The 111,546-nt window shown below is 72.1% G+C and carries 109 protein-coding genes and 1 riboswitch (2 of these 110 running past the window's edge); of the genes, 68 read left to right on the top strand and 41 right to left on the bottom strand.

The annotated features are described in order from the left end of the window. The 6 genes from gcvH to trxA all read left to right on the top strand — a co-directional run. Window positions 1–381, top strand: partial view of a glycine cleavage system protein GcvH gene (gene gcvH / locus ISP_RS25990; RefSeq protein WP_013226819.1) — the 3' portion only. Its footprint begins 6 nt before the window's first position; only the last 381 of its 387 coding nucleotides appear in the window; its start codon lies beyond the left edge, outside the window; it ends in the stop codon at window positions 379–381. Window positions 382–517: 136 nt separating this feature from the next. Next, the gene (gene garA, locus ISP_RS25985; protein ID WP_004559567.1) at window positions 518–982 is read left to right on the top strand and encodes a glycogen accumulation regulator GarA; all 465 of its coding nucleotides are present in this window, start codon (window positions 518–520) and stop codon (window positions 980–982) included. Beyond that, window positions 979–1,725 (top strand): transcriptional regulator FtsR, encoded by a 747-nt coding sequence (ftsR, locus tag ISP_RS25980; RefSeq protein ID WP_014467185.1) that lies wholly within the window; start codon window positions 979–981, stop codon window positions 1,723–1,725. Before garA ends, ftsR begins: the two co-directional genes overlap by 4 nt. Window positions 1,726–1,941: 216 nt before the next feature. Then, entirely contained in the window at window positions 1,942–2,415 is a 474-nt protein-coding gene (locus ISP_RS25975) for a bifunctional nuclease family protein (protein ID WP_004559569.1), read from the top strand. 42 nt (window positions 2,416–2,457) lie between these two features. Further along, the gene (locus ISP_RS25970; protein ID WP_013226817.1) at window positions 2,458–2,853 is read left to right on the top strand and encodes a MerR family transcriptional regulator; all 396 of its coding nucleotides are present in this window, start codon (window positions 2,458–2,460) and stop codon (window positions 2,851–2,853) included. 12 nt (window positions 2,854–2,865) lie between these two features. Then, a complete protein-coding gene (gene trxA, locus ISP_RS25965; protein WP_013226816.1) occupies window positions 2,866–3,201 on the top strand; it encodes a thioredoxin in 336 nt (111 codons plus the stop codon). On the opposite strand, the gene ISP_RS25960 is transcribed toward trxA, so the two are convergent. Continuing rightward, a complete protein-coding gene (locus ISP_RS25960; RefSeq protein WP_013226815.1) occupies window positions 3,182–3,814 on the bottom strand; it encodes a TetR/AcrR family transcriptional regulator in 633 nt (210 codons plus the stop codon). The genes trxA and ISP_RS25960 overlap by 20 nt on opposite strands. Window positions 3,815–4,094: 280 nt before the next feature. Here ISP_RS25960 and ISP_RS25955 point away from each other — a divergent pair, with 280 nt between their 5' ends. The 4 genes from ISP_RS25955 (at window position 4,095) to ISP_RS25940 (ending at window position 11,169) form a co-directional block, all read left to right on the top strand. After that, the gene (locus tag ISP_RS25955; protein ID WP_013226814.1) at window positions 4,095–4,673 is read left to right on the top strand and encodes a MerR family transcriptional regulator; all 579 of its coding nucleotides are present in this window, start codon (window positions 4,095–4,097) and stop codon (window positions 4,671–4,673) included. 42 nt (window positions 4,674–4,715) lie between these two features. Continuing rightward, a riboswitch (glycine riboswitch) is annotated at window positions 4,716–4,814 on the top strand. Window positions 4,815–5,125: 311 nt separating this feature from the next. Beyond that, window positions 5,126–8,011: an aminomethyl-transferring glycine dehydrogenase gene (gene gcvP / locus ISP_RS25950; protein WP_013226813.1), complete on the top strand. Its 2,886-nt coding sequence runs from the start codon at window positions 5,126–5,128 to the stop codon at window positions 8,009–8,011. A gap of 51 nt (window positions 8,012–8,062) precedes the next feature. Then, window positions 8,063–8,998 carry an NAD-dependent epimerase/dehydratase family protein gene (locus tag ISP_RS25945; protein WP_034284614.1) on the top strand — a complete coding sequence of 312 codons (936 nt, stop codon included), beginning with the start codon at window positions 8,063–8,065 and terminating at the stop codon, window positions 8,996–8,998. Further along, a complete protein-coding gene (locus tag ISP_RS25940) occupies window positions 8,995–11,169 on the top strand; it encodes a glycosyltransferase family 2 protein (protein WP_013226811.1) in 2,175 nt (724 codons plus the stop codon). Before ISP_RS25945 ends, ISP_RS25940 begins: the two co-directional genes overlap by 4 nt. Here the strand turns inward: ISP_RS25940 and ISP_RS25935 are convergent. Further along, window positions 11,099–11,596: a GtrA family protein gene (locus ISP_RS25935; RefSeq protein ID WP_014467183.1), complete on the bottom strand. Its 498-nt coding sequence runs from the start codon at window positions 11,594–11,596 to the stop codon at window positions 11,099–11,101. The two genes, ISP_RS25940 and ISP_RS25935, sit on opposite strands and share 71 nt — an antisense overlap. Before the next feature lie 139 nt (window positions 11,597–11,735). On the opposite strand from ISP_RS25935, the gene ISP_RS25930 reads away from it, so the two are divergent. Next, window positions 11,736–12,890: an NAD-dependent epimerase/dehydratase family protein gene (locus ISP_RS25930; protein ID WP_013226810.1), complete on the top strand. Its 1,155-nt coding sequence runs from the start codon at window positions 11,736–11,738 to the stop codon at window positions 12,888–12,890. 36 nt (window positions 12,891–12,926) lie between these two features. Here the strand turns inward: ISP_RS25930 and ISP_RS25925 are convergent, their stop codons facing one another. Further along, complete coding sequence (locus ISP_RS25925; protein WP_013226809.1) at window positions 12,927–13,286, bottom strand: nuclear transport factor 2 family protein; 360 nt, start codon at window positions 13,284–13,286, stop codon at window positions 12,927–12,929. Between the two features lie 170 nt (window positions 13,287–13,456). On the opposite strand from ISP_RS25925, the gene ISP_RS25920 reads away from it, so the two are divergent. Then, window positions 13,457–14,251 (top strand): helix-turn-helix domain-containing protein, encoded by a 795-nt coding sequence (locus ISP_RS25920; protein ID WP_013226808.1) that lies wholly within the window; start codon window positions 13,457–13,459, stop codon window positions 14,249–14,251. 40 nt (window positions 14,252–14,291) lie between these two features. Beyond that, a complete protein-coding gene (locus ISP_RS25915) occupies window positions 14,292–15,071 on the top strand; it encodes an aldo/keto reductase (RefSeq protein ID WP_013226807.1) in 780 nt (259 codons plus the stop codon). Here the strand turns inward: ISP_RS25915 and ISP_RS25910 are convergent. From ISP_RS25910 to ISP_RS25890, 5 genes are all read right to left on the bottom strand, one after another. Further along, a complete protein-coding gene (locus ISP_RS25910; RefSeq protein WP_013226806.1) occupies window positions 15,068–17,152 on the bottom strand; it encodes a hypothetical protein in 2,085 nt (694 codons plus the stop codon). The two genes, ISP_RS25915 and ISP_RS25910, sit on opposite strands and share 4 nt — an antisense overlap. Window positions 17,153–17,268: 116 nt before the next feature. Then, window positions 17,269–18,150 (bottom strand): hypothetical protein, encoded by an 882-nt coding sequence (locus ISP_RS25905; protein WP_013226805.1) that lies wholly within the window; start codon window positions 18,148–18,150, stop codon window positions 17,269–17,271. After that, complete coding sequence (locus tag ISP_RS25900) at window positions 18,147–19,190, bottom strand: hemolysin family protein (RefSeq protein ID WP_013226804.1); 1,044 nt, start codon at window positions 19,188–19,190, stop codon at window positions 18,147–18,149. Before ISP_RS25900 ends, ISP_RS25905 begins: the two co-directional genes overlap by 4 nt. Continuing rightward, complete coding sequence (locus ISP_RS25895) at window positions 19,187–20,524, bottom strand: hemolysin family protein (RefSeq protein WP_013226803.1); 1,338 nt, start codon at window positions 20,522–20,524, stop codon at window positions 19,187–19,189. The genes ISP_RS25900 and ISP_RS25895 overlap by 4 nt, the downstream gene beginning before the upstream one ends. Before the next feature lie 210 nt (window positions 20,525–20,734). Further along, window positions 20,735–21,316, bottom strand: a complete 582-nt coding sequence (locus ISP_RS25890) for a TetR/AcrR family transcriptional regulator (protein WP_013226802.1) — start codon at window positions 21,314–21,316, stop codon at window positions 20,735–20,737. Between the two features lie 184 nt (window positions 21,317–21,500). Here ISP_RS25890 and ISP_RS25885 point away from each other — a divergent pair, with 184 nt between their 5' ends. The 5 genes from ISP_RS25885 (at window position 21,501) to pip (ending at window position 25,689) form a co-directional block, all read left to right on the top strand. Further along, window positions 21,501–21,902: a hypothetical protein gene (locus tag ISP_RS25885; protein WP_013226801.1), complete on the top strand. Its 402-nt coding sequence runs from the start codon at window positions 21,501–21,503 to the stop codon at window positions 21,900–21,902. A 2-nt stretch (window positions 21,903–21,904) separates the two neighbouring features. Beyond that, on the top strand, window positions 21,905–22,528 hold the full coding sequence (locus ISP_RS25880; RefSeq protein WP_235204768.1) for a DUF3558 domain-containing protein: 624 nt from the start codon (window positions 21,905–21,907) through the stop codon (window positions 22,526–22,528). Between the two features lie 3 nt (window positions 22,529–22,531). Beyond that, window positions 22,532–23,908, top strand: a complete 1,377-nt coding sequence (locus tag ISP_RS25875; RefSeq protein ID WP_013226799.1) for a hypothetical protein — start codon at window positions 22,532–22,534, stop codon at window positions 23,906–23,908. A 25-nt stretch (window positions 23,909–23,933) separates the two neighbouring features. After that, window positions 23,934–24,662 (top strand): ESX secretion-associated protein EspG, encoded by a 729-nt coding sequence (locus ISP_RS25870; protein WP_013226798.1) that lies wholly within the window; start codon window positions 23,934–23,936, stop codon window positions 24,660–24,662. Window positions 24,663–24,741: 79 nt separating this feature from the next. Continuing rightward, window positions 24,742–25,689 (top strand): prolyl aminopeptidase, encoded by a 948-nt coding sequence (pip, locus tag ISP_RS25865; protein ID WP_013226797.1) that lies wholly within the window; start codon window positions 24,742–24,744, stop codon window positions 25,687–25,689. Here the strand turns inward: pip and ISP_RS25860 are convergent. Beyond that, complete coding sequence (locus ISP_RS25860) at window positions 25,679–26,872, bottom strand: Glu/Leu/Phe/Val dehydrogenase dimerization domain-containing protein (protein WP_013226796.1); 1,194 nt, start codon at window positions 26,870–26,872, stop codon at window positions 25,679–25,681. The genes pip and ISP_RS25860 overlap by 11 nt on opposite strands. A 119-nt stretch (window positions 26,873–26,991) precedes the next feature. Between ISP_RS25860 and ISP_RS25855 the strand changes: the two genes are divergently transcribed. From ISP_RS25855 to ISP_RS25825, 7 genes are all read left to right on the top strand, one after another. Continuing rightward, complete coding sequence (locus ISP_RS25855) at window positions 26,992–27,918, top strand: LysR family transcriptional regulator (RefSeq protein WP_013226795.1); 927 nt, start codon at window positions 26,992–26,994, stop codon at window positions 27,916–27,918. 122 nt (window positions 27,919–28,040) lie between these two features. Beyond that, a complete protein-coding gene (gene egtA / locus ISP_RS25850; RefSeq protein ID WP_013226794.1) occupies window positions 28,041–29,300 on the top strand; it encodes an ergothioneine biosynthesis glutamate--cysteine ligase EgtA in 1,260 nt (419 codons plus the stop codon). Then, window positions 29,297–30,634: an ergothioneine biosynthesis protein EgtB gene (gene egtB / locus ISP_RS25845; RefSeq protein ID WP_013226793.1), complete on the top strand. Its 1,338-nt coding sequence runs from the start codon at window positions 29,297–29,299 to the stop codon at window positions 30,632–30,634. The genes egtA and egtB overlap by 4 nt, the downstream gene beginning before the upstream one ends. 4 nt (window positions 30,635–30,638) lie before the next feature. Beyond that, window positions 30,639–31,394: an ergothioneine biosynthesis protein EgtC gene (gene egtC / locus ISP_RS25840; protein WP_014467182.1), complete on the top strand. Its 756-nt coding sequence runs from the start codon at window positions 30,639–30,641 to the stop codon at window positions 31,392–31,394. Next, window positions 31,391–32,368: an L-histidine N(alpha)-methyltransferase gene (egtD, locus tag ISP_RS25835; RefSeq protein WP_013226791.1), complete on the top strand. Its 978-nt coding sequence runs from the start codon at window positions 31,391–31,393 to the stop codon at window positions 32,366–32,368. Before egtC ends, egtD begins: the two co-directional genes overlap by 4 nt. 46 nt (window positions 32,369–32,414) lie before the next feature. After that, a complete protein-coding gene (locus ISP_RS25830; protein ID WP_013226790.1) occupies window positions 32,415–32,837 on the top strand; it encodes a nitroreductase/quinone reductase family protein in 423 nt (140 codons plus the stop codon). Between the two features lie 139 nt (window positions 32,838–32,976). Continuing rightward, the gene (locus ISP_RS25825) at window positions 32,977–34,581 is read left to right on the top strand and encodes an alpha/beta hydrolase (protein ID WP_013226789.1); all 1,605 of its coding nucleotides are present in this window, start codon (window positions 32,977–32,979) and stop codon (window positions 34,579–34,581) included. A gap of 45 nt (window positions 34,582–34,626) precedes the next feature. Here the strand turns inward: ISP_RS25825 and ISP_RS25820 are convergent, their stop codons facing one another. Then, window positions 34,627–35,205 carry a TetR/AcrR family transcriptional regulator gene (locus ISP_RS25820; RefSeq protein WP_013226788.1) on the bottom strand — a complete coding sequence of 193 codons (579 nt, stop codon included), beginning with the start codon at window positions 35,203–35,205 and terminating at the stop codon, window positions 34,627–34,629. 91 nt (window positions 35,206–35,296) lie between these two features. Between ISP_RS25820 and ISP_RS25815 the strand changes: the two genes are divergently transcribed. Beyond that, window positions 35,297–36,151, top strand: coding sequence for an alpha/beta fold hydrolase (locus ISP_RS25815; RefSeq protein ID WP_013226787.1), 855 nt, complete (start codon window positions 35,297–35,299; stop codon window positions 36,149–36,151). Window positions 36,152–36,352: 201 nt separating this feature from the next. Continuing rightward, complete coding sequence (locus ISP_RS25810) at window positions 36,353–37,057, top strand: MgtC/SapB family protein (protein WP_013226786.1); 705 nt, start codon at window positions 36,353–36,355, stop codon at window positions 37,055–37,057. A gap of 58 nt (window positions 37,058–37,115) precedes the next feature. Here ISP_RS25810 and ISP_RS25805 read toward each other — a convergent pair whose 3' ends face one another. Further along, entirely contained in the window at window positions 37,116–39,929 is a 2,814-nt protein-coding gene (locus tag ISP_RS25805; RefSeq protein WP_013226785.1) for an aconitate hydratase, read from the bottom strand. 344 nt (window positions 39,930–40,273) lie between these two features. Here ISP_RS25805 and ISP_RS25800 point away from each other — a divergent pair, with 344 nt between their 5' ends. The 6 genes from ISP_RS25800 to ISP_RS25775 all read left to right on the top strand — a co-directional run bounded on the left by ISP_RS25800 (window position 40,274) and on the right by ISP_RS25775 (window position 46,394). Continuing rightward, a complete protein-coding gene (locus tag ISP_RS25800) occupies window positions 40,274–41,593 on the top strand; it encodes an NlpC/P60 family protein (RefSeq protein ID WP_013226784.1) in 1,320 nt (439 codons plus the stop codon). A gap of 43 nt (window positions 41,594–41,636) precedes the next feature. After that, on the top strand, window positions 41,637–42,350 hold the full coding sequence (locus ISP_RS25795; protein WP_013226783.1) for an SAM-dependent methyltransferase: 714 nt from the start codon (window positions 41,637–41,639) through the stop codon (window positions 42,348–42,350). A gap of 170 nt (window positions 42,351–42,520) precedes the next feature. Beyond that, window positions 42,521–43,066 carry a molybdenum cofactor guanylyltransferase gene (mobA, locus tag ISP_RS25790; protein ID WP_013226782.1) on the top strand — a complete coding sequence of 182 codons (546 nt, stop codon included), beginning with the start codon at window positions 42,521–42,523 and terminating at the stop codon, window positions 43,064–43,066. A 248-nt stretch (window positions 43,067–43,314) separates the two neighbouring features. Next, complete coding sequence (locus ISP_RS25785; RefSeq protein ID WP_013226781.1) at window positions 43,315–44,388, top strand: AAA family ATPase; 1,074 nt, start codon at window positions 43,315–43,317, stop codon at window positions 44,386–44,388. A 7-nt stretch (window positions 44,389–44,395) separates the two neighbouring features. Then, entirely contained in the window at window positions 44,396–45,340 is a 945-nt protein-coding gene (locus tag ISP_RS25780) for a DUF58 domain-containing protein (RefSeq protein WP_013226780.1), read from the top strand. A gap of 73 nt (window positions 45,341–45,413) precedes the next feature. After that, window positions 45,414–46,394: a VWA domain-containing protein gene (locus tag ISP_RS25775; RefSeq protein ID WP_013226779.1), complete on the top strand. Its 981-nt coding sequence runs from the start codon at window positions 45,414–45,416 to the stop codon at window positions 46,392–46,394. 1 nt (window position 46,395) lies between these two features. Here the strand turns inward: ISP_RS25775 and ISP_RS25770 are convergent, their stop codons facing one another. Then, on the bottom strand, window positions 46,396–46,905 hold the full coding sequence (locus tag ISP_RS25770) for a hypothetical protein (RefSeq protein WP_013226778.1): 510 nt from the start codon (window positions 46,903–46,905) through the stop codon (window positions 46,396–46,398). A gap of 110 nt (window positions 46,906–47,015) precedes the next feature. On the opposite strand from ISP_RS25770, the gene ISP_RS25765 reads away from it, so the two are divergent. Next, window positions 47,016–48,140 (top strand): hypothetical protein, encoded by a 1,125-nt coding sequence (locus ISP_RS25765; protein ID WP_141748482.1) that lies wholly within the window; start codon window positions 47,016–47,018, stop codon window positions 48,138–48,140. Window positions 48,141–48,206: 66 nt separating this feature from the next. On the opposite strand, the gene ISP_RS25760 is transcribed toward ISP_RS25765, so the two are convergent. From ISP_RS25760 to ISP_RS25735, 6 genes are read right to left on the bottom strand one after another with little or no spacing between them, the layout of a single operon-like run. Beyond that, window positions 48,207–48,674, bottom strand: a complete 468-nt coding sequence (locus ISP_RS25760) for a tRNA (cytidine(34)-2'-O)-methyltransferase (RefSeq protein WP_013226777.1) — start codon at window positions 48,672–48,674, stop codon at window positions 48,207–48,209. Window positions 48,675–48,678: 4 nt separating this feature from the next. Continuing rightward, window positions 48,679–49,101 carry an acyl-CoA thioesterase gene (locus tag ISP_RS25755; protein WP_013226776.1) on the bottom strand — a complete coding sequence of 141 codons (423 nt, stop codon included), beginning with the start codon at window positions 49,099–49,101 and terminating at the stop codon, window positions 48,679–48,681. 15 nt (window positions 49,102–49,116) lie between these two features. Continuing rightward, window positions 49,117–50,061 carry a TAXI family TRAP transporter solute-binding subunit gene (locus ISP_RS25750; protein WP_013226775.1) on the bottom strand — a complete coding sequence of 315 codons (945 nt, stop codon included), beginning with the start codon at window positions 50,059–50,061 and terminating at the stop codon, window positions 49,117–49,119. Then, window positions 50,058–51,452, bottom strand: coding sequence for a sensor histidine kinase (locus ISP_RS25745; protein WP_013226774.1), 1,395 nt, complete (start codon window positions 51,450–51,452; stop codon window positions 50,058–50,060). Before ISP_RS25745 ends, ISP_RS25750 begins: the two co-directional genes overlap by 4 nt. A gap of 4 nt (window positions 51,453–51,456) precedes the next feature. Beyond that, window positions 51,457–52,125: a response regulator transcription factor gene (locus ISP_RS25740; protein ID WP_013226773.1), complete on the bottom strand. Its 669-nt coding sequence runs from the start codon at window positions 52,123–52,125 to the stop codon at window positions 51,457–51,459. Window positions 52,126–52,132: 7 nt separating this feature from the next. After that, window positions 52,133–53,458: an MFS transporter gene (locus ISP_RS25735; RefSeq protein WP_013226772.1), complete on the bottom strand. Its 1,326-nt coding sequence runs from the start codon at window positions 53,456–53,458 to the stop codon at window positions 52,133–52,135. 312 nt (window positions 53,459–53,770) lie between these two features. Between ISP_RS25735 and fabG the strand changes: the two genes are divergently transcribed. Further along, on the top strand, window positions 53,771–54,475 hold the full coding sequence (gene fabG / locus ISP_RS25730) for a beta-ketoacyl-ACP reductase (RefSeq protein WP_013226771.1): 705 nt from the start codon (window positions 53,771–53,773) through the stop codon (window positions 54,473–54,475). A 50-nt stretch (window positions 54,476–54,525) separates the two neighbouring features. Further along, the gene (fabI, locus tag ISP_RS25725) at window positions 54,526–55,293 is read left to right on the top strand and encodes an enoyl-ACP reductase FabI (protein ID WP_013226770.1); all 768 of its coding nucleotides are present in this window, start codon (window positions 54,526–54,528) and stop codon (window positions 55,291–55,293) included. 3 nt (window positions 55,294–55,296) lie between these two features. Here fabI and ISP_RS25720 read toward each other — a convergent pair whose 3' ends face one another. Continuing rightward, the gene (locus ISP_RS25720; RefSeq protein WP_013226769.1) at window positions 55,297–56,457 is read right to left on the bottom strand and encodes a Cmx/CmrA family chloramphenicol efflux MFS transporter; all 1,161 of its coding nucleotides are present in this window, start codon (window positions 56,455–56,457) and stop codon (window positions 55,297–55,299) included. A 74-nt stretch (window positions 56,458–56,531) separates the two neighbouring features. Beyond that, window positions 56,532–57,116 (bottom strand): TetR/AcrR family transcriptional regulator, encoded by a 585-nt coding sequence (locus tag ISP_RS25715; protein ID WP_013226768.1) that lies wholly within the window; start codon window positions 57,114–57,116, stop codon window positions 56,532–56,534. Window positions 57,117–57,203: 87 nt separating this feature from the next. Here ISP_RS25715 and ISP_RS25710 point away from each other — a divergent pair, with 87 nt between their 5' ends. Next, window positions 57,204–58,247 (top strand): ferrochelatase, encoded by a 1,044-nt coding sequence (locus ISP_RS25710; protein WP_013226767.1) that lies wholly within the window; start codon window positions 57,204–57,206, stop codon window positions 58,245–58,247. A gap of 229 nt (window positions 58,248–58,476) precedes the next feature. Here the strand turns inward: ISP_RS25710 and ISP_RS25705 are convergent, their stop codons facing one another. Beyond that, window positions 58,477–58,695: a class I SAM-dependent methyltransferase gene (locus ISP_RS25705; protein WP_013226766.1), complete on the bottom strand. Its 219-nt coding sequence runs from the start codon at window positions 58,693–58,695 to the stop codon at window positions 58,477–58,479. A gap of 10 nt (window positions 58,696–58,705) precedes the next feature. Next, the gene (locus ISP_RS25700; protein ID WP_013226765.1) at window positions 58,706–59,494 is read right to left on the bottom strand and encodes a hypothetical protein; all 789 of its coding nucleotides are present in this window, start codon (window positions 59,492–59,494) and stop codon (window positions 58,706–58,708) included. 113 nt (window positions 59,495–59,607) lie between these two features. Here ISP_RS25700 and ISP_RS25695 point away from each other — a divergent pair, with 113 nt between their 5' ends. Together ISP_RS25695 and ISP_RS25690 are read left to right on the top strand one after the other, a co-directional pair. Further along, the gene (locus ISP_RS25695) at window positions 59,608–61,005 is read left to right on the top strand and encodes an ATP-binding protein (protein WP_013226764.1); all 1,398 of its coding nucleotides are present in this window, start codon (window positions 59,608–59,610) and stop codon (window positions 61,003–61,005) included. Then, window positions 61,002–62,963, top strand: a complete 1,962-nt coding sequence (locus ISP_RS25690) for a vWA domain-containing protein (protein ID WP_013226763.1) — start codon at window positions 61,002–61,004, stop codon at window positions 62,961–62,963. Before ISP_RS25695 ends, ISP_RS25690 begins: the two co-directional genes overlap by 4 nt. 196 nt (window positions 62,964–63,159) lie before the next feature. On the opposite strand, the gene ISP_RS25685 is transcribed toward ISP_RS25690, so the two are convergent. Next, a complete protein-coding gene (locus tag ISP_RS25685) occupies window positions 63,160–64,422 on the bottom strand; it encodes an amidohydrolase family protein (protein WP_230468346.1) in 1,263 nt (420 codons plus the stop codon). 54 nt (window positions 64,423–64,476) lie between these two features. Between ISP_RS25685 and ISP_RS25680 the strand changes: the two genes are divergently transcribed. Together ISP_RS25680 and mshC are read left to right on the top strand one after the other, a co-directional pair. Further along, a complete protein-coding gene (locus ISP_RS25680) occupies window positions 64,477–65,253 on the top strand; it encodes a MerR family transcriptional regulator (protein WP_013226761.1) in 777 nt (258 codons plus the stop codon). Window positions 65,254–65,277: 24 nt separating this feature from the next. Then, window positions 65,278–66,516 (top strand): cysteine--1-D-myo-inosityl 2-amino-2-deoxy-alpha-D-glucopyranoside ligase, encoded by a 1,239-nt coding sequence (gene mshC, locus ISP_RS25675; protein ID WP_013226760.1) that lies wholly within the window; start codon window positions 65,278–65,280, stop codon window positions 66,514–66,516. 52 nt (window positions 66,517–66,568) lie between these two features. Here the strand turns inward: mshC and ISP_RS25670 are convergent, their stop codons facing one another. Together ISP_RS25670 and ISP_RS25665 are read right to left on the bottom strand one after the other, a co-directional pair. Then, on the bottom strand, window positions 66,569–68,200 hold the full coding sequence (locus ISP_RS25670) for an ABC-F family ATP-binding cassette domain-containing protein (protein WP_013226759.1): 1,632 nt from the start codon (window positions 68,198–68,200) through the stop codon (window positions 66,569–66,571). Between the two features lie 156 nt (window positions 68,201–68,356). Beyond that, window positions 68,357–68,833: a MarR family winged helix-turn-helix transcriptional regulator gene (locus ISP_RS25665; protein ID WP_013226758.1), complete on the bottom strand. Its 477-nt coding sequence runs from the start codon at window positions 68,831–68,833 to the stop codon at window positions 68,357–68,359. A 146-nt stretch (window positions 68,834–68,979) separates the two neighbouring features. Between ISP_RS25665 and ISP_RS25660 the strand changes: the two genes are divergently transcribed. Both ISP_RS25660 and ISP_RS25655 read left to right on the top strand, forming a co-directional pair. Beyond that, window positions 68,980–69,567 carry an ArsR/SmtB family transcription factor gene (locus tag ISP_RS25660; protein ID WP_014467179.1) on the top strand — a complete coding sequence of 196 codons (588 nt, stop codon included), beginning with the start codon at window positions 68,980–68,982 and terminating at the stop codon, window positions 69,565–69,567. Continuing rightward, window positions 69,564–70,808, top strand: coding sequence for an MFS transporter (locus tag ISP_RS25655; protein WP_013226756.1), 1,245 nt, complete (start codon window positions 69,564–69,566; stop codon window positions 70,806–70,808). Before ISP_RS25660 ends, ISP_RS25655 begins: the two co-directional genes overlap by 4 nt. On the opposite strand, the gene ISP_RS25650 is transcribed toward ISP_RS25655, so the two are convergent. Beyond that, on the bottom strand, window positions 70,712–72,085 hold the full coding sequence (locus tag ISP_RS25650; RefSeq protein ID WP_013226755.1) for a serine hydrolase domain-containing protein: 1,374 nt from the start codon (window positions 72,083–72,085) through the stop codon (window positions 70,712–70,714). The two genes, ISP_RS25655 and ISP_RS25650, sit on opposite strands and share 97 nt — an antisense overlap. A gap of 53 nt (window positions 72,086–72,138) precedes the next feature. On the opposite strand from ISP_RS25650, the gene ISP_RS25645 reads away from it, so the two are divergent. Further along, window positions 72,139–72,702, top strand: coding sequence for a hypothetical protein (locus tag ISP_RS25645; RefSeq protein ID WP_013226754.1), 564 nt, complete (start codon window positions 72,139–72,141; stop codon window positions 72,700–72,702). 31 nt (window positions 72,703–72,733) lie between these two features. Then, window positions 72,734–73,567 (top strand): metallophosphoesterase family protein, encoded by an 834-nt coding sequence (locus ISP_RS25640; protein ID WP_013226753.1) that lies wholly within the window; start codon window positions 72,734–72,736, stop codon window positions 73,565–73,567. Here ISP_RS25640 and ISP_RS25635 read toward each other — a convergent pair. After that, entirely contained in the window at window positions 73,562–74,107 is a 546-nt protein-coding gene (locus tag ISP_RS25635; protein ID WP_013226752.1) for a CGNR zinc finger domain-containing protein, read from the bottom strand. The genes ISP_RS25640 and ISP_RS25635 overlap by 6 nt on opposite strands. Window positions 74,108–74,145: 38 nt before the next feature. On the opposite strand from ISP_RS25635, the gene ISP_RS25630 reads away from it, so the two are divergent. Continuing rightward, entirely contained in the window at window positions 74,146–75,078 is a 933-nt protein-coding gene (locus tag ISP_RS25630; protein ID WP_014467178.1) for a phosphotriesterase family protein, read from the top strand. A 17-nt stretch (window positions 75,079–75,095) separates the two neighbouring features. On the opposite strand, the gene ISP_RS25625 is transcribed toward ISP_RS25630, so the two are convergent. After that, a complete protein-coding gene (locus tag ISP_RS25625) occupies window positions 75,096–76,001 on the bottom strand; it encodes a PAC2 family protein (protein ID WP_013226750.1) in 906 nt (301 codons plus the stop codon). Window positions 76,002–76,039: 38 nt separating this feature from the next. On the opposite strand from ISP_RS25625, the gene metH reads away from it, so the two are divergent. The 6 genes from metH to hisG all read left to right on the top strand — a co-directional run bounded on the left by metH (window position 76,040) and on the right by hisG (window position 83,618). Continuing rightward, window positions 76,040–79,594 carry a methionine synthase gene (gene metH, locus ISP_RS25620; RefSeq protein ID WP_013226749.1) on the top strand — a complete coding sequence of 1,185 codons (3,555 nt, stop codon included), beginning with the start codon at window positions 76,040–76,042 and terminating at the stop codon, window positions 79,592–79,594. 56 nt (window positions 79,595–79,650) lie between these two features. Next, on the top strand, window positions 79,651–80,313 hold the full coding sequence (locus ISP_RS25615) for an HAD family hydrolase (protein WP_014467175.1): 663 nt from the start codon (window positions 79,651–79,653) through the stop codon (window positions 80,311–80,313). Window positions 80,314–80,372: 59 nt separating this feature from the next. Next, complete coding sequence (locus tag ISP_RS25610; RefSeq protein ID WP_013226747.1) at window positions 80,373–81,836, top strand: AlkA N-terminal domain-containing protein; 1,464 nt, start codon at window positions 80,373–80,375, stop codon at window positions 81,834–81,836. Between the two features lie 17 nt (window positions 81,837–81,853). Further along, window positions 81,854–82,339 (top strand): methylated-DNA--[protein]-cysteine S-methyltransferase, encoded by a 486-nt coding sequence (locus ISP_RS25605; RefSeq protein ID WP_013226746.1) that lies wholly within the window; start codon window positions 81,854–81,856, stop codon window positions 82,337–82,339. Between the two features lie 119 nt (window positions 82,340–82,458). Continuing rightward, on the top strand, window positions 82,459–82,722 hold the full coding sequence (locus tag ISP_RS25600) for a phosphoribosyl-ATP diphosphatase (RefSeq protein WP_013226745.1): 264 nt from the start codon (window positions 82,459–82,461) through the stop codon (window positions 82,720–82,722). Between the two features lie 50 nt (window positions 82,723–82,772). Next, a complete protein-coding gene (hisG, locus tag ISP_RS25595; RefSeq protein WP_013226744.1) occupies window positions 82,773–83,618 on the top strand; it encodes an ATP phosphoribosyltransferase in 846 nt (281 codons plus the stop codon). Window positions 83,619–83,701: 83 nt separating this feature from the next. Here hisG and ISP_RS25590 read toward each other — a convergent pair whose 3' ends face one another. The 3 genes from ISP_RS25590 to ISP_RS25580 all read right to left on the bottom strand — a co-directional run bounded on the left by ISP_RS25590 (window position 83,702) and on the right by ISP_RS25580 (window position 86,392). Continuing rightward, entirely contained in the window at window positions 83,702–84,637 is a 936-nt protein-coding gene (locus ISP_RS25590; RefSeq protein ID WP_013226743.1) for a ParA family protein, read from the bottom strand. A 64-nt stretch (window positions 84,638–84,701) separates the two neighbouring features. Then, window positions 84,702–85,493 carry a thioesterase family protein gene (locus tag ISP_RS25585; RefSeq protein ID WP_013226742.1) on the bottom strand — a complete coding sequence of 264 codons (792 nt, stop codon included), beginning with the start codon at window positions 85,491–85,493 and terminating at the stop codon, window positions 84,702–84,704. Next, window positions 85,493–86,392, bottom strand: coding sequence for a RecB family exonuclease (locus ISP_RS25580; RefSeq protein ID WP_013226741.1), 900 nt, complete (start codon window positions 86,390–86,392; stop codon window positions 85,493–85,495). Before ISP_RS25580 ends, ISP_RS25585 begins: the two co-directional genes overlap by 1 nt. Before the next feature lie 249 nt (window positions 86,393–86,641). Between ISP_RS25580 and ISP_RS25575 the strand changes: the two genes are divergently transcribed. From ISP_RS25575 to ISP_RS25565, 3 genes are all read left to right on the top strand, one after another. Continuing rightward, entirely contained in the window at window positions 86,642–87,793 is a 1,152-nt protein-coding gene (locus tag ISP_RS25575; protein ID WP_013226740.1) for a site-2 protease family protein, read from the top strand. Between the two features lie 168 nt (window positions 87,794–87,961). Further along, entirely contained in the window at window positions 87,962–88,792 is an 831-nt protein-coding gene (locus tag ISP_RS25570; protein ID WP_013226739.1) for a tRNA (adenine-N1)-methyltransferase, read from the top strand. A 5-nt stretch (window positions 88,793–88,797) separates the two neighbouring features. Next, window positions 88,798–89,601 (top strand): pentapeptide repeat-containing protein, encoded by an 804-nt coding sequence (locus ISP_RS25565; protein ID WP_013226738.1) that lies wholly within the window; start codon window positions 88,798–88,800, stop codon window positions 89,599–89,601. 15 nt (window positions 89,602–89,616) lie between these two features. On the opposite strand, the gene ISP_RS25560 is transcribed toward ISP_RS25565, so the two are convergent. Then, window positions 89,617–90,069 carry a hypothetical protein gene (locus tag ISP_RS25560; protein WP_013226737.1) on the bottom strand — a complete coding sequence of 151 codons (453 nt, stop codon included), beginning with the start codon at window positions 90,067–90,069 and terminating at the stop codon, window positions 89,617–89,619. A gap of 13 nt (window positions 90,070–90,082) precedes the next feature. Beyond that, a complete protein-coding gene (locus ISP_RS25555) occupies window positions 90,083–91,048 on the bottom strand; it encodes a hypothetical protein (protein WP_013226736.1) in 966 nt (321 codons plus the stop codon). A 366-nt stretch (window positions 91,049–91,414) separates the two neighbouring features. Between ISP_RS25555 and arc the strand changes: the two genes are divergently transcribed. After that, on the top strand, window positions 91,415–93,217 hold the full coding sequence (gene arc / locus ISP_RS25550) for a proteasome ATPase (RefSeq protein WP_034284603.1): 1,803 nt from the start codon (window positions 91,415–91,417) through the stop codon (window positions 93,215–93,217). Window positions 93,218–93,383: 166 nt separating this feature from the next. Here the strand turns inward: arc and ISP_RS25545 are convergent, their stop codons facing one another. Next, window positions 93,384–94,313: a DMT family transporter gene (locus tag ISP_RS25545; protein WP_013226734.1), complete on the bottom strand. Its 930-nt coding sequence runs from the start codon at window positions 94,311–94,313 to the stop codon at window positions 93,384–93,386. Window positions 94,314–94,409: 96 nt separating this feature from the next. Here ISP_RS25545 and ISP_RS25540 point away from each other — a divergent pair, with 96 nt between their 5' ends. After that, window positions 94,410–95,246, top strand: coding sequence for a DUF3626 domain-containing protein (locus tag ISP_RS25540; protein ID WP_013226733.1), 837 nt, complete (start codon window positions 94,410–94,412; stop codon window positions 95,244–95,246). On the opposite strand, the gene ISP_RS25535 is transcribed toward ISP_RS25540, so the two are convergent. Together ISP_RS25535 and ISP_RS25530 are read right to left on the bottom strand one after the other, a co-directional pair. Then, window positions 95,235–96,116 (bottom strand): TIGR03620 family F420-dependent LLM class oxidoreductase, encoded by an 882-nt coding sequence (locus ISP_RS25535; protein WP_013226732.1) that lies wholly within the window; start codon window positions 96,114–96,116, stop codon window positions 95,235–95,237. The two genes, ISP_RS25540 and ISP_RS25535, sit on opposite strands and share 12 nt — an antisense overlap. A 67-nt stretch (window positions 96,117–96,183) precedes the next feature. After that, the gene (locus tag ISP_RS25530) at window positions 96,184–96,522 is read right to left on the bottom strand and encodes an ArsR/SmtB family transcription factor (RefSeq protein ID WP_013226731.1); all 339 of its coding nucleotides are present in this window, start codon (window positions 96,520–96,522) and stop codon (window positions 96,184–96,186) included. Between the two features lie 47 nt (window positions 96,523–96,569). On the opposite strand from ISP_RS25530, the gene ISP_RS25525 reads away from it, so the two are divergent. The 3 genes from ISP_RS25525 to ISP_RS25515 all read left to right on the top strand — a co-directional run bounded on the left by ISP_RS25525 (window position 96,570) and on the right by ISP_RS25515 (window position 98,508). Beyond that, a complete protein-coding gene (locus ISP_RS25525; RefSeq protein WP_013226730.1) occupies window positions 96,570–96,905 on the top strand; it encodes a hypothetical protein in 336 nt (111 codons plus the stop codon). Beyond that, entirely contained in the window at window positions 96,902–97,837 is a 936-nt protein-coding gene (locus ISP_RS25520) for an aldo/keto reductase (RefSeq protein WP_013226729.1), read from the top strand. The genes ISP_RS25525 and ISP_RS25520 overlap by 4 nt, the downstream gene beginning before the upstream one ends. Before the next feature lie 68 nt (window positions 97,838–97,905). Continuing rightward, window positions 97,906–98,508 carry a hypothetical protein gene (locus ISP_RS25515; protein WP_013226728.1) on the top strand — a complete coding sequence of 201 codons (603 nt, stop codon included), beginning with the start codon at window positions 97,906–97,908 and terminating at the stop codon, window positions 98,506–98,508. Here ISP_RS25515 and ISP_RS25510 read toward each other — a convergent pair. After that, complete coding sequence (locus ISP_RS25510; RefSeq protein ID WP_013226727.1) at window positions 98,499–99,017, bottom strand: NUDIX domain-containing protein; 519 nt, start codon at window positions 99,015–99,017, stop codon at window positions 98,499–98,501. The genes ISP_RS25515 and ISP_RS25510 overlap by 10 nt on opposite strands. 41 nt (window positions 99,018–99,058) lie before the next feature. Here ISP_RS25510 and dop point away from each other — a divergent pair, with 41 nt between their 5' ends. The 4 genes from dop to prcA all read left to right on the top strand — a co-directional run bounded on the left by dop (window position 99,059) and on the right by prcA (window position 102,654). Continuing rightward, window positions 99,059–100,561: a depupylase/deamidase Dop gene (dop, locus tag ISP_RS25505; RefSeq protein WP_013226726.1), complete on the top strand. Its 1,503-nt coding sequence runs from the start codon at window positions 99,059–99,061 to the stop codon at window positions 100,559–100,561. An 86-nt stretch (window positions 100,562–100,647) separates the two neighbouring features. Beyond that, entirely contained in the window at window positions 100,648–100,842 is a 195-nt protein-coding gene (locus ISP_RS25500; RefSeq protein ID WP_013226725.1) for a ubiquitin-like protein Pup, read from the top strand. Window positions 100,843–100,952: 110 nt separating this feature from the next. Further along, entirely contained in the window at window positions 100,953–101,807 is an 855-nt protein-coding gene (gene prcB / locus ISP_RS25495) for a proteasome subunit beta (RefSeq protein ID WP_013226724.1), read from the top strand. 52 nt (window positions 101,808–101,859) lie between these two features. After that, a complete protein-coding gene (gene prcA / locus ISP_RS25490) occupies window positions 101,860–102,654 on the top strand; it encodes a proteasome subunit alpha (RefSeq protein WP_013226723.1) in 795 nt (264 codons plus the stop codon). A gap of 462 nt (window positions 102,655–103,116) precedes the next feature. Here the strand turns inward: prcA and ISP_RS25485 are convergent, their stop codons facing one another. Together ISP_RS25485 and ISP_RS25480 are read right to left on the bottom strand one after the other, a co-directional pair. Further along, entirely contained in the window at window positions 103,117–104,352 is a 1,236-nt protein-coding gene (locus ISP_RS25485) for an alpha/beta hydrolase (RefSeq protein ID WP_013226722.1), read from the bottom strand. Window positions 104,353–104,454: 102 nt separating this feature from the next. Then, window positions 104,455–105,936: a bifunctional phosphatase PAP2/diacylglycerol kinase family protein gene (locus ISP_RS25480; RefSeq protein ID WP_013226721.1), complete on the bottom strand. Its 1,482-nt coding sequence runs from the start codon at window positions 105,934–105,936 to the stop codon at window positions 104,455–104,457. Window positions 105,937–106,079: 143 nt separating this feature from the next. On the opposite strand from ISP_RS25480, the gene pafA reads away from it, so the two are divergent. Together pafA and ISP_RS25470 are read left to right on the top strand one after the other, a co-directional pair. Then, window positions 106,080–107,438 (top strand): Pup--protein ligase, encoded by a 1,359-nt coding sequence (gene pafA, locus ISP_RS25475; protein WP_013226720.1) that lies wholly within the window; start codon window positions 106,080–106,082, stop codon window positions 107,436–107,438. A gap of 89 nt (window positions 107,439–107,527) precedes the next feature. Continuing rightward, entirely contained in the window at window positions 107,528–108,553 is a 1,026-nt protein-coding gene (locus tag ISP_RS25470) for a WD40/YVTN/BNR-like repeat-containing protein (protein WP_013226719.1), read from the top strand. Here ISP_RS25470 and ISP_RS25465 read toward each other — a convergent pair. Then, window positions 108,550–109,251, bottom strand: a complete 702-nt coding sequence (locus tag ISP_RS25465; protein ID WP_013226718.1) for an SDR family oxidoreductase — start codon at window positions 109,249–109,251, stop codon at window positions 108,550–108,552. The two genes, ISP_RS25470 and ISP_RS25465, sit on opposite strands and share 4 nt — an antisense overlap. A 26-nt stretch (window positions 109,252–109,277) precedes the next feature. Next, window positions 109,278–110,249, bottom strand: coding sequence for an NADP-dependent oxidoreductase (locus ISP_RS25460; RefSeq protein WP_013226717.1), 972 nt, complete (start codon window positions 110,247–110,249; stop codon window positions 109,278–109,280). Window positions 110,250–110,357: 108 nt separating this feature from the next. On the opposite strand from ISP_RS25460, the gene ISP_RS25455 reads away from it, so the two are divergent. Then, a complete protein-coding gene (locus tag ISP_RS25455; RefSeq protein ID WP_013226716.1) occupies window positions 110,358–110,789 on the top strand; it encodes a winged helix-turn-helix transcriptional regulator in 432 nt (143 codons plus the stop codon). Between the two features lie 10 nt (window positions 110,790–110,799). Beyond that, window positions 110,800–111,546: the 5' portion of a helix-turn-helix transcriptional regulator gene (locus ISP_RS25450; protein ID WP_013226715.1), read on the top strand. Its footprint extends 237 nt past the window's final position; the window shows 747 of its 984 coding nt (coding positions 1–747); it begins with the start codon at window positions 110,800–110,802; its stop codon lies off the right edge, out of view.

The raw sequence follows: 111,546 nt of genomic DNA, 5'->3' as shown, positions 1-111,546 counted from the left end.
GCTCCTGAAGAGCTTCGCTACACCGAGGAACACGAGTGGGTCGCCACCCGCGGCGAGGACACCCTCGTGCGCGTCGGCATCACCGAGTACGCGCAGGACCAGCTCGGCGACGTCGTGTTCGTCGACCTGCCCGACGTCGGCAGGCAGGTGAGCGCGGGCGACGTCTTCGGCGAGGTCGAGTCGACCAAGAGCGTCTCCGAGCTGTTCGCGCCGGTCGACGGGGAGGTCGTGGCCGTCAACGACGCCGTCGCCGACTCGCCCGAGCTGATCAACAGCGATCCCTACGGCGAGGGCTGGCTGATCGAGATCCGGCTCGACGACCCGGCGGGCCTGGAAGCCCTGCTCGAAGCCGAGGCGTACGACGCCCTGACCAAGGGCTGAACCCCGCGCCCACCCGGTCGGACCAGCACTGCGCCGGTTCGGGGAGCCGGGGCTCGGAGAATCGATCAGGCACGGTACGTTGGCAGCTACACGTTCTTGAGTACTGGCAACACAGCATGTGTGGAGGAGAGCTCAGGTGAGCACGAACGACGGGCCCGGCGGCGTTCCCCCGGAGCAGTCTCCGGAGCGGACCTCTGTCTTCCGGGCCGACTTCCTGGCCGAAGCCGAAGGCCGCGAGCCCGCCCCGGAAGCCCCGGTCCAGGGTGTCGACGCCCTGCCCCCGGGTTCTGCCCTGCTGGTCGTGAAGCGCGGGCCGAACGCGGGTTCGCGGTTCCTGCTCGACCGCGACACCACCAGCGCCGGGCGGCACCCGGACAGCGACATCTTCCTCGACGACGTCACCGTCTCCCGCCGGCACGCCGAATTCCGGCGTGAGGGCGGCGAGTTCGTCGTCATCGACGTCGGCAGCCTCAACGGCACCTACGTCAACCGCGAGCCGGTCGACCAGGCGGTGCTCGCCGGCGGCGACGAGGTGCAGATCGGGAAGTTCCGCCTGGTCTTCCTGACCGGCCCGGGGCACGGGGGCCAGGGGGCGCAGTGACGGCGGCCGGGCGGCCACAGAACCACGGGTTGAGCATCGGGGCGGTCCTCGCGCAGCTGCGCGGCGACTTCCCCGATGTCACCATCTCCAAGATCCGGTTCCTCGAAGCGGAAGGCCTGGTCCAACCGGGCCGGACGCCGTCGGGCTACCGGCAGTTCGCCGCGGCGGACGTGGAGCGATTGAGGTTCGTCCTGGCCGCCCAGCGGGATCACTACCTCCCGCTGAAGGTCATCAAGGAACAGCTGGACGCGGCGGACTCGGGGGTCGCGCCCGCCGCGGCGCTGCCCCGCCCGCCGCGCCGGCTGGTGCCGATCGACGCGCCGGCGGAGAACGTCGGCCTGCCCGTGGCGGACGACTTCACCGCGGGCAAGGAACTGCGCCTGACCCAGGAGGAGCTCCTGGAGCAGGCCGGCATCGACGCGCCGGTCCTGGCCGAGCTGCAGCAGTACGGCCTGGTCCGGCCCGGTCCCGCCGGGTTCTTCGATCCGGACGCGGTCCTGGTCGCCCGGACGGTCAAGGCGATGACCGAATTCGGGATCGAGCCGAGACACCTGCGTGCCTTCCGCGCCGCGGCCGACCGCGAGGTCGGGCTGCTGGAGCAGATCGTGACGCCGGTGTACCGGCACCGCGACCCGGAAGCCAAGGCGCGGGCCGACGAGGTGGTGCGGGAGCTGGCGGCGCTGTCGGTGACCCTGCACACGCTCCTCGTCAAGGCCGGAATCCGCGGCGTCTCCGGGTGTTGATCGATAACGGGGCAGTGAGATCCTCTTTTCGGTCCCATGTCAATGACTGAATGTTCGGCACCGCATGCCGTACCGTGAAGGCACGGGTTTGCGGCAGGCGAACCGAGAGAGTCCGGACAGCGAGCACAGCGCACGGATGACGGGTAGCGTCGGGAGTATGGGCGTGAAGCCGGTTCAGCGCTGCAGCCCGTGTGCACGAGAGGGAGGCGAAGCCCGATGAGCGAAATGCGCGTCGTCGGTGTGCGGGTCGAGCTGCCCGCGAATCAGCCGATCTTGTTGCTGCGGGAGACCGAAGGTGAACGGTACCTGCCGATCTGGATCGGCTCGGTCGAAGCCACCGCCATCGCCTTGGAGCAGCAGGGGGTCCGCCCCGCCCGCCCGCTCACGCATGACCTGCTGAAAGAGGTCATCGGAGCGCTCGGCCGGGAGCTGGAGCAGGTCGTCATCACCGACCTGAAGGAGGGCACGTTCTTCGCGGAGCTCGTGTTCGACGGCGACATCCGGGTGTCCGCCCGGCCGAGCGACTCGGTCGCGCTGGCCCTGCGGATCGGCGTCCCCATCCACGCCGTGGATTCGGTGCTGGAGGAAGCCGGCCTCATCATCCCGGACGAGCAGGAGGACGAGGTCGAGAAGTTCCGCGAGTTCCTCGACTCCGTGTCGCCCGAAGACTTCCGCGGAGCCGATACGTAAGAACTTGCCTTGACGCGGACGTCAACGTCTAGCGTCGATGGCATGCGGATCGGAGAACTTGCGCAGCGCACGGGTACCACTACCCGTGCGCTGCGGTTTTACGAGGACCAAGGCCTCCTGACGGCCCGGCGCTCGGCCAACGGCTACCGCGACTACGGCGAGGACGACCTCCAGCTGGTCAAGGAGATCCAGACCCTCCAGACGGTCGGCCTGACCCTCGAGGAGACGCGCCCCTTCGTCGAGTGCCTGCGCAGCGGCCACGAAACCGGCGACGCGTGCGCGAACTCCATCGAGGTGTACCGGCGCAAGCTCGAAGAAGCCGACGCGCTACTCGCCCGGCTCGGCGGCATCCGCGGCGAACTGGCCGCGAAACTCGCCGCCGCCCTGGCGCGGCAGGCGCCCGATCCGTGTGTCGTTCCCGATTCCCCACGCGCCTGATAGGAGCCCGCCATGTCCGAGGTTGCTGACATCTCCGACGCGACTTTCACCGAAGTCCTCGGCAGCGACGTCCCCGTGCTCGTCGAGTTCTGGGCCACCTGGTGCGGCCCGTGCCGGATGGTCGGCCCGGTGCTCGCGCAGCTGGCCGCCGAGCGTGCCGGCGAGCTTGCCGTCCGCAAGATCAACGCCGACGAGAACCCGGAGACCACCCGCGCCTACCAGGTCATGTCGCTGCCGACGATGATCCTCTTCCGCGGCGGCGAGCCGGTCGAGACGATCGTCGGCGCGTTCCCGAAGGCGCGCATCGAAGACCGGCTCGACCGGGTCCTCAAGGCGCCGTCGCTTTGACGAACGTGTCCGCCACTTCGCGCCCGTACGTTTCGAGGTCCAGCGAAGGGTCGGCCGCGTAGGCCGCGGCGACACCGTCGATGGCCTGCGCGATCGACATCGCCATCACCTCGGGCGTGAACGCGCCGAAGGTGCCCTCGGCCTGGCCCTGCTTGAGCTGCCGGGCCAGTCCGTGCACCCGCAGGTCGTCGACCAGCACCTTCGTCATCACCCAGCCGTCGGCGTCGTCGGCGTTGGCGGCCAGCTCCGACAGTGCCCGGACGCACTCCGGGTAAGCCCGCAGGAAGGCGATCGACGTCTCGATGTGCGCCCGCAGGTAGCCGCGCCGGTCGGCCGGGTCGAGCCCGCCGCCGGTGCGTTCGGTGAGGAACTCGCCCTTCGTCATGACGACCGTGCTGAGCACGGCCTGCATCAGGCCGGCCTTGTTCGTGAAGTGGTACGAGATCAGCCGGGTGCTGCTGAGCCCGGCGCGCTCCTTGATCTTGGCGAAGGTCGTCCGGCGGTAGCCGAGGTCGGCCAGGACGCCGATGGTCGCGCCGATGATCTGCGCCCGGCGCGCGGCCTCGGTGGGGCCGAGGCCCAGTTCGGCCATGAGGTCGGTGTTTACTTGCATGAGTAAAAGTTACTCGGCTGAGTAAAAAATGTCCACCGGGTTTGACGAGCCACGGGCGGGGGTACGGCGAACGGCTCAAAGGCTCATCCGACCGTTGAGCCTTGCCGCGCGTCGCGTTGACCGGTGTTCTCCTGGCGCTTACCGTCGAAGGAGGTAAATCGCCACGGTGTGATTCACGGTCTGGGGCCGGACCGTGGCGGTTGATCTCCGGTGGGTCCCACTCCTGGGACTCCTCCGGCTGTCATTCGCCGGCCGCCAGGTCGGGCGAGGGGAGGCTTGCGTGGTCGAGGCTGGTTCCGAGAAGCAGCCTGTCGAGGTCGCGACTGGTGAGCAGGGGGAACTGTTCCCCGACGACTCGCTGCCCGACGAGCTGGTGGGTTACCGGGGTCCGGCGGCGTGCCAGATCGCCGGCATCACCTACCGCCAGCTCGACTACTGGGCCCGGACCAAACTGGTCGCGCCCAGCATCCGCACCGCGCACGGCTCCGGCTCGCAGCGGCTGTACTCCTTCAAGGACATCCTGGTCCTCAAGGTCGTCAAGCGGCTCCTGGACACCGGCGTCTCGCTCCAGAACATCCGGGTCGCCGTCGACCACCTGCGCGTCCGCGGCGTCCGCGACCTGGCCCGGGTCACGCTGTTCTCCGACGGCACCACGGTGTACGAGTGCACCTCGCCGGAGGAGATCGTCGACCTGCTCCAGGGCGGTCAGGGTGTCTTCGGCATCGCCGTCAGCGGCGCGATGCAGGAGATCAGCGGCACCATCCACGAGTTCCCGGCCGAACGCGCCGACGGCGGCATCGTCGAGACGCACCAACCGGACGAACTCACCCAGCGCCGCAACGCCCGCAAGACCGGTTGATCACCACTGCGGCAGACAGAGTAAGGTTCCCCGTGCGGTCGACGAATCCGCGCGGGAGAGTCCGAGCCACACCTTGAGCTCGGCGCCGAAGGAGCAAGTCCTCCCCGGAACCTCTCAGGCACCCTGGACCGCGCGGACGAGACGCCTCTGGAAAGCGGGTCGTCAGGACACAGCCTGATGGCCCCGCCGACGGTGCAAGCCCGGTTCAACCACGCGGGCGAAACTCTCAGGCGCCCCTCGGGGTCAGACAGAGCGGGGAGGGTTCCTCCGGGTTTGGGCGAGTTCTGCTCGCGAAAAGCGCTCGCCCGAACCCTTCGGAGTGTCTTGTGGGGGTGCAACCCCCACACCCCGCCCGGCGGGCTCCGCCCCCGGACCCCCGCGGTGGTCGCCTTCCGCTCGTCCGTCCGTTCTAGAGTCGGTCGGTAATGCCCCGCTGTCCCCAGGAGGCCGTCGTGGATCCGTCACTCGCCTCCCTGGAACAGGGCCTTCCCTTCGCCGACCGGCACATCGGGCCCGGCCCGGCCGAACTGCGCCATATCCTCGAAGTCATCGGCGTCGCCTCCCTCGACGAACTCGCCGAACGGGCCGTGCCGCCGTCGCTGCGGGAATCCGCGCAGCCGCTCGAGCTGCCGCCTGCCGCGTCCGAAGCGCAGGCCCTCGCCGAACTCCGTGAACTGGCCGGGCGCAACCGGCTGACCGCCCCGATGATCGGGCTCGGCTACCACGACACCGTCACCCCGCCCGTCATCCGGCGCAACGTGCTCGAGAACCCGGCCTGGTACACCGCCTACACGCCCTACCAGCCCGAGATCTCCCAGGGGCGGCTCGAAGCGCTGCTCAACTTCCAGACCGTGATCGCGGACCTGACCGGGCTCCCCGTCGCGAACGCGTCCCTGCTCGACGAGGCCACCGCGGCCGCCGAGGCGATGACCCTGGTGCGCCGCGCCGGCCGCGGCACGTCCTCCCGGTTCGTCGTCGACGAAGACACCCTGCCGCAGACCCTCGCCGTGCTGCGGACCCGGGCCGAGCCGCTGGGCATCGAACTGGTCGTCGAAGACCTCTCCCAGGGCCTGACCGGGCTCGGGCTCGGCGGCGACTTCTTCGGCGTGCTCCTGTCCTGCCCCGGCGCGTCCGGTGCGGTCCGGGAGCTCGACCACACCATCGGCGAGGCCAAGAAGCACGGCGCGGCCGTGATCGTCGCCGCCGACCCGCTCGCCCTCACCCTGCTGCGGCCGCCCGGCGAGCTCGGCGCCGACGTCGCCGTCGGCTCGACCCAGCGGTTCGGTGTCCCGCTCGGCTTCGGCGGCCCGCACGCCGCCTACCTCGCCGTGCGAAAAGGGTTCGAACGGCAGCTGCCCGGCCGGCTGGTCGGCGTCTCGAAGGACGCAGACGGCGCGCCCGCGTACCGGCTCGCCCTGCAGACGCGCGAGCAGCACATCCGCCGCGAGAAGGCGACGTCGAACATCTGCACCGCCCAGGTCCTGCCGGCCGTGCTGGCTTCGATGTACGCGGTGTACCACGGACCCGGCGGGCTGCGTTCGATCGCGCTGCGGGCCCACCGGATGGCCACCGTGCTGGCCGCCGGCCTCGCCGAGGGCGGTGTCGACGTCGTGCACGGCGAGTTCTTCGACACGGTCGTCGCGGCGGTGCCCGGCCGCGCGGACACGGTCGTCGCCGCGGCCCGCGACCTCGGCGTCTCCCTGCGCCGGATCGACGACGACCACGTCGGCATCGCCTGCGACGAAACCACCACCCGAGAGCGGCTTTCCTGCGTGTGGAAGGCGTGCGGCGTCTCGGTGTCCGATGTGGACGGACTGGACGCGGACACCGCGGACGCGCTCCCGGCGCCGCTGCGGCGCACGAGCGAGTTCCTCACCCATCCGGTGTTCCACGCGCACCGCTCCGAAACCGCGATGCTGCGCTACCTGCGGCGGCTGGCGGACTCCGACGTCGCCCTCGACCGCAGCATGATCCCGCTGGGCTCGTGCACCATGAAGCTCAACGCCACCGCGGAGATGGAGCCGATCAGCTGGCCGGAGTTCGCCGGGCTGCACCCGTTCGCCCCGGCCGAAGACGCCGCCGGGCTGCTGACCGTGGCCGCCGACCTGAGCGCCTGGCTCGCCCGGATCACCGGCTACGACGCGGTTTCCCTGCAACCCAACGCCGGCAGCCAGGGCGAGTTCGCCGGCCTGCTCGCCATCCGCGCCTACCACCGTTCCCGCGGCGAGCACGCCCGGGACGTCTGCCTGATCCCGGCCAGCGCGCACGGCACGAACGCGGCCAGCGCGGTGATGGCGGGCCTGCGCGTGGCCGTCGTCCGCTGCGACGAGGCCGGCAACATCGACCTCGCCCACCTGCGGTCCACAGTGGACGACCATCGAGCCGACCTCGCCGCGATCATGCTCACCTACCCGTCGACGCACGGCGTCTACGAAGACACCGTCGGCGAAGTGTGCGCGGCGGTGCACGACGCGGGCGGGCAGGTATACGTCGACGGCGCCAACCTGAACGCGCTGATCGGCGTCGCCCAGTACGGCCGCTTCGGCGCCGACGTCTCGCACCTCAACCTGCACAAGACGTTCTGCATCCCGCACGGCGGCGGCGGGCCCGGGGTCGGTCCCATCGGGGTCCGCGCGCACCTGGCGCCGTTCCTGCCGAACCACCCGCTGCAGCCGGCGGCCGGCCCGGCCACCGGCGTCGGCCCGGTCAGCGCGGCGCCGTGGGGCAGCGCGTCCATCCTGCCGATTTCCTGGGCGTACGTCCGGATGATGGGTGCCGGCGGGCTCCGCCGGGCGACGCTCGTGGCGGTGGCCGCCGCCAACTACGTCGCCCGCCGCCTCGCCGACCACTACCCCGTGCTGTACGCCGGCCGCGAAGGGCTGGTGGCGCACGAATGCATCCTCGACCTCCGGCCGCTGACGAAGGCCACCGGCGTCACGGTCGACGACGTCGCGAAGCGGTTGGCGGACTACGGGCTGCACGCGCCGACGATGTCCTTCCCGGTCGCGGGCACGCTGATGGTGGAGCCCACGGAGAGCGAAGACCTTGCCGAACTCGACCGCTTCTGCGCGGCGATGATCGCGATCCGCGCCGAAATCGACCGCGTCGCGGCGGGGGAGTGGGCCCTCGAGGCCTCCCCGCTGCGGCAGGCCCCGCACACCGCCCGCTGCGTCGCGGGCGAGTGGAACCGGCCCTACAGCCGCGAAACGGCGGTGTTCCCGGCGGGGACGGCCGCGCCGAAGATCTGGCCACCGGTCCGCCGCATCGACGGCGCGGCCGGCGACCGCAACCTGGTCTGCTCGTGCCCGCCGCCGGAGGCCTTCGCCGGAAGCCCGTAGCCGGGCGAGCCGTCGCACGGGCGCACAGGAACGCCGGGTAGGTTGACGCCCATGGTGAGTGGGACCGGTCCTGATCGGACGTCCGTGGTCGTGACCGGCGGCAGCGGCTTCATCGGCCGGGTCGTCGTGCGCGCCCTCCGCGACCGGGGCGTCCCGGTCACCGTCGTGGACCGGGTGCCCTTCCCCGAAGACCTCGACGGCGTGCGCGTGGTGACCGGCGACCTCCGCGAGGCCGCCGTCCGTGAGCAGGCCGTGACCGGCGAAACCGCGGGCATCGTGCACCTCGCCGCGCTGACGTCGGTGCTGAAGTCGGTCGAGCTGCCCGAGGACACCTTCGCCGACAACGTCCTGGTCACCCAGGAGCTGCTGGAGCTCGCGCGCCGCCGCGAGGTGCCGAAGTTCCTGCTCGCCTCGACGAACGCGGTGATCGGCGACGTCGGCACCGCGACCATCACCCCGGACCTGCCGCTGCGCCCGCTGACGCCGTACGGCGCCACCAAGGCGGCGTGCGAAATGCTGCTGTCGGGCTACGCCGGGGCGTACGGCATGACGACGTGTGCGTTGCGGTTCACCAACGTCTACGGCCCGGGAATGTCCCACAAGGACAGTTTCGTGCCGCGGATGATGCGGGCCGCGCTGACCGGCACCGGGATCCGGGTCTACGGCGACGGCCGCCAGCGCCGCGACCTCGTGCACGTCGACGACGTCGTCCGCGCGATCCTGCTGGCCCTCGACAGCGGCTATTCGGGCCGCGCGATCGTCGGCGCCGGGCGTTCGGTGTCCGTGCTGGAGATGGTCGAAGCCGTGCGCGAGGTGACCGGCGCCGAACTGCCGGTCGAGCACGTCGAGGCCCCGGCCGGCGAGATGCCCGCGGTCGTCGTCGACGTCTCGGCGAGCGCGGAGACCATCGGCTACCGGCCGGAGGTCTCGCTCACCGAAGGCCTGGCGACGGCGTGGAAGTACTTCTCCGGCCTCAAGACGCCGTGACGGCATTTCTCCGCCGGCACTGGCTGCTCCTGCTGTTGCTCGTCCCGGCGATCGTCCTGCGGGTGCTGACCTGGCTGGCCTACCGGCCCGCGCTGCTGTTCATCGATTCGTTCCGCTACATCGACAACCTGCACGCCCTGCGCGCCGACCAGCTCGACCCGATCGGCTACGACCTGGTGCTGCGGCCGCTGCTCGCGGTCGGCGGGCTCGCATGGGTCACCGCGGTGCAGCACGCCGGCGGTGTGCTGATCGCGATCGGCGTCTACGGGCTGGTCCTGCGCCTCGGCGGCCGTCCGTGGGTCGCCGCGCTCGCCGCGGCCCCGGTGCTGCTCGACGCCTACCAGCTGCAGATCGAGCAGAACATCATGTCCGAGGTGACGTTCGAGGCCGTCCTCCTCGGGCTCCTCTGGCTGCTGCTCGGCTGGGGCACGCCGGGCTGGAAGCGCGCCGGTGCGGCGGGCCTGCTGCTCGGCTTCGGCGTGCTGACGCGGCTGATCGGGATCTCGCTGGGCCTGCCGCTGCTGGTCTTCCTGGTCGCCGCCGGGGGAGCGTGGCGGCAGTGGGCGGGCTGGCGCCGGGCCGGCGTCGGCCTCCTGGGCCTGCTCGCGGTTCTCGTGCCGTACGCGGCGCGGGTGCACGCGGAGACCGGCAAGTGGGGGCTGAGCGGGCCGTCCGGGAACATGCTCTACGGCCGGACCGCCGCCGTCGCCGACTGCGCGAACCTCCACCTCGACCCGGTGCTGCGGGTGTTCTGCCCGGCCGAACCCCGCGAGAAGCGGCTCGTCGACAACTACACCCACGCCGACCTCGACCCGAACTGGCCGGGCCCGCTGCCCCCCGGCGCGGACAAGGCCGCCCTGGCCCACGAGTTCGCCCTCGACGTCCTGAAGGAGCAGCCCGGCGACGTCGCCCAGGCGGTCCTGGACGACTTCGCCAAGAGCTTCGCCTGGACGCGCGAGCAGGAACCCACCGACGTCCCCCTGGACCGGTGGCAGTTCCAGCTGAGCTATCCGCAGTGGGCCGACCAGTCCCTGATCGACCTGGTCACGCTGCAGAACGACGGCGTCGTCGCGAGTGTCGACCAGCCACTGGCGAAGACCCTCCGCGACTACCAGCTCGACGGCGGGTACGTCTCGGGCGGGGTGCTCGGCATCGGTGCGCTGCTGGGCCTGCTGACGGCCCTCCGGCGCAAGAAGCCCCTGGACCGGGCCCAGGCGGGCGCGCTGCTCGCGGCGTCGAGCGGGCTCCTCCTGCTGTTCGCCTCGGCGGTGTTCCAGTTCTCCTGGCGCTACCAGCTCCCGGCGCTCGTGCTGCTGCCCGTCGCCGGGGCGCTCGGCTTCACCACGCTGACCTCGGCGAGCCGGAAGCGGCTGGCCGCCTTCCCCGACGACGTCGACTCCGGCGCCCTCGCCGACTTCCGCGGCCGCCACCCCGAGCTGAAGCTGGCGCCGCTGACCGTCGTCATCGCCGCCTACAACGAAGCCGGCGGCATCGGCGAAGTGCTCGAGAAGATGCCGGACGAGTGCCTCGGCATGCGCGTGGACGTCCTCGTCGTCGTCGACGGCGGGACCGACGACACGGCCGCGATCGCCGAGGCGCACGGCGCGTACGTGTGCGTCGCGCCCCGCAACCGCGGCCAAGGCGCCGCGTTGCGGCTGGGCTACCACCTCGCGGCGGAGGCCGGGGCCGAGTACATCGTGACGACCGACGCCGACGGCCAGTACGACAACAGCGAGCTGGAAACGCTGGTGCGGCCGGTCGTCGACGGCACCGCGGACTTCGTCACCGGGTCCCGGCGGCTCGGGCACGAGGAGGCCGACAGCCGCGTCCGGTGGCTCGGTGTGCGGGTGTTCGCGGTGCTGGCGTCGGTGCTGACCGCACGGCGGATCACCGACACGTCGTTCGGCTTCCGGGCAATGCGCGCGGAGCTGGCCTGCGCGGTCCCGCTGCGCGAGCCGCAGTACCAGTCGTCGGAGCTGCTGCTCGGCGTCACCGCCCGCGGCGCCCGCGTCGCCGAGCTGCCGATGAGCATGCGGCTGCGCAAGGCGGGCAAGAGCAAGAAGGGCGGCAGCCTGGTCTACGGCGCCAACTACGCCCGGGTCATGACCGGGACGTGGTGGCGGGGGTACGTGCTGCGCCGCGGCCGAACACGAACCGGTCGAGCAGAGTGAACTTGACGACGAACACCAGCGCGTAGCCGGCGACGTACGCACCGTCGACGAGCACGACCCACCAGAAGTGCGGCAGGCCCAGCGGGGACAGCAGCGAGCCGGCGAGGGTGGTCAGGCCGATCGACGCCAGCCCGCCGAGCCCGATCACCGCGAGGTAGGGCAGCAGTTCGCGCCGGACGCGCGGCCGCCCGGTGCGGCCCCACACCCAGCGCCGCGTGACCAGGAAGTTCAGCACCGCCCCGGCCGCCCAGGCCAGCGTGCTCGCCAGCGCCGCGGCGCCACCGGTGGCGAGGACGGCGAGCAGCACGACCTGGCTGAGGACCGTGGCGGCGACCGACGTCGTGGCGGCCCGCGCCAGCCGGGCCCAGCCGCGGCGGCGGGTCTTCTCCGCCGTGCGGGGCCGCTCGCCGTTGGTTACGGTCGTCATGCCCCCATCCTCCCCGTGGGCCGGTCGCGCCGCCGTCCGACCCCCTCATGCATAGGAGATTCACAGGTCATTGCCAGGTCTTCATCAGCACGTGATCTATAGCGTTCGTGTGGCGTAAACGAGCAGGAAAGGCGGCACAATGCGTGTGCTGGTTCTCGGCGGTGACGGATATCTGGGCTGGCCGACCGCGTTGCACTTATCGGACAAAGGCCACGAGGTGGCCGTTCTCGACAATTTCGCGCGCCGCGGGTACGACGCCGAACTCGGTGTCGAAAGCCTGGTTCCGATCGAATCCCTCGCCGACCGCATCGCGACCTGGCACGAGGTCTCGGGCCGGACGATCACCAGCTACGAAGGCGACCTCCTCGACGCGGAGTTCCTGTTCGAGGCGGTGCGTGACTTCGCGCCGGACGCGGTCGTCCACTACGCCGAGCAACGGTCGGCGCCGTATTCCATGATCGACCGCGAACACGCGGTGTACACGCAGCACAACAATGTGGTCGGGACGCTGAACCTGCTCTATGCGATCGCCGAGATCAACCCGGCGATCCACCTGGTCAAACTGGGCACGATGGGTGAATACGGCACGCCGAACATCGACATCGAAGAAGGCTGGCTCGAGCTGGAGCACAACGGCCGCGCCGACCGCGTGCTGTTCCCGAAACGGCCGGGTTCCTTCTACCACCTGACCAAGGTCCACGATTCCCACAACATCGAATTCACCTGCCGCGCGTGGGGCCTGCGCGCCACGGACCTGAACCAGGGCATCGTCTACGGCCAGCAGACGCCGCAGACGGCGCTGGACCCGCGGCTGGCGACCCGCTTCGACTACGACGCGGTGTTCGGCACCGTGCTCAACCGGTTCGTCATCCAGGCCGTGCTCGGCCAGCCGCTGACGGTGTACGGCAAGGGTGCGCAGACCCGCGGCCTGATCGACATCCGCGACACCGTGGAGTGCATCCGCCTGGCCGTCGAGCACCCGGCCGCGCCGGGGGAGTTCCGCGTGTTCAACCAGATGACCGAAAGCATGCCGGTGGCGGGCATCGCCGAGCTGGTCGCCGACCGGTTCCCCGGCCCCGTGCAGATCGAGCAGCTGGAGAACCCGCGCACCGAGGCGCCGGAGCACTACTACAACGTGAAGCACACCGGGCTGGTCGGGCTGGGGCTGCAGCCGCACCTGCTTTCGGACACGCTCATCGAGTCGATGTTCGACATCGTGGGTGCCAACAAGCACCGGGTGAACCCGGAGAAGCTCCGCCCGACCGTCCGCTGGCGGGGCGCGCTGAAGGCCTAGCGGCCGTGGGGGCGCCCGCCGGGAGCCCCCACGGGTTCAGCCGGGCAGCTTGTCCAGGAACCCGTGCACCTTGGCGATCTTCCCGTCCTCGAGTTCGACGACGTCGAACCCGATGGCGACCGGCTCGGCGCCGGGGGTGCCGAGGTACCACTGGAAGCGCGCGAGGTCGTGGTGGGCGTCGGGGTCGGCGGGCAGGCTGAAGGTGAGCCCGCCGAACTGCTGCTGCGCCCCGGCGACGAACTGGTCGATCCCGTCGTGCCCGGTGACGGCGCCGAGCGGGTCGGTGTAGCCGGCGTCGGCGGTGAAGACGTCGGCGACGAGGGCGCGCCGCTTGCCGGCGTCGGTCTCGTTCCAGACGGCGATGTACTGCTCGACGAGGCTGCGGACGTCGGTCATCGGTGCTTCCTTTCGTTGGGGGACAACGGATTCGCCGTCGTCCGGTGCTGAGAACGACTTTGGCGGACGCGCGGCGGCCCGTCGATTACGCGAGAGGTAATGCCAGGCCATTACCCCCGAAGTAATGGCAGCGGCTCCAAGATCGCCGTAGCGTCGCTCGCGTGACGACTGTGGTGCAGCCGCGGCAGCGGCCCGTCGGACAGCTGCTGCGGGAATGGCGGGACCGGCGCCGGATCAGCCAGCTCGACCTGGCGATCTCGGCGGACATCTCCACCCGCCACCTGAGCTTCGTGGAAACCGGGCGCTCCAAGCCGAGCCGGGACATGGTGCTGCGGCTCGGCGAGCACCTCGACGTCCCGCTGCGGGAGCGCAACCGGCTGCTGCTCGCCGCCGGGTACGCGCCCGCCTACACCGAGAACGCCCTGGGGGACCCCGGGATGGACGCCGTCCGCCGGGCCGTGCGCCAGGTGCTGGCGGGCCACGAGCCGTACCCGGCCGCCGTCGTCGACCGGAACTGGGACCTCGTCGAGGCCAACGCCGCCGTCGGCCTCTTCGTCGCCGGGATCCCGGCCGAGCTGACCACGAACGTCCTGCGCGCGACCCTGCACCCCGAGGGCATGGCCCCACACATCCGCAACCTGGGGGAGTGGCGCGCCCACCTGCTCGGCCGGCTGCGGCGGCAGGTGACCCAGACCGCGGACGCGGGCCTCGCCGAGCTCCTCGACGAGCTGCGCGGCTATCCCTGCGACCAGCCGGTGCCCGAGGTGGAGGTCCCCGGGCCGGGTGACATCTTCGTGCCGCTCGAGTTCCGCCACGAGGGCACCGACCTCACGTTCTTCAGCACGGTCGCCACGTTCGGCACGCCGCTGGACGTCACCGTGGCGGAGCTGGTGATCGAGTCGTTCTTCCCGGCCGACCCGGCGACGGCGGCGTATCTGCGCGAGCGGGCCGCCCGGGTGGGATGATGGGGGTCCGCGCAGCTTCCGAAGTGAGGATCACCGGTTGATGGCCGTCCCGCCTTCGCTCGCCCTGTCCGACGGAGTCCGCATCCCCCAGCTGCTGTTCGGCGTCGCGGGCCTGTCCGCGGCCGAAACCGGCCGGGCCGTCCGCATCGCCCTCGACACCGGTTACCGCGGCATCGACACGATCCCGGGCACCGAGACGGCGGTGGGCGCGGTGCTCGCCGCGGCCGAGGTGCCCCGCGAGGACCTCTTCGTCAGCGTCCACGTGCCCGCCCAGGGCTACGACACCGCCCGCCGGGCGGCCGACCAGGCGCTGGAGGCACTCCAGCTCGACCGGGTCGACCTGTGCCTGCTGGAGGGCACGAAGGGCGCGTTCGCCGACACCTGGCGGGCGCTGAGCCGGCTGCGCGCGGACGGGCGCGCCCGCTCGATCGGCGTCGCCGGGTTCGGCGTCTCCGAGCTGCGCCGGCTGATCGACGCGACCGGCTCGGTGCCCGTGGTGAACCAGATCGAGCTGCACCCGTGGCTGCAGCAGCTGCCCCTGCGCGAGTTCCACGCCGAGCGCGGCATCGTCACGGCCGCCGCCAGCCCGGCCGCGAACGCCGCGCTGCTGTCGGACGAGACGGTCACCGCGCTCGCCGCCAAGTACGGCAAGACCCCGGCCCAGATCGTGCTGCGCTGGCACCTGCAGAACGACACGGTGGCGGTGGCGGCGTCGGCCACCACCACCCGGATCCGCGAGAACTTCGGGATCTTCGACTTCGAACTGGCCGACGACGACCTCGCCGTGGTGGCCGAGCTCGACAACGGCACCCGCGTCTAGGTGGACTTGATGCCCGCGGCCGCGAAGTCGGCCTGCTGAGCGGGCTGCTCCAGGTACTCGCGGAAGGTCTGGGCGGCGCGCAGCGCGGTGTCGTCGATGCCCTGGCCGGCGAGCCCGATGAACGGGTAGTCCGCCGAGCGCGCGTTCGCCACCGACTGCGCGGGCGAGCCGATCATCTCCGGCTTCTTGGTGGTGAGCTCGCTGACCCAGTACGACGATTCGGGCAGCCACGCGGCCGGGAGCCCGCCGATGGAGTCCAGCTTCGCCCGGCCGACGAGCGCGTCGAGCACCTGCGCCGACGGCTTGCCTTCGATCGTGACGTGCACGCACTGCCCGTGGACGACGGTGGCGGCCTGGTTCCACCGGTCGGCCGCGGCGGCGACCGGCTTCTGCACGCTCGGGGTCACGACGATCCGCATCTGCGTGGTACCGCCGTCACAGCTGGCGGCCTGCGCCTCGGCGCGGCTGTTGAGCTCGTTGTCGGCCCAGTTCCAGCCGACGACACCGAGCCCGATGAGGACGGCGAGGACGGCACAGGCGATCGGCCAGCCGGCGATCCGGCGGCGCGGAGCCTTTTTTCCGACGATGCGGTGCGACCCGGTGGCGTCGGCGGTCTTGCCGACGATCCGGTGCGAACCGGTGCCCTCGCTGCGGCCGGCGCGGTGGGGGCCGGTGCTGTCGCTGCGGCCGGCGCGGTCGGGACCGGTGTTCTCGCTGCGCTCGGGGCCGGTGCTGTCGCTGCGGTCGCCGGGCCGGAGGCTGGTGTCGTCGCCCCGGTCGAGGATGCGGGCTTCGCCGCGGGCGGCCCGGGCGCCGGTGTCGTCGGCCCGGTCGAGGACGTGGGGAGACCCGGGCGCTTCGCCGCGGGCGGCGAGATCGTCGTCCGGCCGGGCGATGACCTCGGTCCGTTCGGCGGCCGACTCGGGGTGGCGGTCGGCGGCCTTGCCGCCCTTGCGGCGCGAGCGGGGAGCGGGGGATCCGGCCGGGGAGGCGCCGGGCGCTCCACCAGGGACGGCTGGGGCGGCGGGGTCGGCGACCGGGTGGGCACCGGAGGCGCCGGCCCGGCGGGAAGCACGGGTGGCTCTGCCGGAGCCGGGGGCTTCGATGCGGTCCGGCGCCGAGCGGTCGCCGCCCTTGCGACGCGAGCGGGTCGGGGTGCCGGCGCTCCCGGCGGCGGTGGCGTAAGCGGCGGTGGTTTCGCCGGTAGCGGCGGGGTGGGCGCCGGAGGCGTCGCCACGGCGGCCGGTGGTGGGTTCGCTGGTTGTGACCGGGTGGGCGCCGGAGGCGTTGCCACGGCGGCCGACGGTGGGTTCGCTGGTCGTGACCGGGTAGGCGCCCGAGGCTTCCCCTCGGCGGCCGACGGTGGTTTCGCCGTTGGGGACCGGGCGAGCGCTGGAGGCGTCATCGCGGCGAGCGGCGGCGGGGTAGGCACCCGAGGTCTCGCCGCGGCGGGCGGCAGTGGTGCTGTCGGCAACCGGGTAGGCGCCCGAAGCCTCTCCTCGGCGGCCGACGCGAGTCGCGGTTTCGCCGTGGGCGACCGGGCGAGCGCCTGGCGCGTCCCCTCGGCGAGCGGCGGTGGCTTCGCCGCCGGTGACCGGGTAAGCGCCGGAAGCTTCCCCTCGGCGCGAGAGGGTCGTGGTGATTTCGCTGCTCGTGACCGGGTAGGCACCGGAGGCCCCGCCGCGGTGAGGCGCGTGCGTCACGGTCGAATCGCCGGCGGTGACCGGGTACGAGCCCGAAGCTTCTCCGCGCCGCGGGGCGCGGGTCACGGTGGATTCGCCCCGGCCCGCGGCCGGATACGAACCCGAGGCCTCGCCTCGCCGGGCGCCGGGGTGCGCTTCGCCCTGCACGGGTGGGAAGCCGGGCGCCTCCGCCCCCTCCGTGAAGAAGACCGATCCGGATGACTCGCCCGGGGTGCGGGCGGCGGAACCACGGCCCGCGATGCCGAAGGCGTCCGAGATGGAGCTGCGGCCCGGGGTGCGGAAAGCGCCGGAAGCCTCGCTGCGGCCCTCGGCGGGCACGCTGGGCGCGCGGTCCTGAGGGTGCGGCACCGGCGCGTCGTCCCGGTAGTGTCGCCCCATCGGTCATCCTTTCGGGGTGAGCGCATGCCAAGCACGCGCTGCTATGCAATCAAACCGTTATCACCCTAACAGGTGAGTATCGGTGAGAGAATAATCTGACTCACAGTGGGTCGCGCTCAGGGTGCTGCGCTGACCAGGCGATGGCAATGCGCAATCAGGCGATGACGCAGCGGCGCCGCCCGGCGGGCGAACTCGCCTTGGGCCCTGGCGTATTCGGCCCGGCCCGCCGCCGTCTCGATCCGCACCGGCGGATAGCCCCACGACGCCAGGTCGTACGGGCTCGCCCGCATGTCCAGCGTCCGGATCTCGACCGCCAGCTCGAAGCAGTCCGCCACGAGCTCCGCGGGCACGAACGGGTCGAGCTTGTACGCCCATTTGAACAGATCCATGTTCGCGTGCAGGCACCCCGGCTGCTCGAGTGCGATCTGCGTCTCCCTCGACGGCGCCAGCTCGTTGAGCGGCCGCGCCGGCGTCGTGAAGAAGCGGAACGCGTCGAAGTGCCCGCAGCGGATGTCCAGTGACTCGACGACCGCGTCGGTGCCCGCCGAACCCAGCCGCAGCGGCACCTGGTCGTGCCGGATCGAATCGGCGGGCTCGCGGTAGACCATGGCCCACTCGTGCAGCCCGAAGCAGCTCAGCCGGGGCGCGCGCGACGCCGTCGCGGTCAGCAGGCCGAGGACGAACTCGGCCGTCCGCACCTTGCCCTCGCCGAACCCGGCGGGATCCAGCACGACGCCCTCGGGCGTTTCGACGTACCCCTTGCGGTCCAGGAACCGCCGCGCCGCGGGCCCGGCGAGCGCGACGCCGGGCCCGGGCTGCCACCGCTCGAGGTGCGACGGCCGGTACGAGTAGTAGGTGAACAGGAAGTCCAGCACCGGGTGCTTCTCGCCGCGCGACCGCCGCTGCTGGTGCGGGCCGGTCCAGCGCCGCATCCGCGTGCCGTGCGCCGCCTCCCGGGCCAGCCAGTCCGGCTCGGCGAGCACCTCGACGCCGGTCATGCGCCGACGTGGGTGCCGTCGCGCACCGTGCCCACGTACTCCTCGACGAGGTCTTCCAGCGCGACGACGCCGACCGCGTTGCCGTCGGCGTCGAGCGCTCGCGCGAGGTGGCTGCGTTCCTTGCGCATGGCCGAAAGCGCGACGTCGAGCCGCGCGTCGGCGCGCAGTTCGGTGAGCGCGCGCGTCTTCGAGGCGGGCACGGTCGTCTTCGGGTCCTGCCCGGCCAGGTCGAGGATGTCCTTGACGTGGATGTAGCCGGTCAGGCGCCCGTCGTCGGTGCACACCGGGAACCGCGAGAACCCGGTGGACGAAACGGCCTTCTCGACCTCGCCGACGGTCGGCCCGCAGGGGAGCGTGGTCAGCTCGGCGGTGGGCACCAGCACGTCGGCGACGGTCTTCTGCACCGACGAGAGCGTCTGGGCGAGCCGCTGGTGCTCGGACTGGTCGAGCAGGCCCTCGCGGCGGGACTCGCTGAGCAGCTCGGCCAGCTCGTCGGACGTGTAGGCCGTCTCCAGCTCGTCCTTCGGCTCGACGCGGAACGCGCGCAGCAGCGAGTTGGCCACGAAGTTCAGCAGCCAGATGAACGGCCGGGCCAGCTTGACCCAGCCCACGTGCGCCGGCACCAGCCACAGCGCGAGCCGCTCGGGCTCGGCGATGGCGAGGTTCTTCGGGACCATTTCGCCGATCAGCACGTGCGCCACGGTGATGAACGCCAGCGCGATGGCGAACGAAATGGGGTGCAGCAGCGCCTGGGGCAGGCCCAGCAGGTCGAAGGCGGCCGACAGCCGGTGCGCGATGGCGGGCTCGCCGAGGCGGCCGAGCAGCAGCGAGCAGATGGTGATGCCCAGCTGGGCGCCGGCGAGCATCAGCGACACGTGCTTGCTCGCGTTGATGACGATCTGCGCGCGCGTCTTGCCCTGCTCCAGGAGGGCTTCGAGCCGGTCTCGCCGCGACGAGATCAGCGTGAACTCCGCGCCGACGAAAAAGGCGTTGGCCAGCAGCAGGACCACGACGAGAGCGATGTTCAGCCAGTCGGTCACGAGGCCACCTCCGGTTCCGGGGCCGCGCGGACCGGGGCGACCTCGACCTCGGCGATCCGGCGCTTGTCCATCGTGGTCACGGTGAGCAGCCAGCCGTCGACCTCGGTGGCGTCCCCCTCGGCGGGGATCTTGCCCAGCCGCTCGAGGATCAGCCCGGCGATGGTCTCGTAGTCGCCGTCCGGCATCCGGAACCCGGTGACGCCGGTGACCTCGTCGGCGCGCAGTTGCCCGGACACCAGCCAGCTGTCCGCCCCGACCTGCTGCGACGCGGGTGCCTCACGCTCGTCGTGCTCGTCGCGGACGTCGCCGATGATCTCCTCGACGACGTCCTCCAGGGTCACCAGCCCGGCCGTGCCGCCGTACTCGTCGACGACGATGGCGAGCTGGAAGCGCGAGTCGCGCAGGCGCAGCAGCAGGTCGTCACCGGGCAGGGACTCGGGCACGGTCGGCACCGGCCGCATGACCGACCCGATCGGCACGGCGGCCCGGTCGGCGGCGGGCACGGCGAAGGCCTGCTTGACGTGCACGGCGCCGCGGACGTCGTCGAGGTCCTCGGCGTGCACCGGGAACCGCGAGAAGCCGGTGCGGCGGGAGATCTCGATGAGGTCTTGCACGGTGTCGTCGACGGCGAGGGATTCGAGCTGCACGCGCGGGGTCATCAGCTCTTCCGCGGTGCGTTCGCCGAACCGCAGCGAGCGATCCAGCAGCTCCGCGGTGGACGTGTCGAGCGTGCCGCTTTCGGCGCTGGACCGCACGATCGAGCCCAGTTCCTGCGGCGAACGCGCGGATCGCAGCTCTTCCTGCGGCTCGACGCCGAACTTGCGCACGAGGAAGTTCGCACTGTTGTTCATCAGCGTGATGAGCCAGCGGAACAGCGAGGAGAACCGCGAATGGTAGCCGGCGACGGCGCGCGCGGTCGGCAGCGGCCGGGCGATCGCCAGGTTCTTCGGCACCATCTCGCCGAGGATCATCGACAGCGACGTCGCCAGGACCAGGGCGACCACGATCGACGCGCCCGCGGCGAACCCGGCCGGGAGACCGAGGCCGGTCAGCAGCGGCCGGACGAGCTCGCCGATCAGCGGCTCGGCCAGGTAACCGGTGATCAGCGTGGTCAGCGTGATCGCGACCTGGGCGCCGGAGAGCTGGAACGACAGCGTCCGGTGCGCCTTCTGCACGGTCAGCGCGCGGCGGTCGCCGACCTGGCGGACATTGGCGTCGACGGTGCTGCGTTCGAGCGCGGTCAGCGAGAACTCGGCCGCGACCGCGAGCCCGGTGCCGACCGTCAGCAGCACGAAGAGGAGGACACCGAAGACGGCGAAGAGGATCTGGATCATTCCGTACCCGCCCGGGCGGCGGGGGATGAACCTATCGGACAGCCGGGTCGGTCACCCGGCCCGGTACTGTCACCGGGTGACTGCGCTGCGCGCACGAAACGGTCACTCCTAGCGGGAAATCGGCGTGTACTGCGGATATGCGCACAATCTTAACGTGTCCCCGGCGTCCGCCGCTGGCGTGACCGGTGTGTCGGTGCGCTCATCTGCGGATCAGGCGGCGCCGGGCCGGTGCCGCCGCACGGTTTCTTCGACGAGGTCGAGCACCGGCCCCAGCCCGGCGGCGGGCAGTCCCATGGCCAGGTGCGAGACGAGTCCTTCGAGGACGAGCTCGAGGAACGCGGTCAGGACGTCGACGTCGACGTCGTCGCGCAGGTTCCCGGCCTCCCGCTGCCGCAGCAGCCGCAGCCGGGTGGCGGTGGTGAGCTGCTCGGACCGTTCGGCCCAGCGGGCGCGGAACTCGGGATCGGTGCGCAGCCGCCGGGACACCTCCAGGCGCGTCCCGAGCCAGTCGGCCGGGTGGTCCCCGCCGGCCAGCAGGTCGCGCATCACCTGGACAAGCCCCTGTTCGGCGACGACGTCGGCCATCCGGAGGGCGTCGTCCTCGGCGAGGGCGAGGAAGAGCGACTCCTTGTCCCGGAAGTGGTGGAAGATGGCCCCGCGGGAGAGACCGGTGGCTTCCTCCAGGCGCCGGACTGTGGCACCTTCATAGCCGTAGCGCGCGAAGCAGACTCGCGAGCCGTCGAGGATCTGGCGCCGGCGTGCGTCGAGGTGATCCTGGCTTACGCGTGGCATCCTGAAATCCTGGCACCGCGGACCGGCATCTCGCAATCCGTACGTACGTACTGTGACCCGGAGTGCCCGGGAACCGGCCCGTGCCCCCCACCGTCTGAACGTTGCGGCGATTCGCTGACACGAAGTGAGACGGTTGGCTAAGGTTTGCCCCATCACGGTGGGTGAGCTGAGGGGAAGGTGCGGCGTGATCATCGGTGAGGCCGGGCAGGCGGTCCAGGCGGTCTGGGGTGGCGACATCCTCGGTGAGCGCGGCCGCGTCTACGGCGGCGGTGGCGGCGGGGGCGGCCGGTTCGAGATGGATCCCGAGGAGCTCGCCTCGGTGATCGGCCTCTGGGAAGCGGAACTGGACAAGATCGTCGACGACAAGGAACGGATCCGGTCCATCATCGACATGGTGCAGGCCCCGGGCAAGGACACCGTCAGCGATGGCTACGTCTCGACGACCATGGACTCCCTCTCGGCGCTCCAGACGCAGAACGACTCGATGCTCAAGTACGTGCAGAACTACGTGAAGAAGCTCAAGGAAGCCCAGACGAAGACGGTCGCGACCGACCAAGGCATGGCCGACCCGTTCCGGACGGTGTGACCGTGCGCCTGCTTGCCCGCGTCACGGTCGGTGTCGTGGCCGCTGCACTGTTGCTCGCGGGGTGTTCCCCGGAGAAGACCGGGACGGCGACGCCGGTGCCGAGTGGATCGGCGTCATCCAACCCGTCCGCCGACCCTGCCGTGCCGAAGGTGGCCACGCCGCTCGACGTCTCGAAGTACGTCTCGAAGCCCTGTGACATCGTGCCGGGTACGGTGTTGTCTTCCCTGCGGTTCACGGACCCGGGGCACACCCAGCTGCAGGACGAAGGATTCGGCGCGGCCGGGCCGGGGTGCGGCTGGAAGATCTCCGGCGAAGGCGTGAGCATGCAGGTCATCATCGGCACCGGGAACCGTGACCGGGGCGCCGGAGGACTGGCCGGGCTGTACGGCGCGCACGAAAGCGGCCAGTTCCCGTTCCTCGAGCCCGCCCCCGCCGTGGAGGGCTACCCGGCGATCTACATCGACAAGCGCGACCGGCGCCCGATCGGCAACTGCAGCATTGATGTCGGTGTCGCGGATGACCTCGTGGTCGGTGTGTATTCCGGCGGGTACGAAGGCGCGGAGGATTCTTGCGCCGCGGCCCAGAAGGTGGCGGCCTCGATCATCACCACACTCAAGGGGGCATGACGAGTGGACGGCAAGCAGATCTACGAGAACTTCACACAGGGCGACACGACCGGCTTGCGCAACGCCGCGGATGAGGTCTCGAACCTTTCGTCGGCCTATCTGGATCGTGCTCAGGGCATCAAGTCCCTGCAGGAGCGGATGAAGCAGGCGTGGACCGGTAACGCCGCCGACGCGGCGAACGCCGGGGCCGGCCCGCTCGAGCAGGCTTTCGCCGAGACCGCCGCACCCCTCGACATGACCAAGGCTTCCGTCGACACCCAGGCCTCCGTCTTCGACTCCTCGAGCAGCAGCGTCGTCGAGGTGCCACCGAAGCCCGACAAGCCCAACCCCTGGACCACCGGGCTCAAAGCGGCCATCCCGATCGCCGGGCCGTTCATGGCCAAGGACGACATCGACAACTACCAAGAGGGCATGGCCAAGTACAACGCGGCCAACGAGACCAACGTCCGCGTCATGGACCAGTACAGCAACGTCACCAGCGGCACGCGGGCCGCGCTCCCGACCGACTACGGCGTCCTCGAGGCCGACGGCGCCGCCATCTCGGTGAACACCCCCGACGGCCCCGGCAAAATCAACGAACCGACCGACCGGAGCAGGTGGCTGCCGGAGCACCCCGGTGGCGATCCCGGCAGCGGCGACCACACCTCGACCACCAGCGTCGACACGACGCACACCGGCGGTGGCGACAAGCCCGGCGGGACCGGGGGAACGGGTGGTACAGGCGGTACCGGGGGGACCGGCGGCACAGGAGGGACCGGCGGCACAGGAGGGACCGGGGGAACCGGCAGCACCGGCGGCGACGACACCCACACGACCGGCTCCGGCCGCCCGACCGTCCCCACCGTGCCGACCCGGCCCGGACAGACCACCGACCAGCCCGGCAAGACGCCGCCCACCCTCGGTGGGGTCGACTTCTACCCCACCGGGACCGGTGGCGGCCAGAACTACGGCCAGAACTCCCTGAACCCCAACGACCCCTACTCCAGCACCGGCGGACGCGGCCCGAACAGCGGCAACGCCGGCGGCCGGCTCCTCGACCCGACCGGCCGAGGCGGCGCCGGATCGGGCAGTGGCAGCGGCAGTAACAGTGGCAGCGGGACGGGCAACGGCAGCGGGTCCGGCGGCGCAGGCGAGCGCGGGCTCGGCCGCGGCTCCGGCTCCGGCATGGGCAGCCTCGGCAACGCCGCCGCCGCGGAGGCGGCCGCCGCTCGGTCGGCTGCCGGGCGTGGCGGGCAGATGGGGCCGATGGGCCCCGGCGGCCGCCGCGGCGAGGGCGAGGAAGACGACGAGCACCAGCGGCCGGACTTCCTGATCGAAGCGGACCCGGACGCGATCTTCGGCACCGACCAGCGGACCAGTCCGCCGGTCATCGGCGAGTAGGCGGGTGGACGTGGCAACAGGCCGGGTGGACGTTCCGGTCGAGGCGCTGGCCGCGCTGGCCGAACGGGAACAGGTCGGCCAGCTCCACCTCACCCTGCGCCCCGAGCCGCTGTGGCTCTCGGACGACGAGCGGGAAGAAGCCGGCAAGCGGGTCGATGCCGCGCTCGTCGAGGCCGGGCTGATCGATGCCCGCGGCCGGGCCACCGTCGACTTCCTCGACTGGCTCCCGCTGCTGGTCAGCCCGGCGCGGGAGTGCTACGGCTGGGTCGGCACCGGCGGCCGGACCTACGGTGTGCTCGCCGCCGCGAAGGGACTGCAGGCGGTCCTGGCCGTCTCCGACGGGACGCACGTCGGGGTGCAGGAAATCGACCGGAACCGGCTCGCCGAGTCCCTCGTCGAGCAGCTGCCGCCGGTGGGGGCCGGCGGCGGGCGGCCGCGCACCGTGCGGGTGGCGGACCTGACCGAGGCGGCCCGCCGCGGGCAGGCCGCCTACCCGCTCGACCCGGCCGTCGCCGACGTCGTCAGCCTCGTGCAGCGGCCGGTCTCGGGCAGCGGGGAGCTCTACGTCGGCCGTCGCGACGACGTCGGCCGCCACACCTGCCTGCAGCAGCCGCTGCACTACGCCGACACCGACTGGGGCCGCTACCTCAGCTACACCGCCGGCTCGGGCGACGACGCCGTCATCCACATCGGGCCGGCGGGCCCGCAGGAGCTGGCTGACACGCTCACCGAGCTGGCCGGCACGCTGGGCTGATCGAAAAGGCGGTGCGCGAGGGCAGCTTCCGGCGCTAACGTGACAGCGCTGTTGCATCTCCCGGCGGAAGGACGCGCTGATGCTCTACCCCACGATCGAACCCTACGAGCACGGCCTGCTCGACGTCGGCGACGGACACGAGATCTACTGGGAGACCTGTGGAAACCCGGCCGGGAAACCCGCGCTCGTGGTGCACGGCGGCCCCGGCTCCGGCTGCTCGGAAAACGTCCGCCGCTTCTTCGACCCCGCGCGCTACCGGATCGTCCTGGCCGACCAGCGCGGCTGCGGGCGCAGCACCCCGCACGCCGGCGCCCCGGTCGCCGACCTGTCGGCCAACACCACCGATCACCTGGTCGCGGACTTCGAACGGCTCCGCACCCACCTCGGCGTCGAAAAGTGGCTGCTGTTCGGCGGTTCCTGGGGCTCGGTGCTCAGCCTGACCTACGCGCTGCGCCACACCGAGCGGGTCAGCGAAATCGTCCTGATGGGCCTGGCGACCGACCGTTTCATCGAAATCGAGATGCTCATCCGCGGCCTCGGCGCGTACTTCCCGGACGGCTTCGCGAAGTTCCGCGAAGGCGTGCCGGAAAGCGAGCGCGACGGCGACCTGTCCGCGGCCTACCACCGGCTGCTGATGGACCCGGATCCCGCCGTCCACCACCGGGCCGCGAAGGACTGGTGCGCCTGGGAGGACGCGATGCTGCCGGGCGTGCCGCCGTCCGACGTCTTCGAGGATCCGGCGTACCGGCTCTGCTTCGCGCGGCTCGTCACGCATTACTTCAGCAACCGCGCGTTCCTCGAGGACGGCGAGATCCTGCGGGAAGCCGGCAAGCTCGCCGGCATCCCCGCGGTGCTGGCGCAGGGGGTGCTGGACACGAACAACCTCGTCGGCACGCCCTGGCTGCTGCACCACGCCTGGCCGGACAGCGAACTGGTGATGCTGGACGACGTCGGGCACACGGTGTCGGCCGCGTCGATGCAGGAGGTCCTGATCGGCGCGACCGACCGCTTCGCGCTCAGGGGATGAGCAGCGCCGGCTCGCCTTCCGGGGTGAGCGCGGCTTCGGCGCGCACGGCCCGGTTGGTCTCGGCCAGCCGGAGCCCGGTCCGGCGCAGCGGCAACCGGTCCATGTTCCACTCCGCCAGCAGCAGCGCGATCTTCGCTTGCATTTCGGTGCGCAGCCGCAGGAACGAGTCGGCCGGGTCCGCGCCGACCTCGCCCAGCAGCAGCCACCACGCCCAGGCCGCCGCGCCCGCGTTGGCGACGAAGTCCGGCACCACCGCGACCCCGCGGGCCGACAACGCGGCCTCCGCTTCCGGCGTCGTCGCCGCGTTGGCCGCTTCGACGACCACCTTGGCCTGCACGGCGCTCTCGTTGTCCGGCCGCAGCGCGTAGGAGATCGCGGCCGGCACGAAGATGTCCGCGTCGATCCCGACGATCGTCTCGCGCGGCAGCGAGCGGACGCCGGCGGGCAGCCGCGACCGGTCCACTTCGCCGAAGCGGTCGCGCAGGTCGAGCAGCGCCGGGACGTCGAGGCCGGCGGGGTCGTACAGGGTGCCCGCGGCGTCGGCCATCGCGACCACCTTCACCCCCGCTTCGTGCAGGTACCAGGCCGCGCCGCCGCCCATGGTGCCGATGCCCTGGATGGCCACCGTCGTTTCGCGCACGGTCCACTCCCACGCCGCCGCGACGCCCAGGCACGCCTGCGCCACGCCGTAGCCGCCGACGACATCGCCGAGCAGCAACCCGCCGGGGACCGGGGCGTTGAGGCCCGCTTGCACCCGGCGCAGGGTCCGCGCCGGATCGGCCGAACGGCGGATCGCCGCGTGGTACGACTGCTCCAGCCCCAGCTCGGCGAACACCGAGTCGATCAGGTGCTGCGGCACGCCCAGGTCCTCGGCGGTCACCCAGTGCGCGTCCAGCCACGGCCGCAGGAACGCGCAGAAGCGCTTCAGCACGTCGAACGCGCGCGGATCCTTCGGGTCGAAGTCGATGCCCCCCTTGGCCCCGCCGACCGGCAGGTTGAACGTCGCGGTCTTGTCGGCCATGCCCCGGGCGAGGTCCTCGACCTCGGTCATCGTGCAGCCGGCCCGCATCCGGGTGCCGCCGGTGGCGACGCCGGAGACCAGGCTGTGCACGACCAGGTAGCCGTTCGCACCGGTCACGGGATCGGTCCACGTGAGCCGCATCAGCGGCGGGACGGGGGTCATCGGGCCACTCACCTCCAGGGAAGTCCGGGGCGGCCTCGTGACCGCCACCACGAGCGTGCGCCCCGGGTGGCCCGCCCGTCCATTTAACGCTGCTGCACGATCTCGTTTAAGTTTTGTGTATGGAGCTTTCGTTGCACCGCTTGCGGATGCTGCGCGAGCTGCACCGCCGGGGCACCGTGACCGCGGCGGCCGCCGCGCTGCACTACACCGCTTCGGCGGTGTCGCAGCAGCTCGCGCAGCTCGAGCGGGACGTCGGCGCGAAGCTGTTCGAACGGCTCGGCCGGCGCGTCCAGCTGACCGAGCTGGGCACGCTGCTGACCGAGCACGCCGAGGAGATCCTCGGTTCGGTCGAGCGCGCGACCCTCGCCCTGGAGGAGGCCCAGGAAGCCCGCACGGTCCGGCTGACCGCCGGGGTGTGGGCGTCGGTGGCCTCCGGGCTGCTGCCGACGGCGCTGACCGCACTGGCCGGCACGCACCCCGGCATCGAGGTGCGCACCCGCGAGCTGGCCCCGGAGGACACCGCCGAGGCGGTCCGCGACGGCGCGCTCGACCTGTCGTTCGTGATCGAATACTCGGACGCGCCGACGACGTGGGACGCCGGGCTGGAACGCGCGGTCGTCGCCGTGGAGCGGCTGCACGCGGCGGTGCCGCGGGGCGCCGTGCCGTCGGGGGCGGCGGCGCTGGACGACCTCGCCGAGCACCCGTGGATCCTGGCCGGCGCCAAGTCGCACTTCGGCCGGGCGATGCGCACCGCCTGCCAGCGGCACGGCTTCGCGCCGAAGATCAACCACGAGGTCGAAGAGCAGTCGACGGCGATGGCGATGGTCGGCGCCGGGCTGGGCATCACCCTCGTGTCCGACCTCGGTCTGCGGCTGCTGCGGCCGCCCGGGATCGACGTCGTCACGCTCACCACGCCGCTGCTGCGGACGGTGTCGATCGCCTACCGGCGCACCGCGTTCCGGCGGCCCGCGCTGCACCTGGTGATCGACGCCGTGCGCGCTTCCGCGGCCGAGCTCGGACTCGGCACCGAACCGGCTTTGCCCTGATCAGGCACTTCTTACGAAGTGGTGATCGCCTCCCGGTGCGCAAGATCCGGCCTGAATTTGTCGTACCCCGCGTGTAGCGTCCGAAGGCGAGAAGTTCCCCACACACGGAACAGGAACGACACATGCAAGCGGTGCACGATTTCCCCGAGAAGTCGGGTAGTGCGTCGAACCGCACCGCGCGGGTCCTGGCGGACCGCGCGGCCGGCGAGGCGTACGTCGCATCGGTGTGTTTCAAGCACGGGCCACCTCGCCTGACCGGCGTCGAGCTGGAGTTCACCGTGCACCATGCCGACGACCCGGCCAGACCCCTCGATCCCGATGTCCTCGCCACGGCGCTGGGTCCGCACACCCCGCGGACGCTCCGCCCCGATAGTCCCGCTTCGCCGCTCCCGGCCGGCTCACCCGTGAGCCTCGAGCCCGGGTGCCAGGTCGAGATTTCCGCTCTTCCCCAGGCCTCGCTGCGTGAGCTCGACGCAGCCGTCACGGCCGACCTCCACCACCTGCGCGACCGCCTCGCCCGGCACGGTCTCGTCCTGGGCGAATCGGGCATCGACGCCCACCGCGCGCCTCGCCGTCTCCTGCGCACGCCGCGGTACGCGGCCATGGAGCGGCGGTTCGCGCCGATCGGTCCCGGCGGCCTCACGATGATGTGCAGCACCGCCGGCCTGCAGGTCTGTCTCGACGCGGGGGAGCCCGAGCACTACGCCGCGCGGTGGGCGGCCGCGCACGCGATGGGGCCGCCGCTGCTCGCCCTCTTCGCCAACTCCCGCGTCCACGCCGGGCGCGACACCGGGCACGCCTCCGCCCGCTGGCTGGCGGTGCACGACACGGAAGCGGTGCGCACGCGCACGGCCGCCGTGGCGGGCGATCCGGCGAGGGAGTGGGCCGGGCGGTTGATGGACGTCCCCCTGATGGTGCTGCCCCGCGGCGACCGGCCGTGGGACGCGCCGGAGGGGCTGACGTTCGCCGACTGGATCGACGGCCGGGGGGCGGGCGCCCTGCTGCCGAGGCCGACGGTGGCGGACCTGGACTACCACCTCACGACCATGTTCACGCCGGTCCGCCCGCAGGGGTACCTGGAGATCCGGTACCTCGATGCGCAACCGCCGGACGAGTGGCTGGCTCCGGTCGCCCTGGTGTCCGCGCTGCTCGCCCGGCCCGCCACCGTCGAGAAGGTGCGCGAGGTCTGCGCGCCGGTCGCGGACCGGTGGACCACGGCGGCGCGGCGCGGCCTGGCCGATCCGGAGCTGGCGGCCGTCGCGGCGGCCCTGGCCGACCTCGGCTGCGCCGAGCTGGGCGCGACCGGGCTGGCGGAGGAGTCGATCACCGAGATCAGCGAGAGCGTGCAGGGGCGCGCGTACCGATCGAGGAGTGAAGCATGAGCACGGAAGCACTGGGTGACCTGAGCGAGCAGGACCTGCGCGCCCGGGCCGCCGAAGCACTGACCAGGGCGCGGGCGCGCAGCGTGGCGCTGACCGACGCCGTGGACGACGAAGACCTGGTTCGCCAGCACTCCAAGCTGATGTCGCCGCTGGTCTGGGACCTGGCGCACATCGGTGTCCAGGAGGAGTTGTGGCTGGTCCGGGACGTCGGCGGCCGGGAACCGCTGCGGCCGGACATCGACGACATCTACGACGCCTTCCAGCACGCCCGCGCCGACCGGCCGGAGCTGCCGCTGCTCGGCCCGGCCGAAGCGCGTGCGTACGTCAAGCAGGTGCGGGAGAAGGCGTTCGACGTGCTGGAGCACGCGCCGATGGAGGGCCGGCGGCTGACCGAGCAGGCGTTCGCCTTCGGCATGATCACCCAGCACGAGCAGCAGCACGACGAGACGATGCTGGCCACCCACCAGCTCCGCCGCGGCGACCCGGTGCTGCACGCGCCCGAGCCGCCGCCCGCGCGGTCGGGCACCCTGCCGGCCGAGGTGCTGGTGCCGGGCGGCGTGTTCACCATGGGCACGTCGGCCGAGCCGTGGGCGCTGGACAACGAGCGCCCGGCGCACGAGCTCGCCGTCGAGGCGTTCTGGATGGACACCGTGCCGGTGACGTGCGGGGCCTACGCCGAGTTCCTCGACGGCGGCGGCTACGCCGACGAGCGCTGGTGGAGCCCGGCCGGCTGGGCCTTCCTGCGCGAAAACGACATCACCGCGCCGCGGTTCTGGAAGCGCGAGCAGGACGGCTGGTGGCGCACCCGGTTCGGCGTGTACGAGCGGATCTCCGCCGACGAGCCGGTCGTGCACGTCTCCTACCACGAGGCCGAGGCCTACGCGGCGTGGGCCGGGCGGCGGCTGCCGACCGAGGCGGAGTGGGAGAAGGCGGCCCGGTTCGACCCGGCGACCGGCCGGTCGCGCCGGTTCCCCTGGGGCGACGAAGAACCGTCGGCCGAGCACGCCAACCTCGGCCAGCGGCACCTGCGCCCGGCGCCGGCAGGCGCATACCCGGCCGGCGCGTCGCCGACCGGGGTGCACCAGCTGATCGGCGACGTCTGGGAGTGGACTTCGACCGATTTCCACGGCTACCCGGGCTTCGCGCCCTTCCCGTACCGGGAGTACTCGGAGGTGTTCTTCGGCCCCGAGTACAAGGTGCTGCGCGGCGGGTCGTTCGGCACGGACTCCGCGGCGATCCGGGGCACGTTCCGCAACTGGGACTACCCGATCCGGCGGCAGATCTTCGCCGGCTTCCGCACCGCCCGCGACGCGGCCCCCGGCGAGGTGGGGTAGGCGCATGTGCCGCCACATCGGCTACCTCGGCGAGCCGCTTTCGCCCGCCGAGGTGCTCTTCCGCGCCCCGCATTCGCTGCTGGTGCAGTCCTACGCCCCGGCGGACATGCGCGGCGGTGGCTCGGTGAACGCCGACGGGTTCGGGCTGGGCTGGTACCCCGGCCCGGGCTCGCCGCCGCTGCGCCACCGCCGTTCGACTCCACTGTGGACGGACGAGACGCTGCCGCCGCTGGCCGCGGCGGTGACCGCGGGCGCGTTCGTCGCCGCGGTCCGCAACGGCACCACCGGCCTGCCGGTGACCGAGGCGGCTGCGGCGCCGTTCACCGCCGGACGCTGGCTGTTCAGCCACAACGGCGTCGTCCGCGGCTACCCGGACTCGCTGGCCGAACTGGCCAAGACCCTGCCGGTCACCGAGTTGCTGACGTTGGAGGCGCCGACGGATTCGGTCGTGCTCTGGGCCCTGCTGCGGGCCCGGCTGGCCACGGGGGAGGACCCGCTGACGGCGGTAGCGGCGCTGACCGCCACCGTCGAGGCGGCCGCACCCGGCTCCCGGCTCAACTTCCTGCTCACCGACGGCGAAACGCTGATCGGCACCACCTGGACGCACGCGCTGTCCGTGCTGGAGACCCCGGCCGGCGTGCTGCTGGCGTCCGAACCCCTCGACGGCGACCCGCGCTGGCGGCCCGTCCCCGACCACCACGCCGTGCGCGCCACCGCGGCCGGCGTCGACCTGCTTCCCCTCACCCAGGAGCCGTCATGACCGAAGTCGATCTCGACCACCACCGCTCCGGCGACGCCGTCACCGCGGAACTGCGCGCGGACGTCGTCGCCGGGCTCGGCGCGGCGCAGAAGTGGCTGCCGCCCAAGTGGTTCTACGACGCCGACGGCAGCGAGCTGTTCGAGAAGATCACCCAGCTGCCGGAGTACTACCCCACCCGCAGCGAGCGCGAGGTGCTGGCCGCGCACGCCGGCGACGTCGCCGAGCTGACCGGCGCGCACACGCTCGTCGAACTCGGCTCGGGATCGAGCGAGAAGACCCGGCTCCTGCTCGACGCGCTGACCGCGCACGGCACGCTGGAGGCGTTCGTCCCGCTCGACGTGTCCGAATCCGCGCTGGCCGAAGCGGCCGAGGCGATCTCGAAGGACTACCCGGGCCTGACCGTCCGCGGGGTCGTCGGCGACTTCACCCAGCACCTGAAGCTGCTGCCCGGCGGCCAGCCCCGGGTGGTGGCCTTCCTCGGCGGCACGATCGGCAACTTCCTGCCCGCCGAGCGCGCGGTCTTCCTCCGCTCGGTCCGGGAGGTCCTGGACGAGGGGGAGTGGCTGCTGCTCGGCACCGACCTGGTCAAGGACGCGGGCATTCTCGAACGGGCCTACGACGACGCGGCCGGCGTCACGGCGGAATTCGACAAGAACGTGCTGCGGGTGATCAACGCCCGCCTCGGAGCGAACTTCGACCCCGACGAGTTCGAGCACGTCTCGTACTGGGACGCGGAAAACGAGTGGATCGAGATGCGCCTGCGGGCCCGCCGCGCCCTGACCGTCGAGATCCCCGGCGCGGACCTCACGGTGGCCTTCGCCGCCGGAGAACACATCCGGACGGAGATCTCGGCCAAATTCCGCCCGAGCGGCGTCGAGGCGGAGCTGGCGGCGGCCGGCTTCGCCCTCGAGCACTGGTGGACCGACTCCCAGCAGCGGTTCGGGGTGAGCCTGGCAAGATCCGTGCGTGGCTAATCCTCTCCGGGCGCTCGCCCGGGCCGTCGGCACGAGACCGTGGCTGATGCGCACGGCCCGGTTCGTCGTGTGGGCGGACCAGAAACTGCACAAGGCGTTCGGCGGCCGGGTGAGCCTCGTGGCGCTCGCCGGGCTGCCGTCCCTGCGCCTGACGACGACCGGCCGCAAGAGCGGGCTGCTCCGCAGCACCAACCTGCTCTACTACCCGCGTGGCGGCGAGTTCGTGCTGACGGCGTCCAACTGGGGCCGTCAGCACGACCCGGCGTGGGCGCTCAACCTGCGGGCGAACCCGAAGTGCGCGGTGGCACTGGCCGGGAAGCCGGTCGACGTCGTCGCCCGGGAGCTGCACGGCGAGGAGTACGAGCGGATGTGGGGCGAGCTGCTCGCGTTCTGGCCGGGCTATGCGATGGAGCAGCGCGAGGCCGCCCGGCCGTTGCCGGTTTTCGTTCTCACGCGGGTGGCCCGATAAGTTCCACCATCCGTTCGGCCGGTGCCGGGATTCACCGGTTTGTGCCAGTCTCCCCGGTAAGACGCCGTGACGTCGTGATCTCGCGGCGTAGTGCCTCACCTAGGGAGGAACCGTCTTGCCGAGATCCACACAGAGCCGGGTGCGGTCGTTCGCACTGGTGGGGGCGCTCGTGGCCGGCGTGGGGCTGGCCGGGCCGGCCGGGACCGCCGCCGCGGCCGAAGACTCGGCGGTCAAACCCGCCGTCGTCGGCGCGACCCCGGCCGTCGCCTGGGGCACCTGCTCGAGCGACACCCTCGCCGGCGTGCCCGCGGACCAGGTCAAGTTCTACAGCTGCGCGCGCTACCGCGTGCCGATCGACCACGACAACGCCTCGCTGGGCACCATCGACATCGCCTTGCTCAAACGGGCCGCCCGCACGCCCGCCTCCCGCGTCGGCTCGCTGTTCCTCAACCCGGGCGGCCCCGGCGGTTCGGGCCTGACGATGCCGATCTACGGCCAGTACTATTTCCAGCCGCAGGTCCTCGACCGCTTCGACCTCATCGGCTTCGACCCGCGCGGGGTCGGCGAGAGCAACCCGCTGCGCTGCTTCACCACGCAGGAGGACGCGGACGAGGTGTTCGGTGCCCTGGTCGGGGTGCCGCTGTCGCGCACCGAAATTTCGCGGACACTGGCCGGCTACCGCGATTACGGCCGGTTCTGCAAGAACAACGCCGGTTCGCTGCTGAACCACATGTCCACCAAGGACGTCGTGCGCGACCTCGACACCCTGCGCGCGGCGGTCGGCGACCGGAAGCTGACCTACGTCGGCTTCTCGTACGGGACCCTGATCGGCTCGACGTACACGTCGATGTTCCCGAAGCAGTCGCGGGCGATCGTGATCGACGGCAACGTCGACCCGGCGCTGCGCACCAGTGACGGCGTGCAGTACGACCGCGAGCGCGCGCAGGGGTTCGAAATCTCCCTGGACGGGTTCCTGAAGCGCTGTGATCAGGTGGGCGCGAAGTGCGCGTTCAGCGACGGCGACCCGCGGGCGAAGTTCGACGAGCTCCGCGAGTACCTGCGCAAGCAGCCGATCACCCTCCCGGGAGCCGACCCGCTCGACATCAGCCAGTTCACCGGCGGCGTGTCGAGTGCCCTGTATTCGCCGGCGCGGTTCACGGGCCTGGCCCAGGACCTGCAGGCGCTCTACGCCGCGATCCACCCGGCGGGCGCGCAGACGCAGGCACTGCAGGCCGCACAGCTCAAGGTGCTCACCGCGGGCAAGCAGGGCCTGGCCGACCAGAACCCGGACAGTCCGTACACCAGCGACGATTCGTACTTCGCGGTCAACTGCGCGGACAAGCCGTTCCGGATCAAGCAGGACCAGGTGCCGGACATCGCCGCGAAGTGGGAGCGCGAATCGCGGACCTTCGGGCGCTACCAGGTGTTCTCCGACACGGCGGCCTGCCCGGTGTGGCCGGCGAAGGAGCCGGACGCCTACCGCGGGCCGTGGCGGGCCAAGACGGACGTCCCGGTGGTCGTGGTCGGCAACTACTACGACCCGGCGACGCAGTACCGGTTCGCCCAGCGGATGGCGGCCGAACTCGGCAACACCCGCCTGTTGTCGGTCGACGCCTTCGGCCACTGCATCCTGGGTGACGCCCTGGGCGTGGACAAGGCCGTGGCCGACTACCTGACCGACCTCAAGGTGCCGGCGAACGGACAGGTGTTCCAGCCGAACGTCCAGCCGTTCGAAACCCCGTAGCAGCAAGGAAAACGGGCCGGGGTGACACTGTCGCCCCGGCCCGTTTCACGTCCCCAGCAAGCGGTCCAGCAGGTCCCCGGCGGCCGCTTCCGCTTCGGCGGCGGCGCTCGCGTGGTCGTCGGCGCGGGCGACCAGCATCGCGATCTCGTTCATCCCGGCGAGCAGCACGTGCGCGAAGAGGTCCACGCGCGCCGCCGGGATCCGGCCGCCCCGCCGCAGCGCCGCCTTGATCCCGCCGAGCGTGCGTTCCTCGTCGATCTCCCGCCACCGCTGCCAGCCCAGCACCGCCGGCGCGTCGATGAGCATCACCTGCCGCACGACGGGATCGCGGGTGCTCCGGATCCAGGCGAGACACGCTGCACGCAAGGCCGTCATCGGGTCGGTCATGCCCTCGACGGCTCGCGCGCCGTCCGCGCCGACCCGCTCGTAGACGGTGTCCAGGACCGCCGCGAAGAGCGCGTCCTTGCCGGGGAAGTGGTGGTAGAGCGCGCCGCGGCTGACGTCGGCGGCCCGCAGAACGGCCTCGATCGACGTGCCGTCGTAACCGTGCTCGGTGAACAGGCCGGTCGCGACCGCGACGAGGTGCTCGCGGGTCGCCTGACCCCGGTCGATCTTCTTGTTCATGCGGGTTCGGCAGCCTCCGTCGTTGACAAACCGACTGTCGGTCTGTTCATACTAGACCGTCAGTCGGTTTACTTCTGGAGGGACTCTACCGATGGACTTGCGAACCTGGGAGGACCAGCGCGGACGCGTGTCGACGGCGTCCGGCGACGTGAGCTACACCGACGTCGGCGAAGGGCCGGTGGCGCTCTTCGTGCACGGCGTGGGAACGAACAACCTGTTGTGGCGCAAGGTGATGACCGAGCTGGCGGGGGAGCGCCGGTGCGTCGCGCCCGACCTGCCGGGACACGGTGCCTCGCCGGTGACGCCCGCGCAGGACCTCAGCCTGAACGGCCTCGCCCGGCTGCTCGAAGACTTCTGCGAGTCGCTGGAACTCGGCACGGTCGACCTGGTCGCCAACGACACCGGCGGCGCGGTCGCGCAGGTCTTCGCCGCGCACCACCCCGACCGGGTCCGGACGCTCACCCTGACCAACTGCGACACCCGGGGCAACCTGCCGCCGGAGTCGTTCCGCCCGGTCGTCGAGCTGGCCGAACGCGGGAAGCTCGCGCCGCTGCTGGTCCAGCTCGCCGCGGACCCCGAGCGGGCGCGAACCGCTGCGCTCGGCGGGGGCTACGAGCACCCCGAACAGCTGTCCGACGAGGTCCTGGCCGCCTTCGTCCGGCCGGTCGGCGGCACGCTCGAGGCGGCGCGGGAGTTCGAGCGGCTGCTGACGTCGGTCCGCGGCGAGGAGCTGGACGCGATCGAGCCGCTGCTCAAGGAGTTCCGGGTGCCGACTTTGCTCGTCTGGGGGACGGGCGACCCGAACTTCGGTGTCGAGTGGGCCTACCGGTTCCGCGACGCGGTTCCCGGCGTCACCGAGGTCGTCGAGGTGCCTGGAGCCAAGCTGTTCTTCCCCGACGAGCGTCCCGAAGACCTCGTGCCGCACCTGCGCCGGCACTGGGCGTAGCGACCATCACAGGCGCCAGGGCCAGGACCTGGCGCTACAGTGGGAGAGTTGATCAACCACGAACACGGGAAGCGAGGTGAGCGGCACATGCCAGCGGACAGTCCTCGGACGGCCGGGCGCGCGCTCACCGGAGGTTTCCGGCGGGGCTGAGTCCGGTCGCCCCCTGTCCGGCAGTGCGCGCACGCCGGAAAAGAGCCGGAAATGACCATCTTCGAAATGCTGCTGCGCGTGGGTGCCGGCGTCGGCCTGGGTGCCGTCATCGGGGTCGAGCGCCAGTTCCGCGCCCGGATGGCCGGGCTGCGCACCAACGCCCTCGTCGCCGTCGGGGCGACGCTGTTCGTGCTGCTGTCCGCCCACGGTTTCGGCGGGCTGGCCTCGAGCGGCGACGCCGATCCGACCCGGGTGGCCGCGCAGATCGTCTCGGGCATCGGGTTCCTCGGCGCCGGGGTCATCATGCGCGACGGCCTCAACGTCCGGGGCCTCAACACCGCCGCGACGCTCTGGTGCTCGGCCGCGGTCGGCGCCCTCGCCGGAGCCGGGCTGTACGCGGTCGCGGCGGCCGGCACCGCCGTCGTGGTCGGGGTGAACGTGGTGCTGCGCCCGCTCGGCCGCGTGGTGGACCGCCGTCCCGACGCGGGTGAGGAGACCCCGGCGCGGTACGAGTTCCAGGCGGTGACCCGCGACGAGGCCGAGGCCCACGTGCGGGCGCTGCTCGTGCAGGCGTTGACGCGCACGGACTTCCGGCTCCTGTCGGTGCTGAGCACGGACCGGGAGAACCGCACGGTCGAGGTCCGCGCCGAGCTGATCGGCGACCAGCGCGACGACGCCCAGATGGAAGCGGCGGTGTCGCGGTTGTCGCTGGAGCCGGCGGTGTCGAGTGTGCGCTGGGTGGCCGTCCCGGCGTGAGAACGAAGAGGGCCTCCCCGCTCACCGAGCGGGGAGGCCCTCCGAAAACGCGGAACCCCTACACCTGCGTCATCTTCCGCAGCACGTACTGCAGGATGCCGCCGTTGCGGTAGTAGTCCGCCTCGCCCGGGGTGTCGATGCGGACGTCCGCCTCGAACTCGACCTTGGTGCCGTCCGCCTTGGTGGCGGTGACGTGCACCGTGCGGGGCGTGTCGCCGTCGTTCAGCGCCGTGATGCCCGCGATGTCGAACGTCTCGGTGCCGTCGAGGCCGAGCGAGGAGGCCGACTCGCCCGCCGGGAACTGCAGCGGGATGACGCCCATGCCGATCAGGTTGGACCGGTGGATCCGCTCGAACGACTCGGTGATCACCGCGCGGACGCCCAGCAGCGACGTGCCCTTGGCCGCCCAGTCACGCGACGAGCCCGAGCCGTACTCCTTGCCGCCCAGCACGACCAGCGGGGTGCCCGCCGCCGCGTAGTTCTGGGCTGCGTCGTAGATGAACGCCTGCGGAGCGCCCTCGACGGTGAAGTCCCGGGTGTAGCCGCCCTGGACGTCGTCGAGGAGCTGGTTGCGCAGCCGGATGTTCGCGAACGTGCCGCGGATCATCACCTCGTGGTTGCCGCGCCGGGAGCCGTAGGAGTTGAAGTCCTTCTTCTCCACGCCGTGCTCGGTCAGGTACTGCGCGGCCGGGGTGCCCGGCTTGATCGCGCCGGCGGGGGAGATGTGGTCGGTGGTGACCGAGTCGCCCAGCTTCGCCAGCACGCGTGCGCCGGTGATGTCGGTGACCGGGGCCGGCTCCGGCGTCATGCCCTCGAAGTACGGGGGCTTCCGCACGTAGGTGGACTCGAGGTCCCACTCGAAGGTCTTGCCCTCCGGGGTGGGCAGCGACTTCCAGCGCTCGCCGCCGTCGAAGACGTCCGCGTAGTCCTTGGTGAACATCTCCTGCGTGATCGCGTGGTCGATGGTCTCCTGGATCTCCTTGGCCGTCGGCCAGATGTCCTTCAGGAAGACGTCGTTGCCTTGGGTGTCCTGGCCCAGCGGCTGGTTCGCGAAGTCGAAGTCCATCGTGCCGGCCAGCGCGTAGGCGATGACCAGCGGCGGCGACGCGAGGTAGTTCATCTTCACGTCGGGGTTGATCCGGCCCTCGAAGTTCCGGTTGCCCGAGAGCACCGAGACCGCGGTGAGGTCGTTCTCCTGGATCGCCGCTGAGATCTCGTCCGAGAGCGGGCCGGAGTTGCCGATGCAGGTGGTGCAGCCGTAGCCGACCAGGTGGTAGCCCAGCTTCTCCAGGTACGGCCACAGGTTGGCCTTGGTGTAGTAGTCGGTGACGACCTGCGAGCCCGGCGCCATCGACGTCTTCACCCACGGCTTCACCGCGAGACCCTTGTCCACGGCGTTGCGCGCGAGCAGCGCGGCACCGAGCATGACCGACGGGTTCGAGGTGTTGGTGCACGAGGTGATCGAGGCGATCACCACGGCGCCGTGGTCGAGCACGAACTCGCCGCGGTCCGGCGTCGAGACCTTGACCGGCTTGGTCGGGCGGCCCGACGCGCCGTTCGCGGCCGAGCTGGTGACCGGGGCGGCGTCGTCCTCGGCGAACGACAGCGACGGGGCGTCACTGGCCGGGAAGGACTCCTCCGAAGCCTCGTCCATCTTGGTGTGCGGCGTGGCGTCCTCGCCGTCCACGTAGTCGTGGATCGACTTGCGGAACGAGGACTTCGCGTCGGTCAGCTCGATGCGGTCCTGCGGGCGCTTCGGGCCGGCGATCGACGGGACGACCGTCGAGAGGTCCAGCTCGAGGTACTCGGAGTAGGCCGCCTCGCGCGACGCGTCGTGCCAGAGGCCCTGCTCCTTGGCGTAGGCCTCGACCAGCGCGACCTGCTCGGCCGAGCGGCCGGTCAGCTTGAGGTAGCGGACGGTCTCCTCGTCGATCGGGAAGATCGCCGCGGTGGAGCCGAACTCCGGGCTCATGTTGCCGATGGTGGCGCGGTTGGCCAGCGGCACCTCGGCGACGCTCTCGCCGTAGAACTCGACGAACTTGCCGACCACGCCGTGGCGGCGCAGCATCTCGGTGATCGTGAGCACGACGTCGGTGGCGGTGACGCCGGCCGGGATCTCGCCGGTCAGCTTGAAGCCGACGACGCGCGGGATGAGCATCGACACCGGCTGGCCGAGCATGGCGGCCTCGGCCTCGATGCCGCCGACGCCCCAGCCCAGCACGCCCAGGCCGTTGACCATGGTGGTGTGCGAGTCGGTGCCGACGCAGGAGTCGGGGTAGGCCTGGCCGTTGCGGGACATCACCGTGCGGGCGAGGTGCTCGATGTTGACCTGGTGCACGATGCCGGTGCCCGGCGGGACGACCTTGAACTCGTCGAAGGCGCCCTGGCCCCAGCGCAGGAACTGGTAGCGCTCGCGGTTGCGCTCGTACTCGATCTCGACGTTGCGCTCGAAGGCGTCCGGGCGGCCGAAGACGTCGATGATCACCGAGTGGTCGATGACCAGCTCGGCCGGGGCCAGCGGGTTGACCTTGTCGGGGTCGCCGCCCAGGTCGGTGACCGCTTCGCGCATGGTGGCGAGGTCGACGACGCACGGGACGCCGGTGAAGTCCTGCATGATCACGCGGGCCGGCGTGAACTGGATTTCGATCGACGGGTCGGCGTTCGGGTCCCACGAGCCGAGCGCACGGATGTGGTCGGCGGTGATGTTCGCGCCGTCCTCGGTGCGCAGCAGGTTCTCGAGCAGGATCTTGAGGCTGTAGGGCAGCCGCTCGGCGCCCTCGACCTTGTTCAGGCGGAACACCTCGTACGAGGCGTCGCCGACCTTCAGCGTGTCTTTGGCGCCGAAGCTGTCCTTGCTGGCGGGTGAGGTCACGTCTAACTCCAGTGGCGGGGACGCCGCTCCGTCGCGGCAGAGGAGTCCCGGGTCAGTTCGGTCGGTTCGGTGGGGCGAGTCTTGCGCACCCCCACCGTAGGACCGGATGCGGGATGGCACACCTCGCGGTGGTTCAAACAGTACGCGTGTCCTGTTTGGGGTTCAAGACGACACGCGGTATGGGCTGCGCCATCCGATGCGGGGGTCCCTCAATGAGGGGAATTGGTGCCTACGTTGTGTAAGTTTCCGCTGAGGCTTGTGATAGTGGTGTGACTGCAGTGACACGCGGTGTGCGCTGGTGAGCGGAGGTGGCGGTCTTGTTAGGACAGTGCGGGGGTTCGAGGGTGCCGCGCGTCCGCCGGGGACTCAGCGTGAGCACGCTCACGCTGGTGATCTTGTTCGGCGCGGGTGGCACGGGCCTCGCGGCGCCCCCGCCGCCGCCGAACCCCAGCGATTCGGAGATCCAGGCCGGCAAGGCCGACGCGAACGCGAAGGCCGGCGAGGTCGGCCGGCTGACCAACCAGCTGGCCCAGGCCGAGCAGAAACTCACGCAGCTGCAGGACGACGTCGAGCTCAAGCAGGAACAGGCCAACAAGGCGCTGGTCGACCTGCAGACCGCGCAGGACGACGCGGCGCAGGCGGAGAACGACGCGAAGGCCGCCCGCACCGAAGCCGACGCGGCCGCGGCGGCCATCGACCAGGCCCGGGCGGACCTGAAGACCTTCGCCGCCGCCAGCTTCCAGCAGGGCAGCACGGTCGGCTCGCTCTCGGCGTACCTGAGCGCGGACAGCCCCAAGAACATGCTCGCCCGCGCGCAGCTGCTCGACGCCGTCGGCGGCGACCGGCTCAACGCCCTCGACCGGCTCCAGCAGGCGCAGACCGAGAAGTCCAACAAGGACGCCGCCGCCCGCAAGGCCGCCGAGATCGCCCAGCAGAAGCAGGACGCGGCCCGCCGGGCGAAGAACAGCGCCGACGCCGCGCAGACCACCGCCGAACGCGCCCAGGACGGCCAGGCAGCCCAGAACTCGCAGCTCGAGAAGAACAAGTCCGACGTCGAGCAGCAGCTCTACGCCGCCCAGGCCAAGGTCAGCGGCCTGCAGGGCCAGCGGCAGCGCTACCAGGACTGGCTCGCCCAGAAGCAGCGCGAGGACGAGGAACGCGCGCGCCAGGCCGCGCTCGCCGCCGCCACGGCCGGGGGCGGTGGCCGTCCGTCGGGCGGCCCGGCGCCGTCGGGGCCGGCCGGCTCGTCGATCGAGGCGGTGATCGCGCGGGCGCTGTCCACGCTCGGGCTGCCCTACGCCTGGGGCGGCGGCAACACGAGCGGCGCGACCCGCGGCATCCGCGACGGCGGCGTCGCCGACCGCTACGGCGACTACAACAAGATCGGCTTCGACTGCTCCGGCCTGATGATCTACGCCTTCGCCGGGGTCCGCTCGCTGCCGCACTACAGCGGTTACCAGTACTCGTCGGGACGGCAGGTGCCGCTGTCCCAGATGCGCCGCGGCGACCTGCTGTTCTGGGGTGGGCCCGGCGGCATCCACCACGTTGCGCTCTACCTCGGCGGCGGGCAGATGGTCGAGGCGCCGCAGTCCGGCCTGCGGGTCCGGGTCGCCCCGGTGCGCTACGGCGGGATCATGCCGTACGCGACGCGGCTGGTCGGCTGAAACCCGCTCGACGGCGGCCGCCGGCTTCGCGAAGATCGGCCGCGTGGACGACGAACTGAACGCGCTGCGGCGCACCCGGATGCGCTGGAACACGCCGTTGTCCGAGCCGCACGCGGACCTGCTGCTCGACCGGATGGCCCTGGACGCGGGCCGGCTCGTCGACCTCGGCTGCGGCTGGGGCGAGCTGCTGCTGCGGGCGGCCGCCCGCGCTCCGGGCCTGCGCGCGACCGGCGTCGACACCGACGTGACCGGCCTCGACCGCGGCCGGGCGGTGGCCGCGTCGCGTGGCCTGGCGGTGGACTTCGCCGAGTCGGACGCCGCGACCTGGGACGTTCCGGCCGAGCGGGTGTTCTGCATCGGCGCCGCCCACATCTTCGGCTCGACCACGGCGGCGCTGGAAGCGATCGCCGGGGTGGTCCGGCCGTCCGGCCGGCTGCTCTACGGCGACGGCTTCTGGGCGGCGGCGCCCGGCCCGGCGGCGCGGGAGATCTTCGGCCCGGACCTGCTGACCCTGCCGGACCTGCTCGACGCCGTGGCCGGCGCCGGCTGGCGCGTGCTGCACTTCAGCACCGCCGACCAGCTGGAGTGGGACGACTTCGAGTCGACCTCGCGGGCCGCCTGGGCGGAGTGGCTGGTGGCGCACCCGGCCGACCCGCGGGCGGGTGAGATCCGGGAGTGGCTCGACCGGCGGTTGCGGCAATACGTCCGGGACTACCGGGGCGTGCTGGGCTTCACCTACCTCGTGCTGGGCCGCTGAAGTCCGGCAGCCGCCGCTCGGGTGCGCTCGATGATCCGCCGGGGGTCCCCGGGCCGGGCGGTCCGCCGCGACCTCGCAGTCCCGTGCCGGCGGCTTCCCGGCCGGCAGAGCGCGCGGACCAGGTACGCCAGGGCTTCACCTACCTCGGCCCGGGCCGCTAGGGTGCCCCGGTGCGCTACGCGGGGATCGTGGTGGCCGGTGGCTCGGCCCGCCGGTTGTCCGGTGTGGACAAGCCGGCGCTGTCGGTGGGCGGGAAACCGTTGCTGGCGCGCGCGATCCACGCCCTCGACGGCGCCGAGCGGGTGATCGCGGTCGGCCCGCGCCGGCCGGGCTTCGACGTCGTGTGGACGCGCGAACCGGTGCCGGGCACCGGGCCGGTGGCGGCGCTGGCGGCGGGCCTGGTGTTCGTGCCCGACGACGTCGAGGCGGTCGTGGTGCTGGCCGCCGACCTCCCGGGCGTCCGGCGCTCCACAGTGGACCGGCTGGTGGCGGCGGTCGGCGACGGCGACGGCGCGGTCCTGGTGGACGCGGCGGGGGAGCGCCAGTGGCTGCTGGGCGCCTGGCGGGTGCCGTCGCTGCGGGCGGCGGTGCCGGAGCAGGCGGAGAACGCGGCCTTGCGCCGGGTCCTCGGCGGGCTGGCGGTGGCCGAGGTCCCGGCGGAACGGGGCGAAGCCGACGACATCGACACCCCCGAGGACCTCGAGCGGCATCGCTAAGCTGCGCCGGCGGCCCGTGCCGAGGCCGGCCACCAGCGACGGGGTGGCGGTCCCTGACCCGCACGGTCCGGCTCCGCTGTCCTGCCGAACAGGTGCTTCACAGGTGCCACACCGGTGACCGTGTTGGCTGATCGAGGGCCAAGTGCGTTCGTCCGCGTGCCGGATGAGACGGACGAGCGGGGGCGCAGTACGGTCGCACCGCGTGATCACCGTCGCGGGGGCGGCGCACGAGATTTCGAGGAGGCAGAGTGACCGAGCCCGGCTACGCCGAGGGCGGGAACGGGCAGCAGCCCGCGACGCCGGCGCGGGACGCCCAGTTGCTGGAGCGGACCGTGTTCGAGGTCAAGCGGATCATCGTCGGCCAGGATCGCCTGGTCGAGCGGATGCTGGTCGGCCTGCTGGCCAAGGGCCACCTGCTGCTCGAAGGCGTGCCCGGCGTGGCGAAGACCCTCGCCGTCGAGACGTTCGCCCGGGTCGTCGGCGGCTCGTTCTCCCGCGTGCAGTTCACCCCCGACCTGGTGCCCGCGGACATCCTCGGCACCCGGATCTACCGCCAGGGCGCCGAGCGCTTCGACGTCGAGCTCGGCCCGGTCGTGGCGAACTTCGTGCTCGCCGACGAGATCAACCGCGCGCCGGCCAAGGTCCAGTCGGCGATGCTCGAGGTGATGGCCGAGCGGCACGTGTCGATCGGCGGCCAGACCTTCCCGATGCCCGACCCGTTCCTCGTGCTCGCCACGCAGAACCCGATCGAGAACGAAGGCGTGTACCCGCTGCCGGAGGCGCAGCGCGACCGGTTCCTGTTCAAGATCGTCGTCGAGTACCCCTCCGCCGAGGAGGAGCGCGAGATCATCTACCGGATGGGCGTCACCCCGCCCACCCCGCACGAGGTGCTCAGCCCGGGCGAGCTCGTCCGGCTGCAGGGCGTCGCGTCGCAGGTGTTCGTGCACCACGCCCTGGTCGACTACGTGGTCCGCCTGGTGCTGACCACCCGCACGCCGAACGAGCACGGCCTCGCCGACGTCGCCGGCTGGGTGTCCTACGGTGCTTCGCCGCGGGCGAGCCTCGGCATCATCGCCGCCGCGCGGGCACTGGCCCTGGTCCGCGGCCGCGACTACGTGCTGCCCCAGGACGTCGTCGACGTCGTCCCCGACGTGCTGCGCCACCGGCTCGTGCTGTCCTACGACGCCCTCGCCGACGGCGTGCCGATCGACCACATCATCACGCGCGTGCTGCAGACCGTGCCGCTGCCGCAGGTCTCGGCCCGGCCGCAGGGCGGGACCGGCCAGGGCGGCCCGGTCCCGGCGGGCGCGCCGGTCAGGTAACCCGGCGATGGCGAAGAACGAGAAGGGCCGGCGCCCTTCGTGGGCGCCGCCGGTCCTGCGCGGCGACCGCCTGGAGGCCGGGCTCCGCACGCTGGAGCTCGACGTCCGCCGCCGGCTCGACGGGCTGCTGCAGGGCAACCACCTCGGCCTGGTGCCGGGGCCGGGGTCCGAGCCCGGCGAGGCCCGCCCGTACCAGCCCGGCGACGACGTGCGCCGGATGGACTGGGCGGTCACCGCCCGCACCACGACCCCGCACATCCGCGAGACCGTGGCCGATCGCGAGCTGGAGACGTGGGTCGTCGCCGACCTTTCGGCGAGCCTCGACTTCGGCACCGCGCTGTGCGAGAAGCGCGATCTGGTGGTCTGCGCCGTCGCGGCGGTCGCCCACCTCACCGGAGGCGGCGGCAACCGGATCGGCGCGCTGATCTCCACCGGCGCCGACACGACCCGCATCCCGGCGCGCGGCGGCCTGGCACACGCCCGCGGGCTGGTGCGCAAGCTCGCCGAGACACCGCGCGCGGCCGAGGGCACCCGGGGCGACTTCGCCCAGGCCCTCGAAGCGCTGCGCCGCCCGCCGCGCCGGCGTGGCCTGGCCGTGGTGATCTCCGACTTCCTGGGCGATGAGTCCTGGGAGCGGCCGCTGCGGGCACTCGGCGGGCGCCACGAACTGATCGCGATCGAAGTCCTCGACCCGCGCGACATCGACCTGCCCGAGGTGGGCACCGTCGTGCTGGCCGACCCGGAGACAGGGAAACAGCGCGAAGTGCACGCGTCGGCCTTGCTGCGCAAGGAGTTCGGGGCCGCGGCCCACGCCCACCGGCAGAAGGTGGCGGCGAGTCTGCGGCGCGCGGGCGCGGCCCACCTGACGCTGCGCACGGACGCCGACTGGATCGCCGACATGGTGCGGTTCGTCGTCGCCCGCAAGCGCCGCTGGTCGGGGGGTGTCGCGTGAGGGAGTTTGCGATCGGACCATTCGACACAGCGCTCCCGGCTCAGGCGGCACCGAGCGTCAGCGAGGTGTGCGCATGAGCTTGACGGGCTTCGCGTCGCCGTGGTGGTTCCTGCTGCTGATCGCGGTCGCCGCGGTCGCCGTCGGGTACGTGCTCGCGCAGCGGGCGCGCCGGAAGCGGACCATGCGGTTCGCGAACCTGGACCTGCTGGAAAAGGTCGCACCGAAGAGCCAGGGCTGGATCCGGCACCTGCCGGCCGTGCTGATCGTGGTGTCGCTGCTGCTGCTCACGGTGGCGCTGGCCGGGCCCACCGCCGAGCAGAAGGTGCCGCGCAACCGGGCGACCGTGATGCTGGTGATCGACGTGTCGCTGTCCATGGAAGCCACCGACGTCCTCCCGACGCGGTTGCAGGCCGCCCAAGAAGCGGCGACGAGCTTCGCGCGGAACATGACCCCGGGGATCAACCTGGGGCTGATCTCGTTCGCGGGCACGGCGACGGTGCTGGTCAACCCGACCACCGACCGCAACGGCGTGATCAAGGCGATCGAAAACCTGAAGCTGGCCCAGTCGACGGCGACCGGGGAAGGCATCTTCGCGGCGCTGCAGTCGGTGGAGAGCTTCTCGAGCCTCGTCGGCGGGGCGGACGGGCCGCCGCCGGCGCGGATCGTGCTGATGTCCGACGGGAAGCAGACGGTGCCCGAGGACCTGTATGCGGCGCGCGGCGGGTACACCGCGGCGCAGGCGGCGAAGCAGGCCGGGGTGCCGATCTCGTCGATTTCCTTCGGCACCACCCACGGTTCGGTCACCATCGACGACAAGCCCCAGCCGGTCAGCGTGGACGACGAATCGCTGCGCGAGATCGCGCGCCTCTCGGGCGGCGACTTCTACAAGGCGGCCAGCGCCGAGGAGCTGAAGAAGGTCTATGCCGACCTCGGCGAGCAGATCGGCTACGAGCTCAAGGACGCCGACGCGAGCAAGCCGTGGCTGGTGGTGGGGACGTTGATCCTCATGTTGGGCGCGGCGGCCAGCCTGTTCTTCGGGCAACGGCTGCCCTGACTCAGGCTCGGCGGACGCCGTACAGGCTTCCGCCGAGCAGGGTCACCCCGGAGAGGACGCCGCTGACGAACGGCACCCACTCCGTCGCGCTCTCGAGCAGGGCGAGCCCGGCGACGCCGAGCACGGTCAGTACCACGCCGACGACGAGGATCGAGCGGGTCTTCCACGCCGAGGCGAGCGCGACGAAGTGCAGGCCAACGACGGTCGCGATCCAGGCGACGTTGGCCTGCACGGGCGCCTCCAGCAGGCTCAGCACGAAGAACCCGGCGACGAGCAGCACCACTTCGCCGCCGACGATCACCCGATAGCTCGGCCCGAACATCGGCCGGTCGTCGAGCGTCGGCCGCCCACCCGCGCGGACACCGAGGACCACCACCGCCGCGAGCGCGAGCACGGCGAGGGCGCGCAGCACCCAGCCCAGCACCGCGGGGACGGGGGCACCGGAGTTGACGAGGACGAAGACGGTCCCGAACGCGGCGCCGATGAGCGCCCCCAGAAACTGCTGTCGCATCCGGCGAACCTACCGGAGGGTGATCAAGCTGCCGGCCTTGACCGGTACAGCCTCGTGCGGGCGATCGCGGAACTCCCGTCCAGGCCGCCGATCAGTCGTACCGTCTTTTATTGAAGTCGTATTCAGGTAAAAGATTGCTCTGGGCTGTACTGATATTTCGCTCGAAAGCAACGGGTCATGGCATTTTCGATGATTCTTCGATCTTACTGCATTTGGTCCAACTTTGCGCCCGATTTATTGATCTGCGTAACGGCGGGCAGTTCGGTGGCGACCTGTCTGGTGCAGCAACGTCGGTCAACGTTCTTGTCGCTGATGCAATGAGAGAGCAAGCTGGTTCGCCGGAGTCGGACGAAGTTGCGCTCAACTTTTTGGAAATGCTTGACGACGGTTTCGCTGTAAAGCCACTCGGTCCAGGTCCTGAGGATCCGGGATTCCGTCCGATTCCGTGGCGATCGCTTTCTCATGTTCAATCGGTTGAGGCGATGACTTTGCCGGACTGGGAATGGCTTGGAATTCGGGAGGGGGCTTCTTCGAGGGAGGCGAGGGAAGCGCTCAGCGTGTTCCGGAACTGCCCCGAGTACGTGCTCGCGGACGAGCACCTTTCGATGTTGCAAAGTTCTGCGAACTCTTCGATCCCGCTCCTTCGTGTGCGACCGGATGTCCAGCGGCGTCCCTCGGCTTTCACGCCGCCTCTTCGAGGTTTGGGTCGTGGAATTCCGCTCGGTCCCTCCGATTTTGCTCGGCTCCGCCCGGATGACGGAGGCGGTGGCGGAGGTGATGGCGGCGAGAAAAAGAAGCCGCCGCCGCCGCTGCCCGGCCCTGACTATGCGAAATTGGCTGACCAGATCTTGACCTTCATCAAAGCCATTGGCGAATGCCTCGCCAATGGCACGTGGTCCATTCAGTGGGCGTGGGTCTATCCCCTTGGTGTTCGAGTGTGCCTCGACGCGGTGTGTGCCGAGAAGGTACTGAATGCCCTCAAGGCGCTTGGGGCCACCTCGGTCGTGAATATCATTTCTCTCATAGGGACCCTGGTTGCAAAAGGCTTGCTGACGTGGTCGGCCATATTTTCCGCCCTTGGCTGGGTCGGTTTGGCAATTCTGCACTTCGCAGCGTACTGGATACCCATGATCGCGTTGAACGCAACTCCACGTGGTGTCTGTATTGTGCACCTCTTTCCGTGGAACATGGGCCTGAGTGCAGGTCTGATCAATGGCTGGGCGGAAGGGCGGTGATCCGGTGCCGGGTGCGATGCCCTGCTTGCGCGAGAGAACAAGTCGGGCACGGAATGGCCGGTCGGATCACAATCCCGGGATCGCGAAGCCGTTCTGGCGCCAGGCCTCGTAGACCGTGATCGCCGCGGTGTTCGCGAGGTTGAGCGACCGGCTCGTCGGCAGCATCGGCAGCCGCACGCGGTCGGTCACCTCGGGTGCCTCCTGCACCGCCGCCGGCAATCCCACCGACTCCGGCCCGAACATCAGGACGTCACCCGGCGTGTAGGCGACATCGGTGTACAGCCGCGTCGCCGAGGCGGTGAACGCGTAGACCTTGGCCGGCAGGAGCACTTCCCAGGCCGCGACCAGCGAAGCGTGCACCCGCACCCGCGCCAGGTCGTGGTAGTCGAGCCCGGCCCGGCGCAGCTGCTTGTCCTCCAACGTGAAGCCGAGCGGCTCGACCAGGTGCAGTTCGCAGCCGGTGTTGGCGGCCAGCCGGATCGCGTTGCCGGTGTTGGGCGGGATTTCCGGCTGGTAGAAGAGAACGCGGAACACGGGCTCAGTCCCCGAGCAAGGCCGCGTAGACCTTGCGGACCGCGTCCGGCGGCGGCGTGGGCCGCAGGGTCGCCGGGTCGATGAAGACGTACCGGATGGTCGCCGCCGCCACGAGGGTCTCGCCGCGGTGGATCTCGAAGTCGAAGATCAGCGACGTCGTGCCGAGGTGGTTCGGGTACTGGGAGACGACCAGTTCCTCGTCGTAGCGGGCCGGCGCGCGGAACTTCAGGTTCGCCTCCGCGACCACGACGTCGGTGCCGTGCGCCAGGAATTCCTCGTGGGAGCCGAACAGGGCCTTCTCCGCCTCGAACGAGCACATGTCCACATAGGCCAGGTAGTGGGCGTTGAAGACGATGCCCTGGCCGTCGCACTCGTGGTAGCGCACGCGCAGCGGCATCTCGGCGATCGGGCGGCGAGGTGCGGTCACGGCTGCCAATCTAGTTCAGCCGTGTAAGGCCCGGTACGCGGCCGCCGCGCCCGGCTGCAGCGCGACCGGTTGGGTCCCGATCAGCGTCCGGACGTCGAGGAACTGCGTCCCCACGGCTTCGGCGGGCACCAGCGCCGTGGCGCGCTCGACGAGCAGCCGGACCACGGCCGCGGCGACGTCGTCGGGCAGCGAAGGCGCGCACACCAGCAGGTTCGCCACGCCGATCGTGCTCAGCGCGCCGACGCCGCGGTACGCACCGTCCGGGACCTGGACCTGGTCGTACACCGGGCCGTACGCCGCGCGCAGGGCGGGCACCACCGAGTCCAGGGGCAGCAGCGCGATCGGGGTCGTCCGGGTCAGCTCGGCGAGCTTCGGCGTCGGGACCCCGCCCGACCACAGCATCGCGTCGATGCGGCGGCCGGCCAGCGCGCGGACCGCGTCGTCGAACAGCAGGTGCCGGGCGTCCACCGCGACGCCCGCCGTGGCGAACACGCGCTCGCCGAGCTGCGCCGCCCCGGAGCCGCCCGCGCCCAGGGACACCGCGCGCCCGGCGAGGTCGGCCAGGCCACGCACCGGCCCGTCCGCGCGCACGACGAGCTGCAGGTAGTTCTCGTAGACGCGGCCGAGGGCCAGCAGCGGGACCGTCCCGGCGAACGGCGGCCCACCGCCGAGCGCGGTCTGGGCGACGTCGGCGAGCACCAGCCCGAGGTCGGCCTGCCCCCGCTGCACGAGGCCGACGTTGGCGACGCTCGCCTCGGTCGGCACGGCGGTGGCGTGCAGCAGCGGTTCCGCGCGGTTCAGCTCGGCCGAGAGCAGCTCGGCGAAGGCCAGGTAGAACCCGCCGCGCTCGCCGGCGGCGATGGTGAGCGTGCGTTCCGGGCCGCGGTAGCCGGCCGCCGAACAGCCGGCCAGCGCGAGGCCGAGGCCGCCGAGCAGGGCCGTGCGGCGGGTGAGCGTCATCCCGGCACCTCCCGCAGCGGCAGCGTGACGCGGACTTCGAGGCCGTGGGGGAGTGCCTGCCGCAGGTCCAGGACCCCGCCGCGGGTGCGCACCTGCTGGTGGGCGATGGCCAGGCCGAGGCCGGTGCCGCGCGGCGCGCCTTCGCCACCGGCGCGCCAGAACCGTTCCGTCGCCCGCGCTCTGTCCTGTTCGGACAGTCCTGGCCCGTTGTCGGAGACGACGAGCGTGGCGGCCGAGGTGCCGCTTTCCCAGTCCGTCGTGATCTTCGCGCCGCGGCCGGCGTAGTGGACGGCGTTGTCCAGCAGTACGTCGAGGATCTGCGCGAGCTCGCCTTCGGGGCAGCGCACGATCACCGGCTCGTCATGACCCGGCGGCGGCACGATCGTCGACCCGGCGTCCTCGGCGGCCGGGCGCCAGGCGTCGACGCGTTCGGCGAGCACGGACGCGAGGTCGCAGGCCTCATCGGCACCCCCGGCGGCGACGCGGGTCGCGGTGCTCTCGGCCAGTGCGAGCGCCAGCAGGCCGTCGAGCAGCTTCTCCAGGCGTTCGACTTCGGCGACGGTCGCCCGGTAGGTGGTGTCGTCGCCGTCGATCCGCCCGGCCAGGGAGTCGACCCGCAGCCGCAGCGCCGCCATCGGGTTCCGCAGCTGGTGCGAGGCGTCGGCGACCAGCCGGTGCTGCTGCTCGGCGGCCTCGAGCACGGCCTCGGACATCCGGTTGACCTCGGCGGCCAGCGACCGCAGCTCGCGCGGCCCGGTGCGCTCCGGGACGTGCGCCCGGTGCCCGCCCGCCACGGCCAGCACCCCGGTCTCGAGCTCGTGCAGCGGCCGCACCATCCACCGGGCCAGCACCACGGCGAGCAGCACGAACACCATCGCGACCAGCACCGCGCCGGCGCCGATGGTGCCCCACCCGGTGGCGACGTCCGCGGCCGCGGACGTCACCGACGCGCGCAGCACGACCACGCCGGACACGCGGGTGCCGGTGCCGACCGGGCGGGCGAAGTACGCCGGTTCGGCCGACCACGGGTCCAGCCGGTCCACCCGCGGCGCCGGTTCGTTGCGCATGGTCGCTTCCACCAGCGCGCGCACCGCCGGGGTGCTCGCGGTCAGGTCGCCCGCCTGCACCAGCGGCAGGCGCCGGGCGTCGACGATGACGACACCTTCGCCGTACAGCTGGGCGTAGCGCTCCGCGTCGGCCGCGAGGGCCGCGGGATCGTGGGTGTCGACCGCCTGCTGGGCGAGCACGACGAACCGGTCGACGTCGGCGGTGCGGGAGATGACCAGCTGCTGCGTGCGCTGCTCGGCGGTGGCGGTCAGCAGCGGTACGGCGAACGCGGCGACCACCGCGAGGGCGAGGGCGACCAGGACCACCAGCAGCCGGGTGCGCACGGGTTCAGTCCCGGCCGAGCCGGTAGCCGAAGCCGCGGATGGTGGTGAGCAGGCCGGGCCGGTCGAGCTTGGCGCGCAGGCCGGTCAGGTGGACGTCGAGCGAGCGCGACACCGCGAGGTAGGCGTCGCCCCAGACCTCGTCCATGAGCTGCTGGCGGCTGACCGCGGTGCCGGGGCGGGCGGCGAGCACGGCCAGGATCTCGAACTCCTTGGTGGTGAGCCCGATGTCGTGCCCGGCGACCAGGACCCGGCGGGCGCCGAGGTCGATCTCGACGTCTTCGATCCGGACGACGTCGCCGGCCGGGGTGGCGCGGGCCACCGCGCGCCGCACGACGGCGTCCATCCGGGCCAGCAGCTCGGCCAGCCGGACCGGCTTCGTGAGGTAGTCGTCGGCGCCGAGCCGCAGCCCGCGCACGACCGAGCGTTCGTCGCCGCGGGCGGTCAGCACGATCACCGGGACCGGCGAGACGGCCCGGATCTTGCGGAGGACGTCGAGACCGTCGAGGTCGGGCAGGCCCAGGTCCAGCAGGACGAGGTCGGCCGCGCGGTGCCGGTGCAGCGCGTCGGCTCCGCGGGCGACGCTGGTGACGGGATGACCGCGCGCGTGCAGCGACTCGGCGAGCGCAGCGGCGACACCCGCGTCGTCTTCGACGAGGAGCACGCGCACGGCCATCCCCCTGTCAGCGGTTGTCTTCCCTGCGCTCTTCCAGCTCGGAGGTCTTCGAGGTTTCCCGCATTGTGCCGTAGACGATCAGGGACACCAGGACACAGCCCGCGACGTACCAGAAGAACACCGGTTCGTGCCCGGCGCTCTTCAGCGCCTGCGCGATCAGCTCGGCGGTGCCGCCGAAGATCGCCACGGTCAGCGCGTAGGGCAGCCCGACGCCCAGCGCCCGGATCTTCGTCGGGAACAGCTCGGCCTTCACGATCGCGTTGATGGAGGTGTACCCGGCGACGACCACCAGCCCGGCCAGCACGAGGAAGAACGCGCCGACGGGGTTGCGGGTCGAGCCCATGATCGTCATCAGCGGGACGGTGAGCAGCGTGCCGCCGATGCCGAAGAACAGCAGCAGCGGCCGGCGGCCGATCCGGTCGGACAGGCGCCCGAACACCGGCTGCAGGACCGCGGCGACCAGGATCGCGCAGAACAGCACGATGGTGACCTGCCGCCGCGGGATGTGTGCGGTGTTCTCCAGGAACTTCTGGCTGTAGGTGGCGAAGGTGTAGAACCCGACCGTGCCGCCGAGGGTCAGGCCGACGACGAGCGCGATCTCCTTGGGGTACTTGGCCAGCGCGCGCAGCGTGCCGCGTTCGCCCGTGGTTTCGCCTGCTTCGCGTTGGTAGCTCTCGGATTCGTCCATCCCGCGCCGCAGCCACATGACGGTGAGCGCGGCGACCGTGCCGACGCCGAACGCGATCCGCCAGCCCCAGGACGTCAGCTGCTGCTCGGTGAGCAGGGCCTGCAGGATCAGCTGGAGACCCAGCGCCAGCAGCTGGCCGCCGTAGAGCGTCACGTACTGGAAGCTCGAGTAGAAGCCGCGCTTGCCGGGAGTGGCCACTTCGGACAGGTAGGTCGCCGAGGTGGAGTATTCGCCGCCGACCGACAGGCCCTGGATCAGCCGGGCGGTCAGCAGCAGGATCGGCGCGGCGATCCCGATCGTGTGGTAGCTCGGCGTGACGGCGATGAGCAGCGAGCCGCCCGCCATCAGCGTCACCGAGAGCACCAGCGCCCGGCGGCGGCCGAACCGGTCGGCGAACCGGCCGAGCATCCACCCGCCCAGCGGCCGCATGAGGAACCCGACGGCGAACACGGCCGCGGTCCCCAGGAATGCGGCCGTGGTGTCGGACGTCGGGAAGAAGGATTTGGCGAAGTAGGTGGTGAACGCCGCGTAGGCGTACCAGTCGTACCACTCGATCAAGTTGCCGATCGAGCCGCGCAGCACGTTGCCGATCACGCGCTTTTCGCTGACGGCCGCCGGAGCGGCACCGCTGAGCCGGGTTGTCATCGTCGACCTCCTGTGTTGCGACTCACGGTGACCAACCGGTGGGCGACCGGCAAGGCCGGGAGGCCGTTCCTAACACCCGCTTAGGACGGTGCCGGACAGCCGCGATCGGGCGGTCCGCCGGAGGCCGGTGCCGACCTGCTGTGTTGCGACTCACGGTGACCAACCAGCGGGTAACCAGCAAGGTCGGGAGGCGGTGCCTGACACCGGTCAGGACGGCGGCGGCGAGGCCGGGCGCGAGTGCGCGACCCGGGGGCCCTGCCGATAACCTCGTGCGCGTCAGCAGCGCAGGAGTTCACGACGAGGGAGCACACAGTGGGACGGTCGGTTCTGGTCACCGGGGGCAACCGGGGCATCGGTCTGGCGATCGCCCGGGACCTCGCCGAGCAGGGGCACCGGGTCGCCGTCACGCACCGTGGTTCGGGTGCGCCCGAGGGCCTCTTCGGGGTCCAGGCGGACGTCACCGACACCGAGCAGGTCGACGCCGCCTTCAAGCTCGTCGAGGAGCACCAGGGGCCGGTCGAGGTGCTGGTTTCCAACGCCGGGCTGACCGACGACACGCTGCTGATGCGGATGAGCGACGAGCAGTTCGAACGCGTTGTCGATGCCAACCTCACCGGTGCCTTCCGGGTCGCCAAGCGGGCCTCGCGGGGCATGCTGCGCGGCAAGTGGGGCCGGTTCGTCTTCATCTCCTCGGTCGTCGGCCTCTCCGGTTCCGCCGGGCAGGCCAACTACGCCGCGTCGAAGGCCGGGCTCGTCGGCTTCGCGCGCTCGCTGGCCCGTGAGCTCGGCTCGCGCAACATCACCTCGAACGTCGTCGCGCCCGGGTTCGTGCACACCGACATGACCGACGAGCTGCCCGAGGCGCGCAAGAAGGAAATCCTCGCGCAGGTGCCCTCCGGCCGGTACGCCGAGCCGTCGGAGATCGCCGCCGCCGTGCGCTACCTGGCCTCCGACGAGGCCGGCTACGTCAACGGCGCGGTGCTGCCCGTGGACGGCGGCCTCGGCCTCGGCCACTGACCTTCCCGCCCAGAACCCCAGACTTGCAGAACCCCAGACTTGGAGGACCCGTGCCCGGACTGCTCGAAGGCAAGCGCCTGCTGATCACCGGCATCATCACCGACGCGTCGCTCGCCTTCCACGCGGCCAAGATCGCGCAGCAGGAGGGCGCGAAGGTGGTGCTGACCGGCTTCGGCCGCATGTCGCTGGTCGAGCGCATCGCGAAGCGGCTGCCCGAAGAGGCGCCGGTGATCGAACTCGACGTCACGAACCAGGAGCACCTCGACGGGCTGGCCGACAAGGTCCGCGAGCACGTCGACGGCCTGGACGGTGTGCTGCACTCGATCGGCTTCGCCCCGCAGACCTGCCTCGGCGCGCCGTTCCTCGACGCGCCCGCCGAAGACGTCAAGACCGCGATCGAGATCTCGACGTACTCGTACATGTCGCTGGCGAAGGCGTGCCTGCCGCTGATGGGCCGGGGTGCTTCGTACGTCGGCATGGACTTCGACGCGCGCGTCGCGTGGCCGGTCTACAACTGGATGGGTGTCGCGAAGGCCGGGCTCGAGTCGGTCAACCGGTACCTGGCCAAGGAACTGGGGCCGCAGGGCATCCGCGTCAACCTGGTCAGCGCGGGCCCGATGAAGACCATGGCGGCGAAGTCCATCCCGGGCTTCGTCGACCTGGAGGACGGCTGGGGCGAGCGCGCGCCGCTCGGCTGGGACAGCACGGACCCGGACCCGGTGGCGAAGAGCGTCTGCGCGGTGCTGTCGGACTGGCTGCCCGCCACCACCGGCTCGATGATCATGGTCGACGGCGGGGTCCACTTCCTCGGCATCTGAGCTTCACACGGCCACGAGCTCACGGTCGTCGCTGCGCTGGACGGCGGCGGCGACCGTGAGCGCGGCCAGCGTGGCGACGCCGAGGGCGATCCCGGTCCAGGCGACGCTCGGGAAGCCGAGCCCGGCGTCGATCGCGACGCCGCCCAGCCACGGCCCGGCGGTGTTGCCGACGTTGAACGCCGAGGTCGTGCTGGCGCCCACGAGCGTCGGCGCGTCGCCGGCGACCTGGTAGGTGCGCAGGTTCAACGCCGGGTTGACGCCGAACCCGGCCACCCCGAAGGCGAGCACGGCCGCGACCGCGACGAGCGCATCGGTGGTGAGGGCGAGCACGAGCAACGCGGTGAGCGCGAGCGCGAGGCCGCCGTAGAGCGTGGCGAACGGGCGCCGGTCGGCCAGCCGCCCACCCGCGCTGACCCCGATCAGCGCGCCGACGCCGAACAGCGCCAGGACACCCGGCACCCACTCGCCGGGCAGGCCGTCGGTCTCGGTCAGCAGCGGCGCGAGGTAGCTGAACGCGGCGAAGATCATGGCCTGGCACAAGGCGATCACGCCGAGGGTGAGCCAGACCCGGCCCCGGCGGTACAGCCGCAGTTCGCCGCGGACGCTCATCGCCTGACCGGTCGTCTCCGGCACCAGCAGCGCCACGCCGGCCACCGCGACCAGCGTCGCCACCGCCACCGCCCAGAACGCCGTCCGCCAGCCGGCGTGCTGGCCGAGGAACGTGCCGGCGGGCACCCCGGCGATGTTCGCCACGGTCAGGCCGCCGACCAGGACCGCCATCGCGCGGCCCCGCCGCTCGACGGGCACGAGCGCGATCGTCGTCGCCAGGGCGACCGCCCAGAACCCGGCGCAGGCGAGGGCCGCGACCACCCGCGTCGCGAAGAGGACGGCGTACCCCTCGGCGAGGGCGCCGACGACGTGCGCCGCGACGAACACGCCGAGCATCACCAGGAGCGTGCGGCGGCGGGGGAGCCGGCGGGTGCCGATCGCCAGCAGCGGCGCGCCGACGACCATGCCGACGGCGAACGCCGAGATCAGCAGCCCGGCGTCGGGGATGCTCACGTGCAGGTCGGCGGCCATGCCGGGGAGCAGGCCGGTGATCATGAACTCGGACGTGCCCAGCGCGAACACGCTGAGCCCGAGGACGAAGACGGCCAGGGGCATGGGTTCTCCTCCGGGTTATGTATCGGTAGGTTCAAAACTGCGGCAGCGCCGTGGGTGGTCGCGGAAGGGGTGGGTCAGCGGGCGAGGATCGCCGAAAGCGCGATGTCGGCGACGGCGTGCATGCTGTCGGGGCTCGTGCCGCGGCGGGCCATCACGCGCAGGCCCGAGGTGGTGCTGAGCAGGAACTCCGCCACCTCGGCGGGGTCCAGGCCGTCCCGGAGGCTGCCGTCGAGCACGCCCTCCCGGACGCACTCGGCGAACATGGTCAGGTTCCGGTCGGTGTCGCCGCGCAGCGCGGCGCCCACCTCGTCGTCGGGCAGGCCGAGCTCGGCCAGGGTGTTGACCACGAAGCAGCCGCGGCGGCGATCCTCGAGGTCGGCCTCGATGGCGCTGTCGAGCACCGCGGCGATCCGCTCGGCCGCGGTGCCCGGGCCGTCGAGGAGCGCTTGGCGCTTGTCCAGCTGGGTGTCGGTGTAGTGCGCCAGCGAACGCCGGAAGAGGGCCCGCTTGCTGGTGAAGGTGTTGTAGACGCTGCTGCGGCCGAGCCCGGTCGCTTCGCACAGGTCCTGCGTCGTCGTCGCTTCGTAGCCGTGTTCCCAGAACGCGTGCATCGCCTTCTCGACGGCGGCGGTTTCGTCGAACTCCCGTGGCCTGGCCATGGGAGCACCGTACCACGGTTTTGGACTGCTCGATTCATAACCGGCCCGGCTCAGCGTGCGGGCCGCCACATCGGCAAGATGGCGGGGGTGGGATACGACGCGTTGCTGTGGCTTTCGTTCGGCGGCCCGGAAGGGCCCGACGAGGTCATGCCGTTCCTCGAGAACGTCACCCGGGGCCGGGGGGTGCCGCGCGAGCGGCTCCTCGAGGTCGCCGAGCACTACCAGCACTTCGGCGGTGTCTCGCCGATCAACAAGCTGAACCGCGACGCGATGGCCGCGGTCGAGAAGCAGCTCGCGGCGGCCGGCATGGAACTGCCGGTGCACTTCGGCAACCGCAACTGGCACCCGATGGTCGAGGAGACCTTGGCCACGCTGACGTCAGACGGCGCGAAGCGCGTCCTGGTGTTCCCCACGAGCGCGTACGGCGGCTACTCGGCGTGCCGCCAGTACGACGAGGACATCGAGCGCGCCCGCGCGGCGGTCGGTGCCGATGCCCCCGAACTGGTGAAGATCCGCCAGTTCTTCGACCACCCGCTGTTCGTCTCGGCGGTCGCCGACGGGGTGCGCGCCGCCCACGCGTCACTGGGGAACGAGCCCGGGATCCGCACGGTGTTCACGGCCCACTCGGTGCCGGAGAGCGCCGATCGCGCCTCGGGACCGCCCGCGGAGGGCGGCCACCGGTACTCGCGGCAGATCGCGGAAGCGGCTCGCCTGGTGGCGGCCGAGGCGGGTGTCGCGGAGTACGACGTCGTCTGGCAGTCGCGCTCCGGGCCGCCGCAGGTGCCGTGGCTGGAGCCGGACATCGTCGACCACCTCGACGCGCTGCACGCCGGCGGGGTGCGTGGCGTGGTCGTGTCGCCGATCGGGTTCGTGTCGGACCACCTCGAGGTGATCTGGGACCTGGACAACGAGGCCGCGGAACGCGCCGCGGAGCACGGGATGGCCTTCGCCCGCGCGGCGACCGCGGGCGGCGACCCGAGGTTTGCGGAGCTGGTGGTGGAGCTGATCCGCGAGCACACGCACGGGGTCCCGGCGCGCAAGCTGTCGTCGTTCCCGGTCGCCGGCTGCACCGTCAACGGCGCTCCCTGCGCGATCGGCTGCTGCGAACCGGCGAAGCGGCCGGGCCGTTAGGTCCGGCGCCCGACCAGGTGGAAGACGCGGCTGAGCCGGCGGTAGGGATCCCGCCGGCCGGCTTCGAACCCGACGGCCAGACTCCGTACCACTGAACGGGTTCCACGCCGCGGCTGCGGAGGGCCTCGCTCAGTTCCGCGACCGTGCCGGCGCGCGTCGGCAGGCCCAGCACCCCGATTTCGGTAACCGGCGTCGAACGCTTCCAGCGCGTCTTCCCAGCGTCCTTTCATCACACGCCGTGGCACAGGGTGACGTTGTAGCCCGCGCGGGCCAGCGGGAACGACTGGTGGCCGGCGCCGCCGCCGACGTCGAGCACCGAGGCCGGCGGGGTGGGCAGGTGTTCCCGCAGCTGCCGGTGCATCACGTAAGTGCGCACGCGGCCCTTCACGGACGCGTAGGCGCCGTCGGCGAAATCGCCGGCCACCGCGGCCCACGTGTCCTCGGTCATCGTGGCAGGCTCAGCCTTCGCGGGCCGTCTGCTCCGCGAACGCGCGCACCGCCTCGTCGACCGCCGCGCAGCGGGCCGTCCGGACCGCGTCCGACAGCGGCCGCAACGCCTGGGCCCGCAACGTCGAAGCCGAAGCCGACAACGCCCCGCCCGGCTCGTCCGAGGACGCGATCGCCAGGATCGCCGCGATCTCCTCGGCCCGCTGCAGCACCCGCAACGCGCGCCCGGGTGTCCCGGCCGGCCAGTCGACGTCCGGGCGCGAACGCAGGTGGGCCGACAGCTCCGCGCGCACGCCCGGCCGGTCGGAGGCCACGTCCAGGGTCTGCAACGCCCCCGCGCTGGCCCGGATCGCGTCCGTCAGCCCATGCTCGGCCTCGCCGAGCGGCACGTACTCCGGGGTCGTCGGCGACGGCAGCGAATAGACGGTCCAGCGCACCAGGCCTTCGGCGATCGGCTCCGGCACCAGGCCGAACCCGAGGTCGGGGAGCACCAGCGCGTCACCCGCGCGCAACGCCGCTTCGGTGAACGGCCCGCCGCCGCCGAGGCCGCGCACGTCGCCGGGGACGGGCAGCACCAGGTGCAGCGATTTCGCTCTTTGCGAACGCAGCGCCATCAGCAGCTGGACCGGCGTGGCCGCCCGGTTGAACGCCAGCGGGAGCGCGAAGGCGGCGGCGTCGGCGGCCACGACGTCGTGGGCCTCACCCCACGCGAGCAGGGCATCGAGGACATCGTCGGACGCGGCGGCCCCGTTGAGCCACGCGCTCGACCAGACGGCGAAAGTCGCACTGGGACGGCACACAGTTCCCTATTTTACCGGCCTATTTTACCGGCTCGCCCCCGAGACTCCGAGCGGGCCCACGCTGGAGCCGCTCCACATCGACGGGCCGCCGATCCGGCAGTAGCGTCGAACGGGTGAACGCTGTTCCAGACGCTCTTCCCCGCACCGCCGGGGCCCTGCGCGCGGCCGGGTTCGAGCCGCGCCCCATCGCGCAAGAGATCCACGACAACCTGCTGAGCGCCCTCAAGAACGGCGAGGACGCCTGGCCCGGCATCGTCGGGTTCTCCCGCACCGTGCTGCCGCAGCTCGAACGCGCGCTGCTGGCCGGCCACGACGTCGTCCTGCTCGGCGAACGCGGCCAGGGCAAGACCCGCCTGCTGCGCACCCTCGCCGGCCTGCTCGACGAGTGGACGCCCGTCATCGAAGGCTCCGAGCTGGGCGAACACCCGCTGCAGCCGATCACGCCCGCGTCGATCCGGCGGGCCGCGGAGCTCGGCGACGACCTGCCGGTGGCCTGGCGCCACCGCTCCGAGCGCTACACCGAAAAGCTCGCCACGCCGGACACCTCCGTCGGCGACCTGATCGGCGACGTCGACCCGGTGAAGGTCGCCGAAGGCCGCAGCCTCGGCGACCCCGAGACGATCCACTTCGGGCTGGTCCCGCGCGCCCACCGCGGCATCGTCGCCATCAACGAGCTGCCCGACCTGGCCGAACGCATCCAGGTCGCGCTGCTCAACGTGATGGAGGAGCGCGACATCCAGGTCCGCGGCTACACGCTGCGGCTGCCCTTGGACGTCCTGCTCGTCGCCACCGCGAACCCCGAGGACTACACCAACCGCGGCCGGATCATCACCCCGCTGAAGGACCGCTTCGGCGCCGAGATCCGCACCCACTACCCCTTGGACGTCGAGTCCGAGGTGGCCGTCGTCCGGCAGGAGGCGAACCTCGTCGCCGAAGTCGGCGAGCCGCTGCTGGAGGTGCTCGCCCGGTTCGTCCGGAACCTGCGCGAATCGACGGTGATCGACCAGCGCTCCGGCGTGTCGGCCCGGTTCGCCGTCGCCGCGGCGGAGACCGTGGCGGCCGCGGCCCTGCGGCGCTCGGCGTTGACGGGGGAGGAGCCCGCGGTGGCCCGCCCGGTCGACCTCGACGCCGTGCCGTCGGTGCTGCGCGGCAAGATCGAGTTCGAGCCCGGCGAGGAGGGCCGCGAGATCGAGCACCTCGTGCACCTGCTGCGCCTGGCGATCGCCGAAACCGCGCGCGACCGCTTCGCCGGCCTCGACCTGCGGCCGCTGGCCGACGCGGTCGGCGAGGGCCACCTGGTCTCCACCGGCGAGCGCGTGCCGGGCAAGGACGTCCTCGCCGCCCTGCCGGAGCTGCCGGTGCTGCACGAGGTCGCCCGGCGGGCCGGGGTTGCCGCCGACGAGCCCGCCGGCCGGATCGCGGCCGCCGTCGAACTCGCCCTCGAATCGCTGTTCCTGTCGCGAAGGCTTGCCAAGGACTCCGACGACACGACGACCGTCTACGGCCGATGACCGCGGTCCCGCTTCCCGACGGCTACTCCTACGGCCCGTGGCACGACGGGCCGGACCCGCTCGCGCCCCCGGCCGACCTGCGCGACGCGCTCGACGAGATCGGCCGCGACGTCATGGCCGGGGCGTCGCCGCGGACCGCGCTGGAGGAGATGCTCCGGCGCGGCACCGAGCGCACCGCGGGCCTCGACGAGCTGACCCGGCGGCTCTGGCAGCGCCGCTCGCAGATCCAGCGGCGCAACAACCTCGACGGCACCTTGCAGGAGGTCCAGCGTCTGCTGCAGGAAGCCCTCGACGCCGAGCGGCGCGAGCTGTTCCCGGACCCGGACGACGACGCGCGGTTCCGGGAGGCCCAGCTCGACGCGCTGCCGCCGGGCACGGCCGCGGCCGTCAACGAGCTGGCGAACTACGACTGGCGCTCCGAACAGGGCCGGGAGAACTACCAGCAGATCCGGGACCTGCTCGGCCAGGAGCTGATGGAGTCCCGGTTCCAGGGCATGAAGCAGGCGCTGCAGAACGCCGGGCCCGAGGACGTCGAGCGGATCAACGAGATGCTCAACGACCTCAACGACCTGCTCGACGCCCACGCCCGCGGCGCCGAGGACATCCAGCAGCGCTTCGAAGACTTCATGGGCAAGCACGGCGAATTCTTCCCGGAGAACCCGCAGAACGTCGAAGAGCTGATCGACGCGCTCGCCGAGCGGTCGGCGGCCGCGCAGCGCATGCTCAACTCGATGTCGGCCGAGCAGCGCGCGGAACTCGCCCAGCTGACCCAGCAGGCCTTCGGCGACCCGCGCCTGGCCCAGCAGCTGTCCCGGTTGGACGGTCAGCTGCGGGCGGCCCGGCCGGGCGAGGACTGGGACGGCTCGGCGCGCTTCCGCGGCAACAACCCGCTGGGCATGGGCGAAGGCGCCCAGGCCATGCAGGATCTCGCGGAACTGGACGCGCTGGCCGAGCAGCTCGGCCAGTCCTACCCCGGCGCGCGGCTGGAGGACATCGACCTGGAGGCCTTGGAAGCCCAGCTCGGCAAGGATGCGGGCGTCGACGCTCGTCGCCTGGCCGAACTGGAGCGCGAACTGCGCCGCCAGGGCCTGTTCGAGCGCGCCGCCGACGGCTCGCTCCGGTTGTCGCCCAAGGCGTTGCGGCGCCTCGGCGAGACAGCGTTGTCCGACATCGTGAACGCGTTGCGCGGCAAGACCGGCGAGCGCGAGACCGAGTCGGCGGGCGCGGCCGGCGAGCCCACCGGTGCGTCGCGGCCGTGGCGGTTCGGGGACATGCAGCCCTGGGACGTGCCGCGGACCATCCGCAACGCCGTGCTGCGTTCGGTTTCCGTGGGGGAGCGGCAGGTTCGCCTCGACGTCGAAGACGTCGAGGTGGTCGAGACCGAGCACCGGACCCGCGCGGCGGTGGCGCTGCTGGTCGACACGTCGTGGTCGATGGTGCAGGAAGACCGCTGGCTGCCGATGAAGCGCACCGCGCTCGCGCTGCACCAGCTGATCAGCACCCGCTTCCGCAACGACGCCCTGCAGCTGATCACCTTCGGCCGCTACGCGCAGTCGGTGGAGCTGCCGGAGCTGGTCGGCCTGGAGGGGGCGTGGGAGCAGGGCACCAACGCCCACCACGGGCTGCTGCTCGCCGGGCAGCACCTGCGGCGGCACCCGGACGCCCAGCCGGTGGTCCTGATGGTCACCGACGGCGAGCCGACCGCCCACCTGGAACCCGACGGCGAGGCGGTCTTCGACTACCCGCCCCAGCCCCGGACCCTCCTCAAGACACTGTCCGAAGTGGACCGGCTGGCCAAGCTGGGCGCGTCGATCTCGGTGTTCCGCCTCGGCGACGACCCGCGGCTGACGTCCTTCGTGGACCTGATCGCCCGCCGCTCCGGCGGCCGGGTGATCGCTCCGGACCTCGACGGCCTGGGCGCCGCGGTGGTCGGCGACTACCTGCGCACGCGACGGTGACGTGACCGGGTGCTCCCGCGGCCGCGGGAGCACCCGGTCACGGACGCCCGGGGCGGTCCCGCGGGTCGCTCAGCTGTCGTGGCGGCCCACGTCCTCGGCCTCGTCGCGCCCGGCCGGCACGCCGTGGGACACCGTCACCGGCCCGCGGCCACCCGCGGGAGCTCGCCGTCCTCCTCGCGCCGCACCTCGATCGTGCTCACAGCCGCACGCCCAGCCGGTCACGGACGGCGGCGATCACCTTCTCGGTCTGGGCCCGCAAGGCGGCCAGACCGGCCTGCTCGTCGGCCGAGCCGACGTACCCGTCGAGGTCGGCGCGAACCCCCCGCTTCCACACCGCCCTGACCTCCTGCGTCGCCGCGATGTCCTCGTCCGGGTGCCCGGCGACCAGGACGAGGTCCGCCCGCAGCCCCGCTCGGACCCGGCCGCGATCGGCCAAGCCGAAGACGTCCGCGGGGCGGGCCGTCGCCGCCGTCAACGCCGCGGCAGGCGAGAGTCCCGCGGTCACCAGGTACCCCAGCTCCCGGTGCAGGCTCGCGCCGTGCACGGTGCCCGGGTTCGGCGCGTCCGTCCCGGCCAGCACCGGCACGCCGGCCGCGTGCAGCAGCCGGGTGTTGACGCGCGCGGCGCCGAAGTCCGGCAGCTGCGGCGGCAGCCAGCGCTGCTGCTGCCGTTCGAGGACGGCCCGCCACGCCGGTCCGAGTCGCGCCGCGAGAGCGGGCTCGGCCGGCAGCGAGCCGCCCGGGAAGCCGTCGGCCACCGAAAGCGTCGAGATCACCGCGACACCCGCCGCGGCGATGGCGGTGACCTGGGCGGCGTCGAGGGCGTCGAAGGGGACGTGGGCCAGCACGTCCACGCCGGTCGGCAGCAGGTCCAGGGCTCCGCGTGCGGTCGACACGTGCGCAGCGACGACCAGGCCGGCCGCGTGCGCGGCTTCGGTCAGCGCGGCGATCGTCGGCACGTCCAGCGACGGCATCGGCATCGGGCCGCCGGTGCCGTCGTCGTAGAGCACCTTCAGGTGCGCCGCGCCCTCGGCGACGCGGTCGGCGACGAACCGCCCGGCGTCCCGCGGCCCGGTCACGGACGGGAACGGGGCGTACATCATGCTCGGGTGCCCGCCCGGTGCCGTGGCCCCGACGCTCGAGGAGCGCACGTCGGCGCAGTCCGGCCCGGCTGCGCGGGCCACCGCGTCCCGGACCGTGTCCGGTTTGCTGAACATGTCGAGGACGGTCGTGACGCCGAACGTGAGCGCCTGCCGGGGCGCGCCGGGCAGCAGGTGCACGTGGGCGTCGATCAGCCCGGGCAGCAGGGTGCCGCCGCGGGCGTCGACGTGCTCGTCGCCGGGACTGAGCAGGGTGGCGTCGCCGAGTGCGGCGATGCGGCCGCCGGTGAGCCGGACGGCGGTGTGGTCGAGGAGGCGCTCGCCGTCGAAGATCCGGGCGCCGGTGATGGTCGTGGTCACGAAGGCCACGGTAAAAGTTGACACGGTGTGAAGGTCAACTTCTAAGCTGACGGGATGCGGTACTCGATCAGCCAGGTCGCGAAGGCGTCGGGCGTCTCGGCGCGGATGCTCCGCCACTACGACGCGATCGGCCTGCTCACCCCGGCGTCGGTGGCGGCGAACGGCTACCGCTGGTACGGACGGCTCGAACTGCTGCGCCTGCAGCGCATCCTGCTGCTGCGGCGGCTCGGCCTCGGTCTGGCCGAGATCGGGGCCGTGCTGGGCGACCAGGTCGACGAGGCGGCCGCGCTGCGCGGGCACCTGGCCCAGCTCGAGGAGGAGCGGCACCGCCTCGACCGCGTCATCGCCACCGTCGAGGCGACGATCACCGACCTCGCCCACGCGCGGATCGACGACCCGGACCGGTTCTTCGCCGGGCTGCGCCAGGACGGCGCCGCCATGCGGCAGAGCTACCGCCGGACGTTCGGCGAAGGCGCCGCGGTGGCCTTCGACACCGCCCAGGCCGCCCAGGCGGGGCTCACCGCCGCGGACTACGAGCACGCCGCCGCCGCCGGCACCGCGCTGTTCCGGCGGCTGGCCGCCGTCATGCGCTCCGGCGCCGGGCCGGAGGACCCCGCCGCGCTCGACGCCGTCGCCGAGCACTACGAGTCCGTGAGCCACTTCTGGCAGCCGACCGCCCCCGCCTACGCCGCGATGGGCGGGCTGTACCTGAACGATCCCCGGCAACGGGAGCTGGCCGAGCGGGCCGATCCGGAGCTGCCGGCGTGGCTCGCGCGCGCCATCGAAGCCTACGCGCGAGTACGGCTCGTCCCACCGCTCGGGAAGGCCTGACGACCCGGCAATTACAGTCGGGGTATGCAGACTTGGTCATCGGTCGACGTGCCCCGCATCCCCGGCACCCCCCGCCCGCTGCGGCTCCACGACACGGCCACCGGGCAGATCCGCCCGACCGCGCCCGGCGCCACCGCCCGGATGTACGTCTGCGGCATCACGCCCTACGACGCGACGCATCTGGGGCACGCCGCGACGTACCTCGCGTTCGACCTGGTGAACCGCATCTGGCGGGACAACGGGCACGACGTCCACTACGTGCAGAACGTCACGGACATCGACGAGCCGCTGCTGGAGCGGGCCGCGCGCGACCAGGGTGACTGGGTGGTGCTGGGCATGCGCGAGACGGCGTTGTTCCGCGAGGACATGACCGCGCTGCGGGTCATCCCGCCGCGGCAGTTCGTCGGCGCGGTCGAGAGCATCCCGGAGATCGTCGAGGTCATCGCCAAGCTGCTGGCCAACGGCAGCGCCTACCGTGCGGGCGACCCGGAGTTCCCGGACATCTACTTCGACCACACGGCGACCGGGAGGTTCGGCTACGAGTCGAACTACGACGCCGAAACGATGGCGAAGTTCTTCGCCGAGCGCGGCGGCGACCCCGGCCGGGCCGGCAAGCGCCACCCGCTGGACGCGCTGCTGTGGCGCGTGGCCCGCGAAGGCGAGCCGTCGTGGGAGTCCGAGCTCGGCCCGGGCCGCCCGGGCTGGCACATCGAGTGCAGCGCGATCGCGGTCAACCGGCTGGGCCTCGGCTTCGACCTCCAGGGCGGTGGCTCGGACCTGATCTTCCCGCACCACGAGTACAGCGCGGCGCACGCCGAGGCCGTCGCCAAGGACGGCCGGTTCGCCCGCCACTACGTGCACGCCGGGATGATCGGCCTCGACGGCGAGAAGATGTCGAAGTCGCGCGGGAACCTCGTGTTCGTCTCCCGGCTGCGCGCCGACCAGGTCGACCCGGGCGCGATCCGGCTGGCGCTGTTCGCCGGCCACTACCGCGACGACCGTCCTTGGACGGACCGGCTGCTGACCGACGCCGAGACCCGGCTCGCGCGCTGGCGGGAAGCCGTCGCGCTGGCCACCGGACCGGCCGCGGAGGACACCGTCACGCGGCTGCGCGACCACCTGTCCGACAACCTCGACACGCCGAAGGCCCTGGCGGCGATCGACGCGTGGGCGAACGAGGCCCTGCGCCGCGACGGCACCGACCCGACGGCGCCGGGCCTGATCCGCGACGCCGTCGACGCCCTCCTCGGCATCGCCCTCTGAGCACGACGAAGGGGCCCGGCGCCTAGCCGGGCCCCTCCGGGTGTATAACGACCTATACCGCCACGGGTCGGCCGGCGGCCAGCTCCAGGTGGTCACCCGCCCACTCCCGGCGCAGCCACCGGTCGTGGGACGCGATGACGACGGCGCCCGGCGCGGTCTCCAGCGCCGCGAACAGTTCTTCCGCCAGGGTCAGCGAAATGTGGTTCGTCGGCTCGTCCAGCAGGAGCACGTCCGGCGGGTCGGCGAGCAGGATCGCCAGCGCCAGCCGCCGTCGCTGGCCGACCGACAGCGCCCCGACCGGCTGCCGGAGATCCCGCGACGCCAGCAGGCCCAGCCGGCTCAGCGGGGGAGCGTCCTCGCCGAGCGCGTCCCGGTACACCCGGGCCGCGTTCCGCTCCGGTCCGGCGAACACGACGTCCTGCTCCAGCAACCCGACCCGCACCCCGTGTCCGAAGTGGACCGTCCCGGCCGCCGGCTCGAGCCGCCCGGCCAGCACCGAGAGCAGCGTCGACTTCCCGGCGCCGTTCCCCCCGGTGACGAGCAGCCGGGCCGAGCCGTCGACGTCGAGCCGAGGCAGCCGCAGCCGTCCCGGAACCTCCAGCGCCCGTGCCGAGATCGCCGGGCCGTCGCCGGTCGCGCGAGCGGTGAGTTCCGCCCGGAACCGCAGCGGCGCCGGGGGTTTGCGCACCTGGTCGCGTTCCAGGTTCTCCAGGCGCTGCTCGGCGTCGCGCACCCGCCGCGAGATCGTCTTCTGGACGCGGGCGCCCTTGAAGTGGTGGATGAACTTGTCGTTGTCGCGCGGGCCGCGGCCGTAGGCGACCTTCCGCGCCGTGACCGCGACGGTTTCCCGCAGCTCCTTCAGTTCCTCCTGTTCCTCGGCGTAGCGCTGCTCCCACCGCGCTCGTTCCGCCTTCTTGTGCCCGAGGTAGGCGGTGTAGCTGCCGCCGTAGCGCACCGCGCCGCCGGCCTGGCGGTCGGCCGCGGCCGGGTCGAGGTCGACGATGTCGGTGCAGACGGCGTCGAGGAACACCCGGTCGTGCGAGGACAGCACCACGATCCCGGTCAGCTCGGCGAGGTGCCGTTCGAGGAACGCCATCGCCGCGTCGTCGAGGTGGTTGGTCGGCTCGTCGAGCAGGAGCGTCTCCGGCTGCCGGACCAGCAGCGCGGCCAGGCCGAGCCGCGATCGCTGCCCGCCCGACAGCGTGCCGAGCCGCCTGTCCGGTTCGACGCCGCCGAGGCCGAGCCCGTCGCAGACGAGCTTGGCGCGGCGGTCGGCGTCCCACAGGTCGTGGGCCTGCGCCCACTCCAGCACCCGGCCGTACTCCTCGAGCACGCCGTGGTCGTCGGGCCGGTCGGTCATGGCCGCGGTCAACTCGTCGAGGCGGGCCGCGGCCGCCCGGATCTCGGCGAGCGCGCCGTCGAGCACGTCGGCGAAGGTCGCGTCCAGGGGGAACGGCAGTTCCTGCAACAGGAACCCGACGTCCGGGCCGCGCAACACCTCGCCGGAGCGGAGTTCCTCGAGCCCGGCGAGCAGGCGCAGCAGGGTGGACTTGCCCGTGCCGTTCTCGCCGACCAGGCCGAGCCGCTGCCCGGCCGACGCGGTCAGCGAGACGCCGTCGAGGACGATGCGGGTGCCGTAGCCGAAGACGACGTCCTTGGCCTGCAACGGAAAAAGGGTGGACATGGGTGATCACCGGGCCCTTGGCGAAGAAAGCGGAGATCCCGGCCGGGCGTCGTGGCACGCGGGAGCGTCGGCTCGACCGGGTGCCGCCTCAGGCGGGATGGGCGCGGTTCAGTTCCTCATAGTGACACCAGGTTAACGCAACAACCGTAGAGTTAGTCAACGGGTTATGGCCTGGGTCACATCCGGCAGGGTCGCCGTCGACCGGTCCGCCGCCGCGGTGCCGTCGGTGAGGAACTCGAGCAGGGCGGTCAGCTGGCGGCGATCGAAGCGGGCGAGGCGTTCGCCGACGAACCGCGCCATCGGCGCGTACAGCTCGGCGAGCTCGGCCATCCGGTCGGGCAGCGGCCGCACGACGAGCCGGCGCCGGTCGGCGGGATCGGGGGCGCGCTCGGCGAGCCGGTGCCGTTCCATCCGGTCGAGCAGCCGGGTGAACGCGCCCGTGCTCATCCCGAGCAGCCGCGCGAGCTCGGTCGGGGAGTCGCTGACGCCCCCGTGGAGCAGGTGCAGGCAGTGCAGCTCGGTCGGGGTGACGGCCATCCGCTCGGCGACCGCCGCGTGGAAGAGCGCGGTCGAGCCCACGAAACGGGGGAGGGCGAGAGCGGCGGCGGTGGCGAGTTCACGCTGGTCGGGCAACGTCCATCCAAGGTCCGGTGACGACGCAGTCACTGCTCCGGGCAGTCACTGCCCCGCGAACGATAGCGAAGCCGGTTGACAAAGCCGCAGGCGGGACCAACTATGAAAGAATCCTTTCGAAATGACTCTTTCAGATCGGACGACCGATGGCCGGGCTGCCGCCGCGCAAGCGGATCGAAGACGTCGAGCTGCTGCGCGCGCTGGCGCACCCGCTCCGCTCGGCGCTGCTGAACCACCTCACCGCCGTCGGCCCGCGCACCGCGAGCGAGTGCGCCGAGGCGGTCGGCTCGACGGCGTCCAACTGCAGCTGGCACCTGCGGCAGCTCGCGCAGTTCGGCCTGGTCGAGCGGACCGAGGGCGAAGACGGCCGCGAACGTCCGTGGCGCGCCCGGCAGGTCGGCCTGGAGCTGGGGGAGCTCGCGGACGACCCGGCGCGCCGCGCCGCGCAGCTGGGCGTGGTCGGCGCGACGCTGAGCCACGAGCAGGAGCTGACCCAGCGGTACCTGGACTCCCTCGACGACCTCGATCCCGCCTGGCGCGCGGCGACCGGGCTGAACACCTACGCGCTGCGCATCACCCCGGCGGAGCTGACGCAGCTGACCGAAGCGATCGACGCGCTGGTCCGCCCGTTCGTCGGCGCCATCCGGACCGACGCCCCCGCCGGCGCGCGTTCGGTGCACGTCGGCCTGCGGGCGTTCCCGCGCATCGAACACTCGGGGAAGGCGGAGGAATGAAGCAGCTGCTGGGCGTACCGGCGTTCGCGCGGCTGTGGGTGGCCGCGTTCTTCGGCGAGACGGCCGAGTGGATGCTGCAGGTCGCGTTGCCGATCTACGTCTTCCAGCGCACCGGCTCCGCCGCGACGACGGCGCTGAGCATCGTGCTCGGCCTGCTGCCCGCGGTGCTGCTGAGCCCGGTGGCCGGCGTCGTCGCCGACCGGTGGAACCGCCGCGCGGTGCTGTTCGGCGTGTGCTGCGGGCTCGCCGTCGTGGCGCTCCCGCTCCTGGCCGAGCCCGGCGTCACCGTGGTGTACGCGGTGATGGCCGCCCAGGCGGCGCTGGCGTCGGTGTTCGAACCCACGCGCAACGCGCTCGTGCCGGAGCTCGTCGGCATCGCGGACGTGACCGCGGCGAACGGGCTGATGAGCGTGAACGGCAGCGTCGCCCGGCTGGCCGGCGGCTGGGCGGGTGGGGCGCTGCTGGGCTTCGGCGGGCTCGCCGACGTGATCACCGGCTATCTGGCCGTCCTCGTGGTCGCCGCCGCTTTGCTGGCCAAGCCGTTCCGCCGGTTCGCCGCGCCCGCGCCGGCGCCGTCGCCCGTGCGGGAACCGGTGGTGCGGGCCTGGCTCGACGGCCTGCGCGAGCTCACGCACAACCGGCGGCTCGCGCGCACCGGCCTCGCGCTCGTGCTCACCTCCCTGGCCCAGGGCATGTTCCTGGTGCTGTTCGTGGTCTACGTGCTGAACGTCCTGGGCGGCAGCGAAGCCGACGCGGGCCTGCTGCGGGGTGTGCAGGCGCTCGGCGGGCTCGCCGCCGGGTTCGCACTGGCCACCGTGGCGCGGCGCGTCGCGCCGGCCGCCCTGCTCGGCTGGGGTTCCCTCGCGCTGGGCCTGCTGTCCGGGGTGATCTGGAACCTGGCGCCGGTGACGACGGCGCTGGGGGTGTACGCCGGGCTGTTCGCCCTGGCGGGCGCCCCGGGCGTGGTCGTCGGCACCGGGACGCTCTCGGAGATCCAGCGCGCGGTCGCCCCCGAGCGGGCCGGGCGCGTGCTGAGCACCACGTTCGCCGCGATGGCCACCTTCACGACGGCCGGTGCGCTGCTGGCCGGGTCGCTGGTGGCGACGACCGGCGTGGCGGCGCTGCTGAACGTCCAGGCGGGTGTCTACGTCCTCGCCGGGGTGCTGGTGCTGCTCCCGCGCCGGGGGTGGACCCGGCAGTTGGTGTGGAGGTACCGGGCGGCGCCGTCGGCGAAGTCGTAGATCGCGACCGTCTGGGTGTCCTCCAGCGGATCCGCCGAGGGCATCAGGAAATGCGCCGGGCTGACCGGGAGCAGCTCGTACCGCAGGTGGGCGGCCTTGCCCAGGAACTCCGCCTGCATCGGGTCGACGTCCAGTGTCAGGTGCAGGGTCCCGCCCTCGGCGGACACCTCGTACCGGGCGCCGGGCCGCTCGTACACGCCCTCGTACCGCGGCAGGTCCAGCTTCAGTGCGGGGTCCGGTTCCGGCAGCTCCGGGACGTTGCCCAGGATCTCGCGGAACACCTTGCGCGCGAAGCTTTCCCGCGGGCCGCCGTTGGTCAGCACGGCGACGGCGGTGTTCGAGTCCGGCAGGATCCGCAGCCGGGCGTTCTGGCCGATCGTGCTGCCGTCGGTGGCGTAGACGGTTTCGCCGTGCCAGTCGCAGACGATCAGGCCGAGCGCCCACGCCGGCCCGAACAGGTACGGATCCGGGACCGGCACCCGCGACCGCAGCATCTCCTGCACGCTCGCGGCCGACACGATCCGCCTGCCGCCCGGCGCGAGGCCCGCGTGGAGCAGGACGTGCGCCATCGTGAGCACGTCGCGGACCGTCGAGGTGATGCCGCCGCCGGGGCCGAACTCCCGGGGCAGGTACGGCATCGGCGTGACGATGGGACCCTCGGCGAGGGAGCGGATCAGGTGCCCGGTCGCGGCCCGCGTCTCGTCCACCTGCTCGCGGCGGCTGTTCGTGCCGGTCAGGCCCAGGGGAGTGAAGAGCCGGTCCCGCAGGACGTCGTCCCAGCGCTTGCCGTCGAGGACCTCCATGATCCGCGCCAGGATCGCGTACCCGAGCGCCGCGCTGTAGCCGTGGGTGTGCCCCAGCGGGAAGACCTGGGGTGCGTCGGCGATGTTTTCGACCATGCGCTCGTAGATGTCGTCGCCGTCGCCGGGATGGCCGAAGGCTTCTTCGATGCCGTTGGTGTGGTTGAGCAGGTGCCGGGCGGTGACCTTCGCGGTCGTTTCCGGATCGGCCACCGCGAACCCGGGCAGGTACGTCCGGATCGGCTCGTCGAGGCCGGCCTTGCCCTCGTCGACCAGCTGCAGGAAGGCCAGGGCGGTCCACGTCTTGGTCATGGAGCCGCACTGGTAGACGGTGTCCGGCGTCGCCGGTTCGGCGGTCTCGACGTCCTTGACGCCGACGGCGAACTCGGACATCTCCCCGTCGCGGAGCACGCCGATCGCCGCGCTCGGGATGCCGTACTCCGCCAGCAGCGCCGACACCCGGTCCTGGATCGTCATCGGGAGAGCCCGACCGCGTTCGCGGCGTCCGCTTCGAAGTACTCCGTCGTGGCGTGGGCGCCGGCGTGGGTCTCGAGGAGGTGGCCCGCAACAGCGCGTCGGGCGCGTACCGGCCGGCCCACGCGCAGGAGGCCGCCGGCCATCGCGCCCGGCGACGCAGGCGGACCGCGGCCGGCGAGTGGCTCCGGGCGTGGCAGGCCGACACCGGCGCCCACGGCCGGCTGGCCGTCGCCGCGCAGCAGGGCAGCGAGCTCTTCGGCCCGGACACGGCCGCCGGCGCCCGGCTCGCCCGGATGGGGCGGTTCTTCGGAGGGCTGAGCGAGCAGATGAGCGGCAGCACCGTCGCGGAGGCCGCGGGGTACGACGCCCTGACCGTGGTCGCCGCCCTCGGGCACGCCGGACGGCCGCTCACCCCGGACGAGCTGGCGGCCGCGCTCGGCTGGCCCGGGGAGCGGGCCCGGGCCGCGCTGGAGGCGATCCGGCAGCGGCCCGCACTCGCCGACCCGTTCGCCCTGCGGGACGGCGAATCCGGGACCGTCGTCCTCACGCCGAGACCGGACCGCCTGAGCCTGGTCCAGCGTGCGGCTCTGGAGAAGGGATCCGCAGGTTTGGCGTAGCTTCCCCGGCCGCGGTGGTTACGGTGGAGGGGTGCCGCACCTCTTCGCCACCAGCGACCTCCACGTGACCCACGAGGGCAACGGCCCGATCCTCGACTCGGTCGTCCCGGAAACGCCCGAAGACTGGCTGCTCGTCGCCGGCGACGTCGCCGAGCTGGCCGAAGCCACCATCGGGACGCTGAAGACCCTGCGCAGCCGGTTCGCGAAGGTGGTCTGGGTGCCGGGCAACCACGAGCTCTGGACGACGAAGAACGACGCCTGCCAGCTGCGGGGCCAGGCCCGGTACGAGTACCTCGTCGAGCAGTGCCGCGAGATCGGCGTGCTGACGCCGGAGGACGAGTTCCCGGTCTGGCGGCACGGTCCGCGGCCGCTGACGATCGCGCCGCTGTTCCTGCTCTACGACTACAGCTGGCGGACCCCGGAAGCCGAGGGCAAGTCCCTGGAGGAGGCCCTGCGCCAGGCCCGCGAGGCCGGGGTGGTCTGCACGGACGAGTACTTCCTGCACCCGGACCCGTACCCCAGCCGCCAGGCGTGGTGCGCGGACCGGCTGAAGATCAGCACCGAACGCCTCGACGCGATCCCCGAGGACCACGGCACGATCCTGGTGTCGCACTGGCCGCTGCACCGCCACCCGACGGCGCCGCTGTACTGGCCGGAGTTCGCGCTCTGGTGCGGCACGACGAAGACCGAGGACTGGCACGTCCGCTACCGCGCGGAGATCGCCGTCTACGGCCACCTGCACATCCCGCGCAGCACCGAGGCCGACGGCGTCCGGTTCGAAGAGGTCTCGCTGGGTTATCCGCGCGAGTGGCGGAAGCGGTCGCGGGGTGCGGTGCCGATGCGCCGGATCCTCTGGCCGTCATGATTCCGCGCGCCGCCGCTCCCTGAGCGCGCGCACCCGGCCCCGGCTGGCGCAGGCCGGAGAGGGACACCAGCGCCGCCGACCGCCCGGATCGGCGAAGACGCCTCGGCAGTCCTGCTCGGGGCAGGCCCGCAGGTCGTGCCGCAAGGGGCCGGTGAGCCAGTCCGCGGCCTGGTGCGCCAACCGCGCGAAGGCGGCCGCCGCGGTCGGCGGGGCGCTGCGGTGCAGCCGGTCGAGCGCGGCCAGGTGCACCGGCTCGGTCTTGAGGAACGCCGCCAGCGGGCCGACCTGGCCGGCTTTCGGCGGAATTCCGTCGACCGCGCCCAAGGCGAGTTCGCGGAGGACCTCGCGCAGCCGGTGGGCTTCGTGCAGTTCGGCCGGCCCAACCGGCGCGAGCGGCGTCAATTCGACCCGGGCGAGCCAGTCGCGCAGGCGCGCAGGCGTCGGGATCCGCTCGACCGGCTGGGCGCCGAAGTGGCGGCCGCGGGTGGCGAGCAGGTTCAGCCAGGGTGCGCCCATGTCGAGGCGGAAGTCTTCGGACACCTCGCCATCGTAACGGTTGAGGCGTTACACTCCCGATCGTGACTGGGGAACTCAAGGTCCGGACGGTGCTGGGCGACATCGATCCGGCCGAACTCGGCGTGACCGACTCGCACGACCACCTCTTCTTCGCCTCGAAGCTGCTGCCGGGTCAGGAGCTGGACGATCCGATCGCCGCCGCCCACGCGCTCCTCGAGTTCAAGGTGCGGGGCGGCGCGGCGCTCGTCCAGTGGACGCCGTACGGCCTGACCCGGCGCACCCGCGAGCTCGCCTGGATGTCCGAGGAGATCGGCGTGCACGTGGTCGCGGCCACCGGCCTGCACCGCGTGGAGCACTACGCCCCGGTGATCCTCGGCCGCGTCGTCGACGGCCTGGTCAAGGAGTTCGTCGCCGACCTGACCGAGGGGACCCAGCCCGCCGACCTGCCCGACGAGCCGCGGACCGGCCCGCGTGCCGGGCTGGTCAAGGTGGCCGGCGCCTTCCACACGATCGACTCGCACGCCCGGCTGACGATGACCGCCGCCGCGGTCGCCCACCAGGAGACCGGCGCACCGATCGCCGTGCACCTCGAACTCGGCACGGCGGGCCTGGAGACGGTCGAACTGCTCTGCGGCAAGCTGGAGGTCCCCCCGGAAAAGGTGATCCTCGGGCACCTCAACCGGAACCCGGACCCGCAGCTGCAGCGGCAGCTCGCCGAAACCGGCGTCTTCCTCGGGTTCGACGGCCCGTCGCGGGCCAACCACGCCACCGACTGGCGGCTCTTCGACGGCCTCGAAGCGCTCGTCGAGGCCGGGCACGGCGGCCAGCTCCTGCTCGGCGGCGACACGACCACCGCCGCCGCCCGCGACCAGCCGGGCGCGTCCTTCCTGCTCACCACGCTGGCGCCGCGGCTGGCCAGGCAACTCGGCGGCGACGTCGTCACGGCCATGCTGGTGGCGAACCCCGCGCGGGCGTTCGCCACCAGCTGGCGGTGACGTTCGAACGTGGTGACTCAGCGCAGGCCGAAGCCTTCCTGCCCGCCGCCGCGGCCGCGGCGGCGCAGGTAGCGCTCGAACTCGGCGGCGATCTTGTCGCCGCTGACGTCCTGCTCGGCGACCTCGCTCTGGGCGTCGCCGCGCTCTTCGAGGCTGCGGACGTACTCGCTGATCTCTTCGTCCTCGTCGGCCATTTCGCTGACCGTGCGCTGCCACTCCTCGGCCTGCTCCGGCAGCGCGCCGAGCGGGATTTCGACGTCGAGGATGTCCTCCAGCTTGTGCAGCAGCGCCAGCGTCGCCTTCGGGGACGGCGGGTGCGACACGTAGTGCGGCACCGCGGCCCAGATCGAGACGGCCGGGATGCCCGCCTGCACGCAGTAGTCCTGCAGGATGCCGACGATGCCGCTCGGGCCCTGGTAGTTGTTCAGGTCGAGGCCGTACAGGGACGCGGTGTCCTTGTCGTACGCCGTCCCGGTCACCGGGACCGGGCGGGTGTGCGCGGTGTCGGCGAGCAGCGCCCCCAGCGTCACCACGGTCGCGACGTCCAGCTGCTTGATGTGGTCCAGCAGCTCGGCGCAGAAGGCGCGCCAGCGCATGTTCGGCTCGGGGCCCTGCACGAGGACGACGTCCCGGTCGAACCCGTCCGGGCGGCACACCGACAGCGTCGTGGTCGGCCAGTCCACCCGTCGAGTGACGCCGTCCACCATCCGGACGGTCGGGCGGCTGACCTGGAAGTCGTAGTAGTCGTCGGGCTCCAGCTCGGCCAGCGGCGTGGCGTCCCAGTTCAGCTGCAGGTGCTCGACCGCCCGGCTGGCCGCGTCACCTGCGTCGTTCCAGCCTTCGAAGGCGACCACCATCAAAGGCCGGGTGGGTTCGGTGCGGTCGCCGGGCGGCCGCGGGGTCTCGTCGACGGGCTCACTCACCGGACCAGCCTACGACCACCGGCCTTACCCTGTTCAGCATGTCCGACCGCCTGTCGTCGCCCTTCCTCGAAGCCCTGCGCTCGCGCGTTCTGGTGGCCGACGGCGCGATGGGCACCGCCCTGCAGGCCCACGACCTCAGCCTGGCCGATTTCGACGGTCTCGAAGGCTGCAACGAGATCCTCAACGTCACCCGGCCGGACGTGGTCCGCTCGGTGCACCGGGGCTACCTGGAGGCGGGCGCGGACGCCGTCGAAACGAACACTTTCGGGGCCAATTTCGCCAACTTCGCCGAGTACGACATCACCGGGCGGATCTTCGAGCTCGCCGAGGCCGGCGCCCGGCTGGCCCGCGAGACCGCCGACGAGTTCGCGACGCCGGACCGCCCGCGGTTCGTGCTCGGCTCGGTCGGGCCCGGCACGAAGCTCCCCACGCTCGGCCACGCCCCGTTCACCACGCTGCGTGACGCCTACCAGGAGGAAGTCCGCGGCCTGCTGGCCGGCGGTGCCGATGCGGTGATCGTCGAGACCACCCAGGACATCCTCCAGACGAAGGCGTCGATCATCGGCGCGAAGCGGGCGATGGCCGCCGAGGGCCGCTTCGTGCCGATCCTCGCTTCGATCACCGTCGAAACGACCGGCACGATGCTGCTCGGCACCGAGGTCGGCGCGGCGCTGGCCGCCTTGGAGCCGCTCGGCATCGATGTCATCGGGCTCAACTGCGCCACCGGCCCGGCCGAGATGAGCGAGCACCTGCGGCAGCTGGCCAAGCACGCGCGGGTGCCGCTGTCGGTGATGCCCAATGCCGGCCTGCCCGAGTTGGGTCCCGACGGCGCGGTGTACCCGCTCGGCCCGGAAGCGCTGGTCGAGGCGCTGACCGGGTTCGTGCGCGAGTTCGGCGTCGGCCTGGTCGGGGGCTGCTGCGGCACGACCGACGAGCACATCCGGCAGCTCGCCGCCGCGGTCGCGGACACGCCGCCGGTCCCGCGACGGCCGCGGCCCGAGCCGGGTGTGTCGTCGCTCTACCAGGCGGTGCCGTTCAAGCAGGACGCCAGCGTGCTGATGATCGGCGAGCGGACCAACGCCAACGGCTCGAAGGCCTTCCGCACCGCGATGCTCGAGGGCCGCTGGGACGACTGCGTCGAGATCGCCCGCGAGCAGACCCGCGACGGCGCCCACCTGCTCGACCTCTGCGTCGACTACGTCGGCCGCGACGGCACCGCGGACATGGCCGAGCTGGCCGGGCGCCTGGCCACCGCCTCGACGTTGCCGATCATGCTCGACTCCACCGAGGTCCCGGTGCTGCGGGCGGCCCTGCAGCGGCTCGGCGGCCGGTGCGCGGTCAACTCGGTCAACTACGAGGACGGCGACGGCCCGGAGTCCCGGTTCGCCCAGGTCATGGAACTGGTCAGCGAGTACGGCGCCGCCGTCGTCGCCCTGACGATCGACGAAGAGGGCCAGGCGCGCACGGCGCAGAAGAAGGCCGACATCGCGACCCGGCTCATCGAGGACATCACCGGCAACTGGGGGCTGCGCACCTCCGACGTCATCATCGACGCGCTGACCTTCACCATCGCCACCGGCCAGGAGGAGTCGCGCCGCGACGGCATCGAAACGATCGAAGCCATCCGCGAGATCAAGCGACGGCACCCCGAGGTGCAGACCACGCTCGGCCTGTCGAACATCTCCTTCGGCCTCAACCCGGCCGCGCGGCAGGTGCTCAACTCGGTGTTCCTGCACGAGTGCGTCCAAGCCGGGCTCGACACCGCCATCGTGCACGCGTCGAAGATCCTGCCGATGGCCCGCATCCCGGACGACCAGCGAGCCATCGCCCTGGACCTGATCCACGACCGCCGCCGCGAAGGCTACGACCCGCTGCAGGAACTGATGGCCCTGTTCGAGGGCGTCAGCGCGGCGTCGTCGAAGGCGTCGCGCGCCGAGGAGCTGGCCGCGTTGCCGCTGTTCGAGCGCCTGGAACGCCGGATCGTCGACGGCGAGCGCACCGGCCTCACCGACGACCTCGACGCGGCGCTGGAGCAGCGGCCCGCGCTGGAGATCATCAACGACACGTTGCTGTCCGGCATGAAGACGGTCGGCGAGCTGTTCGGCTCCGGGCAGATGCAGCTGCCGTTCGTGCTGCAGTCCGCCGAGGTGATGAAGGCCGCCGTCGCCCACCTCGAGCCGCACATGGAGACCGGCGACGACTCCGGCAAGGGCCGGATCGTGCTGGCCACCGTGCGCGGCGACGTGCACGACATCGGCAAGAACCTCGTCGACATCATCCTCTCCAACAACGGCTACGAGGTCGTCAACCTCGGCATCAAGCAGCCGATCACGACCATCCTGGACGCGGCCGAGGAGCACGGCGCCGACGCGATCGGGATGTCCGGGCTGCTGGTCAAGTCGACCGTGATCATGAAGGAGAACCTCCAGGAGATGAACTCCCGGGGCGTCTGGGCCCGCTGGCCGGTGCTGCTCGGCGGCGCGGCGCTGACCCGGTCCTACGTGGAGAACGACCTGAGCGAGCTCTACCTCGGCGACGTCCGCTACGCGCGGGACGCCTTCGAAGGCTTGCGGCTGATGGACGCGCTCATGGCCGCCAAGCGCGGGGAATCCACCCTGGTGGACGCCGACGCGGAGAAGAAGCGTCAGGAGCGCAAGGAACGCCGCGAACGCTCGCTGCGGATCGCCGAGGCGCGCAAAGCCCGCAAGGCCGACGAGGAAGCCCTCGAAGGGCCGCCGCCCGCGCGCTCGGACGTCGCCACCGACGTCCCGCTGCCGGTCCCGCCGTTCTGGGGTTCGCGGGTGGTCAAGGGCATCGCGCTCGCCGACTACGCCGCCATGCTCGACGAGCGGGCGACGTTCATGGGGCAGTGGGGGCTCAAGGGCGCCCGCGGCGGCGCCGGGCCGACGTACGACGAACTGGTGGAGTCCGAAGGCCGGCCGCGGCTGCGGTACTGGCTCGACCGGCTGACCGCCGACGGCGTCCTGGCCCACGCGGCCGTCGTCTACGGCTACTTCCCGTGCGTCGCCGAGGGCGACGACCTCGTCGTGCTCACCGAGCCGTCCCTCGACGCGCCGGAGCGGGTGCGTTTCACCTTCCCTCGCCAGCGCCGCGACCGGCGGCTCTGCCTGGCGGACTTCTACCGGCCCCGCGAGGCCGGGGAAGTGGACGTCGTGCCGTTCACCGTGGTCACCATGGGCCAGCCGATCGCGGACTACGCGAACGAGCTGTTCGCCGCCGACGCCTACCGCGACTACCTGGAGGTCCACGGCCTCGGCGTCCAGCTCACCGAGGCGCTGGCCGAGTACTGGCACTGCCGCATCCGGGGCGAGCTGACCTTCCCCGGCGGTGTGGCGGTCGCCTCAGAGGACCCCGACGACGTCGAGGACTTCTTCAAGCTCGGCTACCGTGGGGCGAGGTTCTCCCTGGGCTATGGCGCCTGTCCCGACCTCGAAGACCGGGCGAAGATCGTCGCCCTCCTCGAACCGGGCCGGATCGGCGTGAAGCTGTCCGAGGAGTACCAGCTGCACCCCGAGCAGTCGACCGACGCGATCGTCTGCCACCACCCGGAAGCGAAGTACTTCAACACCTGATCCTGGGAGGATCCACTGTGCCGAATGCCGTCTCCGCGGGAAAGAGTGCGTCGACGGTGGACGGTCTCGACGCCGTGTTGTGGGACATGGACGGCACGCTCGTCGATTCCGAGAAGCTGTGGGACGTCGCCCTCTACGAGACGGCGGAATGGCTCGGCGGCAAGCTTTCCGAGCAGCAGCGGATGACGCTCGTCGGGTCCAACATGGACGATACTTCCGCGTACCTCCTCGAGGTCGTCGGCCTTCCGGTCACGCCGGAGGCGATCGCCTCGACCGGCGCGGAGATCCGCCGCCGCACGGCCGGTCTGTTCGACGACGAGCTGCCGTGGCGCCCCGGCGCCCGCGAGGCACTGACGGCGGTGCGCGAAGCGGGCCTGCGGTCGGCCCTGGTCACCTCCACCGAGCGCGTCCTGACCGAGCTGGCGCTGAACACGATCGGCCGCGACTTCTTCGACGTCACCGTGTGCGGCGACGAGGTCGAAGGTCTGAACAAGCCGCTCCCGCGCCCGTACCTCAAGGCGGCCGAGCTGCTCGGTGTCGACCCGGCACGCTGTGTCGCGGTGGAGGACTCGCCGCCGGGCACCGCCTCCGCCGTCGCGGCGGGCTGCACGGTCCTGGTGATCCCCAACGATGTCCCGGTCGACGCCGGGGAGCGGCGCGTGTTCCGCGACTCGCTCGTGGGCATCGACGTACCGGCGCTGGCGGCCCTGCTCGGCTGAACACCACCATGTCGCTTTTCCGCTAGCCCGGGGTGCGTCGGGTCCGCGATGCTGACGGGGTGCATGAGGACTTCGAACGGTGCGTGCGGGCCGTGCAGGCGAAGGACGCCCGGTTCGACGGGTGGTTCTACACCGCCGTCCTGACGACGAAGATCTACTGCCGGCCCAGCTGCCCGGTGGTCCCGCCCAAGCCGCGGAACATGAGTTTTTACCCGAGCGCCGCGGCCGCCCAGCAGGCCGGGTTCCGGGCCTGCAAGCGCTGCCGCCCGGACGCGAGCCCCGGCTCGCCGCTGTGGAACGAGCGTGCCGACCTGGTCGCCCGGGCGATGCGGCTGATCGCCGACGGCGTCGTCGACACCGAAGGCGTCCGCGGCCTCGCCGCCCGCCTCGGCTACAGCGTCCGGCAGGTCGAACGGCAGGTCTTCGCCGAACTCGGCGCCGGCCCGCTGGCTCTGGCCCGGGCCCAGCGCGCGCAGACCGCGCGCACCCTGATCGAGACGACCACGCTGCCGATGACCGAGCTGGCCCTGGCCGCCGGGTTCGGCAGCATCCGGACGTTCAACGACACCGTCCGCGAGGTGTTCGCCCTGTCGCCGACCGAGCTGCGCAGCCGCGCGAAGGGCACGCCGCAGGCCGCGGCCGGAGCCCTCGTGCTGCGGCTGCCCTACCGGAAGCCGCTGTGCCCGGACAACCTCTTCGGGCACCTGGTGGCGACCGGCGTGCCGGGCGTGGAGGAGTGGCGGGACGGCGCCTACCGGCGGACGCTGCGGTTGCCCCACGGCCACGGCGTCGTCGCGCTGCGGCCCGAAGACGGCCACATCGCCTGCCGGCTCACCCTGGCCGATCTGCGGGACCTGCCCGCCGCCACCAGCCGGTGCCGCCGGCTGCTCGACCTCGACGCCGACCCGGTCGCCGTCGACGACCAGCTCGCCACCGACCCGCTGCTCGCGCCGCTGGTCGCGGCCGCGCCCGGCCGCCGGGTCCCGCGCACGGCCGACGGCGCCGAGTTCGCCGTGCGGGCCGTGCTGGGCCAGCAGGTCTCGACGGCGGCGGCGCGGACCCACGCGGCGCGGCTCGTGGTCGCGCACGGCGAACCGGTCGACGACCCCGAAGGCGGCCTGACCCACCTGTTCCCCTCGCCGGAGGCGCTCGCTTCGCTGGACCCCGAAACCCTGGCCATGCCGCGCAGCCGCCGTCGCACACTGCTCGGGCTGGTCTCGGCGTTGGCCGACGGCCTGGACCTCAGCGCGGGCAGCGACTGGGAAGCGGCCCGGGCCGCGCTGGGCGCGTTGCCCGGCTTCGGGCCGTGGACGGTCGAGAGCATCGCGATGCGCGCTCTCGGCGACCCGGACGCGTTCCTCCCGACCGATCTCGGCATCAAGTACGCGGCGGAAATGCTGGGCCTCGGCGGCCCGGCCGCCGTCGTGGCCCGGTCCGCGGCGTGGCGCCCCTGGCGCGCCTACGCCACCCAGCACCTGTGGGCCACCGGAGACCACGCGATCAACCGGATGCCCGCGGCATGAAACCGACAGGAGACCCCATGCGCACCCACGCCGTCGTCGACAGCCCGTGCGGCCCGTTGACGCTGGTCGCCGAGGGCGCCGCGCTCTGCGGCCTCTACATGGTCGACCAGCGCCACCGGCCGGACGAGCTGACCTTCGGCTCGCACGATCCCGGCGCGGAAATCTTCGACCGCGCCGAAACCGAGCTGAAGGAGTACTTCGCCGGGCAGCGCCGCGAGTTCGAGGTGCCGCTGGCCTTCGTGGGTACGCCGTTCCAGCAGACGGTGTGGGCCCAGCTGCGCAAGATCCCGTACGGCACGACCATTTCCTACGGGCAGCTGGCGGACCGGCTGGGCAACCCCGCGGCGTCGCGGGCCGTCGGCCTGGCCAACGGCAAGAACCCGATCGGCATCATCGTCCCGTGCCACCGGGTGGTCGGCTCCACCGGCTCGCTCACCGGCTACGGCGGCGGACTCGAGCGCAAGCGGTACCTGCTGGACTTCGAGCAGGGCGCACTGTTCTGATCCCAGCGCTGTTCTGATCCCAGTGGATGGGAATCGGTGTCCACGGCAGTGTGAGATGGGCAGCACCCGCGGCGGGGCGGGGCGGCGCCGCGGGGTCCGGGATGGAAGGATTCCGGACCGTGAAGACCTTCGATGAGCTGTTCGCGGAGCTTGCCGAGCGCGCGCGTACCCGTCCCGACGGGTCCGGCACCGTCGTCGCCCTCGACGCCGGGGTGCACGCCCAGGGCAAGAAGGTGCTCGAGGAAGCCGGCGAGGTGTGGATCGCCGCCGAGCACGAGTCCGACGAGCGCCTCGCCGAGGAGATCTCCCAGCTGCTGTACCGGGTGCAGGTGCTGATGCTCGGCCGCGGCCTGTCGACCGAGGACGTCTACCGCTACCTGTGACGGGGTTTCGTGCGGTGCTGGATCGTGCGAAGAACGAGGAGAAGAGCGAAATGCTGCGTGTTGCCGTGCCGAACAAGGGAGCCCTCGCCGCCGCGGCGACGGAGATGCTCGGCGAAGCGGGCTACCGCAAGCGGCATGAGCAGCGCGACCTGACCGTGCTCGACCCGGTGAACGAGGTCGAGTTCTTCTTCCTGCGGCCCAAGGACATCGCCATCTACGTCGGCTCCGGCGAGCTCGACCTCGGCATCACCGGCCGCGACCTCGCGCTCGATTCCGGCGCGCCGGTCGAGGAGGTCCAGGCGCTCGGCTTCGGCGGCTCGACGTTCCGCTACGCCGCCCCGGCGGGCCGGGACTGGAAGCCGGCCGACCTGCACGGCAAGCGGCTGGCGACGTCGTACCCGCGGCTGGTCCGCGACGACCTCGCCCGCCACGGCGTCGAGGCCGAGGTGATCCGCCTCGACGGCGCGGTGGAGATCTCGATCCAGCTCGGCGTGGCGGACGCGATCGCGGACGTCGTCGAGTCGGGCCGGTCGCTGCGGCAGAACAACCTGGTGGCGTTCGGCGACCCGATCTGCGTGTCGGAAGCCGTGCTGCTGCGGCGCCGGGGCACCGAGGAGAGCAAGGCGAAGTCGCAGCTGGCCGCGCGCCTGCGCGGGGTCGTGTTCGCGCAGCAGTACATGATGCTCGACTACGACTGCCCGCGGACGCTGGTGGAGCGCGCGATCGCGATCACGCCGGGCCTGGAGTCGCCGACGGTCGCGCCGCTGGCCGACGACGACTGGGTGGCCGTGCGGGCGATGGTGTCGCGCAAGAAGGTCAACCTCGTCATGGACGAGCTCGCCGAGGTGGGCGCGAAGGCGATCCTGGCGTCGGACATCCGCTCCTGCCGCCTCTGACCAGCCGGCCACAGCCCCCCACCGCATGCAGTGAATGACTCATTCCTGGCGTCCGACGCCAGGAATGAGTCATTCACTGCAGTTCAGCGGGGGCGGTTCGGCTTCTTCGGCAGCAGGTCGTAGAGGCCCTTGCGGGCGCCGTTGTCGTTGACGTTGCGGGCCACCGCGACCTCCGAGATGAAGTCCTCGAAGACGAACTCCTCGTCGGCCGGGACCACCGCCGGCGCGGCGTTCTGCTCCAGGTAGCTGTCGAGCGTTTCGGCGATCTCGCGGAAGGACAGCGCCTGCAACGTCTCCGGCGCGTACGTCGTCACCGGGACGCCGTGCGCCGCCGCCTCGTTCATCACCACGCCCAGCGGCAGGTGCGAGAGCATCGGGATGCCGAAGTCGTACATCTCCTGCAGCGCCGCGGCCGCGTAGTGCGAGATCGGCCGCCGGTACAGGCTCGGCACCAGGCCGAACCACGACAGCGGCTGCCGCCCGACGGTCTGCTCGACGTACCGGACCTGATCGGCCAGCAGCCGCAGCGCGCGGATGCTGGTCTTGTCCGGCTGGACCGGCACCAGGATGCCGTGCGACGCCGCCAGCGCGTTGTTCGTCAGCACGTCCAGCGCGGGCGGGCAGTCGATGACGCAGTGGTCGTAGTTGGCGAACTGGATGACCCGCGCGAGCTGCCAGCCGGGCACGCGGAAGGAGTCGAGCCGCCGGATCAGGTCGAACATCCCCGGTGACGTCGGCACGACGTCGAGCGCGCCACCCTTGCCGAGATTGCTGCGCGGGTGCGGCACGACGAGGTCCTCGATCGGACCCTTCCACGTCTTGGCCAGCGCCTTCGCCAGGCTCGGCCGGTCCGCGGGCACCTCGGACAACCCGAGCATCTCGGTCGTCGCGTGGCCCTGCGGGTCGAGGTCGACCAGGAGCACCCGGCGGCCCATCTCAGCCAGTGCGGCTGCGGTGCCGACGCTCAGTGAGGTCTTGCCGACCCCGCCTTTCTGGTTGACCACCGAGGTGATCTGCATGCCGGAGCGCTCCTCAAGTCGGTCGTTCCGCGAAGGTTATTGGATGCGGGCCCGTTGTGGGTGGCTATCCGCCCCCGGCCTGTCGCGGCCGGACCATCAGCGCCTGTGCGCCGGTGGCCACCGGGCCGTCGCCGTCGTGCAGGATGCTGGTCGCCGTGCCGATGCCGTGCCTGCCGACCAGCGTGACCGCGTCGAGGCCGATCCACTCGCCGGCCGGCGTCCGCCGCAGGTGCACGGTGAGCTCGGAGTTGATGAACCACCACTGCCGCGGGTCGAGGTAGTTGGACACGCCGTTGCCGGAGTCGGCGACGGCGAACAGCCGCTGCAGGCCGCTCGGTTCCTCGCCGTCGACCAGCGGGACGCGCTGGCGGGCCCACACGGCCGCCGGGCCGGGCACGTCCATGGCGCCGCGCACCGCGCGCCACTCGACCGCGTCGAGGTAGCCGCCCTGCCAGCCCTCCGGCCACGACGACTCTTCGACGCTGCCGGCGCCGGGCAGCAGCGGGCCGGCGTCGGTGCCCACCTCCGCGGTGTCGGACGTCGCGATGCGCCACGCCGACGCCCGCGCGACGACGCGCTCGGCGCTCGCCAGCTCGGCCTGCAGGAGCTCGACCGACCGGCCGGGCCGCTCGATCCGGGCCCGCACGGTGAGTTCGGCGACCGGTGCCGGGCCGAGGATCTCGACGGTCACGCGGGCGAGCTCGGCCGGATGCGCGGATTCGACGGATTCGAGGGCCCGGACGAGCAACGCCGACGGCGGGCCGAAGTGCTGGGCGTCCGGGGTCCACGGCCCGGCCGTGTGCCCGGTCGCGGAGAACCGGTCGCCGCCGAGCGGGACGTAGAAGGCGTCGGCCATCAGTCGGCCCGGTCCAGCGGTGTCTCGTCGCCCGCGTCGGGCTCCGGCCAGCCGGGGTATGCGGGCGGGGTGCCGCCGTACTCGGGGCAGTGCGCCTGGTGGTCGCACCAGTTGCACAGCTTGCTCTTGTTCGCCCGGAAGTCGCCGGTCTTGCCCGCCTTGAGGATGGCCTGCCAGATGGCTTCCAGCGTGCGTTCGAAGCGCAGCAGCTCGGCTTCGTCGGGGGTGTAGGCGAGGGACTGGCCATCGGTGAGGTACATGAGTTTGAGCTGGCGCGGCACGATCCCGCGCAGCCGCCAGAGGACCACGGCGTAGAACTTCATCTGGAACATCGCCTTGGCCTCGCCGATCTCGCGCGGCGCGGCACCGGTCTTGTAGTCCACCACCCGGATCTCGCCGGTCGGCGCGACGTCGAGCCGGTCGATGTAGCCGCGCAGCAGGACACCGGAGCCGAGCTCGATCTCGACGTGCAGCTCGCAGGCCTCGGGTTCCAGCCGCCGCGGGTCTTCCAGTTCGAAGTAGGCGTCCAGCAGTTTCTCCGCCGACCGCAGCCAGTCCGCGTGGTCGTCGGGCTTTTCGCCGTCGAACAGTTCGGTCCACTCCGGACGGTCCGCGGAGAGGTCCGTCCACGCCGGGCCGAGCAGCTCCCTCGCCTGCGCCGGAACGCGCTCGGCGGCGGGCAGCGCGAACAGCCGTTCCAGCACCGAGTGGACGAGCGTGCCCCGCAGCTGGGCCTTGGTCGGGACCTCCGGCAGCCGGTCGACCGCGCGGAACCGGTAGAGCAGCGGGCACTGCTTGAAGTCGCTGGCCCGTGACGGCGACAACGCGGGGCGCCGCCGCACCTCGGTGGCGACGGCGGAGGCTGGGGTGTCGGTGGTGACGGTGTCGGCGTCGGGCATGGGCAGAGCGTAACGCCGGGGTCCGACAGTTCCGGCGACCGCAACGCCCGCCACCGCGACAGACCGGACCGGACGACACGCGTACCCCGGCGGACGACACGCGTACGGGATCGGACGACACGGCCGCCCGTCGCCGTGTCGTCCATTCAGGTACGCGTGTCGTCCGGTTGTGTACGCGTGTCGTCCGGTTGCGACACCGGTGGGGGCCGGATCACCCGGTACCCACACCCGGGGCTCTAGGCTCTGCGCATGGCCGCGACCAGTGAGCAGGGCACCGGGGGTACCCGGCAGGCCGTCCGCTCGGACGGCGGCCTCGTGCTGTTCCGGGTCGCCGGGGTGCCGGTGCTGCTCGCGCCGTCCTGGTGGGTCGGCTCTTTGGTCGTCGTCGTGCTCTACGCGCCGCTGGTCGGGCGGCTGCTCCCGGACGCTTCGGCCACGACGTCGTGGCTGCTGGCCGGCGCGTTCGCGCTGCTGCTAGGCCTGTCCGTGCTCGCGCACGAGCTCGGGCACTGCCTGGTCGCGCTGCGGCTGGGAATCCCGGTGCGGCGGCTGCGGCTCTTTCTCCTCGGCGGCCTGTCCGAAGTGGCCCGCACCCCGAAACGCCCGGGTGACGAAGGCCTGGTCGCCGCCGCCGGTCCCGCCGTGTCGCTGCTGCTCGGCGGCTTCTGCGGGCTGCTGATGTTCGCCGTGCCCCCGGACGGCGCGGTCTGGCTCCTGGTGGCCGAATGCGCGGTGGCGAACCTCGCCGTCGGCGTGTTCAACCTGCTGCCCGGACTGCCCCTCGACGGCGGCCGGCTGGTCCGTGCCGGCGTCTGGGCGGTCACCGGCACCCGGGCCAAGGGCACGCGCGCGGCGGTCGCCGGCGGCGCGGTCGTGGCCGCGGGGCTGCTGGTCTGGGCCTTGTGGGGCCTGGCGACCGCGAGCCCCGACCGCTGGCTGCGGCTGGGCGTCTGCGTCGTGACGGCGTGGTTCGTGGTCCTCGGCGCCCGCTCCGAGCTGGCCGCCGAAGCCCGCCGCACGTGGCCGGAAGGCCTGGTCCTCGACGAGCTGGTCCGGCCGGTGCTGCAGCTGCCCGCCGAAAGCCCGGTGTCGGACGCGCTGGCCGCGTCGGCCGGCCGGGGCGTGGTCCTGGTCCGCGCCGACGGCGTGGCGGCCGGGCTCCTGGACGTCGGCGCGGCGGAGCGGCTCGCGAGCTCCTCGCCGCACGCCCCGGCCGAGTTCGCGGCCGAACCGATCCGGGCCGAGACCGTGCTGCTCGCGTCGGAGCCGGGGGAGGACGTCGTCGAGCGGGTCCGCGAGACCGCGGCGTGGCAGTTCCTCGTGGTCGACGACGAGGGCCGCCCGGCGGGCGTGCTGCGCCGGGACGACCTGCGGGCCGCCCTGAACCGCCGTACCCGCTGAGCCCCCGGCCCGCGCGGCCTGCGAAGATCTGGCGTCGGCCAAACGGGTTACCAGCCGGCCAAAAGCAGGCCGGCCCCCCGAGCGGGAAGCCACTTTCGCCACGAAAGCCATCCGGCCGTGACTGTGGTCGGATGGGTAACGAACAACGCAGTACAGCAGGAGGAAGTGTTGTCGGTCAGCGGACCGTTTCGCGCGGGTGATCGGGTGCAGTTGACCGACTCGAAGGGGCGGCACTACACCCTGACGCTGGCCGCCGGTGGTGAGTACCACACCCACCGCGGCGGCTTGGCCCACGACGACCTGATCGGCCGTCCCGAAGGGTCGGTGGTCACGTCCGCGGGCGGGTCGACCTACCTCGCGCTGCGCCCCCTGCTGCCGGACTACGTGCTTTCGATGCCCCGCGGCGCGCAGGTGATCTACCCGAAGGACGCGGCGCAGATCGTGATGTGGGGCGACATCTTCCCCGGCGCGCGCGTGCTCGAGGCGGGTGCCGGGTCCGGCGCGCTGACGTGCTCGCTGCTGCGCGCGGTCGGCCCGGCCGGGCAGGTGCACTCCTACGAGATCCGCGACGACCACGCCGAACACGCCGAGCGGAACGTGGTGAAGTTCTTCGGCGAGAAACCGGCCAACTGGTCGCTCACGGTGGCCGACCTGGCTTCGCACGAGGGCGAGGTCGACCGCGTCGTGCTGGACATGCTGGCGCCGTGGGACCAGCTGCCGAACGTGGCCGCCCACCTCGTGCCGGGTGGGGTGCTGACGGTCTACGTCGCGACGGTGACGCAGCTTTCGCGCGTCACGGAGTCGCTGCGCGAGCAGCAGTGCTGGACCGAGCCCGAGTCGTGGGAGACGCTGATGCGCCCGTGGCACGTGGTGGGGCTGGCGGTCCGCCCGGACCACCGGATGGTGGCGCACACGGCCTTCCTGCTCACGGCGCGCCGGCTGGCGGACGGCACCGTGTCCCCGCGGGTCTCGCGGCGCCCCAGCAAGGGCAAAGGCTGAGGGCAGTGCCGCCGCGCCGCAAGGCCGGGTTCGCGGTGCCCGCGGTCGTGGTCGCCGTCCTGGTGGTGCTTTGCGTGGGCTTCGCGCCGTCCTGGCTCGTCGGCAACGCACCCGGGCTGGGCGCGGCGGACCGGCTGAAGGCCGTGAACGACGTCCGCGCCACCCTGCTGCAGGCGCTCGGCGGTCTGCTGGCGCTGGCCGGGGTCGGGCTGGGCGCCGTCCTGACGTCGCGGCAGCTGCTGCTCAACCGCGAGAGCCGGTCCATCGACCTGTTCACCAAGGCGATCGACCAGCTCGGTGCCGAGCAGGAGCCGACGCGGCAGGGCGCGGTCTACGCGCTGGAGCAACTGGCGGACCTCGACGCGCGGTACCGCGGGCACATCCACGCGCTGCTCACGTCCTTCATCTGCTCCCGGGCGCCGTGGGAGCCGGGGACGCCGCGTCGCGAAGGCGGTCCGGCCGGCGACGTCGCGGCCGCGATCGGCGCGCTGCGCCGCGGCGGGATGATCGAACCGGGCGCGGCGTCCGAGCTGGAACGGGTCGACCTGCGGGACGCCGACCTGACCGGCCTCGCGATCCCCGGGGTCTGTTTCGTGGGGGCGAACCTGGAGGGCGCGGTGTTGCGGAACGCGACCCTGACCGGCGCGACCCTGACCGGCGCGCTCCTGCGGGACGCGGATCTGCGCGGGGCCGACCTCACCACGGCCGACCTGGCGGATGCGGACCTGACCGGAGCCCTCGCCGACGCGGCCACCCGCTGGCCCGAGGGGTTCACGCCGCGCGGCACGCTCCGGCGGACGCAGCCCTGACCGGCGCCGGGTGGGTTAGCCCGGTACGCACCAGCGGCCGTTCTCCTTGTGCAGCGGAAAGGGCGTGTCCTTGGTGCCGCCCGCCGCTTCGACGTGCACCTTCGCCGTCGCGGACTCGCCGCGCAGCTCCGGGGGTGCGGCCAGCTTCGCCGTGACCGGGCCGGCCGCGTCCCACGTTCGCTGGAGGCCGGCCAGCGCCTCGGCGGTCTGCGGGCGGCACGTGAGCTTGCCGAACGCCGCCGAGTCGTGGCGGGTGATCGCGTCGACGATCGCGCGGGCCAGGACCGCCACCGCCGCGGTGTCGGCCTCGTCGGGGGCCGGGGACGGGGCCGACGGGCGGGCCGGCGGCGACGGCTTGTCCGACGCCGGAGGTGGGGAGCCGGCCGGGGCGACGAGCAGCAGCCCGAGCACGACGCCCGCCCCGGCCACGCCGAGCAGCACGAGCCCGGCGGCCAACGCGCGGTTCACCGCCGCCGGGTGCTCACGAGCCGTCCGCGTGGACGTTCGACAGGCACCAGAGCCCGGATTCCTTCTGCGCCGACATCGTGCCGACCTTGGTCTTGCTGCCGTCGGTGGCCGAGTAGCGGACGGTGGCCTTGTCGCCGGTCTCCTCCGGGGTGCCGGTCAGCTTCACCGTGACCTTCGGGATCTCGCCCGTGGTGCCCTCGTAGACGCTGCGGCAGATGGTGTCGCCGAGGGCCTTCTCGTCGCCCGCGTTGTAGGCCGCGAGGGTCGAGTCGAACAGCTCCTGGGAGCTGGCCTTGCCACCGGGCGCCGGGCCGCCGCCCGCGGGCTTGGTGCTCTTCGTCGTCGGGCTGGTCGGTGCGGTGCTCTTGGGCTTCGGGGTGGACGCCTTCGGCGCCGTCGTCGGAGCCGCCGAGCTGCTGGCCGCGGGCGGTGCGGCGGTCTTCTGGTCGTCGCCGTTCAGGAGGACGAACGCGGTCACGCCGCCGCCGACGAGCACCACCGCGGCCGCCGCGATGCCGACGATCAGGCCGGTCTTCTTCTTGGGCGGGGGCGCTTCGCCGAAGCCGCCGCCGTACGGGTCGTGGCCGAAGGACTGCGGCGGCTGGCCCCACTGGTCCTGCTGGCCGTACGGCGGGTAGCCCGGCTGGGCCTGAGGGCCCGTCTGCGGCGGGTAACCACCCTGGCCGGGCTGGTCGTACGGCCCCGGCTGCCCGTACTGCTGGGTGCCGCCCTCGTACCCGCCGGGCTGGCCGTACTGCTGAGTGCCGCCGTCATAGCCGCCGGGCTGGCCGTACTGCTGCGTGCCGTCGTACGGGCCGGGCCGGCCGAACTGCTGGGTGCCGCCGTAGCCGGGCTGGGGCTGGGGACCGCTCTGGGGGTAACCGCCGCCCTGCTGCGGCTGGCCGTACGGCCCGGGCTGCTGCCCGTAACCGTCGGGCTGCTGGCCGTAGCCGCCCGGGTGCTGCGGCGGGTAGGTCATGACTGGTGCCCCCTAGCGTTCCTTCGATAGCGCCCGGCCATCGGGGCCGGCACGGCGTCGCCCGATGCTAGCCACCGGGCTGTCCCGCCGCGCGGTTAGGGCGGAACTGGCCGGAATTGCCCGGATCCCGGGCGGGGTTGGCGCTCTCGCGGGCGGGGTACTCCCGACGTGCTTGCTTCCTCTCGGCCCGGACGGACCCGTCACACGCCTGCGCCACGGCACCGAAATGGCCTCTTGCGCTGCGGGAATGTCCGTGCTGGGGGTGGCAGGCAAACCGCGACGCGCCGATCTTGTGATGCGGAAAGGCCTTTTCTTGTCGGTGATCGCCGGTACCGTGGAATGAAAAGCACTCCGAGGAGGTGCCCGATGCATCATGACCTTCCCGGAGGTCGGCGCGAGGAGGCCGACCCTTCAGCAACATCCGGAGCTGGGACGACGGCGGACGAGCAGGCTCGGCAGATCCGTTTTCTCGAGGAAGAAGTGGCGCTGCTGCGCCGCAAACTGACGGACTCGCCACGGCAGAACCGTGTTCTCGAACAGCGGCTCGCCGAGGCCTCGGAAAGGGTGAGCCAGCTCACCGAACGCAACACGAAACTGGTCGAAACCCTGCGCGAAGCGCGAGGACAGCTCCTCGCCCTCCGCGAGGAGGTCGACCGGCTGGCCCAGCCACCGTCCGGGTACGGCGTCTTCGTCGAGGCGTACGAGGACAACACGGTGGACGTCTTCACGGCCGGCCGGAAGATGCGGGTGTCGGTGTCGCCCGCGGTCGAGCTCTCTTTGTTGCGACGCGGCCAGGCGCTGCGGCTCAACGAGGCGCTCACCGTGGTCGAGGCCGGCGGCTTCGAACGCACCGGCGAGGTGTGCGCGTTGCGTGAGGTGCTCGCCGCCGACGTCGAGGGCGGCAGCCTTCGCGCGCTGGTGGTCGGGCACGCGGACGAAGAGCGGGTGGTCCTGCTCTCCGACCTGCTGGCCGAGCAGCCGCTCAAGCCGGGCGACTCGCTGCTGGTCGACTCCAAGGCCGGCTACGCGTACGAGCGCGTGCCGAAGGCGGAGGTCGAAGACCTGGTGCTGGAGGAGGTGCCCGACGTCCGCTACGAGGACATCGGCGGCCTCACCCGGCAGATCGAGCAGATCAGGGACGCGGTCGAGCTGCCGTTCCTGCACGCCGACCTGTACCAGGAGTACCAGCTGCGTCCGCCCAAGGGCGTCCTGCTCTACGGCCCGCCGGGCTGCGGCAAGACGCTCATCGCCAAGGCGGTGGCGAACTCGCTGGCCAAGAAGGTGGCGGCGGCGCGGGGCGACAACGAGGACGGGAAGTCCTACTTCCTGAACATCAAGGGTCCCGAGCTGCTCAACAAGTTCGTCGGGGAGACCGAGCGGCACATCCGCCTGATCTTCCAGCGGGCGCGGGAGAAGGCCTCCGAGGGCACCCCGGTGATCGTGTTCTTCGACGAGATGGACTCGATCTTCCGGACCCGTGGGTCGGGCGTGTCGTCCGACGTCGAGACCACGATCGTGCCGCAGCTGCTGTCGGAGATCGACGGTGTCGAAGGCCTGGAGAACGTCATCGTCATCGGCGCCTCCAACCGCGAAGACATGATCGACCCGGCGATCCTGCGGCCGGGCCGGCTCGACGTCAAGATCAAGATCGAGCGTCCGGACGCCGAAGGCGCGAAGGACATCTTCTCCAAGTACCTGGCCGAAGGCCTGCCGATCCACGCCGACGACCTCGCCGAGTTCGGCGGGGACCCGAAGGCGACGTTCGACGCGATGATCCAGCACACCGTCGAGCGGATGTACGAGGAGAGCGACGAGAACCGGTTCCTCGAGGTGACCTACGCCAACGGGGACAAGGAAGTCCTGTACTTCCGCGACTTCAACTCGGGCGCGATGATCCAGAACATCGTGGACCGGGCGAAGAAGTCGGCGATCAAGTCGGTGCTGGAGACCAAGCAGCCGGGTCTCCGCGTGCAGCACCTGCTCGACGCGATCGTCGACGAGTTCGCGGAGAACGAGGACCTGCCCAACACCACCAACCCGGACGACTGGGCCCGGATCTCCGGCAAGAAGGGCGAGCGGATCGTCTACATCCGCACGCTCGTCACCGGCAAGAACCAGGACTCGGGGCGGGCGATCGACACCGCCACGAACACCGGTCAGTACCTGTAGGGGTTCGAACGCACGATGGGGCGGCCGCTTCGGCGACCGCCCCGGCGGTCGAGGCGGGTGGGGTCTGCTTGCGGAAAGCGCAAGCCGACCTCGCCCGCGTCGTGTCGTTTGGGGGTGCAACCCCCAAACCCCGCCCGGGGGGCAAGCCCCCGGACCCCCGGTGTGGTCACTTCACGTCGGCGAGTTCGGCTTCGGCCGGGGTTGCGCGGCGCAGGCGCAACTTTCCGTGGGCCGCCAGGATTCCGGCGATCACCAGCAGCGCCCCGGCCGGCTGGTTCCAGCTCACCGGCTCGCCCAGCACCAGCACGCCGAGCAGCACTCCGACCACCGGCGTCAGGTACGTCACCGCCGAGGCGTTGGCGGCGCCCCAGGCCGCGATGATCCGGGTGTTCCAGACATACGCGAGGCCCGTGCCGAAGACGCCGAGCGCCACCATGCTCCCCACCACGGGCAGGCTCAGGTGCACCGGCGTCACCGCGATCACCGGGGTCAGCAGGCCCAGGATCACCGTCGCCGACGCCGTCTGCCCGAACGCGACGACCACCGGATCCGTCCCACGGGGTGAGAGGAACCGGCGCATGTAGACGAAACACGCGCCGTAACACGTCGTCGCGCCGAGGCAGGCGAGCTGGGCCGTCAGCTGGTGCGACACGTCGATGCCGTGCCACACCCCGACGATCGTGAGCACGCCGGCGAACCCGAGCAGCAGGCCGAGCACCCGCGGCGGCGTGAACCGCTCCTCCGGCAGTGCCGCGGCCGCCAGCAGCATCGTGACCAGCGGCGTCGTCGCGTTGAAGATGCTGGCCAAGCCGGACGGGATGTACTGTTCCGCCCACGAGAACAGCAGGAACGGCACCACGCACAACAGCACCGACACGACCGCGAGGTGCCCCCACAGCACCGGGTCGCGGGGGAGCGGCCGCCGGCGCACCACCAGCACGGCCGCCAGCGCCAACGCCCCCAGCGCGACCCGGGCCAGCGCGACCTGGCCGGGGGAGAGTCCGCCGAGACCCACCTTGATGAACAGGAAACTCGCACCCCACACCACCGCCAGCAGTGCGAACCGCACCGTGACCCCGAACTCCACCCGTCGCATGGGCGCAGTCAATCCGGCGAACAGCCCCGAAGCCAGCGGTTTTCCGACCTCACGGTGTGTATAACGACCTATACTGCCGGGTATAGGATGCACTCCATGGTGGGGAGAACCGGACGGCGGTGGCAGGAAGCCGTCATCCACGTCGCGAACCGGGTCACCGGACCGCCGCTGCCGGAGGACCTGGACGTCACGATCCACTTCCACCCGGAACGGCTGGTGGGGGCGGTGCCGCTGCTGCGGCACTGGCTGGCCGACGGTGTCTACCGCTCCCAGTTCGAGACCGGCACGGGCAACGGCGGCCTGACCGCGCACCCCGGCGGGGCCCGGTGGCACTGGGAGCACCGGATGTTCGGTGGCGTCTACGACGAGCTGCCGCCGTCGCTGCGGCCGAAGTACGGCTCGCTCAACCACCGCCGCCGCCCGGCAGGCGGTTCGGTCCGGTTCGGTTCGGCGCACTTCCGGCTCAAGCGGGAAGTGCTGGGACGCACGACGTTCTGCTACCCGGACAGCTTCCACGAGCCAGCGCACTTCGGCACGGCCGCGCACATGCCGCTGATCCCGCTGGTCGAGGCGGACGCTCCCGACGAGCTCGACGACTACATCGAAGCCCACGTCCACGGCCCGCTGCGGCTGCCGGACGACGTCGCGGCCCTGGTACTGGACCCGTCCTTCCGCGGCACCGACGTCGAGGCGGCGGCCGCCGGCTTCCGGTTCCCGACGTACTGGCACCACGGGTTCCGGCTCCCGGTGGCGGAGCTCGCCGAGCACGCGGACTACCGTGGCGAGGACGCCGTGCGGGCCGGCGAAGACATCGCCGAGGACGGGTGGCTGGACGCCCGCGTCATCGGCGACGCCGTCCGCGCCGGCCGGCACGACCCCCAGGTGCTCAAGCGCGTGTGGCACTGCACCGCGCGGTTCGGCCTACGCGGGTAGCAGCGCCTCGGCCAGCCGCCGCCAGTGCGGCATGGCCGAGGTGCCCGGCTCGACCCCGATGACCTGGACGCCGACGTGGTCGGCGCCCGCGTCGAGGTGCCTGCCCAGCTTCGCGGTGATCGTCTCGAGGTCGCCCCAGAACACGAGGTCGTCGACGAGGCGATCGCTGCCACGGCCGCCGTCGAGGTCCGCCGGCGCGTAACCGAGCCGCCGGAACTTGGCGACGTTGTACTCCGAGGTGAGGTAGACGTGCAGGTGGGCGCGGGCGATCTCCCGCGCCTTGACCGGGTCGGTTTCGAAGAGCACGGCGTGCTCGACGCCGAGGAACGGGCCGGCGCCGAGGATCTCCCGCGCCTGGGCCGTGTGCTCCGGGGTCACGTGGTAGGTGTGCGCGCCCGCCGACCGGTCCCGGGCCAGTGCCAGCATCTTCGGGCCGTACGCCGCGAGCAGCCGGCGCATCGGGGCGCGCGGGGCGGGGTTGACGTCCGTGTCGACGTCCAGCGCGTCGAGGTAGTCGTTCATCGCCCGAAGCGGCTTCGCGCCGGGCTTTCCGGCGCCGAAGCCGAGGCCCAGCAGGTGGCGGTCCGGGTACGCGTCCGCCAGCAGCAGGGCCGCGCCGCGGGTCCACTGCGGCTCGCGCGACCAGATCTGCGCGATGCCGTTGACGACGGTGAGGCGTTCGGTGGCCGAGAGCAGGAACCCGGCGTGCGTCAGGGCTTCCCGCCCCTCACTCTCCGGGATCCAGACCGCCGGCCAGCCGAGTTCTTCCAGTTCCCGCACCGAATCCCGGATCAGGCCGGCCGGCTGGTCCTCGAAGTCGAACGTCCAGATCCCGTAGCGGCCGAGCCGCGTGTTCCCGATCGTGCTCATGGATCGAAGTATCGCAGATTATCGATATGAACGACCAGTCAGGCGGCGAACCGGGGGAGGGGAGCGGTCAGAGAGAGCGGCCGAGGGTGGCGACGAGCTCGGCGATCCGGGCTTCGTCCCGCTTGTAGTGCGTCCACTTGCCGACGCGGGTCGCGCGCACCAGCCCGGCGCGCTGCAGCAGCGCCATGTACGCCGACACGGTCGACTGCGCGAGCCCCAGCTTCTCCTGGATGTGGCTCACGCACACACCGACCTCGACCGGGTCGGCGATCGCCCGGTCCACCGGGAAGTGCCGCTCGGGATCCCGCAGCCACCGCAGCACCTGCAGCCGCACCGGGTTCGCGAGCGCCTTGAACACGTCGAGCAACTGCTCGACCTCGACCTGGGATCCGGTGCGCGTCATCATGGTGTCGCTACCAGTATATCGGCGTATAACGACCTATACTCACCGGCGTGACGGAAGAAACCCGGCCCCGCGCGCCCATCACCGAAACCGCCGTCCTGGCCTGGCTGGAGACGACGGCCGCCGCCGTCGAGGCGGGGGAGGTGAGCGCCCAGGAACTCATCGACATGCTCGGCGAGCTGCGCCGCGCGTCCGCGGCCTGCGCCGACGCCTCGGACTGGCTGCTGCTCGCGGCCCGTGAAGGCGGCGCCAGCCTGCGGCAGATCGCCCCCGTTTTCGGCAAGGGCTACGTCCGGGCCCCGGCCGCGCGCCTGGAGAAGCTCCACCGCCAAGCCCAGACCGCGGGTCAGTGGCTGGCCATCCTGCGGCACAAGCAGACCGCATGAGCGTCGACCGCATCGCCCTCGGCCTGGCGGCGCTCGGCCGTCCGGCGTACATCAACCTGGGGCGGGAGGGGGCGCTGCCGCCGGTGCGGGACGTCGCTTCGATGCGCGCGGCGACGTTCGCGGTGCTCGACGACGCCTACGCCGCGGGCGTCCGGCACGTCGACGTCGCCCGCTCCTACGGGCGCTCCGAGGAGTTCCTGGCCGGCTGGCTCGCCGAGCGCGGGCACCCGGGCGTCGAGATCTCGAGCAAATGGGGCTACGCCTACGTCGGACAGTGGCGGCTCGACGCCGACGTGCACGAGGCGAAGGAGCACTCGGCGGCGCGATTCGCCACGCAGTGGGCGGAAACCCTGGCGCTGCTGGGGGATCGGGTCGGCCTCTACCAGGTGCATTCGCTCACTGTGGACAGTCCGCTCTTCGCCGACGAGCCGTTGCTCGAAGCCCTCGCGGAGCTGTCCGCGAACGGGGTCGCGGTCGGGTTTTCGACGTCCGGGCCGGCCCAGGCGGACGCGATCGAGCGGGCGTTCGCGCTGGAAGTGGCCGGGCGGCCGGTGTTCTCGGCGGTGCAGTCGACGTGGAACGTCCTCGAGCCGTCCGCCGGGCCGGCCCTGGCTGCGGCGCACGCCGCCGGGAACCGGGTGCTGGTCAAGGAAACCCTGGCCAACGGGCGGCTGGCGGTCGAAGCCCCGGCCGCGGTCCGGGAGATCGCCGCCGCGCACGGGACCGGGCCGGACGCGGTCGCGGTGGCCGCGGTGCTGGCGAACCACTGGGCGGACCGGGCGGTCATCGGCCCGGCGAGCCCGGCGCAGCTCGCGGCGAACCTGCAGGCCACGGCGGTGGACCTGACCGCGGCCGAACGGGATGCGCTGGCCGCGCTCGCCGAGGAGCCCGGGGCGTACTGGCGACACCGGTCCTCGTTGGAGTGGGACTGAGGGGCTGCATTACCCTTCGCAGGCACGCCACGGACGACGGGAGGCCGGAGCAGGTGCGTCATCGGCAGGTGGTCGCGTTGGCCGCGGTCGCGTTGGTCGGCCTCACGGGCTGCGACGGGCCCGACCCGGACAACCTCGAGACGTACTACGACGATCCGGTCCCCACGTCTTCGACCACTCCGGCACCCACGGAAACCCCGGTGAGCCCCGCGAAGGCGGCGGCGCCGGCGACGACGGCGGCACCCGATCCGGGCGTGGACGCGGCGCAGGCGTTGCTGTCCGACGCCGACGTCGCCGGAGAAGGCGTCCAGCCGGGCTCGGGTGGGGCCGCGGGGTGCCTGGCGGACGGCCCGTCGGCGGGCAGCCGGACCGCGACCTGGCGCTATGCCAGCGGGTCGGTGCTGAGCCACCGCGTCGTGGTGTTCCCGGACCGATCAGCCGCCCGGGCCGTCGCGGAAAACGAGTGCGCGGGCAAGACGGTGAGTGTCCCGGTCCAATCCGGGGTCGAGCGGCAGCAGGCCTGGTGCGACGGCAAGACCTGCACGGTCTTGCTGGCCAAGGGAACGCTGGTGTCCGAGCTGACCGTCTCGGCGAGCACGGAGGCCCGGGCGATCGACGCGGCGAAGCGCCTGCTGCCCGCGATGACGGCGAAGCTGGCTGCTCAGCCGTAGCGGCGGAACCATTCCTGGACGCCTTCGCGGCCGTCGGGGATGAAGGGCAGCTCCGGAGCCGGGTCGTCGACCCAGGCCCGCAGCTCGGCCAGGGTGATCCAGCGGCCTTCGACGATCTCCTCGGCCTGGTGGTGGATCGGGCCGTCCCAGCGGACTTCGAAGGCGAAGTTGTGGCAGCGGTTGCGGCCGTCGTCGTAGACCGTGGTGAACAGGGGCACGGGTTCCACTCCCTGGACACCGAGTTCCTCGGCGAGTTCGCGGCGGGCGCACTCGGCCGGGGTCTCGCCGGCGGCCACCACGCCCCCGGCCCAGCAGTCCCAGGTGGAGGGGAAGACGTCCTTCCCGGGCGTGCGGAGGTGCACGTAGACCGCGCTTCCGTCACCCGAACGGACCAGGACCACGCCGGCGGCGTGCCACAGGCCTTCGCGGCGGAGGCGGGCGCGGCGGGTGGTGCCGACCACCGAGCCGGCCTGGTCATAGAGGGCAACGAGTTCGTCACTGCCTGGCATGGGTGCATCGTTCCACTAGGACGACCCCGTAGGGTGGTGACATGCGGCGGATCATGGGAACCGAAGTCGAGTACGGCATCTCCGTGCCGGGCGACGCGACGGCGAACCCGGTACTCACCTCCACCCAGGTCGTGCTGGCCTACGCGGCGGCGGCCGACATCCCGCGCGCCCGGCGGGCGCGGTGGGACTACGAGGTGGAGAGCCCGCTGCGGGACGCGCGCGGGTTCGACCTGACCGGCCCGAGCGGCCCGGGGCACGACCCGGACGTCGAAGACCTGGGGGCGGCGAACGTCATCCTCACCAACGGGGCGCGGCTGTACGTCGATCACGCGCACCCGGAGTACTCGGCACCCGAGGTGACGAACGCGCGGGACGCGGTCATCTGGGACAAGGCCGGCGAGCGGGTGATGGAGGAAGCGGCGATGAAGGCCGCTTCCGTGCCGGGTCAGCCGCAGCTGCAGCTGTACAAGAACAACGTCGACGGCAAGGGCGCGAGCTACGGCACGCACGAGAACTACCTGTGCGCGCGGTCGACGCCGTTCACCGCCATCATCGCGGGGCTGACGCCGTTCTTCGTTTCGCGCCAGGTGGTGACCGGCTCGGGCCGGCTCGGGATCGGCCAGCAGAGCGAAGAGGCCGGGTTCCAGCTCTCCCAGCGTGCGGACTACATCGAGGTCGAGGTCGGCCTGGAGACCACGCTCAAGCGCGGGATCATCAACACCCGCGACGAGCCGCACGCGGACGCGGACAAGTACCGGCGGCTGCACGTCATCATCGGCGACGCGAACATGTCGGAGTACTCGACGTACCTGAAGGTCGGGACGACGGCGCTGGTGCTGGACCTGATCGAGTCGGGCATCCGGTTCGACGACCTGAAGCTCGACGAGCCGGTCAAAGCGGTGCACCAGATCAGCCACGACCCGACGCTGAAGACGCAGGTCGCGCTGGCCAACGGCAAGAAGTACACCGGGCTGGACCTGCAGTTCGCCTACCACGAGATCGCCTCGCAGAACCTGGAGCGCACCGGCGCCGACCAGGCCTCGAAGGAGGTCCTGCGGGTCTGGGGCGAGATCCTGGACGCCCTGGCGCGCGACCCGCAGGAGTGCGCGGACCGGCTGGACTGGCCGGCGAAGCTGCGGCTGCTGGAGGGCTACCGCCAGCGGGACAACCTGGCCTGGGGCGCGCCGCGGCTGCGGCTGGTCGACCTGCAGTATTCGGACGTGCGGCTGGCGAAGGGCCTGTACAACCGGCTCGTCACCCGCGGGTCGATGAAGCGGCTGGTCACCGAGGAGGAGGTGCTGGCCGCGGTGACGACACCCCCGTCGGACACGCGGGCCTACTTCCGGGGCCGGGCGCTGGAGAAGTACGCGACGTCGATCGCGGCGGCTTCGTGGGATTCGGTCATCTTCGACGTGGGCAAGGAGTCGTTGGTGCGGATCCCGACCCTGGAGCCGCTGCGGGGCACGAAGGCGCACGTCGGCAAGTTGCTGGACAACGCGGCGACGGCGGAGGAGCTCGTGGAGGCGCTCACCGGTTCGGACTAGGCGGGACGCACCAGCGATCGCGGCGTGACCCCGAATGTCGGGGCCGCTGGGTAGGCTAGGAAACATCAGCCACACCGGGAGGCGAGATGGCCCAGGAAAAGATCGAAAAGCACGGCGGTGGTGACTCCGACGAGGAGTTCGACGACACCGGCGCGGCGGGTCAGGAGCGGCGCGAGAAGCTCGGCGAGGACGTGGACACGATCCTCGACGAGATCGACGACGTGCTCGAAGAGAACGCCGAGGACTTCGTCCGGGCCTACGTGCAGAAGGGCGGCGAATAGCCGCTCGGGCGCACTGCGCCCTTGCCGACCGTTCAGCCGGCGGCCGGGGTTCCGCGTGGCGTCCTGCGCGCGGGGCCTCCGGCCCGCACAGATGGGATTTTTGAGCACGTATGGACAACACCAGGGGCATCTCGGGTCCCGCGCTGCCTGCGGCGTACTTCTCCTCGGCGACGTCGTCGTTTTCGGACTTCCTGCGCGTGCAGGCGCCGGAGCTGCTGCCCGAGCGGCGCGTGTCGCCGGGCGCGGCTGAGCTGGGCATCCCGCACGGGACGACGATCGTCGCGTGCACGTTCGCCAGCGGTGTGCTGATCGCGGGTGACCGGCGGGCGACGTCGGGGAACCTGATCGCGAGCCGCGACATCGAAAAGGTGCACGTCACCGACGAGTATTCGGCGGTCGGCATCGCGGGCACGGCGGGGCTGGCCGTGGAGATGGTGCGGCTGTACGCGGTCGAGCTGGCGCACTACGAGAAGATCGAGGGCGTTTCGCTGTCGCTGGACGGCAAGACGAACAAGCTGGCCGGGATGGTCAAGGCGAACCTCGAGATGGCGATGGCCGGGCTGGCGGCGATCCCGCTGTTCGTCGGGTACGACCTGGAGGCCGAGGACGCCAAGCACGCCGGGCGGATCGTGTCGTACGACGCCGCGGGCGGGCGTTACGAGGAGAACGGCGGTTACGCGGGCATCGGCTCGGGGTCGCTGTTCGCGAAGTCCGCGCTGAAGAAGCTGCACGACCCGGACGCCGACGTCGAGGGCGCGGTGCGCGTCGCAGTGGAGGCGCTGTACGACGCAGCGGACGACGACACCGCCTCGGGCGGCCCGGACCTGGTGCGCCGGATCTTCCCGAGCGTCGTGACGATCACCGCCGAGCGCGGCGCCGTGCAGCTGTCGGAGTCCGAGACGGCGGCGGTGGCCGAAGCCGTGGTGGCCGGGCGGATCGAGCGCCAGCAGCGCCGGCTGTCCTGACCGGAGCCGGACCAGTGAACGTTGGAACACCGAAAGACCTGGAGCGCACACCGTGACGATGCCGTTGTATGCCTCTCCCGAGCAGCTGATGCGGGAGCGTTCCGAGCTGGCGCGCAAGGGCATCGCGCGCGGCCGGAGCGTGGTGGTGCTGAAGTACTCGGGTGGCGTGCTGTTCGTGGCGGAGAACCCGTCGGCGACGCTGCACAAGGTCTCCGAGATCTACGACCGGATCGGCTTCGCCGCGGTCGGGCGCTACAGCGAGTTCGAAAACCTGCGCGTGGCGGGCATCCGCCACGCGGACCTGAAGGGCTACCAGTACGACCGGCGTGACGTGAGCGCCCGGGCGCTGGCGAACGCGTACGCGGCGACGCTGGGCAGCATCTTCACCGAGCAGCTCAAGCCGTTCGAGGTGGAGGTCTGCGTCGCGGAGGTCGGCGCGAGCGCGGCGGAGGACCAGCTGTACCGGCTGACCTACGACGGCTCGATCTTCGACGAGCCGCAGTACATCGTGATGGGCGGCCAGAACGAGAAGATCGCGGCCAAGCTGAAGGAGACGTTCGAGGACGGCCTGGACCTGCAGGCGGCCCTGGGCGTGGCGGTGGCGGCGCTGCGAACGCCGACCCAGCCGGCCCCATCGACGACTTCGGCGGGCTCGTCGGCTTCATCGGCGAACGCATCGGCGAACGGCAACGGCGACGCGGACCCGATCAAGCTGGAGGTGGCGGTCCTGGACCGCGACCGCCCCCGCCGCTCGTTCCGCCGCTTGACGGGCACGGCGCTGGACACGCTCCTCCCGGTCCCGGACCCCCAGGGCGAGGAGCCGGAGAGCAAGCCCGAAGGCGACTGACGACGGAAGCGGGGGGGGGGGGGGGGGGGGGGGGGCCCCCCCCCCCCCCCGGGGTGTGGGGCGGGGGCCCCCCGGGGGGGGCCCCCCGGCCCCCCCCCCCCCCGCCGCCCCCCCCGCCCCCCCCCCCCCCCCCCCCCCGGCCCCGCCAGCCGGGGGGGGGGGGGGGGGGGGGGGGGGGCCCCCCCCCCCCCCCGCTCTTGTTTCGCTCAGGTCAGCCGCGGGTGAGGAACGCGCGGAAAGCCACAGCCGAGGCCGCCCTCCGGTCACACCCCCCTGCCGACCGATACGCAGCCGCCTCAGCGGCCGCCAGGCCGTGTCAAGGCACGCTTTCCCGCCTTGACACGGCCTGACGGCCGCTGAACAATCCGGCGTTCGGGCCGGCGGGAAGAATCCGGCAGGGCCAACCGACCTCGACACGGCTTACTCCGGCAGGGCCAACCCCGGCAGAAGCTCCAGCCGAGCTCAGGACGTAGCAGGAGAAGTCCGAAAGTTCTGGTCAGCAAAAGCCAGCAGATACGGCAGAGTAGCCCGAGCAGTGTGCCAGGTGTGGTTGAACCCCCGTTCAGCATGCACCACCGCCTCCTGCCCCCGAGCATGCAGAGCATCAGCAATGCGGCGCGCCGTCGAGACATCGGTCGGCGCACCGGTCCCGACCGCGAGCATCACCGAAATCGGCGCCGGGAACTTCATCGTCGGCAGGTACTTGCGAGGCGTGTTGGCCACGATGGCGGCTCGGTTCCCGTCGAGGATGCCGACCGAGTCGTTGAGGTCGTCGTAGGGCAGGGCGATCACCAGGGTGGCGAACTCGTCGACGTGGTGGAGGCCGATGTTGAGCGCCCCGAAGCCGCCGCCGGACATGCCGCCCAGCGCCCGGTGGGTGCGGTCGGCGAGCGTGCGGTAACGCTGGTCGACGGCCGGGACCACGGTGCCGGCCAGGTAGCTCTCCAGCTGCGGCCCGCCGGGGATGTTCAGGCACTCCCAGTCGGTGCTGGGGTTGCCGGCGGTGAGGTCGACGCTGACCACGATCATCGGCGCGATGACGTTGGCCTGCTGGAGCGCCAGGAGCGAGCCGGGGGCGTCGCCGGAGGTGAGCCAGTCGCGCGGGCCGCCGAAGGGGTAGCCGTGGATCAGGTAGACGACCGGGTAGCGGCGGGTGGGGTCGCTGTCGTAGCCGGGCGGGAGGATGACGTAGTTGCTGCCCGAGGGGACTCCGTGGGCCGGGTCGGGGAGGTTGACGACGTCGATCCGCTGCCCGGCGGCCGCCGAGCCCGCGCCGCGGTGCGGCGCGGACGACGACGAGTCCGAAGACGAATCCGGCGACGAGCCCGACGACGGTTCGGGGGCCTCCTTGCCGTCGTCGAGCAGGCGGCCGGCGAGGTTGACGACGCCGGGGCCACGCTGGAGGAGCCGGGCCAGGTCGTCGGAGGTGCGGACGTACCCGACGTAACTGTTGAGCGCGGTGACCGACGCCAGCAGCAGGAGCACGCCGAAGGCGGTGAACCCCCATCGCCGGACGCGGCGGCGGTACCACAGCGCGACCACGACGGCGAGGATGGCGACGGCGGCCGAGGCGAAGCCGAGCCAGATGAGCGGCGACTCGAGCGGGCCCAGGTCACGCGCGCGGGCGGTGACGTCACCCGGCAGCACCGGATCGCTCGCGGCCCGGTGGATGACGCTCGCCAGGCCGTGCCCGTCCATCGAATCCCCGCTCGCCCCTGGCCGCGGGCAGGAGTGCCCGCAACTCGGTCGCGAAGCTAGCGGGAACTGCCTGTGGGTTCGTTGAGAGAAGGTAAAGCAACCTCACAGGCGGTAGAGCGTCAGGGCACGGGGCCGCGACCGGAAACTGAACCGGTTGCCGAGCGGGCCGACCTCGCCGTCGGTGGCGACGCGGCGGTTGCCGTCGAGCAGCTCGACGTCCAGTTCGGGCAGGTCGAGCTCCTGGTAGACGTGGCTGGCGGCGAGGCTGCGGGTGATCATGGCCAGCAGGAACCGGGCGCGGGAGTAGGGCAGGTCGGCGCGCAGGTAGCGGATGTCCAGCAGGCCGGTGTCGAGCGCGGGGCGCCGGCTCGGGGCGAACCCCTTCGGCGCGTACGTGCCGTTGCCGACGAACAGCAGCCAGACCTGCGTGCGCTTGCCGTTGAGCCGGACGGTCAGCGGCTTGGCGTGCCGCAGCGTCCTGGCCAGCGCGATCGCCGCCGAAGGCCACTTCGGGTGCTTCTCCTGCAGCTTCTCCCGCAGCCGGACCATCTCCGGGTAGCCGCCGAGGCTGGCGGTGTTGACGAACCAGCGGTGGTCCGCGTCGCCGGTGCCGTCGATCTCGACTTCGCCCAGGTCGACGCGGACCGCGTTGCCGACCTCGGTCGCCGCGTCGGCGTCGGGCATGGAGCTGACGCCGACGTCGCGGGCGAAGTGGTTGAGCGTCCCCGCCGGGACCAGAGCGAGCGGCAGGTCGCGCTCGGCGGCGACGGAGGCCACCGCGGCGACGGTGCCGTCCCCGCCCGCGACGGCCAGCGCGCGGATCGTGCCGCGGGCGTCGATCTCGGCTTCGAGCTGGGCGCGCAGGCCCTGCTCGGGGTCCGGGTAGAGCAGCGTGGCCTTGGGCCAGGCGAACTTGACGTCCTCGGTCGGGTCCTGGCCCGCCACGCCGGAGTTCGGGTTGACGACGGCGAGCATGTCCTCGCCGTCGACCATCTCGGGCGCGTCGGCGTCGTGGGCCGTGCGGCCCGGGACGTCGTCGTGCAGCGGCCACCAGTGCCGGGTGGCCAGGCCCACGCCGACCCCGATGCCCAGCCCGACGCCCACGTCGGAGGGCCAGTGCACGCCGGTGTGGACCCGCGAGTAGGCGACGGCCAGCGCCAGCGGCGCCACGGCGAGCCCGGCCCGCGGCGACTCCATCGCCACCGCCGTCGCGAAGGCCGCCGCGGACGCGGAGTGGCCGGACGGGAAGGACGAGGACGTGGGCCGTTTCCGCAGGCGGCGACGCATCGGCGTCTCTTCTTCGGCCGGGCGGCGGCGCGGGAACAGCGGCTTGCCGATCAGGTTGGCCGCGGCGCTGGCCCCGGCGATCGCCACGACCCCGCGCAGCGCGGCCCGGCGGGTCTCGCCCTGGCGGGTGGCCAGCAGCGCGGCGACCCCCCACCACAGGCGGGACTTGTTCGCCGATCTCGACAACGTCATCAGCGCGTCGTCGGCTTTCGAGGCGGGCAGCGCGGCACTGCGGCGCATCAGGGCGCGGTCGGTCCGGCCGACCCGCCGGAAGGCCCGGATGAGCTGGTGTGACAAGGAGTCCGCCTTCCGCACGTCGTCAAGAGCTGTGCTCCAATCGTGCCTGATTCGGGGAGATTTCACCGTCTGTGGCGTACTGGGGGCGTGTCGACGCCCGAACGGCGCACCGTCGACGGGGGTGCAGCGCCTACTCTGGTGGAATGCAGCGGCGGATCTTTGGCATCGAGACCGAGTTCGGGGTCACGTGCACCTTCCACGGACAGCGCAGGCTCTCGCCCGACGAGGTGGCGCGCTACCTGTTCAGGCGGGTCGTGTCGTGGGGACGCTCCTCCAACGTGTTCCTGTCGAACGGCTCGCGGCTCTACCTCGACGTCGGCTCGCACCCCGAGTACGCGACGGCCGAATGTGACGACCTGGTCCAGCTCGTCACGCACGACAAGGCCGGTGAGCGGATCCTCGAGGACCTGCTGGTCGACGCCGAACGGCGGCTCGCCGACGAAGGCATCGGCGGCGACATCTTCCTGTTCAAGAACAACACCGACTCGGCGGGCAACTCCTACGGCTGTCACGAGAACTACCTGGTGACCCGGGCGGGGGAGTTTTCCCGGATCGCGGACGTGCTGCTCCCGTTCCTGGTGACCCGCCAGCTCATCTGCGGCGCCGGCAAGGTGCTGCAGACCCCGCGGGGCGCGGTCTACTGCCTCTCCCAGCGTGCGGAGCACATCTGGGAGGGCGTCTCCAGCGCCACGACCCGCTCGCGGCCGATCATCAACACCCGTGACGAGCCGCACGCCGACGCCGAGCGCTACCGGCGGCTGCACGTCATCGTGGGCGACTCGAACATGGCCGAGCCGACGACCATGCTCAAGGTCGGTTCGGCGAACCTCGTGCTCGAGATGATCGAGGCCGGCGTCCAGTTCCGCGACTTCACCCTGGACAACCCGATCCGGGCCATCCGCGAGATCAGCCACGACCTCACCGGCCGCCGCCAGGTGCGGCTGGCCGGCGGGCGCGAGGCCTCGGCACTGGACATCCAGCGCGAGTACCACGCCCGCGCGGTGCAGCACATCAAGGACAACGGCACGACCGCGGCGAACGAGCGCGTCGTCGAGCTGTGGGGCCGGGCCCTCGAAGCGGTCGAGCAGCAGGACTTCGGCAAGATCGACACCGAGATCGACTGGGCGATCAAGCACCGGCTGGTCGAGCGCTACCGGCACAAGCACGACCTGGACCTGTCCAGCCCGCGCATCGCTCAGCTCGACCTGGCCTACCACGACATCCGCCGGGGCCGGGGCATCTTCGACCTGCTCCAGCGCAAGGGCCTGGTCCGCCGGGTCACCGACGACGGCGAGATCGAAGCCGCCAAGGACACCCCGCCCCAGACGACCCGCGCGAAGCTGCGCGGCGACTTCATCGCCGCCGCCCAGGCCGCGGGCCGCGACTTCACCGTCGACTGGGTGCACCTGAAGCTGAACGACCAGGCCCAGCGCACGGTCCTGTGCAAGGACCCGTTCCGCTCGGTCGACGAGCGGGTGGAACGCCTGATCAGCTCGCTCTAGCCGGTACCGCCGAAGGGGACGTCCACGCCGGGCGTCCCCTTCGGCGTTCCCGACGAAAGTCGCGCGCCGGGTGCGGCAAGATCGGCCGCATGCGTGTCGTGCTGCTCGTGCTCGCTCTGCTGGTTTCGCTCGCGGCTCCGGCGTCGGCGGGGGAGCACCGGCCGGCGTGGGAGCTCGAGCCGACCGGCGTCACCGCCCAGTTCCGCGGCCTGTCCGCGGTCAGTGCCCGGGTCGCCTGGGTCAGCGGCACGCAGGGCACCGTCCTGCGCACGGTCGACGGCGGCCGGACCTGGGCCTCCGTCGGGCCGACGGGGACCGAGACGCTGCAGTTCCGCGACATCGAGGCCTTCGACGCCGACCACGCCGTGATCCTCTCCATCGGGCCGGGGACCGACTCCCGCGTCTACCGGACCGACGACGGCGGCGCGCACTGGCGCCAGACGTTCCAGAACACCGACGCGGCGGCGTTCTACGACTGCCTCGCCTTCTTCGACCCGTGGCGTGGCCTGGCGATGAGTGACCCCGTCGACGGCCGGTTCCGGGTGCAGGCCACCTTCGACGGCGGCCGCAGCTGGCAGCCGGTGCCCGACAGCGGCTTCCCGCCCGCGCTGCCCGGCGAGGCCGGGTTCGCGGCCAGCGGCCAGTGCGTCACGACCGCCGGGCCGTTCGACGCCTGGCTCGCCACCGGCGGTGGCGCGACCGCCCGCGTCCTGCACTCCGGTGACGGCGGCCGGCACTGGACGGCGTCGGACACGCCGTTGCCCAGCAGCCCGTCGGCGGGCGTGTTCGCCCTGGCCTTCCGCTCGCCGTCCCAGGGCGTCGCGATCGGTGGCGACTACGCGAACCCGACGGCGCCCGGCCCGGCCGTCGCGCTCAGCCGGGACCGCGGCCGTACCTGGCGGACACCGCCGCAGTACCCGGCGGGGTACCGCTCCGGGCTGGCCTGGCGCGGCGGGATGGTGCTGGCGGTCGGTCCGGGCGGCAGCGACTACAGCCCGGACGGCGGACGGCACTGGACGGCGTTCGACACCGGCAGCTTCGACAGCGTCGACTGCGCCGGGGCCGCTTGCTGGGCGAGCGGCGCCCAGGGCCGCGTCGCCCGCCTGGGCTTTTAGAGCACCTGGCCGGTCGGGCGGACCATGATCTCGTTGACGTCGACCGAGGGCGGCTGCTGGAGGGCGTAGAGGACCGCGCGGGCGATGTCGTCCGCGGTCAGCATCGGCTTCGTGCGCTGCTCGTCGGTGAGGATGTCGGTGTCGGTGATGCCCGGGTTGATCAGCGTGACCCGCACGCCGGTGCCGACGGCCTCCTCGCGGATCGCGCCGGCCATCCCGGTCACGGCCCACTTCGTCACGGAGTACAGGCTCGCGTTGCGGATGTAGCGGCCGGCGACCGACCCGGTGAGGAGCAGGTGACCGGCCGACTCCCGGAGCGCGGGCAGCGCGGCGCGGGCGGTGTAGGCGGCACCGAGGACGTTGGTGCGGACCATGGGCTCCCACGCGCGCGGGTCGGGATCGTCGTCGTCGCCGAAGAAGGAGGTCCCGACGGCGATGCCGGCGTTGGCGAAAGCGGCATCGAGCCGGCCGAACCGCGCCACGGTCTCGTCGACGGCGGCGGCGATGCTCGGCCAGTCGCCGACGTCGGCGCCGAGCGCGAGCGCCCGGTCCTCGCCGAGTTCGGCGGCGAGAGGGGTGACGGATTCGGCCTTGCGGGCGACGAGGGCGACCTTGAACCCGGAGGCGGCGGCCAGGCGGGCGGTGGCGGCGCCGAGGCCGCGGGAGGCACCGGTGACGAGGAGAACGCGATCATCCATACCGCCAGGTTATGGCGGCTCGGTTCTCACGGCACCAGCACGAGCCGCCCCCGCAGACCGCCCACGGCCATCCGTTCGTGGGCCACCGCCGCCTCCGTCAGAGGCAGTACCCCGGCCACCCGCAGGGGGAGGGTCCCGTTCTCCGCCAGCCGGGCCAGCTCGGCCAGCCGCTCGCCGTCCGCGCGGATCCACACGCTGCGGACCCGGACCCCGCGCAACGGCAGGGGTGCCGCTCCCGCCGCGAACGCGACGAACTCGCCGCCGCCCCGGACGGCGTCGAGGGCATCGAGGCCGAGGAGCGCGGTGTCGAGGGCGGCGTCCACCCCGCCCGGGACCAGCGCGCGGACCCGGTCGCCCAGCGACGGCCCGCGCGGTACGAATTCGTCCGCGCCGAGCGCCCGGACCTGCGGTTCGTCGGTTTCCGACGCCACGGCGACGACCCGGAGCTTCCGCGCGTGCGCCAGCGCGACGGCGTACCCGCCGACCGCGCCCGCTGCGCCGGTGACCAGGACGGTCCCGGTGGTCTCGACGAGGTCCAGGGCTTGGGCGGCGGTCAGTGCGTTGAGGGGCAGGGTGGCCGCTTCGGCGGGGGAGGCGCCGGCGGGAGCGGGCGCCACGGCGGAGGAGTCCAGGAGGAGGTAGCCGGCGTAGGCGCCGAGCGGCGTGGCGATCCGGTCGCGGAGGCCGATCACCGCATCGCCCGCCCGGAACGGGGCTCGCTCGCCGGGCCGGGAGCGGGGGTTCTCCGACGTCGCCTGGCGGCCGAGACCGACCGCATCGATCTCCCCCGCGACGTCCCAGCCCAGCCCGAGCACCTCCCGCGCCGGGATCACCCCCGCCGCACTCAGCACCCCGCTGCGGGTCGCCAGGTCCACCGGGTTCACCGCGGCCGCCGCCACCCGGATCCGCACCTGCCCCGGACCCGGCTCGGGCACGGGCACCTCGGCGAACTCCAGCACCTCCGGCCCACCGAACCGCCGGACCACCACCGCACGCATCGCCTGCTCCTCTCGTCCGGGAACCCTTCCCTCACGAACGTATGGGGAGCTACTCTCCGATGGGAAGTACGCACCCGCAGGTTCCCTGCTCACCAGGAGGTTCGCCCGGTGCCCACGCGCACGGCGGAACAGCGACGCCAAGCCGAGAAGGCCGCCTACGACGCCTACCTGGCGGCGTGCCCCACCCGGAAGCTGCTGGACGAGATCGCCGGCAAGTGGGTCAGCCTGATCCTGGTCGCGCTCGGTGACGGCCCGCAGCGCTACAGCGACCTTTCGCGGCGCATCGCCGGGGTCAGCCAGAAGATGCTCACCCAGACGCTGCGGGTGCTCGAACGGGACGGTCTCGTCCGCCGCGAAGTGACCCCGGCGGTGCCCGTCCGCGTCGACTATTCCCTTACGCCGCTGGGGGAATCGCTGCGTGCGCTGATGGCCGGGTTCAAGGCGTGGGCCGAGACCAACTTCGAAGCCGTCGACGCTGCCCGTACCGATTACGACGCGCGCACCCCGGACCTCACGATCGGGCCGGGCGGCGCGGGCTAGGCTCTACCGGGTGTCCACCGCACGCGCCGAACGGCTGGTCAATCTGGTGCTGGCCCTGTTGTCCACCCGGCAGTACCTCACGGCCGAGAAGATCCGCGGCATCGTGCCCGGCTACGGCGACGCGGCCAGCGACGAGGCCTACTTCCGGATGTTCGAACGGGACAAGACCGAGCTGCGCGAGCTCGGCATCCCGCTGGAGACCGGCCGCAACTCCGCGTTCGACGCGATCGAGGGCTACCGCATCGCCCGCCGCGACTACGAACTCGGCGAGATCGACCTCGCCCCCGACGAAGCCGCCGCGGTCGCGCTGGCGTCCCGGCTGTGGGATTCCCCGGAGCTGACCGGCCAGGCGCAGGGGGCGCTCGTGAAGCTGCGCGCCGCCGGCCTGGAGGTCGACGACCAGGCGCCCACCGTGGTCGAGCCGCGCGTGCGCGCCGAACCGGCGTTCGGGCCGCTGCTGGCCGCGGTCCAGAACGGCCAGGCCGTCCGCTTCGAGTACCGCCGCAGCGGTTCCCCGGAGCGGATCATGCGCACGCTGGAACCCTGGGGCGTGGTGTCGTGGCGGGCCCGCTGGTACGTCGTCGGGCACGACCGCGACCGCGGCGCCACCCGCTGCTTCCGGCTCTCCCGCGTCACCGGGCAGGTCCGCCCGGTCGGCAAGCCCGGCGAGGTCCGGCGCCCCGAGGGCGTCAACCTGCTCAAGCTGGTCACGGCCACCGGCGAAAGCGAACCGGCCCCGGTCACCACCGCCCGGGTC

The organism is Amycolatopsis mediterranei (genome assembly GCF_026017845.1).
Lineage (GTDB): Bacteria > Actinomycetota > Actinomycetes > Mycobacteriales > Pseudonocardiaceae > Amycolatopsis > Amycolatopsis mediterranei.
Note: the sequence above shows the minus strand (reverse complement) of the source record. Positions and strands in the feature narration are given on the sequence as shown.

What these genes read in the sequence shown, in the direction of transcription:
- ISP_RS25975 (WP_004559569.1), top strand. Translation starts at nt 1,942, where the DNA reads ATGAGCGAAATGCGCGTCGTCGGTGTGCGGGTCGAGCTGCCCGCGAAT.
- ISP_RS25970 (WP_013226817.1), top strand. Translation starts at nt 2,458, where the DNA reads ATGCGGATCGGAGAACTTGCGCAGCGCACGGGTACCACTACCCGTGCG.
- trxA (WP_013226816.1), top strand. Translation starts at nt 2,866, where the DNA reads ATGTCCGAGGTTGCTGACATCTCCGACGCGACTTTCACCGAAGTCCTC.
- ISP_RS25960 (WP_013226815.1), bottom strand. Translation starts at nt 3,814, where the DNA reads ATGCAAGTAAACACCGACCTCATGGCCGAACTGGGCCTCGGCCCCACC.
- ISP_RS25945 (WP_034284614.1), top strand. Translation starts at nt 8,063, where the DNA reads ATGGTGAGTGGGACCGGTCCTGATCGGACGTCCGTGGTCGTGACCGGC.
- ISP_RS25935 (WP_014467183.1), bottom strand. Translation starts at nt 11,596, where the DNA reads ATGACGACCGTAACCAACGGCGAGCGGCCCCGCACGGCGGAGAAGACC.
- ISP_RS25930 (WP_013226810.1), top strand. Translation starts at nt 11,736, where the DNA reads ATGCGTGTGCTGGTTCTCGGCGGTGACGGATATCTGGGCTGGCCGACC.
- ISP_RS25925 (WP_013226809.1), bottom strand. Translation starts at nt 13,286, where the DNA reads ATGACCGACGTCCGCAGCCTCGTCGAGCAGTACATCGCCGTCTGGAAC.
- ISP_RS25915 (WP_013226807.1), top strand. Translation starts at nt 14,292, where the DNA reads ATGGCCGTCCCGCCTTCGCTCGCCCTGTCCGACGGAGTCCGCATCCCC.
- ISP_RS25910 (WP_013226806.1), bottom strand. Translation starts at nt 17,152, where the DNA reads ATGGGGCGACACTACCGGGACGACGCGCCGGTGCCGCACCCTCAGGAC.
- ISP_RS25905 (WP_013226805.1), bottom strand. Translation starts at nt 18,150, where the DNA reads ATGACCGGCGTCGAGGTGCTCGCCGAGCCGGACTGGCTGGCCCGGGAG.
- ISP_RS25895 (WP_013226803.1), bottom strand. Translation starts at nt 20,524, where the DNA reads ATGATCCAGATCCTCTTCGCCGTCTTCGGTGTCCTCCTCTTCGTGCTG.
- ISP_RS25890 (WP_013226802.1), bottom strand. Translation starts at nt 21,316, where the DNA reads ATGCCACGCGTAAGCCAGGATCACCTCGACGCACGCCGGCGCCAGATC.
- pip (WP_013226797.1), top strand. Translation starts at nt 24,742, where the DNA reads ATGCTCTACCCCACGATCGAACCCTACGAGCACGGCCTGCTCGACGTC.
- ISP_RS25860 (WP_013226796.1), bottom strand. Translation starts at nt 26,872, where the DNA reads ATGACCCCCGTCCCGCCGCTGATGCGGCTCACGTGGACCGATCCCGTG.
- ISP_RS25855 (WP_013226795.1), top strand. Translation starts at nt 26,992, where the DNA reads ATGGAGCTTTCGTTGCACCGCTTGCGGATGCTGCGCGAGCTGCACCGC.
- egtA (WP_013226794.1), top strand. Translation starts at nt 28,041, where the DNA reads ATGCAAGCGGTGCACGATTTCCCCGAGAAGTCGGGTAGTGCGTCGAAC.
- egtB (WP_013226793.1), top strand. Translation starts at nt 29,297, where the DNA reads ATGAGCACGGAAGCACTGGGTGACCTGAGCGAGCAGGACCTGCGCGCC.
- egtC (WP_014467182.1), top strand. Translation starts at nt 30,639, where the DNA reads ATGTGCCGCCACATCGGCTACCTCGGCGAGCCGCTTTCGCCCGCCGAG.
- egtD (WP_013226791.1), top strand. Translation starts at nt 31,391, where the DNA reads ATGACCGAAGTCGATCTCGACCACCACCGCTCCGGCGACGCCGTCACC.
- ISP_RS25830 (WP_013226790.1), top strand. Translation starts at nt 32,415, where the DNA reads ATGCGCACGGCCCGGTTCGTCGTGTGGGCGGACCAGAAACTGCACAAG.
- ISP_RS25820 (WP_013226788.1), bottom strand. Translation starts at nt 35,205, where the DNA reads ATGAACAAGAAGATCGACCGGGGTCAGGCGACCCGCGAGCACCTCGTC.
- ISP_RS25815 (WP_013226787.1), top strand. Translation starts at nt 35,297, where the DNA reads ATGGACTTGCGAACCTGGGAGGACCAGCGCGGACGCGTGTCGACGGCG.
- ISP_RS25810 (WP_013226786.1), top strand. Translation starts at nt 36,353, where the DNA reads ATGACCATCTTCGAAATGCTGCTGCGCGTGGGTGCCGGCGTCGGCCTG.
- ISP_RS25780 (WP_013226780.1), top strand. Translation starts at nt 44,396, where the DNA reads ATGGCGAAGAACGAGAAGGGCCGGCGCCCTTCGTGGGCGCCGCCGGTC.
- ISP_RS25775 (WP_013226779.1), top strand. Translation starts at nt 45,414, where the DNA reads ATGAGCTTGACGGGCTTCGCGTCGCCGTGGTGGTTCCTGCTGCTGATC.
- ISP_RS25770 (WP_013226778.1), bottom strand. Translation starts at nt 46,905, where the DNA reads ATGCGACAGCAGTTTCTGGGGGCGCTCATCGGCGCCGCGTTCGGGACC.
- ISP_RS25750 (WP_013226775.1), bottom strand. Translation starts at nt 50,061, where the DNA reads ATGACGCTCACCCGCCGCACGGCCCTGCTCGGCGGCCTCGGCCTCGCG.
- ISP_RS25740 (WP_013226773.1), bottom strand. Translation starts at nt 52,125, where the DNA reads ATGGCCGTGCGCGTGCTCCTCGTCGAAGACGACGCGGGTGTCGCCGCT.
- ISP_RS25735 (WP_013226772.1), bottom strand. Translation starts at nt 53,458, where the DNA reads ATGACAACCCGGCTCAGCGGTGCCGCTCCGGCGGCCGTCAGCGAAAAG.
- ISP_RS25720 (WP_013226769.1), bottom strand. Translation starts at nt 56,457, where the DNA reads ATGCCCCTGGCCGTCTTCGTCCTCGGGCTCAGCGTGTTCGCGCTGGGC.
- ISP_RS25715 (WP_013226768.1), bottom strand. Translation starts at nt 57,116, where the DNA reads ATGGCCAGGCCACGGGAGTTCGACGAAACCGCCGCCGTCGAGAAGGCG.
- ISP_RS25705 (WP_013226766.1), bottom strand. Translation starts at nt 58,695, where the DNA reads ATGACCGAGGACACGTGGGCCGCGGTGGCCGGCGATTTCGCCGACGGC.
- ISP_RS25690 (WP_013226763.1), top strand. Translation starts at nt 61,002, where the DNA reads ATGACCGCGGTCCCGCTTCCCGACGGCTACTCCTACGGCCCGTGGCAC.
- ISP_RS25680 (WP_013226761.1), top strand. Translation starts at nt 64,477, where the DNA reads ATGCGGTACTCGATCAGCCAGGTCGCGAAGGCGTCGGGCGTCTCGGCG.
- mshC (WP_013226760.1), top strand. Translation starts at nt 65,278, where the DNA reads ATGCAGACTTGGTCATCGGTCGACGTGCCCCGCATCCCCGGCACCCCC.
- ISP_RS25670 (WP_013226759.1), bottom strand. Translation starts at nt 68,200, where the DNA reads ATGTCCACCCTTTTTCCGTTGCAGGCCAAGGACGTCGTCTTCGGCTAC.
- ISP_RS25660 (WP_014467179.1), top strand. Translation starts at nt 68,980, where the DNA reads ATGGCCGGGCTGCCGCCGCGCAAGCGGATCGAAGACGTCGAGCTGCTG.
- ISP_RS25655 (WP_013226756.1), top strand. Translation starts at nt 69,564, where the DNA reads ATGAAGCAGCTGCTGGGCGTACCGGCGTTCGCGCGGCTGTGGGTGGCC.
- ISP_RS25650 (WP_013226755.1), bottom strand. Translation starts at nt 72,085, where the DNA reads ATGACGATCCAGGACCGGGTGTCGGCGCTGCTGGCGGAGTACGGCATC.
- metH (WP_013226749.1), top strand. Translation starts at nt 76,040, where the DNA reads ATGTCCGACCGCCTGTCGTCGCCCTTCCTCGAAGCCCTGCGCTCGCGC.
- ISP_RS25605 (WP_013226746.1), top strand. Translation starts at nt 81,854, where the DNA reads ATGCGCACCCACGCCGTCGTCGACAGCCCGTGCGGCCCGTTGACGCTG.
- hisG (WP_013226744.1), top strand. Translation starts at nt 82,773, where the DNA reads ATGCTGCGTGTTGCCGTGCCGAACAAGGGAGCCCTCGCCGCCGCGGCG.
- ISP_RS25590 (WP_013226743.1), bottom strand. Translation starts at nt 84,637, where the DNA reads ATGCAGATCACCTCGGTGGTCAACCAGAAAGGCGGGGTCGGCAAGACC.
- ISP_RS25585 (WP_013226742.1), bottom strand. Translation starts at nt 85,493, where the DNA reads ATGGCCGACGCCTTCTACGTCCCGCTCGGCGGCGACCGGTTCTCCGCG.
- ISP_RS25580 (WP_013226741.1), bottom strand. Translation starts at nt 86,392, where the DNA reads ATGCCCGACGCCGACACCGTCACCACCGACACCCCAGCCTCCGCCGTC.
- ISP_RS25575 (WP_013226740.1), top strand. Translation starts at nt 86,642, where the DNA reads ATGGCCGCGACCAGTGAGCAGGGCACCGGGGGTACCCGGCAGGCCGTC.
- ISP_RS25555 (WP_013226736.1), bottom strand. Translation starts at nt 91,048, where the DNA reads ATGACCTACCCGCCGCAGCACCCGGGCGGCTACGGCCAGCAGCCCGAC.
- arc (WP_034284603.1), top strand. Translation starts at nt 91,415, where the DNA reads ATGCATCATGACCTTCCCGGAGGTCGGCGCGAGGAGGCCGACCCTTCA.
- ISP_RS25545 (WP_013226734.1), bottom strand. Translation starts at nt 94,313, where the DNA reads ATGCGACGGGTGGAGTTCGGGGTCACGGTGCGGTTCGCACTGCTGGCG.
- ISP_RS25540 (WP_013226733.1), top strand. Translation starts at nt 94,410, where the DNA reads ATGGTGGGGAGAACCGGACGGCGGTGGCAGGAAGCCGTCATCCACGTC.
- ISP_RS25535 (WP_013226732.1), bottom strand. Translation starts at nt 96,116, where the DNA reads ATGAGCACGATCGGGAACACGCGGCTCGGCCGCTACGGGATCTGGACG.
- ISP_RS25530 (WP_013226731.1), bottom strand. Translation starts at nt 96,522, where the DNA reads ATGATGACGCGCACCGGATCCCAGGTCGAGGTCGAGCAGTTGCTCGAC.
- ISP_RS25520 (WP_013226729.1), top strand. Translation starts at nt 96,902, where the DNA reads ATGAGCGTCGACCGCATCGCCCTCGGCCTGGCGGCGCTCGGCCGTCCG.
- ISP_RS25510 (WP_013226727.1), bottom strand. Translation starts at nt 99,017, where the DNA reads ATGCCAGGCAGTGACGAACTCGTTGCCCTCTATGACCAGGCCGGCTCG.
- dop (WP_013226726.1), top strand. Translation starts at nt 99,059, where the DNA reads ATGCGGCGGATCATGGGAACCGAAGTCGAGTACGGCATCTCCGTGCCG.
- ISP_RS25500 (WP_013226725.1), top strand. Translation starts at nt 100,648, where the DNA reads ATGGCCCAGGAAAAGATCGAAAAGCACGGCGGTGGTGACTCCGACGAG.
- prcB (WP_013226724.1), top strand. Translation starts at nt 100,953, where the DNA reads ATGGACAACACCAGGGGCATCTCGGGTCCCGCGCTGCCTGCGGCGTAC.
- ISP_RS25485 (WP_013226722.1), bottom strand. Translation starts at nt 104,352, where the DNA reads ATGGACGGGCACGGCCTGGCGAGCGTCATCCACCGGGCCGCGAGCGAT.
- pafA (WP_013226720.1), top strand. Translation starts at nt 106,080, where the DNA reads ATGCAGCGGCGGATCTTTGGCATCGAGACCGAGTTCGGGGTCACGTGC.
- ISP_RS25470 (WP_013226719.1), top strand. Translation starts at nt 107,528, where the DNA reads ATGCGTGTCGTGCTGCTCGTGCTCGCTCTGCTGGTTTCGCTCGCGGCT.
- ISP_RS25465 (WP_013226718.1), bottom strand. Translation starts at nt 109,251, where the DNA reads ATGGATGATCGCGTTCTCCTCGTCACCGGTGCCTCCCGCGGCCTCGGC.
- ISP_RS25460 (WP_013226717.1), bottom strand. Translation starts at nt 110,249, where the DNA reads ATGCGTGCGGTGGTGGTCCGGCGGTTCGGTGGGCCGGAGGTGCTGGAG.